113 protein-coding genes (1 of these 113 running past the window's edge) are annotated in these 115,343 nt (G+C 38.2%); 40 read left to right on the forward strand and 73 right to left on the reverse strand.

The genetic code is table 11. The features are described 5' to 3' along the window. Nucleotides 1-148: 148 nt before the first annotated feature. The 6 genes from I6E69_RS13645 to I6E69_RS13670 all read left to right on the forward strand — a co-directional run bounded on the left by I6E69_RS13645 (nucleotide 149) and on the right by I6E69_RS13670 (nucleotide 7,241). Nucleotides 149-1,684, forward strand: a complete 1,536-nt coding sequence (locus tag I6E69_RS13645; RefSeq protein WP_197121439.1) for a GGDEF domain-containing protein — start codon at nucleotides 149-151, stop codon at nucleotides 1,682-1,684. 62 nt (nucleotides 1,685-1,746) lie between these two features. Beyond that, nucleotides 1,747-3,090, forward strand: coding sequence for a nucleotide 5'-monophosphate nucleosidase PpnN (gene ppnN, locus I6E69_RS13650; RefSeq protein ID WP_197121440.1), 1,344 nt, complete (start codon nucleotides 1,747-1,749; stop codon nucleotides 3,088-3,090). A 10-nt stretch (nucleotides 3,091-3,100) separates the two neighbouring features. After that, on the forward strand, nucleotides 3,101-3,874 hold the full coding sequence (gene xni / locus I6E69_RS13655) for a flap endonuclease Xni (RefSeq protein ID WP_182193845.1): 774 nt from the start codon (nucleotides 3,101-3,103) through the stop codon (nucleotides 3,872-3,874). A gap of 69 nt (nucleotides 3,875-3,943) precedes the next feature. Next, entirely contained in the window at nucleotides 3,944-4,327 is a 384-nt protein-coding gene (locus I6E69_RS13660) for a DUF3192 domain-containing protein (protein ID WP_024596929.1), read from the forward strand. An 11-nt stretch (nucleotides 4,328-4,338) separates the two neighbouring features. Then, nucleotides 4,339-6,027, forward strand: coding sequence for a hypothetical protein (locus I6E69_RS13665; RefSeq protein WP_197121441.1), 1,689 nt, complete (start codon nucleotides 4,339-4,341; stop codon nucleotides 6,025-6,027). A 206-nt stretch (nucleotides 6,028-6,233) separates the two neighbouring features. Next, nucleotides 6,234-7,241, forward strand: coding sequence for an isocitrate dehydrogenase (locus tag I6E69_RS13670; RefSeq protein ID WP_002960311.1), 1,008 nt, complete (start codon nucleotides 6,234-6,236; stop codon nucleotides 7,239-7,241). 70 nt (nucleotides 7,242-7,311) lie between these two features. Here I6E69_RS13670 and I6E69_RS13675 read toward each other — a convergent pair whose 3' ends face one another. Continuing rightward, a complete protein-coding gene (locus I6E69_RS13675; protein WP_197121442.1) occupies nucleotides 7,312-10,326 on the reverse strand; it encodes an immune inhibitor A domain-containing protein in 3,015 nt (1,004 codons plus the stop codon). 489 nt (nucleotides 10,327-10,815) lie between these two features. On the opposite strand from I6E69_RS13675, the gene I6E69_RS13680 reads away from it, so the two are divergent. Together I6E69_RS13680 and ilvN are read left to right on the forward strand one after the other, a co-directional pair. Next, nucleotides 10,816-12,540, forward strand: a complete 1,725-nt coding sequence (locus tag I6E69_RS13680; RefSeq protein ID WP_024596926.1) for an acetolactate synthase 3 large subunit — start codon at nucleotides 10,816-10,818, stop codon at nucleotides 12,538-12,540. Further along, complete coding sequence (gene ilvN, locus I6E69_RS13685) at nucleotides 12,540-13,037, forward strand: acetolactate synthase small subunit (RefSeq protein ID WP_002960314.1); 498 nt, start codon at nucleotides 12,540-12,542, stop codon at nucleotides 13,035-13,037. Before I6E69_RS13680 ends, ilvN begins: the two co-directional genes overlap by 1 nt. A 91-nt stretch (nucleotides 13,038-13,128) precedes the next feature. Here the strand turns inward: ilvN and I6E69_RS13690 are convergent, their stop codons facing one another. The 15 genes from I6E69_RS13690 to I6E69_RS13760 form a co-directional block, all read right to left on the reverse strand. After that, entirely contained in the window at nucleotides 13,129-13,404 is a 276-nt protein-coding gene (locus I6E69_RS13690) for an HU family DNA-binding protein (RefSeq protein WP_002962474.1), read from the reverse strand. A gap of 210 nt (nucleotides 13,405-13,614) precedes the next feature. After that, nucleotides 13,615-14,154 carry a DUF3833 domain-containing protein gene (locus I6E69_RS13695; protein ID WP_197121443.1) on the reverse strand — a complete coding sequence of 180 codons (540 nt, stop codon included), beginning with the start codon at nucleotides 14,152-14,154 and terminating at the stop codon, nucleotides 13,615-13,617. Between the two features lies 1 nt (nucleotide 14,155). Next, complete coding sequence (locus I6E69_RS13700; protein ID WP_002962471.1) at nucleotides 14,156-14,644, reverse strand: chalcone isomerase family protein; 489 nt, start codon at nucleotides 14,642-14,644, stop codon at nucleotides 14,156-14,158. Between the two features lie 53 nt (nucleotides 14,645-14,697). After that, nucleotides 14,698-15,198, reverse strand: a complete 501-nt coding sequence (locus I6E69_RS13705; protein WP_033021926.1) for a DUF2878 domain-containing protein — start codon at nucleotides 15,196-15,198, stop codon at nucleotides 14,698-14,700. Next, a complete protein-coding gene (locus I6E69_RS13710) occupies nucleotides 15,176-16,438 on the reverse strand; it encodes a cyclopropane-fatty-acyl-phospholipid synthase family protein (RefSeq protein ID WP_197121444.1) in 1,263 nt (420 codons plus the stop codon). The genes I6E69_RS13705 and I6E69_RS13710 overlap by 23 nt, the downstream gene beginning before the upstream one ends. A gap of 37 nt (nucleotides 16,439-16,475) precedes the next feature. Continuing rightward, nucleotides 16,476-17,213 (reverse strand): DUF1365 domain-containing protein, encoded by a 738-nt coding sequence (locus tag I6E69_RS13715; protein WP_149603676.1) that lies wholly within the window; start codon nucleotides 17,211-17,213, stop codon nucleotides 16,476-16,478. Beyond that, the gene (locus tag I6E69_RS13720) at nucleotides 17,206-18,462 is read right to left on the reverse strand and encodes an NAD(P)/FAD-dependent oxidoreductase (protein WP_197121445.1); all 1,257 of its coding nucleotides are present in this window, start codon (nucleotides 18,460-18,462) and stop codon (nucleotides 17,206-17,208) included. Before I6E69_RS13720 ends, I6E69_RS13715 begins: the two co-directional genes overlap by 8 nt. After that, entirely contained in the window at nucleotides 18,459-19,169 is a 711-nt protein-coding gene (locus I6E69_RS13725; protein ID WP_002962466.1) for an SDR family NAD(P)-dependent oxidoreductase, read from the reverse strand. The genes I6E69_RS13720 and I6E69_RS13725 overlap by 4 nt, the downstream gene beginning before the upstream one ends. 2 nt (nucleotides 19,170-19,171) lie before the next feature. Next, nucleotides 19,172-19,600 carry a nuclear transport factor 2 family protein gene (locus tag I6E69_RS13730; RefSeq protein ID WP_197121446.1) on the reverse strand — a complete coding sequence of 143 codons (429 nt, stop codon included), beginning with the start codon at nucleotides 19,598-19,600 and terminating at the stop codon, nucleotides 19,172-19,174. 1 nt (nucleotide 19,601) lies between these two features. Continuing rightward, on the reverse strand, nucleotides 19,602-20,996 hold the full coding sequence (phrB, locus tag I6E69_RS13735; protein WP_197121447.1) for a deoxyribodipyrimidine photo-lyase: 1,395 nt from the start codon (nucleotides 20,994-20,996) through the stop codon (nucleotides 19,602-19,604). Next, nucleotides 20,996-21,949, reverse strand: a complete 954-nt coding sequence (locus I6E69_RS13740; RefSeq protein ID WP_138490055.1) for a DUF523 and DUF1722 domain-containing protein — start codon at nucleotides 21,947-21,949, stop codon at nucleotides 20,996-20,998. Before I6E69_RS13740 ends, phrB begins: the two co-directional genes overlap by 1 nt. 8 nt (nucleotides 21,950-21,957) lie before the next feature. Further along, on the reverse strand, nucleotides 21,958-22,638 hold the full coding sequence (locus tag I6E69_RS13745; protein WP_002962459.1) for a ChrR family anti-sigma-E factor: 681 nt from the start codon (nucleotides 22,636-22,638) through the stop codon (nucleotides 21,958-21,960). Then, nucleotides 22,631-23,254: a sigma-70 family RNA polymerase sigma factor gene (locus I6E69_RS13750; protein ID WP_002962457.1), complete on the reverse strand. Its 624-nt coding sequence runs from the start codon at nucleotides 23,252-23,254 to the stop codon at nucleotides 22,631-22,633. The genes I6E69_RS13745 and I6E69_RS13750 overlap by 8 nt, the downstream gene beginning before the upstream one ends. Before the next feature lie 68 nt (nucleotides 23,255-23,322). Continuing rightward, a complete protein-coding gene (locus I6E69_RS13755; protein WP_024596915.1) occupies nucleotides 23,323-23,901 on the reverse strand; it encodes an LON peptidase substrate-binding domain-containing protein in 579 nt (192 codons plus the stop codon). A 235-nt stretch (nucleotides 23,902-24,136) separates the two neighbouring features. Then, nucleotides 24,137-24,409 (reverse strand): hypothetical protein, encoded by a 273-nt coding sequence (locus I6E69_RS13760; protein WP_002962453.1) that lies wholly within the window; start codon nucleotides 24,407-24,409, stop codon nucleotides 24,137-24,139. A 298-nt stretch (nucleotides 24,410-24,707) separates the two neighbouring features. Here I6E69_RS13760 and I6E69_RS13765 point away from each other — a divergent pair, with 298 nt between their 5' ends. Then, a complete protein-coding gene (locus I6E69_RS13765) occupies nucleotides 24,708-26,399 on the forward strand; it encodes an alkaline phosphatase (RefSeq protein ID WP_197121448.1) in 1,692 nt (563 codons plus the stop codon). A 60-nt stretch (nucleotides 26,400-26,459) separates the two neighbouring features. On the opposite strand, the gene I6E69_RS13770 is transcribed toward I6E69_RS13765, so the two are convergent. The 3 genes from I6E69_RS13770 to I6E69_RS13780 all read right to left on the reverse strand — a co-directional run bounded on the left by I6E69_RS13770 (nucleotide 26,460) and on the right by I6E69_RS13780 (nucleotide 31,129). Continuing rightward, nucleotides 26,460-27,938 (reverse strand): cellulase family glycosylhydrolase, encoded by a 1,479-nt coding sequence (locus tag I6E69_RS13770; protein ID WP_197121449.1) that lies wholly within the window; start codon nucleotides 27,936-27,938, stop codon nucleotides 26,460-26,462. Nucleotides 27,939-28,338: 400 nt separating this feature from the next. Beyond that, the gene (locus I6E69_RS13775; protein ID WP_002962450.1) at nucleotides 28,339-28,689 is read right to left on the reverse strand and encodes a hypothetical protein; all 351 of its coding nucleotides are present in this window, start codon (nucleotides 28,687-28,689) and stop codon (nucleotides 28,339-28,341) included. 88 nt (nucleotides 28,690-28,777) lie between these two features. Further along, a complete protein-coding gene (locus I6E69_RS13780) occupies nucleotides 28,778-31,129 on the reverse strand; it encodes a TonB-dependent receptor (RefSeq protein ID WP_197121450.1) in 2,352 nt (783 codons plus the stop codon). Between the two features lie 219 nt (nucleotides 31,130-31,348). Here I6E69_RS13780 and I6E69_RS13785 point away from each other — a divergent pair, with 219 nt between their 5' ends. The 6 genes from I6E69_RS13785 (at nucleotide 31,349) to I6E69_RS13810 (ending at nucleotide 35,132) form a co-directional block, all read left to right on the forward strand. Further along, nucleotides 31,349-31,978, forward strand: coding sequence for a hemolysin III family protein (locus tag I6E69_RS13785; protein WP_197121451.1), 630 nt, complete (start codon nucleotides 31,349-31,351; stop codon nucleotides 31,976-31,978). Nucleotides 31,979-32,238: 260 nt separating this feature from the next. After that, nucleotides 32,239-32,433, forward strand: coding sequence for a hypothetical protein (locus tag I6E69_RS13790; protein WP_039487643.1), 195 nt, complete (start codon nucleotides 32,239-32,241; stop codon nucleotides 32,431-32,433). A gap of 87 nt (nucleotides 32,434-32,520) precedes the next feature. Beyond that, entirely contained in the window at nucleotides 32,521-32,793 is a 273-nt protein-coding gene (locus I6E69_RS13795) for a zinc ribbon domain-containing protein (RefSeq protein ID WP_197121452.1), read from the forward strand. A 421-nt stretch (nucleotides 32,794-33,214) separates the two neighbouring features. Beyond that, the gene (locus tag I6E69_RS13800; RefSeq protein ID WP_197121453.1) at nucleotides 33,215-33,670 is read left to right on the forward strand and encodes a hypothetical protein; all 456 of its coding nucleotides are present in this window, start codon (nucleotides 33,215-33,217) and stop codon (nucleotides 33,668-33,670) included. A 167-nt stretch (nucleotides 33,671-33,837) separates the two neighbouring features. Then, nucleotides 33,838-34,098 (forward strand): hypothetical protein, encoded by a 261-nt coding sequence (locus I6E69_RS13805; RefSeq protein WP_138490446.1) that lies wholly within the window; start codon nucleotides 33,838-33,840, stop codon nucleotides 34,096-34,098. Nucleotides 34,099-34,553: 455 nt separating this feature from the next. Next, nucleotides 34,554-35,132, forward strand: a complete 579-nt coding sequence (locus tag I6E69_RS13810; RefSeq protein WP_197121454.1) for a DJ-1/PfpI family protein — start codon at nucleotides 34,554-34,556, stop codon at nucleotides 35,130-35,132. 56 nt (nucleotides 35,133-35,188) lie between these two features. On the opposite strand, the gene I6E69_RS13815 is transcribed toward I6E69_RS13810, so the two are convergent. Continuing rightward, on the reverse strand, nucleotides 35,189-35,500 hold the full coding sequence (locus tag I6E69_RS13815) for an MGMT family protein (RefSeq protein ID WP_149603666.1): 312 nt from the start codon (nucleotides 35,498-35,500) through the stop codon (nucleotides 35,189-35,191). Then, the gene (locus tag I6E69_RS13820) at nucleotides 35,490-36,386 is read right to left on the reverse strand and encodes a LysR family transcriptional regulator (RefSeq protein ID WP_002958590.1); all 897 of its coding nucleotides are present in this window, start codon (nucleotides 36,384-36,386) and stop codon (nucleotides 35,490-35,492) included. The genes I6E69_RS13815 and I6E69_RS13820 overlap by 11 nt, the downstream gene beginning before the upstream one ends. 122 nt (nucleotides 36,387-36,508) lie before the next feature. Between I6E69_RS13820 and I6E69_RS13825 the strand changes: the two genes are divergently transcribed. Continuing rightward, nucleotides 36,509-37,591, forward strand: a complete 1,083-nt coding sequence (locus tag I6E69_RS13825; protein ID WP_039487629.1) for an efflux RND transporter periplasmic adaptor subunit — start codon at nucleotides 36,509-36,511, stop codon at nucleotides 37,589-37,591. 2 nt (nucleotides 37,592-37,593) lie between these two features. Continuing rightward, on the forward strand, nucleotides 37,594-40,674 hold the full coding sequence (locus tag I6E69_RS13830; protein WP_197121455.1) for an efflux RND transporter permease subunit: 3,081 nt from the start codon (nucleotides 37,594-37,596) through the stop codon (nucleotides 40,672-40,674). A 109-nt stretch (nucleotides 40,675-40,783) separates the two neighbouring features. Here the strand turns inward: I6E69_RS13830 and I6E69_RS13835 are convergent, their stop codons facing one another. Continuing rightward, nucleotides 40,784-41,116 (reverse strand): PBPRA1643 family SWIM/SEC-C metal-binding motif protein, encoded by a 333-nt coding sequence (locus tag I6E69_RS13835; protein ID WP_197121456.1) that lies wholly within the window; start codon nucleotides 41,114-41,116, stop codon nucleotides 40,784-40,786. Between the two features lie 344 nt (nucleotides 41,117-41,460). Here I6E69_RS13835 and I6E69_RS13840 point away from each other — a divergent pair, with 344 nt between their 5' ends. The 3 genes from I6E69_RS13840 to I6E69_RS13850 all read left to right on the forward strand — a co-directional run bounded on the left by I6E69_RS13840 (nucleotide 41,461) and on the right by I6E69_RS13850 (nucleotide 43,136). Continuing rightward, complete coding sequence (locus I6E69_RS13840; protein WP_197121457.1) at nucleotides 41,461-42,201, forward strand: putative quinol monooxygenase; 741 nt, start codon at nucleotides 41,461-41,463, stop codon at nucleotides 42,199-42,201. A gap of 171 nt (nucleotides 42,202-42,372) precedes the next feature. Then, nucleotides 42,373-42,540 carry a hypothetical protein gene (locus tag I6E69_RS13845; RefSeq protein ID WP_231619788.1) on the forward strand — a complete coding sequence of 56 codons (168 nt, stop codon included), beginning with the start codon at nucleotides 42,373-42,375 and terminating at the stop codon, nucleotides 42,538-42,540. Nucleotides 42,541-42,551: 11 nt separating this feature from the next. Continuing rightward, entirely contained in the window at nucleotides 42,552-43,136 is a 585-nt protein-coding gene (locus tag I6E69_RS13850) for a hypothetical protein (protein ID WP_197121459.1), read from the forward strand. A gap of 22 nt (nucleotides 43,137-43,158) precedes the next feature. Here the strand turns inward: I6E69_RS13850 and rluF are convergent, their stop codons facing one another. From rluF to I6E69_RS13900, 10 genes are all read right to left on the reverse strand, one after another. Further along, nucleotides 43,159-44,184 carry a 23S rRNA pseudouridine(2604) synthase RluF gene (rluF, locus tag I6E69_RS13855; RefSeq protein WP_197121460.1) on the reverse strand — a complete coding sequence of 342 codons (1,026 nt, stop codon included), beginning with the start codon at nucleotides 44,182-44,184 and terminating at the stop codon, nucleotides 43,159-43,161. Between the two features lie 86 nt (nucleotides 44,185-44,270). Next, nucleotides 44,271-45,341 (reverse strand): DUF418 domain-containing protein, encoded by a 1,071-nt coding sequence (locus tag I6E69_RS13860; protein WP_182193892.1) that lies wholly within the window; start codon nucleotides 45,339-45,341, stop codon nucleotides 44,271-44,273. 30 nt (nucleotides 45,342-45,371) lie between these two features. Further along, the gene (locus I6E69_RS13865) at nucleotides 45,372-46,586 is read right to left on the reverse strand and encodes an EAL and HDOD domain-containing protein (RefSeq protein ID WP_033020650.1); all 1,215 of its coding nucleotides are present in this window, start codon (nucleotides 46,584-46,586) and stop codon (nucleotides 45,372-45,374) included. An 89-nt stretch (nucleotides 46,587-46,675) separates the two neighbouring features. Continuing rightward, a complete protein-coding gene (locus I6E69_RS13870) occupies nucleotides 46,676-48,211 on the reverse strand; it encodes a glycogen synthase (RefSeq protein ID WP_197121461.1) in 1,536 nt (511 codons plus the stop codon). An 80-nt stretch (nucleotides 48,212-48,291) separates the two neighbouring features. Further along, nucleotides 48,292-49,593: a glucose-1-phosphate adenylyltransferase gene (glgC, locus tag I6E69_RS13875; RefSeq protein WP_002958601.1), complete on the reverse strand. Its 1,302-nt coding sequence runs from the start codon at nucleotides 49,591-49,593 to the stop codon at nucleotides 48,292-48,294. Between the two features lie 14 nt (nucleotides 49,594-49,607). Then, on the reverse strand, nucleotides 49,608-52,145 hold the full coding sequence (locus tag I6E69_RS13880; protein ID WP_002958602.1) for a glycogen/starch/alpha-glucan phosphorylase: 2,538 nt from the start codon (nucleotides 52,143-52,145) through the stop codon (nucleotides 49,608-49,610). After that, nucleotides 52,138-54,201 carry a glycogen debranching protein GlgX gene (gene glgX, locus I6E69_RS13885; protein ID WP_197121462.1) on the reverse strand — a complete coding sequence of 688 codons (2,064 nt, stop codon included), beginning with the start codon at nucleotides 54,199-54,201 and terminating at the stop codon, nucleotides 52,138-52,140. Before glgX ends, I6E69_RS13880 begins: the two co-directional genes overlap by 8 nt. Further along, a complete protein-coding gene (gene glgB / locus I6E69_RS13890) occupies nucleotides 54,194-56,401 on the reverse strand; it encodes a 1,4-alpha-glucan branching protein GlgB (protein WP_197121463.1) in 2,208 nt (735 codons plus the stop codon). Before glgB ends, glgX begins: the two co-directional genes overlap by 8 nt. Further along, nucleotides 56,402-58,396 (reverse strand): 4-alpha-glucanotransferase, encoded by a 1,995-nt coding sequence (gene malQ / locus I6E69_RS13895; RefSeq protein WP_197121464.1) that lies wholly within the window; start codon nucleotides 58,394-58,396, stop codon nucleotides 56,402-56,404. Between the two features lie 9 nt (nucleotides 58,397-58,405). Then, nucleotides 58,406-58,708, reverse strand: a complete 303-nt coding sequence (locus I6E69_RS13900) for an isoamylase early set domain-containing protein (protein ID WP_002958606.1) — start codon at nucleotides 58,706-58,708, stop codon at nucleotides 58,406-58,408. A 386-nt stretch (nucleotides 58,709-59,094) separates the two neighbouring features. On the opposite strand from I6E69_RS13900, the gene I6E69_RS13905 reads away from it, so the two are divergent. After that, a complete protein-coding gene (locus tag I6E69_RS13905) occupies nucleotides 59,095-60,027 on the forward strand; it encodes a hypothetical protein (RefSeq protein ID WP_197121465.1) in 933 nt (310 codons plus the stop codon). 59 nt (nucleotides 60,028-60,086) lie between these two features. Here I6E69_RS13905 and I6E69_RS13910 read toward each other — a convergent pair whose 3' ends face one another. The 3 genes from I6E69_RS13910 to I6E69_RS13920 all read right to left on the reverse strand — a co-directional run bounded on the left by I6E69_RS13910 (nucleotide 60,087) and on the right by I6E69_RS13920 (nucleotide 62,428). Continuing rightward, nucleotides 60,087-61,256 carry a cache domain-containing protein gene (locus I6E69_RS13910; protein ID WP_197121466.1) on the reverse strand — a complete coding sequence of 390 codons (1,170 nt, stop codon included), beginning with the start codon at nucleotides 61,254-61,256 and terminating at the stop codon, nucleotides 60,087-60,089. A gap of 101 nt (nucleotides 61,257-61,357) precedes the next feature. Then, the gene (locus I6E69_RS13915; protein WP_033020651.1) at nucleotides 61,358-61,732 is read right to left on the reverse strand and encodes a hypothetical protein; all 375 of its coding nucleotides are present in this window, start codon (nucleotides 61,730-61,732) and stop codon (nucleotides 61,358-61,360) included. Between the two features lie 267 nt (nucleotides 61,733-61,999). Next, nucleotides 62,000-62,428 (reverse strand): Lrp/AsnC family transcriptional regulator, encoded by a 429-nt coding sequence (locus tag I6E69_RS13920; protein WP_002958609.1) that lies wholly within the window; start codon nucleotides 62,426-62,428, stop codon nucleotides 62,000-62,002. Between the two features lie 194 nt (nucleotides 62,429-62,622). On the opposite strand from I6E69_RS13920, the gene I6E69_RS13925 reads away from it, so the two are divergent. The 4 genes from I6E69_RS13925 to I6E69_RS13940 are packed head-to-tail and all read left to right on the forward strand — an operon-like array spanning nucleotide 62,623 to nucleotide 67,226. Further along, nucleotides 62,623-63,828, forward strand: coding sequence for an aspartate aminotransferase family protein (locus I6E69_RS13925; RefSeq protein ID WP_166109571.1), 1,206 nt, complete (start codon nucleotides 62,623-62,625; stop codon nucleotides 63,826-63,828). A gap of 50 nt (nucleotides 63,829-63,878) precedes the next feature. Next, nucleotides 63,879-64,913: an arginine N-succinyltransferase gene (astA, locus tag I6E69_RS13930; RefSeq protein ID WP_024595454.1), complete on the forward strand. Its 1,035-nt coding sequence runs from the start codon at nucleotides 63,879-63,881 to the stop codon at nucleotides 64,911-64,913. Nucleotides 64,914-64,920: 7 nt separating this feature from the next. Beyond that, nucleotides 64,921-66,387 (forward strand): succinylglutamate-semialdehyde dehydrogenase, encoded by a 1,467-nt coding sequence (astD, locus tag I6E69_RS13935; RefSeq protein ID WP_197121467.1) that lies wholly within the window; start codon nucleotides 64,921-64,923, stop codon nucleotides 66,385-66,387. A gap of 35 nt (nucleotides 66,388-66,422) precedes the next feature. After that, nucleotides 66,423-67,226: a DUF1338 domain-containing protein gene (locus I6E69_RS13940; RefSeq protein ID WP_197121468.1), complete on the forward strand. Its 804-nt coding sequence runs from the start codon at nucleotides 66,423-66,425 to the stop codon at nucleotides 67,224-67,226. 80 nt (nucleotides 67,227-67,306) lie between these two features. On the opposite strand, the gene I6E69_RS13945 is transcribed toward I6E69_RS13940, so the two are convergent. Then, on the reverse strand, nucleotides 67,307-68,587 hold the full coding sequence (locus tag I6E69_RS13945; RefSeq protein WP_002958615.1) for a flavohemoglobin expression-modulating QEGLA motif protein: 1,281 nt from the start codon (nucleotides 68,585-68,587) through the stop codon (nucleotides 67,307-67,309). 146 nt (nucleotides 68,588-68,733) lie between these two features. Between I6E69_RS13945 and I6E69_RS13950 the strand changes: the two genes are divergently transcribed. The 7 genes from I6E69_RS13950 to I6E69_RS13980 all read left to right on the forward strand — a co-directional run bounded on the left by I6E69_RS13950 (nucleotide 68,734) and on the right by I6E69_RS13980 (nucleotide 75,512). Further along, entirely contained in the window at nucleotides 68,734-68,991 is a 258-nt protein-coding gene (locus tag I6E69_RS13950; protein ID WP_008169639.1) for a DUF3081 domain-containing protein, read from the forward strand. Beyond that, a complete protein-coding gene (locus I6E69_RS13955) occupies nucleotides 68,991-69,296 on the forward strand; it encodes a hypothetical protein (protein WP_002958617.1) in 306 nt (101 codons plus the stop codon). Before I6E69_RS13950 ends, I6E69_RS13955 begins: the two co-directional genes overlap by 1 nt. A gap of 409 nt (nucleotides 69,297-69,705) precedes the next feature. Then, on the forward strand, nucleotides 69,706-70,281 hold the full coding sequence (gene betI, locus I6E69_RS13960; protein ID WP_197121498.1) for a transcriptional regulator BetI: 576 nt from the start codon (nucleotides 69,706-69,708) through the stop codon (nucleotides 70,279-70,281). A 1-nt stretch (nucleotide 70,282) separates the two neighbouring features. Next, nucleotides 70,283-71,746, forward strand: a complete 1,464-nt coding sequence (gene betB / locus I6E69_RS13965) for a betaine-aldehyde dehydrogenase (protein ID WP_002958619.1) — start codon at nucleotides 70,283-70,285, stop codon at nucleotides 71,744-71,746. 11 nt (nucleotides 71,747-71,757) lie between these two features. Continuing rightward, nucleotides 71,758-73,425, forward strand: a complete 1,668-nt coding sequence (gene betA, locus I6E69_RS13970) for a choline dehydrogenase (RefSeq protein WP_197121469.1) — start codon at nucleotides 71,758-71,760, stop codon at nucleotides 73,423-73,425. Nucleotides 73,426-73,583: 158 nt separating this feature from the next. Beyond that, on the forward strand, nucleotides 73,584-74,801 hold the full coding sequence (locus tag I6E69_RS13975; protein WP_182716610.1) for a BCCT family transporter: 1,218 nt from the start codon (nucleotides 73,584-73,586) through the stop codon (nucleotides 74,799-74,801). A 9-nt stretch (nucleotides 74,802-74,810) separates the two neighbouring features. Then, on the forward strand, nucleotides 74,811-75,512 hold the full coding sequence (locus I6E69_RS13980; protein ID WP_138490427.1) for a TorF family putative porin: 702 nt from the start codon (nucleotides 74,811-74,813) through the stop codon (nucleotides 75,510-75,512). Nucleotides 75,513-75,619: 107 nt separating this feature from the next. On the opposite strand, the gene I6E69_RS13985 is transcribed toward I6E69_RS13980, so the two are convergent. The 4 genes from I6E69_RS13985 to fdxA form a co-directional block, all read right to left on the reverse strand. Further along, nucleotides 75,620-77,530 (reverse strand): bifunctional diguanylate cyclase/phosphodiesterase, encoded by a 1,911-nt coding sequence (locus I6E69_RS13985; RefSeq protein ID WP_197121470.1) that lies wholly within the window; start codon nucleotides 77,528-77,530, stop codon nucleotides 75,620-75,622. Nucleotides 77,531-77,728: 198 nt separating this feature from the next. Beyond that, nucleotides 77,729-78,187, reverse strand: coding sequence for an Sbal_3080 family lipoprotein (locus tag I6E69_RS13990; RefSeq protein ID WP_182673702.1), 459 nt, complete (start codon nucleotides 78,185-78,187; stop codon nucleotides 77,729-77,731). Between the two features lie 21 nt (nucleotides 78,188-78,208). Further along, complete coding sequence (locus I6E69_RS13995; RefSeq protein ID WP_197121471.1) at nucleotides 78,209-80,452, reverse strand: carbohydrate binding family 9 domain-containing protein; 2,244 nt, start codon at nucleotides 80,450-80,452, stop codon at nucleotides 78,209-78,211. Between the two features lie 136 nt (nucleotides 80,453-80,588). Then, on the reverse strand, nucleotides 80,589-80,912 hold the full coding sequence (gene fdxA, locus I6E69_RS14000; RefSeq protein WP_002958626.1) for a ferredoxin FdxA: 324 nt from the start codon (nucleotides 80,910-80,912) through the stop codon (nucleotides 80,589-80,591). 194 nt (nucleotides 80,913-81,106) lie between these two features. Between fdxA and I6E69_RS14005 the strand changes: the two genes are divergently transcribed. Beyond that, on the forward strand, nucleotides 81,107-82,714 hold the full coding sequence (locus I6E69_RS14005) for an NAD(P)/FAD-dependent oxidoreductase (protein WP_002958627.1): 1,608 nt from the start codon (nucleotides 81,107-81,109) through the stop codon (nucleotides 82,712-82,714). 95 nt (nucleotides 82,715-82,809) lie between these two features. After that, complete coding sequence (locus I6E69_RS14010) at nucleotides 82,810-84,309, forward strand: amidase family protein (RefSeq protein ID WP_197121472.1); 1,500 nt, start codon at nucleotides 82,810-82,812, stop codon at nucleotides 84,307-84,309. A gap of 30 nt (nucleotides 84,310-84,339) precedes the next feature. Here the strand turns inward: I6E69_RS14010 and I6E69_RS14015 are convergent, their stop codons facing one another. The 21 genes from I6E69_RS14015 to dapA all read right to left on the reverse strand — a co-directional run bounded on the left by I6E69_RS14015 (nucleotide 84,340) and on the right by dapA (nucleotide 102,888). Then, a complete protein-coding gene (locus tag I6E69_RS14015) occupies nucleotides 84,340-85,644 on the reverse strand; it encodes a DEAD/DEAH box helicase (protein WP_002958629.1) in 1,305 nt (434 codons plus the stop codon). 90 nt (nucleotides 85,645-85,734) lie between these two features. Beyond that, nucleotides 85,735-86,964, reverse strand: coding sequence for a beta-ketoacyl-ACP synthase (locus tag I6E69_RS14020; protein WP_197121499.1), 1,230 nt, complete (start codon nucleotides 86,962-86,964; stop codon nucleotides 85,735-85,737). Next, complete coding sequence (gene fabG / locus I6E69_RS14025) at nucleotides 86,964-87,689, reverse strand: 3-oxoacyl-ACP reductase FabG (protein ID WP_197121473.1); 726 nt, start codon at nucleotides 87,687-87,689, stop codon at nucleotides 86,964-86,966. The genes I6E69_RS14020 and fabG overlap by 1 nt, the downstream gene beginning before the upstream one ends. After that, entirely contained in the window at nucleotides 87,686-88,141 is a 456-nt protein-coding gene (locus I6E69_RS14030) for a hotdog family protein (RefSeq protein WP_197121474.1), read from the reverse strand. Before I6E69_RS14030 ends, fabG begins: the two co-directional genes overlap by 4 nt. Next, nucleotides 88,134-89,303, reverse strand: a complete 1,170-nt coding sequence (locus I6E69_RS14035) for a beta-ketoacyl-ACP synthase (RefSeq protein WP_197121475.1) — start codon at nucleotides 89,301-89,303, stop codon at nucleotides 88,134-88,136. Before I6E69_RS14035 ends, I6E69_RS14030 begins: the two co-directional genes overlap by 8 nt. Continuing rightward, nucleotides 89,300-89,860, reverse strand: coding sequence for a DUF3261 domain-containing protein (locus I6E69_RS14040; protein WP_197121476.1), 561 nt, complete (start codon nucleotides 89,858-89,860; stop codon nucleotides 89,300-89,302). Before I6E69_RS14040 ends, I6E69_RS14035 begins: the two co-directional genes overlap by 4 nt. Beyond that, nucleotides 89,848-91,086 (reverse strand): NAD(P)/FAD-dependent oxidoreductase, encoded by a 1,239-nt coding sequence (locus I6E69_RS14045; RefSeq protein ID WP_182671191.1) that lies wholly within the window; start codon nucleotides 91,084-91,086, stop codon nucleotides 89,848-89,850. Before I6E69_RS14045 ends, I6E69_RS14040 begins: the two co-directional genes overlap by 13 nt. Nucleotide 91,087: 1 nt before the next feature. Then, complete coding sequence (locus I6E69_RS14050) at nucleotides 91,088-93,328, reverse strand: MMPL family transporter (protein ID WP_197121477.1); 2,241 nt, start codon at nucleotides 93,326-93,328, stop codon at nucleotides 91,088-91,090. Between the two features lie 46 nt (nucleotides 93,329-93,374). Beyond that, nucleotides 93,375-93,884 (reverse strand): outer membrane lipoprotein carrier protein LolA, encoded by a 510-nt coding sequence (locus I6E69_RS14055; RefSeq protein ID WP_197121478.1) that lies wholly within the window; start codon nucleotides 93,882-93,884, stop codon nucleotides 93,375-93,377. 23 nt (nucleotides 93,885-93,907) lie between these two features. Then, a complete protein-coding gene (locus I6E69_RS14060; RefSeq protein WP_007580812.1) occupies nucleotides 93,908-94,336 on the reverse strand; it encodes a thioesterase family protein in 429 nt (142 codons plus the stop codon). Next, on the reverse strand, nucleotides 94,329-95,873 hold the full coding sequence (gene hutH, locus I6E69_RS14065; protein WP_197121479.1) for a histidine ammonia-lyase: 1,545 nt from the start codon (nucleotides 95,871-95,873) through the stop codon (nucleotides 94,329-94,331). The genes I6E69_RS14060 and hutH overlap by 8 nt, the downstream gene beginning before the upstream one ends. Continuing rightward, complete coding sequence (locus tag I6E69_RS14070; protein WP_197121480.1) at nucleotides 95,866-96,834, reverse strand: acyltransferase; 969 nt, start codon at nucleotides 96,832-96,834, stop codon at nucleotides 95,866-95,868. The genes hutH and I6E69_RS14070 overlap by 8 nt, the downstream gene beginning before the upstream one ends. Next, nucleotides 96,824-97,573, reverse strand: a complete 750-nt coding sequence (locus I6E69_RS14075) for a glycosyltransferase family 2 protein (RefSeq protein ID WP_197121481.1) — start codon at nucleotides 97,571-97,573, stop codon at nucleotides 96,824-96,826. The genes I6E69_RS14070 and I6E69_RS14075 overlap by 11 nt, the downstream gene beginning before the upstream one ends. Then, nucleotides 97,566-97,931 carry a thioester dehydrase gene (locus I6E69_RS14080; protein ID WP_197121482.1) on the reverse strand — a complete coding sequence of 122 codons (366 nt, stop codon included), beginning with the start codon at nucleotides 97,929-97,931 and terminating at the stop codon, nucleotides 97,566-97,568. The genes I6E69_RS14075 and I6E69_RS14080 overlap by 8 nt, the downstream gene beginning before the upstream one ends. Continuing rightward, nucleotides 97,915-99,279 (reverse strand): AMP-binding protein, encoded by a 1,365-nt coding sequence (locus I6E69_RS14085; protein WP_197121483.1) that lies wholly within the window; start codon nucleotides 99,277-99,279, stop codon nucleotides 97,915-97,917. Before I6E69_RS14085 ends, I6E69_RS14080 begins: the two co-directional genes overlap by 17 nt. Beyond that, the gene (locus tag I6E69_RS14090; RefSeq protein WP_197121484.1) at nucleotides 99,272-99,838 is read right to left on the reverse strand and encodes a hypothetical protein; all 567 of its coding nucleotides are present in this window, start codon (nucleotides 99,836-99,838) and stop codon (nucleotides 99,272-99,274) included. The genes I6E69_RS14085 and I6E69_RS14090 overlap by 8 nt, the downstream gene beginning before the upstream one ends. A gap of 4 nt (nucleotides 99,839-99,842) precedes the next feature. Next, the gene (locus I6E69_RS14095; RefSeq protein WP_002958648.1) at nucleotides 99,843-100,088 is read right to left on the reverse strand and encodes an acyl carrier protein; all 246 of its coding nucleotides are present in this window, start codon (nucleotides 100,086-100,088) and stop codon (nucleotides 99,843-99,845) included. 21 nt (nucleotides 100,089-100,109) lie between these two features. Beyond that, complete coding sequence (locus I6E69_RS14100; RefSeq protein ID WP_002958649.1) at nucleotides 100,110-100,367, reverse strand: phosphopantetheine-binding protein; 258 nt, start codon at nucleotides 100,365-100,367, stop codon at nucleotides 100,110-100,112. Further along, nucleotides 100,364-101,146: a 1-acyl-sn-glycerol-3-phosphate acyltransferase gene (locus I6E69_RS14105; protein ID WP_197121500.1), complete on the reverse strand. Its 783-nt coding sequence runs from the start codon at nucleotides 101,144-101,146 to the stop codon at nucleotides 100,364-100,366. The genes I6E69_RS14100 and I6E69_RS14105 overlap by 4 nt, the downstream gene beginning before the upstream one ends. Next, entirely contained in the window at nucleotides 101,139-101,852 is a 714-nt protein-coding gene (locus tag I6E69_RS14110) for a beta-ketoacyl synthase chain length factor (RefSeq protein WP_197121485.1), read from the reverse strand. Before I6E69_RS14110 ends, I6E69_RS14105 begins: the two co-directional genes overlap by 8 nt. Nucleotides 101,853-101,970: 118 nt before the next feature. Then, on the reverse strand, nucleotides 101,971-102,888 hold the full coding sequence (gene dapA, locus I6E69_RS14115) for a 4-hydroxy-tetrahydrodipicolinate synthase (protein ID WP_197121486.1): 918 nt from the start codon (nucleotides 102,886-102,888) through the stop codon (nucleotides 101,971-101,973). Between the two features lie 170 nt (nucleotides 102,889-103,058). On the opposite strand from dapA, the gene I6E69_RS14120 reads away from it, so the two are divergent. Together I6E69_RS14120 and I6E69_RS14125 are read left to right on the forward strand one after the other, a co-directional pair. Beyond that, nucleotides 103,059-103,712 (forward strand): DUF6058 family natural product biosynthesis protein, encoded by a 654-nt coding sequence (locus I6E69_RS14120; RefSeq protein WP_149603645.1) that lies wholly within the window; start codon nucleotides 103,059-103,061, stop codon nucleotides 103,710-103,712. 96 nt (nucleotides 103,713-103,808) lie between these two features. Then, nucleotides 103,809-104,669 carry a delta-class carbonic anhydrase gene (locus tag I6E69_RS14125; RefSeq protein ID WP_197121487.1) on the forward strand — a complete coding sequence of 287 codons (861 nt, stop codon included), beginning with the start codon at nucleotides 103,809-103,811 and terminating at the stop codon, nucleotides 104,667-104,669. Nucleotides 104,670-104,745: 76 nt separating this feature from the next. Here the strand turns inward: I6E69_RS14125 and I6E69_RS14130 are convergent, their stop codons facing one another. The 8 genes from I6E69_RS14130 to I6E69_RS14165 form a co-directional block, all read right to left on the reverse strand. Beyond that, nucleotides 104,746-105,510: a 2-keto-4-pentenoate hydratase gene (locus tag I6E69_RS14130; RefSeq protein WP_197121488.1), complete on the reverse strand. Its 765-nt coding sequence runs from the start codon at nucleotides 105,508-105,510 to the stop codon at nucleotides 104,746-104,748. Between the two features lie 138 nt (nucleotides 105,511-105,648). Continuing rightward, nucleotides 105,649-106,053 (reverse strand): hypothetical protein, encoded by a 405-nt coding sequence (locus tag I6E69_RS14135; RefSeq protein ID WP_002958658.1) that lies wholly within the window; start codon nucleotides 106,051-106,053, stop codon nucleotides 105,649-105,651. Nucleotides 106,054-106,162: 109 nt separating this feature from the next. Continuing rightward, nucleotides 106,163-106,321 (reverse strand): hypothetical protein, encoded by a 159-nt coding sequence (locus I6E69_RS14140; protein WP_007378675.1) that lies wholly within the window; start codon nucleotides 106,319-106,321, stop codon nucleotides 106,163-106,165. A gap of 26 nt (nucleotides 106,322-106,347) precedes the next feature. Next, on the reverse strand, nucleotides 106,348-106,692 hold the full coding sequence (locus tag I6E69_RS14145) for a hypothetical protein (RefSeq protein ID WP_039487564.1): 345 nt from the start codon (nucleotides 106,690-106,692) through the stop codon (nucleotides 106,348-106,350). 94 nt (nucleotides 106,693-106,786) lie between these two features. Beyond that, entirely contained in the window at nucleotides 106,787-107,008 is a 222-nt protein-coding gene (locus I6E69_RS14150) for a hypothetical protein (RefSeq protein WP_029753242.1), read from the reverse strand. A gap of 449 nt (nucleotides 107,009-107,457) precedes the next feature. Continuing rightward, nucleotides 107,458-107,745 (reverse strand): putative quinol monooxygenase, encoded by a 288-nt coding sequence (locus tag I6E69_RS14155; RefSeq protein WP_024605502.1) that lies wholly within the window; start codon nucleotides 107,743-107,745, stop codon nucleotides 107,458-107,460. Nucleotides 107,746-107,824: 79 nt separating this feature from the next. Next, on the reverse strand, nucleotides 107,825-108,640 hold the full coding sequence (dkgB, locus tag I6E69_RS14160) for a 2,5-didehydrogluconate reductase DkgB (protein ID WP_024605501.1): 816 nt from the start codon (nucleotides 108,638-108,640) through the stop codon (nucleotides 107,825-107,827). 424 nt (nucleotides 108,641-109,064) lie between these two features. Next, nucleotides 109,065-110,237: an MFS transporter gene (locus I6E69_RS14165; protein ID WP_024593033.1), complete on the reverse strand. Its 1,173-nt coding sequence runs from the start codon at nucleotides 110,235-110,237 to the stop codon at nucleotides 109,065-109,067. A 116-nt stretch (nucleotides 110,238-110,353) separates the two neighbouring features. Here I6E69_RS14165 and I6E69_RS14170 point away from each other — a divergent pair, with 116 nt between their 5' ends. Continuing rightward, the gene (locus tag I6E69_RS14170) at nucleotides 110,354-111,241 is read left to right on the forward strand and encodes a LysR family transcriptional regulator (protein ID WP_039487554.1); all 888 of its coding nucleotides are present in this window, start codon (nucleotides 110,354-110,356) and stop codon (nucleotides 111,239-111,241) included. 107 nt (nucleotides 111,242-111,348) lie between these two features. Beyond that, complete coding sequence (locus I6E69_RS14175) at nucleotides 111,349-112,389, forward strand: metal-dependent hydrolase (protein WP_197121489.1); 1,041 nt, start codon at nucleotides 111,349-111,351, stop codon at nucleotides 112,387-112,389. Between the two features lie 74 nt (nucleotides 112,390-112,463). On the opposite strand, the gene I6E69_RS14180 is transcribed toward I6E69_RS14175, so the two are convergent. Further along, entirely contained in the window at nucleotides 112,464-113,426 is a 963-nt protein-coding gene (locus tag I6E69_RS14180; RefSeq protein ID WP_039487545.1) for a sensor domain-containing diguanylate cyclase, read from the reverse strand. Nucleotides 113,427-113,750: 324 nt separating this feature from the next. Continuing rightward, nucleotides 113,751-114,020, reverse strand: coding sequence for a hypothetical protein (locus I6E69_RS14185; RefSeq protein WP_197121490.1), 270 nt, complete (start codon nucleotides 114,018-114,020; stop codon nucleotides 113,751-113,753). 241 nt (nucleotides 114,021-114,261) lie between these two features. On the opposite strand from I6E69_RS14185, the gene I6E69_RS14190 reads away from it, so the two are divergent. Beyond that, nucleotides 114,262-114,528, forward strand: a complete 267-nt coding sequence (locus tag I6E69_RS14190; RefSeq protein WP_197121491.1) for a type B 50S ribosomal protein L31 — start codon at nucleotides 114,262-114,264, stop codon at nucleotides 114,526-114,528. Then, nucleotides 114,525-114,659: a type B 50S ribosomal protein L36 gene (ykgO, locus tag I6E69_RS14195; RefSeq protein ID WP_002958669.1), complete on the forward strand. Its 135-nt coding sequence runs from the start codon at nucleotides 114,525-114,527 to the stop codon at nucleotides 114,657-114,659. The genes I6E69_RS14190 and ykgO overlap by 4 nt, the downstream gene beginning before the upstream one ends. 63 nt (nucleotides 114,660-114,722) lie before the next feature. Here the strand turns inward: ykgO and I6E69_RS14200 are convergent, their stop codons facing one another. Together I6E69_RS14200 and I6E69_RS14205 are read right to left on the reverse strand one after the other, a co-directional pair. Continuing rightward, nucleotides 114,723-115,109: an OsmC family protein gene (locus I6E69_RS14200; RefSeq protein ID WP_002958670.1), complete on the reverse strand. Its 387-nt coding sequence runs from the start codon at nucleotides 115,107-115,109 to the stop codon at nucleotides 114,723-114,725. A gap of 83 nt (nucleotides 115,110-115,192) precedes the next feature. Beyond that, nucleotides 115,193-115,343 carry the end of a cytochrome b562 gene (locus tag I6E69_RS14205; protein ID WP_039487539.1) on the reverse strand. The gene runs 239 nt beyond the window's last position, so the window shows 151 of its 390 coding nt (coding positions 240-390); the start codon falls outside the window, past its right edge; it ends in the stop codon at nucleotides 115,193-115,195.

Consider the following 115,343-nt stretch of genomic DNA (forward strand, 5'->3'; position numbering starts at 1 on the left):
TCGCTTTAGCATTTACTATGATGTGGCTACCAATGTGGGCTGATTGATATATGTACTACAAAGATCAACAGCCCCTAGATAACTACACATAATAAAAATTTGTTGTAAACTGAAGATAATGAAATTAATTTGATGGCGGTATGCTTAGGTGTCACAAAGATCTAACGCAACAGATAAAAAGCTAAAACAAGCAATTGATGCGCGTATGGCTGTTGAGAGTGCTCGTAAACATCAAGTAGATGTTCTATGTGACTTTACAGCTAAACTATCGTTGAGCTGTAAAGGACTAGATATCGAGTTAGATAATCGCCTCGCCAAATTTAGAAGTGCGCTTAATAAAGGCATGAGCTTTGAAAACCTTGCTCCCCTTATTAGTGAAACTTTAATCCTACTTAAAAACCAAGAATCGATTCAACAAGCTCAGCAACGTAATTTATACAACAGTGTGCAAAGTGCCGGTAAACAATTACAAAAAACCAAAGGTTTACCTGACGATACTCGTAGGACTCTAAGAAATTTACTCGATCACGAGATTAATAACGTTCATTCAACTCATGGTTACATTCCGCTACTTGATCAACTTATTAGCTTTTATCATGAAGCGTTGCTTACCAAACAAGACCCTCAAGTTGATCAGCAGCGCCCAATAAAACAGGCGCGTGCAAAAAAACTACTTGAGCTCGCTAATGAACTTATACTTGAAGAAGAAGCTACGCTACAAATTAATAATATAAAAAATAATATTACAGAAAGTGACTCAATCGACTCATTACTCGATGTTGCAATTAGTATTATTGATGTAGTCGTAAAAAATATAAGTAAAGAGCGTAAATCCGCGCAAAGCTTTTTAGTTTCATTAAATCAAACCCTCGAAGATCTTCATAACTCTATCGTCTCAACTAGCAAGCACTCTGAGTCTATGGAAGTTGAGTTTGACTCACTTAATAAAAGCATTGAACTAAAAATAAAAAATCTTAATGAGCAAACGCAAAAAGCTACATCAATCTCATCTTTAAAAGAACTCGTAGATAACGAATTAAAATCAATAAGCGAAGATTTTATAGCAAAAGAAAAGTTAGAACGAAAAGACAGAGAAATTCTTAGCGCAAGCTTTGGTCAAATAAATAATCGGATTGGTACTTTAGAAGGTAAGTTAACAACTTATAAAAAACGCTTAAATGAACAGCGCTTTAAAAGCTTACTAGATGGGCTTACAAAACTGCCTAACCGGGCTGCATTTGACGAACGTTACAATCACGAAATGCATTTGTTTAATGTGCAGCCATCAGATGTTACGCTTGCAGTTATTGATGTTGACCACTTTAAATCTATCAATGATAGATTTGGCCACACCGCAGGTGATATTACCTTACAAGTTATATCAAAAGCGTTGCAAAAATCGGTAAGAAAGTCTGATTTTATAGCGCGTTATGGCGGTGAAGAATTTGTGCTATTAATGCCAGGTGTGTCGCTAGAAAACGCAACATTACCCCTGGATAAAGTAAGAAAGGTAATTAAAAATATACCTTTTAAATTTAGAGAAAAACAAATTGAGATCACTATTTCGGTAGGTGCAACTCAATTTAAGAAAGGCGATACCCTATTAAAAGCATTTGATAGAGCTGATGATGCACTTTACGAAGCCAAAAATTCAGGGCGAGATAGACTTTGTACCAGTAAATAATGTCATAGCTATTATAACTTTTATGACAAGTAGTTTTACGATTTAGTAGTAGGAGCACGTCTATGTTAATACAGTTAAACCCAACTGGGGTTTTAGATTTACTGTCGCAATTAGAAGTTGATTTATTAGAGCAATCGTCTGCAAGTGAGCGTTATAAATTATTTAGAAACTGCGTACTTGCAGTGCTCAATGTAGGTAGCCATACCGACGACAGTAACGATATATACGACAAATACAAAAATTTTGATATTCGTTTAGTAAGCCGCGAACGAGGTATCAAAATTGAGCTTGAAAACCCACCCGAAACCGCATTTGTTGATGGCGAAATAATTACAGGTATTCACGAACATATATTTTCTGTTATTCGTGATATTTTGTTTATTTGTCAAAAATACGAAAAAGATTTAAAAGAGCAAAAAGCCATAACCCATATGGTGTTCGATATGCTCAGAAATGCAGGTGCGCTGCGTGTTAAAAGCGAGCCTAACATGGTTGTTTGCTGGGGCGGACATTCAATAAACGAGGTTGAATATAAGTACACAAAACAAGTAGGTTACGAACTTGGTTTACGTGGATTAAATATTTGTACCGGTTGTGGTCCTGGTGCCATGAAAGGCCCAATGAAAGGCGCAACTATTGGCCACGCAAAGCAACGTAACACCGATAATCGCTACTTAGGTTTAACAGAGCCAAGCATTATTGCTGCCGAGCCACCAAATCCTATTGTAAACGAACTCGTTATTTTACCTGATATTGAAAAACGCCTTGAAGCTTTTATTAGAACAGCTCACGCAATTATCATTTTTCCTGGTGGCGCAGGTACTGCTGAAGAGTTGTTATATTTATTAGGCATATTGTTGCACCCAGATAATACTAAACAATGTTTACCTGTTATTTTAACTGGCCCCAAACAAAGCGAGGCGTACTTTAAAGAGCTATGCAAGTTCGTTGAAATGACACTTGGTAAGGAAGCCTTGGATAAGTTTGAAGTAATTATTGATAATCCTGAATTAGTCGGTCAAAAACTAAAGTCATCGATGGCTAATGTTCGTGATTACCGTAAAAGTGAAGGTGATGCTTATTACTTTAATTGGACATTAAAAATAGATAACGACTTTCAACAACCTTTTGCACCAACACATGAAAATATGGCAAGTCTAGATTTACACCTTGATCAGCCTAAACAGCTACTCGCGGCTAATTTACGTAGAGCTTTCTCTGGTATTGTTGCTGGTAATGTAAAAGACGAAGGCGTTAGAGCCATTAAACAAAACGGTCCATACATTTTAAGTGGCGAACCTGCCCTTATGACAAATATGGATAAATTATTACAGGCATTTGTTCTTCAAGGTCGCATGAAGCTCCCTGGTAGTAAATATGTTCCATGTTACAAAATAAAAGCATGAGTTTTATAGTTTGAAACCCCATTTACTTCTTATTGATGCGCTTAATTTAATTAGGCGCATTTACGCCGTTGACGCGAATCAAAAACATCATAGCGACGAGCAAATGATACAAACGTGCTGTGCACGTGTAGCCCACGCCTGTAAAAAGCTTTTAGATACGAGTAATGCAACCCATGCCATTGCTGTGTTCGATGGTGACAAAAGCTGGCGTTATCATTTTTATAAAGACTACAAACACTCACGCGCGCCAATGCCCCAAGTATTAAAAGATGCTCTATTGCATTTTAAAGCCGCAATTGAAGAAACCGGTATTGTAGTATTTGAGCCTATTAACGATGAAGCTGATGATATTATTGCAACGCTTGCCTTTAAGGCATCAAATAATCAAATAACGAGCACTATTGTTTCTACTGATAAAGGCTTTTTACCTTATATTGGCCCTTACATTACAGTTTACGATTACTTTAAAAAGCTCTATCTAGATGAGACAAGTATAAAAGAGCGTTTTGGTGTTGAGCAAAATAAACTCGTTGATTTTTGGGCATTAGCGGGCGATAAAACAAATGATATTCCGGGAGTTAAAGGAATAGGTACTAAATCTGCGCAGCAAATAGTTAATAACTATAACTCAATTGAACAAGCAGCCGAAGATGAGTCTCTAAGCCCGAGTATTAAAGCAAAGTTAGCCGCTAATATGGATATGTACGTAATTTCAAAGCACTTGGTTAGTTTACGCACCGATATAAATTTAGGTTTTAGTTTAAAGCAGTTAAGACTTAATTAGTCGCAAGTTAATAGCCTCTAAACATTACAAAACGTATACTGATATTAGTTACCGGAGTCAGAGTAAGCCATATTGAAAAAATTTATCCGATATTTAATTTTAGGTTTAGGGCTATATGCACTGATAGCTGCATTGGTGATTACCTTTTATAAAGACGATCCTCAAGCTATGATTTGGCAAGACCGAGAGGCTTTCAATAAACGTTACATCGAAAAACTATCACTTGAGCAGCCAACAACACTAAATAGTGTTCTTGATTACTTAGGCAGCCCCGATCTTACTTATGCCAAACGAGATGGTGAACAAGTATTTCAGATAGTTTTTTATCGTACACAACATAAAACATCTGACGGTATTACCACTATGGATGAATGTACTGGCCTATTATTTAAAAATGGGCAGCTGTTTTTATGGGGCCCGAGTGCATACAATAAATACCAAGAACAAAATTAGGTGAAGGTTTAATGGATGAAGCTGTTTCAACTACCTTAGAGCAGCTGCTTAATAATACGCAGCTGTTTTTAAGCTATTATAACAATAAACAAAAATGGACAGCTCTATATCCAATGGCAAGTAAGCTAGCTGAGCAATATAGAGTGCTCTACAGCAAACAGCCATTCGCATTACAATCCCGATTGACGCTTTATAACCCAAGTTATTCTTATGCAACAAATTTAGTTGTTAGTCAGAGCGTCATAACTGCTGCCCTGTGTAAATCTCAAAATTATAATAGTGCCTTAAGTGAGCTATACATAGCCGCTACTCTCATTGAGCATTTATGTGTTGGAGCGCAATTAAACAAGCTTTGCGAGCAAACACCTTTTCAAGATTCTGATAAAAAAATTTGGAAAATGCGTCATCAGTTAGCAGCAAAAGTAATGTTAGCTAGTGGCGATTCAGCCAAACCTGTTACGCAGTTACTAGCTAAATTAAATAAGTATAAACAAGCATTGGTAAGTGCTCCTAAAATAATGCTTTACGATGGGGGCATAACGCTAATTGCTTTAGCAAATATTATTAGCATGAACATTACGAGCAATACGGCTAATAAACATATTAGCTTATATAAAGCACTTACCGATTTGTACATTCGCACACCTAACTTGTTCGCACTGCAATTAATTAAATCACTAATAGCGCATTTAGGGCCATTATTACCGGGAAGCCGCGTTTTATACGCTGAGCAAACCATGATTTATTTAGCAACTGATGCACAACAACGGCATGTTTTAATTAGTACAGCAAATCCAAATAAATTAACCTGGTACAGAGTAAAAGCAACGCTTAACGATAATCCAAAACAATGGCATTGCACTGATAAAACCATTAACTTCAAAGTATTTAACAGTGAACATGTAAAACCACAAAGTGAGCTTGAGGTTGATAAGGCACAATCTTTACTTGAGCTAATAAGTAATATTAAGTTACAGCACGAATACAGCTATAAAGGATTAAGCCTGCTGATGGCGCCTCACTCTCTCGTAATTGCTAATTTATGCGAGGCTGTAAAACCATATAATAAAGAACATCAACCCGCAAAAGACTTAAAACATAGTTTATCGATGGTCGGTTATTATAATGCACCTGCAATAATTCAACGGGTTGTTTTTGAACAATTAGTTAATGTTACCCCACATCCATTGCAAGCCTACGTAACTAACAGATTAAATGGGTTAGTAAAAATAATGGCTTTATTGGTTAGTAAAAATGATCACGACCAGTTTGAGCACATCACTTTACCTTTATACGCTTACGCCCATTTTTTATTAACGCAATGCAGTACACAGCTTTCTCGTAAAACGCTGATTGACGACACACCAAATAAAACATTGAGTGCCCCTATCTGCTCCTATTTTGGGGTAAATTCAATTAACACTGAACAACTAACACAACAGCTTACTCATTTATTGAGTGACAACCCATGGACTGCAGCACTCTTAGAGGCAGAGCAAACACCTAAAAAGCACTTAACTGAGGCCCATAAACTTTGGATTACACTGAAGATTGTTGCTCAAAATGTGTTTAAACCAGAACTTTCGGTAACTCCGTGGCAGCAGCAAACGTTAAATGAACAGCTAAAAATACTCAAGTGGCATAACCAAGCTGATTTTTATCAACAATTAGAATCTCTCGAGTTGTTTAATAGTATTTAGTTTATTAGAAGCTATTTTATGTCTTTATACCCATTATAACTTTCATGTATACCCAGTATTTTTTGTATAAACTAGCAAAATGGGTGATAAGTTGGTATAAATGCGCCCTTAAATTTTCAAGCACGTTCACATAAATGTTCTAACAAGCGGTTACTCTCTCAGAGTAATAATTTATGTGCAAATCAAACTCTTTAAAGGAAAAGTCAATGGCCAAACAAACCATCACAGTGATCAAAGGCGACGGCATCGGTCCGAGCATTATCGACTCAGCACTTGAAATATTAAAAGCCGCAGGTTGCGACTTTGATTATGAATTTGTTGATGCTGGCCTAGCTGCACTTGAAAAAACAGGTGAGTTATTACCGCAAGAAACAGTTGATACAATTGCTAAAAACAAAATCACTCTTAAAGGCCCATTAACTACGCCTGTAGGTGAAGGTTTTACATCTATTAACGTAACACTTCGTAAGCAATTTGGTTTATACGCTAACGTACGTCCAGTTAAATCATTTGTTGGTACTAAAGCGCGTTACGACGATATTGATATCATTACTATTCGTGAAAACACGCAAGGTATGTACTCAGGTGCTGGCCAAGTAGTAAGTGAAGACGGTAATGAAGCACAAGCAAAATCGATAATTACGCGTGAAGGCGCAGAAAAAATCGTAACTTTTGCATACGAGCTAGCGGTACGCGAAGGTCGTAAAAAAGTAACTGCAGTTCATAAAGCTAACATTTTAAAATCAACATCTGGTTTGTTTTTAAAAGTAGCACGTGAAGTAGCTGAGCGTTACCCACAAATTGAATCAAATGAAATGATTGTTGATGCAACATGTATGAAGCTGGTAATGACACCTGAAGAGTTTGACGTAATTGTTACGACTAACTTATTTGGTGATATTTTATCTGACCTTTGTGCTGGTTTAGTTGGCGGTTTAGGTATGGCACCTGGTGCTAACATTGGTGAAGACGCAGCAATTTTTGAAGCTGTACACGGTAGTGCACCAGATATTGCTGGCAAAAACCTTGCTAACCCAACATCTGTAATTTTAGCGTCTATTCAAATGCTTGAGCATTTAAATATGGGCGATACTGCAGAGCGTATTCGTAGTGCTGTTGCTGATGTAATTAAATCAGGCGACCGTACAACTCGCGATTTAGGTGGCAGCCACGGTACAACTGATTTCACTCAATCAGTAATTGACCGTTTATAATTAATATTTGTTATTAATTTAAATAGCCCGCTAATTTAGCGGGCTTTTTTGTGTTTGCTAACTGCGTTTACTACCTAATGTATCTATGCAGGTTAGTATTAAACCTAAATAAACTTAACAGTAGTAATCCTAATAAACCCGCCAGTGATCCGCCACTTGAACCCGAACTACTTTGTTGTTTTTGTACAGTAGCAGATAACTCTTGAGTAAAAGTATCATTGGTTTGAGTATCAGTAACATTCAACGTTACGTTATAAGTCCCGTCAGCTTGATAAGTATGCCTTGGGTTTTGTAAATTTGATAACGCACTGCCATCACCAAAATCCCAACTATAAGTGTAACTATTAAAGCCGCCGGTTACTTGGGCATTAAATTGTGCGCTTAAATCACTAACTGTAGCGTTTGCGTTTATGTTAAGCGGAACATTAGCAGTTACATCAATCGCTTTTGATTGCTCAGTGCCTTCGTTATCTGTCACTGTAAGCGTTACTTGGTAATCACCAGAGTACAAATAATTATAAGTAAGCGATTGAGTCGCTAAAGTACTTCCATCCCCTAGCTGCCAATTATAAGTATACGGAGCTACTCCACCTGTAAGCGATGCCTCAGCTGTTAAAGTTCCTTGGTTTATCTCATATTCAATTTCATTTACAGTTAATGGTTCAACTAATGTAACTTGTGCTACAGCTACTTGCTGTGAAGTGCCATTATCTGCCGTAAACTCAACGTTATAAGTGCCATAGTCTTGGTATTCATGAGTAGGCGTTAACTCTGTGCTGGAGCTCCCGTCGTCAAAACTCCACGTAAATTTGTCCGCAGGAGTAAGTGCAAAACCTTCTACATTAAAATTAACGGTTAAACCGTTTTTAGTAAAATTAATTCCCTTAGTAACATCGTAAGCAAGCTCTACTTCTATATCTTCACTGTCTGCTGACTGGCTTATAATACTAAACCCAAAACCAACCTGTGGAAGCACAACACCCGATGGTTTTTGCGCTTCAAAGCTATAATCGGTTTTATCAGTAAACCCGGTGATAGCTGATAAATCATCATCCCCTAACCCTGCCCTTTGTTGATATAGGCTAAAAGCAGCATCACGTATTTGAATTGCTGAAGCAGCCGGAGTTTGCGTACTGCCTTTATTTATCGAGCGCTGATCAGCATCTACCACTAATGCAAAACCACTGCCTGGATGCTCGGTAGTGTTATTATCTGCTTGAGATTCATTGCTGTACCACAATAATAACCCCGGTGAGTACTGCTCTGCTTGCAAACTACTGTCAACGCCTGTGTATGAACGCAGTTGTAAATAGTAATGTGATGGCGATGCATATGTGTAACTACCTACTTTTTCAAAGCCATTAAACTCAGTGTTAACTTGATCTTGTGCATTATTTTGCCAAATTAAAGTATCACTTTGCTCAATGCGCATATCATCAACAACAAAACCGTAATAATGTGTGTTCGCATCTGTTATGTATTCAATTTTTAAATCAATTGTTTGCCCAGCATAAGCTGATAAATCAAACTTATGGGTCAAATAGCCGTTAGGTTGCTTAGCATCACTATTAAGAAATGAATCACCTGAGATATACGGACCAATATCACCGTAGTATGGATTAAGCGCTTGCGTATAATTACTCGCGATTGGCTCGCCATTTACTTTTACTTGAACTAAATCGTAATCGCGCTCAATACTGTAATAAGCAATAAAGCTTAAAGTAAGTGCCTGAGTTGTGCTTGGTAGCGCTATTGTATTAACTAAGCTATTGCTAATATTGTCGCCCGTATTTGAATAGTATTGAAAATCACCTTCTACTGGAGCCCTAAATTTTTCGAGCCTTGGTGGTAGTGTTATTTTTATTTGATTTTGCTGTTGTGAAGTACTCGCAGTATTAATTAATGTTTGCTGTGAATTAGCCTCTATCTCATCCATATCAAGCGTAAGCTGGTTAACCCAGTTACCCTGGTACCGCTTTTGTAAATATTCAAGCGCATAAGGGCTAAACATAACTGGCTCTGAGCCTCTTGGCGAACCAGCCCAACTTCCTGTCGACATAACTGACCAAGACGCGACAGGCTCACCTACCGTGTTAGATTGTAAGTCGTATTCATCTAATAATCCTAAATCATGCCCAAACTCATGCACAACCACACCAATCCCGGCATCAATAGGGTTAATGGTATAACCAAATAGCTTAATGTTACTGCCTGCAATCTCGCTCGGCCCGCTATTTTCATCAAATACATAGTAGCGGTGCGACCAAATAGCATCGGTGCTTAGGTAACCGCCACCCGCTTCTTCGCCAATACTTGAATGAAATACCATTACATGGTCAATAATGCCATTAGGTTCATTAAGGATACCGTCGCCATCAATATCATCTAAATCAGTTAAGTCATAATCCGCTAAATTAATATTAAACTTTGCAACTGCTTTCTCCACAGCCTCTTTAATTAAAGCGGGCGCATTTATATCCCGTGTACTGCCTTGGCGCTCACCATATATTTTTGCATTGCTATTAGCGGTTACCCAGCCATATACCTGCCCGCTAAAGTTTAAGCTGTTTCCCGAAGCCGCTTTATAATAATCAGCAGCCGTTTTTAAGCTTTGTCCATCAGGGCCTGTATAACCTTGAGTATTAAAAAGCATTTGCTGATAGTGCTCAGTTGAATAATCAGCGTAAAACATATCGGTGTCTTGCTCTACAAGTTGATTGTCGTCATGTTTAAGATCAGGAAAATCAATTAAAATAGCTAACACTTTTACATCATTAACGCTTTGATCTGGCACTAGCGACGTTGAAAAAGCGACCTGTTTTTTATTTGTGTTTGAAAAAACGTTGGAAGAGGATTTAAATTGCCTAAAGCCATTTTTAATAGAGTGATTGGCAACGTCTTTGTTACTCATATATGACTTAAATGAACTATCTAACTCACTTGAAGATATTTGGTCTCTTTTTTTTAGCCAATATAAAATACGCTCTTCGTTAGTTATACCAACATCATGCGGACTTAAGTTATTAGCCGCCACCATAGGGCTTAATAGCGTAGTTAAAAGCGCAATTAACGTCACTTTTTTCACTGTGTTTTCCTCAAACATAATTATGTAGCAATCATACCTAATAATAGAAATTTAAACATGCGATAAAAACATATAGTTAACATATGCAATTAAAGCTAATGGTCTCTCACACTCTTTTATATCTAAAATCGAACCTACAACCTAAAATGCATAATCTCTGCCAGTAAACTCAATTAAACATAGGTTTTCTGCAGGTTTAAATTAAAAAAAGCCATAAAACGAATTTAAAATGCAAAAAGCAGCTTTCAAGGTTGACATGAAGGCTTAAAACCCTTAAAAATAAACCTATACAAAATCTTTAATTTAAAAGCAGTGTTTTGCTAAGTAGAGTAAAAACTATGAACACACACATTAATCTTTTAGTCGTACTCGTACTGGTCTTAGTTATAAGCCCAGCGGGGATGTATTAAAAGGTGATACTGCTTTTTAAAAACCCTCGCACTACGCGGGGGTTTTTTTATGCATAAAAAAGCGCACAGAGGAATGAGGATGAGCAAACAAGAATATAATGGTTCTGAACTAGTAGTTCAGGCATTAAAAGAGTTAAAGGTAAAATACATATTTGGCTATCCCGGTGGTTCGGTTTTAGACTTATATGATGCACTTTTTCAGCAAGATGACATTGAACATATATTAGTACGTCACGAACAAGCTGCAACACATATGGCTGACGGCTATGCCCGCGCTACTGGAGACGTTGGTGTTGTACTTGCAACCTCAGGCCCTGGCGCTACAAACTGTATTACAGGTATTGCAACGGCCTACATGGATTCAATTCCTATGGTTGTGTTATCAGGCCAAGTGCCTACAAATTTGATTGGCGACGATGCATTCCAAGAAACCGATATTGTGGGTTGTTCTCGCCCTGTAGTTAAACACAGTTTTAACTGTAGAAGTGCTAAAGACATCCCTACAATCTTAGCTAAAGCTTTTTATATTGCTAGCACTGGTCGCCCAGGTCCTGTCGTTGTTGAGCTTCCAAAAGATATGCTTAACCCTGCTATTAAGTTTGAATACGAATTTCCTAAAACCACCGAGCTGAGAACGTACAGCCCTAATACTAAAGGGCACTCAAAACAAATTCGCAAAGCTGTAACAGCTATTTTAGAGGCCAAAAAACTGGTTATCTACTCTGGTGGTGGTATTGTTATTTCAAATACATCAGAGCAATTAACGCATTTAGTTGAATCATTAAATGCCCCAATTACAAATACACTAATGGGATTGGGTGGTATTTCAGGTGTGCATCCAAACTTTGTAGGTATGTTAGGCATGCACGGCACGCTTGAGGCAAACAAAGCAATGGCTAACGCCGATGTGATTTTAGCGCTTGGTGCCCGATTTGATGACAGGGTAACTAATAATGTTCAAAAGTTTTGCCCTAATGCCACAATTGTTCATGTTGATGTTGACCCTACTTCAATTTCTAAAACAATTAAAGCACACATACCAGTTGTAGGTTGTTTAGCAACCGTACTTGAACAACTACAAGCGGGTATTGATAAAAGCCCAATTAAAATAGACCGCAGCGCGCAAGAAGATTGGTGGCGACAAATTATCAGCTGGCGCGAACAAAAATGCTTAAGCTACAACACTGATGGCGACAAAATTAAGCCACAAGCTGTAATTGAAGCGGTGTATAAAGCTACTAATGGCGATGCTTACGTAAGTTCAGACGTTGGTCAGCATCAAATGTTTGCAGCGCAATATTATCCATTTAAGCATCCTCGTCAATGGATCAACTCAGGCGGCCTAGGCACCATGGGCTTTGGTTTACCTGCTGCAATGGGCGTAAAGCTAGCCTTTCCTGATAAAGAGTCTGTGTGTATTACGGGTGATGGCTCTATTCAAATGAATATTCAAGAACTATCAACCTGTTTACAGTACAACCTAGCGGTAAAAGTTGTATCACTTAATAACCGCTCTTTAGGTATGGTACGCCAATGGCAAGACATGGTTTACGGTGGACGTCATTCATCATCTTACATGGATTCACTACCTGATTTTGTTAAGTTAGTTGAAAGCTACGGCCATGTAGGCATACAAGTAAACACACTAGATGAGTTACAACCTGCTATCGATAAAGCAATGTCAATTAACGACCGATTAGTCTTTTTAGATATAAACGTTGATGAAAAAGAACATGTATACCCAATGCAAATTAAGTTAGGCGGCATTGATGAGATGTGGTTACGTAAAGGAGTAAAAGCATAATGCGTCGTATTTTATCTATTTTATTAGAAAACGAACCAGGTGCCCTATCACGTATTGTTGGGCTTTTTTCACAACGTGCATATAACATCGACAGCCTAACTGTGGGCACAACTGACGATCAATCATTGTCGCGTATTACCATTACCACAATGGGTGATGACAGAGTTGTAGAGCAAATTACAAAGCAGGTTAACAAATTAGTCGACGTGCTTAAAATTATCGATTTAACAGAAATGAGTCACATTGAACGTGAGCTATTGCTTGTTAAGGTCTTTGCTCAAGACGAGACGACTCGTGCAGCGGTTACGCGAGTAGTTGATGTGTTCCAAGGTGCTATTTTAGATATGGGCCGACAAAGCTACAGTCTACAATTAGTGAGCAGTACAGACAAAATAGAGTCGTTTTTAGACACACTTCGTCATGAAACCGATATTATTGAAGTTGTACGTTCTGGCGCTGTTGGCATTGGTCGAGGCGATAAAGCCTTAAAAGCGTAAATTTATAATATAAAGGCATCAATTGATGTCTTTATTAAACATAAAAAAAAGAGCTAAATAGCTCTTTTTTTAATTTAATTCGTTAAACCTATTAAGGGTTTACTTGGTCTTTAAGACCTTTACCTGCTTTAAAGCTTGGGATAGTTGCCGCTGCGATTTGGATCTCAGCACCCGTTTGTGGGTTACGGCCAGTGCGAGCTGCACGTTCTTTTACTGAGAAAGTACCAAAACCAACTAATGCTACTGAATCACCTTCTTTTAAAGAAGAAGTTACAGCACCTGTAAACGCGTCAAGAGCACGAGTAGCAGCAGCTTTAGAGATTTCTGCATCAGTAGCAATTTTTTCAACTAATTGAGCTTTATTCATTGTTAGATTCCTATTCGTTATTATTTTGCCTTCGCAAAACCTATCTTTATGCATTTTTAAAGAGTTAGCAACAGCAAATTGCATTTTTTGCTTAAATTCTTAAAAAATGAGTAAAATTTAAATAATTCTCTGTAAAATACAGCGTGTTGGGTTAACAAAGACTTAATTTGAGTACAATTTTGGCGCAAGTTAAGCAACTGGGTAAATAAGCTATATTTTTTCGATCACTAAGGTCACTTCCCCGACCTCGACTCCAAACTTAACAATAGATGTGCGGTTTATCAAGCGCGATTGTGTAACCAGGTACATCCAATCATCAAAATTCACTTTTAAAGTACTGCCATCGTATGGAAGCTCTACATCGTAATTCCAATGAAATACGCTGCCATCACTTCTACCTTTTGCTGTACCTATAACATCATCTGCCAACCCTGTTAAACTATTGTCTTCGTTTAACGTTATTTTCCAAATACGCTTTTGAGTTTCGCCATCGTCATAAACAAAGTCTTCTTCAATAACGCCCTGGTTACCATCCCAGCTCGCATTCATATCTACGACAAGCTTGCGGGTCAATTCACCCTTAAAGTCTTGTACAACACCGTAGGCTTTCAAATTTCCACTAAAAAATGTTTTAAAGTCAAAGTTTGGCGATGTATTTTTATAATGCTCTACATTTGGTGCCGAACAGCTTATCAGCAACAAAGCAGATAAGCTTACAAGAGCTGTTTTAAACGCGTTAAATACATTCATATTAATTCCCTAATAGTTGCTTTCGTAGTTTCGGCTCTGAGGTTTTTTCATCCAGCCAAATGGCTAAAAAATCACTCGAAAATTGAGGTTCATTTATTTCGCCAATTTTTTCATCATTATGATAAAAAGTACTCATACCCTGCTCATTTGTGACTAACGTTAGCGAATCACCTTGTCTAATATCAGGCCAAATAGACAATAATTTACTGTCGTATTTGTCTGCTAGCTCTTTTTTTCCAATATGCTCCCACTGCTCATTTGTTGCTTTTACGATTTCTTTAGCTTCAAAGTCACGTAAATAGGTAAGTTTAAATTTAATAGGATGCGTTCCTGCGCTGTAATTACCTGAAGGGGTAAATAAAACCGCGTCATATACATCCCAAAATAAATACTCCATTCGTGCTTCGCCTACTTTATTAAATTGTGTGTCAGCTAAAACAATTGAAGTTGTAAGCAAATAAAAAGTAACTGCCTTTAGTAAAAATTTCAAAATAAGCTCCCTCGAGTCAATGGGTAATGTTACGAAATGGGAATTGTGGGCGATCAGCGATTGATGAATAACTTGATTTTTTGGTTTATAAAAAGAATAACAGTAAACACTGTAGACCAAAGCGCACCGTAAACGAGCCAAAACTGCCATAAAGGTAAGCCTAAGCTTATTACTTCAAAGCGCGCCCCAGCCCAATAACTTGCTGGCGCAAAAGCCATGCATACTAAAAAGGCCTGCCAAAGCTTTAATTTACTCAAAAAAACCATAGAAGTATTTAAAGAAAGTAATAACGCAGCCCATAAAAAGACGAGCCATAGAGGGAAGGGATAAACTTTAAATTCTAACAAGCCTGACTTTACTGCTATGAATTCTAACAATAGTGCTAAAGGTAGGGCTTTAATTAGAAGTAAGGTGTCTTGTTTTTTTTGTTTTGACAACCAAAACATTAAAACAATAATCAATCCGCTAAAAAGTAGCGAATCAGCTTCAAGCAGCAATGATAAAAACCACACTGCTTGAAATAAAACAAAATTAGTAACCGAGCGCAATATCATCGTTATCGCTAACAAAACGTGGTTTACGCGCCATTAAATGCACCGTACTTGTTGCTCTAGCTCTAAACGCGCCTTCGCAGTAAGCAAAATAAAACAACCATAAACGATAAAAACGTTCATCAAATTTTGAGCGGTCCAAATCAGGCCAGCTTTTTATAAAACGGCTTCGCCAGTCTGCTAATGTTCTTGCGTAGTGAGCACCAATATCATTAACAGTATGAATTACCATGTCTGTATTATTTTTAATCTGCTCACTCATTTCGTTAAGTGATGGCAAACACCCGCCTGGAAAAATATACTGCTGAATAAAATCAGAGTTTTTTAAGTAATGCTTATAACGCTGATCGCCAATAGTTATAGCTTGTATTAGCATGGCACCATCGTCTTTTAACAATTCACTACATTGGGTAAAAAAGCTAGGTAAGTACTCATGGCCCACCGCTTCTATCATTTCGATAGAAACAAGCTTGTCGTATTTTCCTTTCAATTGCCTGTAATCAAGCTTAAGTAATGTAATTTTACTTTCAAGACCAAGCTCTGAAATTTTATTAGCGACATAATCATGTTGCTCATCAGATATGGTTGTTGTTGTTACATGGCAATCGTAATGTGTGGCTGCATATATAGCAAAAGCCCCCCACCCTGTACCAATTTCAATTACTGAATCATTTTTTTGAAGCTCAACTTGCTCACAAATGCGTTTAAGCTTGTATTGTTGAGCCTCTTCAAGTGTGGCTTCTTTTGTAGGATATACAGCACTTGAGTAAAGCATTTCTTTACTCAAAAATGATTCGTACAAATCATTACCTAGGTCGTAATGAGCAACGATGTTTTTCTTAGAGCCCGATTCAGAATTTTTGTTTTTTATGTGATTAAACCGGTGCGCGATATTACTAAAAAATGCGAATTTCTTCTCAAACTCATCAAGTTGCTTCTCATTTATAGCAAATATCTCAATGAAAGAGGTTAAGTTGTCACAAGACCAATGCCCCAAAATATAGGCTTCACCAGCGCCAACGCTCCCAGATAATGCAAATGCCTTATACATAGCTTTATCGTTTACTATAATCGTTGCTTTTAGCACTGAAGATGGGTCACCAAAAACTGTACGCTCGTTTGCATCTACTAAAACAACTTGGCCTGTTTCAATTGACGAAAAGGCTTTAGTCACTAATTTTTTATATATGTTAGTTAACCAGTTTGTGCTTTGTTCGCAATTTAAGCTCGACACTTTATCCATTGAAATACCTATTAATTGTCCTGACTATCTATGTGCTTTATGGCTTGCCTGAGTGACCTAAAAAAGGAACTCGTTTTATAAACAACTTTAACGCTTGATAATAAATACCTTTGAAAATAGACCATGTCATGGCCGGAAAACGTTTAAATAACTTATTAACTTCTTCTTTAGTAAGCTCTTTACGTTTTAAGCGAAGTGTAGCATCAAATAATAGCTCTTCATTTCGCTTATTTTCAATGTGTATCAATGTTTTATCAAGCGATTGCTTAACATGCCAATGATAGTTCATATCTAGATTCATAAAAGGTGATACGGAAAAAACCTTTTTAAAGTTCACTTTTTTTTCTAAAGGTACTAAATAATAATGACGTTCGTTCCATGGTGTATTACTTACTTCAGCAATCATGTATTTAAAACGGGTGTCGTTATGACCAAAAAAGTAAAAATTAACAGGACTAAAATACACACCAAAACAACGAAGTTGCCCAAGCATGTAAATATGAGAAAAGGTTTCAGTAATACCTAAATTGGCAAGTTGTTCGTGTGCACGCTCAATAAGAGGACGTTTAGCAAGCTGTGAGGTGCCTGTAAGATAATCAGCTTCATTAAACTTTAACGCCTTTAAGCCTGACGTACCTATGTGTTTATGCACACCATTTAGTTGTTGAGGATTATTTAAATCTACCCACATCATATACAAAGGGTAACTAAAGCGATGTTCTTTAACAGCAAAACGGCGATGTTTAACATCGCCTAAATACACTGCACTAGTCAAATTCGACCCCAAGTTGCTTGGCTACATCTACACCACTGTGTACGCCATCTTCATGAAAACCATTGTACCAATAAGCGCCACAAAAATAACTATTATTATGCCCATCAATACTGTGTTTAAGTTTTTGAGCCGCAATAGACTCTTGGTTAAATACAGGGTGGTGATAAGTAAACTCGCGCAAAATTTTACTTTGGCTTATTCCTTCAAGATGGTTAAGCGTTACACAGAACTGTGTATCTGATTGTATACCTTGCAAAATATTCATTTGGTAAGTAACAACAGCGGCTTTATCCGTGCTGTTGTTAAGTAGGTAGTTCCAGCTTGCCCATGCCGCTTTTCTATCTGGTAAAAGGTTTGTATCGGTGTGCAGCACCACTGAGTTCTCAGTGTAAGCTATTGCACCCAATACTGACTTTTCTTGCTCAGTAGCATCACCCAGTAGTGCAAGCGCCTGATCTGAATGACAAGCAAATATTACTTTATCAAATTTACTTTGCTCACCATTGGCAAACTCTATTGTTACTTCATCATTTTGACGCGTAACTGATTTAATATTTGTATTGAGGTTAATTTTGTCTGCAAAACCTCTGATCAGCGGCTTAATGTACTGACGAGAGCCTCCTGGTACTACATACCACTGTGGTCTATTGGTTACATCTAAAAGCCCATGATTAAAGAAAAACTTAACAAAAAACTCAACGCCTACGTTTTCCATTTCTTTAATACTGGTAGACCAAATAGCCGCGCCCATAGGAAGAATATAATGGTATTTAAAAAAGTCATTAAACTGGTTATCGTTAAGCAATTGCCCTAATGACTGATCAGACTGGTAATCATCTTTTTCATGCATTGCTTTGCACAGTTTGTTAAACCTAACAATGTCGTACAATAATCGCCAAAACTTAGGTCTAAAAATATTACGACGCTGTGCAAATAAGCTTGTAAACGTATGTCCATTGTATTCAAAACCAGTGGCTTCGTTATGCACACTAAAGCTCATCTGGGTTGTTTGTTTATCAATACCAATGCGCGAAAGTAACTTTTCAAAATATGGGTAAGTTCGGTCATTAAATACAATAAAGCCAGTGTCTATTGCGTATTTGATGCCACACACATCAACATCAACCGTTGCTGTGTGTCCACCTATGTAATCATTTTTTTCAAATACGGTTACATCGTAATGTTTGTGAAGCAAATGGCCACATGTTAAACCAGATACACCAGTTCCTATTATTGCTATTTTTTTCAACGGGCTAATCCTTTTGCGATTTTAAGCCAAATCGGCAGTGGTAAAATGCGTAAAGCTTTTAATATAAGTGTAAAACGATAAGGGAAATGAACGTCTTTGCGGCGTTTTTGAATACCCTTAATCATGTAGTCAGCTGCTTTTTCAGCAGTAACGGCCATAGGCATCGGGAAATCATTTTTATTAGTAAGTGGCGTTTTTACAAACCCAGGATGAACTAAAGTTACATCAACATCATTTAAATCAACCGCTAAGCTTTTTGCTAAGTAACTTACACCCGCTTTTGATGCGCCATAAGCTTCTGAACGAGGTAGCGCAAGGTAAGTAACACTTGAGCTAACCAAAACAAGTTGGCCGCCTGGATTTATTTTAGGAAGTAACGCCTCAAGGCAATACCCCATAGAAAGTAAGTTAACGTTTATTACACGCTCAAACAACGCGCTATCAAAGTTGCGCGCATCATCTATATATTCACAATTACCAGCGTTTAAAATAACACGGTCAAAATGAGGAAAGCCAATAGTAGACTCTTTTATATCTTGCAGGTTAGTTGCATCAAACTTACATGCTTGGATATTGTCGTATTTAGCAAGCTCGGCGAGCTTATCACTATTACGGCCGCAAGCTATAACAGTGTCTCCTAGCTGTGCATATTTAATTGCTAGCTGCTCGCCAATACCTGATGTAGCACCCGTTATAAGTGTGATCATAATTAACCTGCCCTTTTATCAATTAGCTTTATAACGCTACCAAGTAAAGGAATGTGTTTGTATAACAACTCGCCCACATTAAAGTAGTCTCTGTGCTTAATAATTTTGCCATCTTTAAAAATAAGCTTGCTATGACCGTCTACCGAGATAGTTTTACCTGATGAAAGCTTTGGATGTGCATAATGCATAGTCCAATAAATAAAAGCATTGTTACCGCTATTAAACGAATCACTAATATCAAACTGGCAATGCTTAACATTGCTGTATAAGTTAGCAAAGTACCTGCGCAATTCTACAATGCCGTTAATTTCATGCATCGGGTCTATAAACTGTATGTTGTCACAGTAAATATCACTCAATAAATCAAGATTAGTGCTATCAAGCTGTTGGTATATTTTAACAAATTTATCTACTGGTAACTGGTTATCCATATCACACCTTAAATGCAGCAAGTGCACGTTCTCGTGCCGCTTTATGATCAACTATTGCTGGCCAGTAACATTCCTTATCTTTGCCTGTTGCGGCTAAATAAGTGTGTGGAAAATGAATGTGTTTATCTGGCACGTTTTCAAGCTCTGGCAAATACTTACGGATAAACTTGCCCGTTGGATCAAAGCGCTCGCTTTGTCTGATAGGATTAAAAACTCTAAAATATGGCTGAGCATCACAGCCCGTACTTGCAGCCCACTGCCAACCACCATTATTTGAGGCTAAATCGCCATCAATTAAGTGCTGCATAAAAAAGCGTTCACCTTCACGCCAGTCTATTAATAAATGCTTAGTTAAAAAGCTAGCAACAACCATTCGTAAACGATTATGCATCCAACCGGTTTGCTTAAGTTGTAGCATTGCTGCATCCACTAATGGGTAACCTGTACGCCCTTCGCACCATGCTTTAAAATCGCTTTCGCTTTTACGCCACACTACAGCATTATACTTTTCGTTAAAGTTATCGCCGCGCGAAAGCGTCGGAAATTCAGCAATTAAATGTCTGTAAAATTCGCGCCAAACAAGCTCGTTAATCCACGTAAACGTTTTACTTTTTGATGTAGTTAAAATATCAGGATAACGCTGCTGAATATTAATAAGCAGTTGCTTTGTGCTTACAATACCTAGTGCTAAATACGGACTTAAACCCGATGTGCCTTTTACACTGGGAATATCACGCTGGTCGTCGTAACTTGTCAGTTTGTCGCATATAAAATTATCAACTACGGTAGAGAGTGTTTCGTCGTCAACCGGCCACTTATCTGAGCACCCATCACTTTTTAGTAAATCACTCTCGTCAAACTCAATAGGGTCAGAAGTTAAGGGCCATTGTGGCAAGCTAAAGTGTGTATCTTGATACTGCTTTAACCATGCACGTTTAAATGGAGTAAACACTTTATACATTTCATTACTTTGATTTTTGACAGAGCCTGCAGGCGCAATTAAATCACCTTCGTACAAAGTAAAAGTAATAGAAAGCTCATCGCATTCATGCAAAATTGCTTTATCGCGGTTTACTTCATTAAGCTCATACTCTGTATTAGCAATTACGTGTTTTACATCGTTTGCTTTACAAAAGTTAATAAGCTCTCGCGTACAATCACAAAAGCTCGGCGCTTCAATAATATGTAAAGTAATACCGTAATCAGCAAGTTGTGATTGAAGATAAGTAACTCGGCGCTTGAGTAAGTCAATCTGAATAGGCGCAGCTTGGTGTTGTTGCCACTGCTTTTCAGACACAAAAAAAATGGCGTGTTTAGCGCCATTATTTAGCGCTTGAATTAACGCTTCATTAGAAAAAAGGCGCAAATCGCGCCTAAACCAAAATAATGTATCCATTAAATACCAAATCGTAGTTTTAAATCGTGAGGGTAAGGGTTAAAAAACACTTGTTTTTCAAGGTACTCATTCGGATGAACCTTCAAATGATGTTTTAACAAGGTAAGTGGTACATACAATGGCACCAATCCTTCGCGGTATTCGTCTATCGCATCACGAAGTTCTTGTTTTTCAACCTTCGATAAATCATTTTTAAAGTAACCTTGTAAATGCATTAGGGTATTGCAATTATTTCTGCGAGAAGCTGGCTTTTTCAGACCCGTCATCAAACCTAAAATATATTCATCCGCAACTGCATTTATATCGTCACCTACGAACGTTCCAAGCAGATTACCCAAATCTCGATAAGCTTGGTAATTATGAGCCATTAACAAGTACTTATACTGAGAATGAAATTGAGTAAGCTTGTGAACAGTTAGTGGTTCTTGCACTAACTTTTGCCAATTTTTAAATACGTAAATTCTCATTACAAAGTTTTCACGTAAATGCATGTCGTTTAAGCGACCGTTTTCTTCACATGGCAATAATGGGTTGTGCTTCATTATTTGCTCAGCAAAAAAACCAACGCCTTCAGAGGTATTACCCGTGCCTGCTTCGTTGTATATTTTAATGCGCTCCATGCCGCAGCTTGGACTTTTTGCGCAAAATACAAACCCGCTCAACTCTTTAGCTTGTTCTGTTGCAACTTTTTTACCATACTCGGTAAGTTGTTGACCTACATCTCCAGTGCCATCTGGGCGACATACTTTAATAGTATCGCCAACTTTAACTTGGCGAATAGTTGGACGAGGTATTGGTAAACCTACCGCTACCTCCGGACAAAACCGTGTATATTCAACGTGTTTACCTAACTCATCCATACAGAAGTTTGACTTTTTATGACCTGTGTCAAATCTAACTTTTTCGCCTGCTAAGCAGGCGCTTATACCTATTTTTATTATATCTGTGTGCATAAATTCTCTTAGTAAATCAAATTACCTATTGGATTTAGTAACTTGCTGAAGCCCTTATTAAAATGTAGCGCACTACTGACAACTGTAAAGCACAAACAACCATCTTTTGTTAAAGGAGTATGTTGGTGGCTACCATCTTGCCATATAAAGTCACCTGGTACATATTTTCCTTCTTCATCACTAAACTCGCCATCTAGGAGTAAAGTAACTTCAAAGCCAGTGTGCGTGTGTTCTGGTATTTCACCACCAGCATCAATATGTAACAAGCTAGAGCGTAATGGGCCATCATCAAGTGCAATACGCGATCTAGCAAGCTTACCCACTTGGGTAAATTTACTGTGAGAAATACGCGTTAGCGCACGTGGAAGCTGATAGTTATGCTCATTAACTTTAATAGAAACAGGCTCTACTTCATAAACTTCGTCGATAGAATCATCAGACGTGATCATATCAAGCACATTCAATTCAAATTCTTCAAGTAACTCAGGTTGCTCAGCTTGAGGTTTCTCATATTGCGCTGGCTCTTCGCTAAATAATGCGTTTGCGTTGCTTGCCTCAATTTTAGCTACTTTAGCTTGGCACACAGGGCACATATCTACATGTATAGAAACGGCTAAACTCAATGATGTAGCAAGTGATGCATCGCAATACTGTGTCAGTAAAGTTTCACTCGGGTGATGTTTAATCATGCTGATCTCCCATTTCATTACGTAATTTTTGCAAGGCCAAACGTAATCGTGATTTTACCGTGCCTACTGGAATATTAAGTTGATGTGCAAGTTGCTCTTGCGACATGTCTTGAAAATAAACGCCCCTTACCACTTCGCGTTGAGCAATAGGTAATTTATCTAAATAACGTTTAATTTGTTTATCTTCTAAATGATCACTGTATTCGTGATGTGTATCTTGTGATTCGTTTAATAACGGCCAAATATCTTCGCTTATATTTTCTTCTTTATTGCTTTTCATTTTACGAAGCATATCGAATGAAGCGTTACGCATAACGGTATAAACCCACGTAGTAGCCGCACCTTTATCACTGTGATACAAATGTGCTTTACGCCAAACAGATGTTAACGTCTCTTGCACAAGCTCCATTGCTTGAGCTTCAACACCAAATTGCTTAATTCCAAAGCGTTTAATTTTTGGCGCAAAGTATTCAAATAAATAGGAAAATGCTTTTTTATCGCGTGACTGTGCAACATCTATAAGCGCTTGCATGAGTTCTTTACTCGGCGTTTCTGGCATGGCAGTGTACTTACCTGTATTAGGTTCACAACGTGGTGATTGTTGTTGACTTACCATAATAATTTATCCCGTTATTGCTTTTGTATTAAGTAATACGGGCAATAATTAATTTAGGATCATAAAATTTAGGCAAATTCGTTATTAATCACAGTATGGAGGAAATTCAGTAAGTTATCAAAGTTCGTTTCAAACGCAAGTTGCTGTTTTTTCTCAATAGAAATAGGTAGGAGCTCAAGCCAACGAGCTGCAATCCAAGGAAGTTTGTCAAAGTGAGTTTTTTTGTACAGTAAATTAAGTTCCGGATTACTTTTAAACACGTTTAAAAGCGCATCATGCAATAAGTCATGTTCGCCAACTGAGTTGTTAGAATCCTTATACCAATATGGCGTATTACAAGAAGATACCAAACCATGTCGCAGTTCGTCCTCGTCTTGATAAACATCATTTATTTGAACACTTTGAGAAGCAAACACATCGATTAATAATACATCGTTGTCGTCTTGGTCAAAATCAATAATATCAACAAGGCAACCTTGCGCGCTTATATTAAATGGCGTGTCGTGCTCAAATGTACAAAGCACAAACCCTGTATTGTTTTTTAATGCGGTTTTAACCATATTTAAATAGCGAGGCTCAAATATGCGTAATCGCGTATAGCCTTCTGGTAACATAAAAATGGGTAATGGAAAAATCGCACGTTTCATAAAGTCTACTTCTTTCAAACACTCTGCCTTTATTTACGTGCGCTTTTGCTAAGTCGATCAGCTTTGTATGAATCGAATTAATTACCAGCTATATAATTGGCTAAAGATTAAACCAACCTCCCATAGCTTTAAACACTTGAACCGAGTAATAAGCGCTAATCATACTGACTACGGGTGCTAACATTAATGCAAATAATCCAAGTTCACTGCTCATCGTTTTAATCCTTTAAATAATTTATTTTGCGTTTTTAATACTAGTGTCAGTATTTTTAGGCGTTGTGCTATGTGTTAAAACGGGCTCATCTAATAAACCCTCTAAAACAGTTTTAGCATCAAAATAAAGCGTTTCCTTTAGTGATTTTTCAAGCTCGATTGTGGTTTGCTTTACGTAGCTTGCTACACTTTGAGTTAATATATCAGTTACATCTAGGTCCACTTCTGTTGCGTGTACTTGCGCAGAACCTAATACTAATAAACTTGCCATAGCGATTTTAATTGAATGTTTCATAATGGTATTCCTTGTTTGTGTATTGTTTAGACGTAGTTACATACTCAAGGGTTGTGCCAACATAAAAATAAATCGTAAGCAACTGTTATTAAACAGCTTTACATGCAATACTTCAATTTAAAAAATTCATACCTTGTTAATTTAACCATTTAATTTAATTTTTTGACTACTTTTTAGTTAATAAATAAAAGGGTTTAAATGTATTAATACCGTCACACTAAATACATTTAGCGTTTATAAAAACGTCATATCTACCCGCTAAAGTGCACACCACTATAAATAATTCAAAAAGTGCAGTATGACCCTTTCATCACGTCGAAATTTTTTAAAAACCTCAGCAGCAAGTATATTTACCGTCGCAGTATCGAGTGCCATTACAGGTTGTGCTCAAACATTAACAAACAAACCTCTATCAGCTATTGAATTTAAACACGGTGTAGCCAGTGGCGATCCGCTCAGTAATGCTTTAATAATTTGGACACGTGCAACCACTTTTCAATCAAATTTTGAAGTTACTGTTGCTTGGGAACTGGCAAGTGACTCTCAATTTAAAAACATTATTCGCAGCGGGCGCGAACAAACAGATAAAAGCCGAGACTTTACAATAAAAATAGATGTGCAAGAACTTGCTCCAAACACAGAGTACTTTTATCGATTTGTGGGTTTAAATACACAAAGCCCAATTGGCCGTGCTAAAACACTACCAATAAACAATGTTGAACAAATAAAAATGGCTGTTGTGTCGTGCTCAAACTACCCTGCTGGGTACTTTAATGCCTACACCGATGCCGCTAAACAAAAAGATTTAGATGTAGTACTGCATTTGGGTGATTACATTTACGAATACCCAATGGGCGGATACGCTACCGAAAATGCTGAAAAAATTGACCGCCCATTAGCAGCTGATAACAGCGGTGAAATTATTACCCTAAGCGACTACCGCAAACGTTATGCAATTTACAGAACAGACCAAGGCCTTCAAGCTCTTCACGCTGCAGCGCCTTTTATCGCAATATGGGATGATCACGAAGTTACCAACGATACCTATAAAAGTGGTGCTGAAAATCATACCCCTGATGAAGGTGACTTTTTTAAGCGCCGTGCAGCAGCTATTCAAGCCTATTACGAATGGCTGCCAATTAGGCCGCCAATGGGCGAACAAAGCCCGCAAATATACCGCACCTTTGATTTTGGTAATTTAATAAGCTTGCACATGCTAGATACGCGCGTAATAGCACGCGATAAACAACTCGCTTACAGCGACTATAAAAACCTAGAGACCAAACAAATGGATGTTGCTCGCTTTGCCAGTGATTTAAATAATCCAAAAAGGCAGTTACTAGGTAACACACAACTAAACTGGCTCACCAGTGCAATAACTAAATCAAATGCAAAATGGCAAGTATTGGGCCAGCAAGTATTGATGACTAAAATGTGGCTACCTACTGAAATATTCTCGCAATCCGATCGCACTAAAATACCTCAGGTGTTAAAAGAGCTTGTTACCATTAAAAAAGCCGTGTTAGCTAATAAAGCGGTAACACCCGCACAACTTGCACGCGTAAATACTTTAATGCCTTATAATTTAGATGCGTGGGATGGTTACCCAAGCGAGCGCGAAGCATTATACAAAAGCGTTGCTGCATTAAATAAAAAGTTAGTCGTGGTTGCAGGTGATACGCACAATGCGTGGCATGGCACATTAAAAAATGCAAAAGGCGAAAGCGTAGGAGTAGAATTTGCAACGCCTGGTGTTACATCCCCGGGGATGGAGCATTATTTAGCGCTTAATACAGTACAAGCAAAGCAAATGGCTGACTCGCTTTCATTGTTAATAAACGACTTAAACTATTGTGACTTATCACACCGTGGATATATGTTACTGACTATTACTAAAGAGCAAATCACAACCGATTGGCGCTATATAGATAACATAAACTCCCCTAGCTACAACATCACTGATCAACACCAAAGTGTTTATAAAGGCTAATACTTTTAAAAAGAAGGTAAATGTATTATTTACCTTCTTCACATATTTTATTTAACGCGCTTAACTACAGCTATAGATAAGCGTCCACGAAGCATCACTTCCTGGAATGCTGTTTGTATACCAATTTGCGCTGTATGCATTACCTTGATATTGCATTTTATCGTCGGTTTTATTGTGAGTAAACGGACCGGCCGAATAATCTTTTTTTACCCAATTAGGATATGCATTAATACCATTACAATCTGTTGAACTTACAACACTGCATCCGTTTGTATCAACACTTGTACCAGCGGGTGTATCTGGGCACTGATCAATATCATCATTCACTCCATCGTTATCCGCATCGCTTTGTGGTTCAACTACTTCAACAACGCAACCTACATTATTAACAGTTTCACCTACAGGTGTATTAGGGCATTGATCAACACTATCGCTAATACCATCGCCATCGCTGTCAGTTACCTCACAACCAATACTATCAACCGTTGTACCTGCGGGAGTATTATCGCACTGATCAAGGCTGTCACTTATACCATCGCCATCAGAGTCTAAAGCAACCGTACTACCACCCCAACCTTGAATGATCTCTTTAACTTTAGTGCCTGACGCGGTTAATGAATTCCAACTACCGCCTGGAGTAAATAACGAAGCACCTTCGTTTTTATCATTTAAAGCCCAGTTAGCGTGGCTAATATTGTTTGTTTTAAAAAATGCCATCCATGCATCAGTTTCATTAGCATTAACACCACCATTGCCATCAGCATTAACTGTTCCCCACTCTGTAGCAAATAGTGCAATGCCGTTATCGAGTGCTGTTTGTGCTTTATTTCGATACGATTGACCATGCGTGCCAGCATAAAAATGCAGAGTGTAAGCAATATTGGCGCGATCTATCGGGTTTTGTGATGCCACATCAACATCTTGCGACCACGTAGGCGTACCAACCACAATTAAGTTATCAGGATCGATTGCTCTAATTTTATCAATAACTGTTTCTGCGTAAGGCTTAATATCGTTAGCCCATGAAATTTGTAACGGCTCGTTATAAATTTCATAAATAACATTGTCGTACTGCCCATATTTGGTAGCTACGTCTTCAAAAAAGCGAACTGCAGTCGCCTGATAGGTATGTGCTTCATGGCTATGAAAATCAATAATAACGTACATATCTTCGCTAATAGCTGCGTTTACAACAGTATCAAGACGGCTCATATTGCCCTCCCAATCAGAGTTCAAACTACCACCAGTACTCGTACCATGACCAATAGCTGCACGAATTAATGTTGCATTAAATTCAGTTTTTGCCTTTGCTACTGTTTGTGCTGTATAAAACTTTTCAGCGCCCCAACCGGTGTTACTCCAAAATAGGCTAGGTCCTGCAAAGCTTGTGTTTTCTCCACCTGCAAGAATTTGATTCCCACTCACCGTTAACTTCTCAACAGCAGCATTGGCCATAGTTGAGCATCCTAATAATAAAGCTAACGATAAGCTCGCCACTTTAAAATCCTTTCTTTTGTGATTATTTGAACTGTTATTCATCGTATTTCCTTAAATTGAAATTATCAGTCGTCATCGTCTGACGTAATAAATTGACACCAAACCAATACTTAATAGTTAAACAAAGTTAATTTGGCGAGCGGAAAGTACCATTTATTTATTAACATTAAATGAATAAAAAGGTACAAGGAAAAGGATTTTAATTAACTAAATATCAACAAGTGAGCGATTTAACGAGGTTTGAGGATTTTACTGGGTATATACAGGAATTTACACGATGTTTACATGGTGCAGGCGAAAATCTCGGTTACAAAAAATATGTATAAAAATGGAAAAAGCAGTAATAATAATTATTACCGCCATCAATAATAGCTAAATATCAGGGATAAATATGCGGGAAGAAAATTAATAAGCCAACCAAACCGAGTTCTGATTAACTGGCTTATTTTTTAGTGGGCAGCGCTTTTCTGCCCAAACGATATGCATCGGCTATGCTCAGCACCCAAATTATAATCATTAAAGGTACGTACTTATATTCAGCGAGCTGAGCGCAGGCGTTAGATGGTTGTTGCGCGGCTTTTAAAATGGCCGTAACCGACATGGGGATTTTTCCGTTTACAATTTCATTTGCAGTACACTGTGCAATCGCAAATATATCTTGAAAGGTTAAAATTAAAAGAACAGAGAATACACCCGCAAAAATAGCGCCTATAAGGTGTTTTTTTAAAGAAAAATGCCCCGCTCCAGGATAAACAATGGCGGTAAGTAAAGCAGCTTTTAGATCTTGTTTCATTTTTACCTAATATAAATTCACTTTAACGTGATCACATAAAAAAGCCACTTTGCAGTGGCTCAATTAAAATATCAAGTAGTTAAATGTATTATTGTCCGCCAAACCCGAGAGTTAACTCAATACCAACAAAACGAGGTGCCCCTGCAACAAATGTTGGATTGCCAAATCCCCCTCCAGTATTACCTGCATCAACTAAATACTCTTTATCTAATAAGTTACTGGCAAATACACTAACGGCCCAATCATCACCACTTGCAATTCCTAAGCGCGCACTGACTAATCCAAGCCCAGGTTGGCTAATATCTAAGCCTGATATTGGCGCATTTGCTGGCTCAAAAAACACTTCAGAGCGGTAGCTATATATTAAAGAGCTCGTTAAATTAAGTGAGTTCGACAATTCTGTTGAATAAAACAGCCCCGTACTAAATGTCCACTCTGGTTGTAATCTAAATTTATTACCTGCGAGGTTACCGTTATTACTATCATCATCTATTTCAGCATCGAGGAAAGCCGCATTGGCAAATACCTCAAACTCATTATTAATTAACGCCCTTACTTCAGCCTCTGCGCCAACATTAGTGGCAGATCCCGCATCAGCAGAAAACGCAACGCCTTCATCATCCTGTAACGTAACCTGAAAGTTAGAGTAATCTTGATAAAATACAGCGACAGAGTAATCTAAACGCCCGTCAAGTGCTTTACCTTTAATACCGGTTTCGTAGTTCCAAATAATTTCCGCTGGAACTTCTGATATAGAGGCTTCAACACTTCCTTGTTCGTCGTTAGCCGAACTTACTTCAAGTACTTCCGAACGACGTCCTTTTGAAACAGTCGCATACATATTTGTAGTAGGGTTTATTATATAAAGCGCATTAAAACGTGGCAGCCAATCATCATAATCAGCATCGCCATAGAATGTTTCACCATTCGTATCAACCGTAAACAATGGCGCTTGCGTCAAAACACTATTGGGTGCAGCAGAGCTATAACCACTGCGCTTTTCTTCTTTTATATAACGAAGACCCGCTGTTAACTCCAGTGCCTCAGTTGCAGCATAAGTTACATCAGCAAACGCTGAGTACGCTTTGTTTTCACCATAGTTTGTAAACTCTAATGAATATGGCAACTCGTTTATTGCACCACCTGTTAATGCTGGCGTTAAAATATTAACGCTACCAACATTATTAATACAAGGAACACCTGTACCCAATACGCCTAAGCAATTTAAAAATATAGACTCCTCTGTACTAAATGGAATACGCTGGCTACCATCTTCTTCAAAGTAACTCACACCAAAAATACTAGTGAACTTATTCTGCGTATAAACAGCGCGTAATTCTTGGCTAAATTGATCGCCCTCAGCAGCTTCTGCAAATTCTAAAAACCATGCTTGCGTACCATCAGCATCAAACACTTCTAAAGAATCAAAATTACGCCCTGCAGTAATTGAGGTGATTGTTAAATCGTTACTTACATCCCAATTTACAGTCAAATTTAAATCGTTAACTGTGCGCTCCACACCTAAGTCTTTTTTTCCAAACACAGACTCTGCATACGGACTACCTGGCATTTCAACAAAGCTATATGGACTTGTATCACCACCGGTTGGTGCATAAAGCCCATTTTTAAAAGATGTACCCGAGTCATCATTTTTTTCATACGTATACACCAAATCAATCGTTACATCGTCACTAGGTGTAATACGTAAAGACGGACGATAAGAAAAACGCTCAATAGCATGCATATCATCTTGCTTAAACCCAGCCGGATTTTGGGAGTTACTATCTCCTGCAATATTTTTTATAAACCCATCACGTTCACGATAAGTAAAAGCAACACGGCCTTGCAATAAATCATTGCCACCCGTTACAAAGCCACTAACACCTTTGGCCGAGTAATTACCAACGGATGCTTTTAATTGAGCCGAAAAATCTTTTTCTGGTTTACGTGTTGCTACACTAATAGCCCCCACAGAAGCTGCTGTTCCAAACAGTGTTGCTTGTGGTCCCTTAACAACTTCAATCCCTTCTACATCAAAAAGCTCAAAGTATGAGCCACGAGAGCGTGATACATCTGCTCCGTTATAATAAATAGACACACGAGGGGATGATTGAGACGACCCACTATCAGACGTAATACCACGAATTACAAAGCCTGGGTTGTTAGGGCTTTGCTCTTGAATAACAAGCCCTGGTGTTATTTCAGATAAAGTGTCGAGTTCGCCAATACCTAAGCTTTCTAAAAAGTCGCCATCGTAGGCACTTATTGTTACAGGCACATCTTGTATTGATTGCGCACGCTTTTGAGCAACAACCACTATTTCATCAAGTTCTTTATTTATGGTTTGATCTGCAAAACTATTTGTTGATGTAACGCAAATCATCGCAACAGACAATTTAGTAAGTTTAAGAAAAGGCCGTGTTGTTAATTTATTTTTCATGTTTATCACTGTTCGTCCGGTTAATTGTTTTTAGGAATTACCAGTAATCTAACGAACTATTACGACTTTTTTACGTCTTATTAATTACGCATTGGTTAAATTGATGTTTCAACTTTATGAAAAATAATAAATTATTATATTTATATAAAAATTATAATATTGAAAAACTCAGCGTACACTTGTACACTAAAATTCATTCAAATAGTGGTAGGATCTGTCATGTCGTTAGAAGCGCCCTATTCTAAAAAAGAAGAACAACTAAACGTAATTAGCCATGCACTTGGTATTGTATTTGCCGCATTTGTTATGTGGGATTTATTTAGCCAAGCCACCAGCACTAAAGCGTATATTAGTACTGCAATTTATGGCAGTAGCCTATTTGTGCTGTTTTTGTCATCCACTTTGTACCACGCCAGTATTCAACCGCGCTTAAGAGCCTTTTATAAAAAGTGCGATCACTGCGCCATATACTTATTAATTGCCGGCACCTACACTCCCTTTTTATTAATCTCATTAACCGGTGCTTGGTCATGGGCAACACTTACATTTATATGGACTGTGGCACTGGCGGGCGTTGCGTACAAAGTATTTGTAAAAAACGGTAATAAAAAAATATCACTCGCCACCTACTTACTCATGGGCTGGTTTGCACTGGCTATTGTTTATCCGCTTTATTCAAGTGTTGATGTAAAAGCACTTTACTGGCTACTTGCCGGCGGCATTTTTTATAGTTTAGGTACTTTTTTTTACAGCGCTAAAAGCACCCAATTTAGCCACGCTATTTGGCACTTATTTGTTATTGCTGGGTGTGTTTGTCATTATATTTCAATTAGTAATTATGTTTATTGAGCTGGTATAGCCAATTAATATGGTCTGGTTTGAGCGATAAGCCGTCACTCAGGTAAGTTTTCATTAACTTAGTAAGAATAAGAGGAAACGTTCCTCTTTTTTACATGTTTATATAAGCCGCAGGAAGAGTAATATTTATAGTTGGCAATTACTTATAGTATTTGCTATTAATATAAGTTCACAAAATAAGGATGTTTTCACGCTAAAATAGGGAAGTGTCCTCTGATAAAGATGTTAGCAGTCTAAAGGAGTATCAAGTTATGGAGTCACTATTTAAATCTATTGCCGTCGGAGTTTTTGTTGGTGTAGCAGGTGCTTTATTTCTATATATATTTTCAGAGTACATATCAGAACAAAATGAAGCACTAGTATTCGGTGTTTTTGCAGGTGTAGCTTTTCTCCTTATTGACATTATTACTAAAAAACTAAAGTCAAATAGCCGAATAGACAGCTAACAAAAACATCATGGTGGGAATTTTACTCGCTGAAAAGGCGCTCCTAAAGTCTCCATATGTTAAGCGTTAGAGTGTTAATGGAGAACTATGGCAACTTGTAAAGCGTGTCATGAAGAAATACGTGATGATGCTACTGTGTGTAAACATTGTGGTCATAAAGAAAAGGTGGATGCCAATAGCGTCGGAATATACATTGGTGTTATTTTGTCTGTTATTTCCTTAGCTACAATTGCTTTTTCTACAGCGGTTAAATTATTTGAAAGTAAAAATGCAGATATTGTGGGCCAAGTCTTAAGTTTTGAAAACGATAAACTAGATTTATCACTTTCTAACAGGGGTAAAAGCTCTGCGGTTATTTAGGATTTGACAATTACCTACCCTGAGACAGGTAGATGTAATCAAAAGGATTATGAAGTCACAACAAGGATGGAGCTCAAGAAATCAGTTATAGAGCCCAATAAAACTATAATCGTACCTTCAAAAACCAAGGATGAAAGTTCTCTTCATATAGCGGATATGTCTCCTGAAACTAGGGCTGATGAAGAGTTTAAAGATTTACTTAAATCAATTAGTTTTTATACTGCTAAAGTTATTTAGATTTCGATAATGAATTCAAAAATAAAGAAATAGCTTTTACTTGTGCGCCATTAGCTGAGTGTATAGAACACTCTAACAAGTCGTTAAAGCAGGACAAATAACAGTTGGCTTTGCTCCTGCGTCGCTTATTTTAGCCAACAATTATTTGTCTCTGATTGAGGCGTTAGCTATCAAAGAGAGAGTTGTGAAATTATCACGTATATTGTTATTGACCTTTTTATTTAGTTTCCAATCAAATGCCGAAGTGTTTGATGCAAAATCCTTCTTTGAGTCATCAATTGTTAATACAACAGCGAAAGCTCATGAATTTGTTGATTTATATTTAACTCAAAAAAACTTTAAAAAAGCACATGAACTTTTATGCTCTGATATTGCGGAAAGAACTCCTTTATCAAGTTTGGAGGCTGTTTATGAGCAGCTAAACAAGTTTGCTGACCTAAGTAAATTCAAGAACCCTGAAATTATTGATGCAAATGTTCAATTACATAAAACTGAGCCATACGGTTTAGTTAATTATGTTGTGGTACTAAAAGACAAAGATAATCAAAAGTTAACAGGTTATGTGAGTTTTAGAGCTAATAATGCTTGTATGTGGGGTTGGCGCTTTCAACCAATGATTACAAAGTCATTTAATAGCTAACAAGCTGTTAAAGCAGGACAAAATTCAAAATTGTGCATATTTTCTGGAAATTACTTTTCGCTAGATAAGGTATTTTCCTGAATTAAAGATTTGTAAGTTATGTGAATTTCTATTAGCTACGGAATTTACTTAACTTCGGAAGAACTTAAATACAGAGGGTTGATGGAGTGTCTCAAGAACAAGATGCATGGGAAAAGTTTTTAAGTTTATGCCAAAAAGGCTTCATCAGTTGTACGTTTTCCGATGAACTTACTGAAGTCTGTGGTGGAGATGCTAATGTTGCTTCAGTGGTTTATTACCACAACAAAGACAATGCATTGAAATGGATGCGGTCAAAAGTGCCTGCACTTAAAGATAAAACTCCAGCATTTTGCGCAAGGTCAGATATGCCCTTACTAAAAACTGTACTAATGTCATTTCCGTGTTAATTTATCAGAAAGAAACATTTTATAAGGCCATCCACCCAAGCTCCGGTGAGTGATGGCGCGTTAAGTGCTAGAGGGTGAATTTGAAAATCTAACAAGTTAAACAAAAAATAGATTTACTGGAGCACTTAGGGTTAAAACTCGATTTGATAATAATTCACTCAGTAAGTTTGTTAAGTTTGACGCACTCAAAAAGACAAGTGGTCAAATCATGACTTCAGACATTACAACTACTGACCGTCTTCGTATGGCACATTAATGCCCTTGGAATTGAGCTTGAAACTGTTTCTAAATGTTTGAACTAACAAGGAGCTTATTTGAGTTAAAAAATGACAAAATTCACATATTATAAAAATTTATCTTTATCAGTTTAAAGCAGAAAAATGAGCGTGGCAACAGCAGAAGTATTCGTGATTAGCGCATTTTAAGATTGTTATGTGTAATGGAGTATACAGAGTATGAATATCGGAATATACATATACGATGATGCAGAAGTTCTTGATTTCTCTGGACCATTTGAAGTTTTAAGTACTGCAAATCGTTTAGGCAATAAAAATTGGAATGTATTTTTAGTTTCTGAAAAACCTGATGTTGTACAAGCTCGTGGTGGTTTTCCAGTGCACGGACATTTCTCATTTGAGACGCATCCGAATATTGATGTGCTTATAGTTGTTGGAGGTATACATACAGGGGAAGTTAAAAAGCCTACTGTAATATCTTGGATTTCGAATGTTGCTAGTACATCAAAAAGAGTCGCATCTGTCTGTACAGGATCGTTCATTTTAGCTGAAGCTAATTTACTAAATGGTTTAACAGTTACAACGCATTGGGAAGATATAGCCGATCTCAGTGCGACCTACCCGAAATTAAATGTTGTGAGTGATCATCGTTGGGTCTCTCAAGGTAAATATATAACTTCTGGTGGCATATCAGCTGGAATTGATATGAGTTTACACTTAGTGTCAGAACTATCGACATTAAATTTAGCTGAGCAAACAGCTAAGCAAATGGAGTATCACTGGCAAAAATGCACATAACAACAGGCTAAGTCGTCGTAGTCAGCTATGGCACTTACCTGCCAATAATAGTCATATCACTCCCACCGGCACTCGCGCATATTCACTTTGTCGTTTTTAAACAGTACGCCTTCTGATAATAACTTTTCGCGTTGTTCTTGGTATTTTTCGCTACCTTCAGGGAATGATATTTTACCTTGGCTATTCACTACCCTGTGCCAAGGTATAACCGAGTCGTTTGGCATCACTTTTAATAAGCGCCCGACCAACCGTGAGTTTTGCGGGTAGCCCGCAAGAGCTGCAACTTGCCCGTAGCTTGCCACTTTACCTATTGGTATGCCTGCGATAACAGTATAAATAAGTGTTTCTTTATCAATATCAGCGTTCATTTAAATACGCCTCACTAAGTACTTTAAATTGCTCCCAAATAGTGCGCGCTACAGGGCCGTGGTGCACTGCATGTTGTCTAAAGGCTCTAATTTGTGCGCTAAATTTATGCTCTCGGTCAGTTATGTGTATTTCTTGAAGTAAGCCTGCTTTTATTTCAGGAGCGCAGTGCTCTAAGCTCATCATTGCCCAACCTGCGCCTGAGAGTAAAAACGATTTTAAGGTAGATACATCATCAATTTTCATCATGGCGGAGCCTTTTGAGTACGATAGTCTGTCACTGTCGATACTCAAGTCACTTTCAAACATGGCTAAACACGGATACGTTTGTAGTTCGCTATAGGTTAGCTTTTGAGGGAGTACGCCTTTAGCGCTGACAATGCCAATATCGAGCCTGCCTATAGGTACGCTTTCTAAATCACCTGTCGCATGAAATAAATCAAACCACGGACCAATGCCTAATTCGGCTTGCCCACTATTTACTTGCTCTAACGAAATAAAGCGCTTCCCGCTTGTTAAGCTAAATTCGGTGCTGGTAAACAATCTAAAAGTATTACTTATGATCTCGTTGTAACTCTGCGTATGGCAAAGTTGTTCGTAACAAATTCTAAATTGGGGTTCATTACCGAGTGCCAATTCTTTAGCAAGCTGCGCTAGCTCGTCGTTGGCATGCAGAAGTTGCTGCGCCTCGCGGTGGAAAATACGCCCTTTTTCAGTAAGCTGTAATCGGTACTTACTTCTGTCTAGCAACTCAAACCCTATTTTTTCTTCTAGATTTTTAATAGCAAGTGTAAGCGCTGGCTGCGTTTTATGTAGCTTTAGTGCTGCCCCGCTTAAGCTTGCGCTTTGCACTATGGCATCTAAAATTATTAATTGATTCAGCTTCATATAGCACTCTGCAACATTATAAGTAAAACTTATTGAGTTTCTAAAATTTAATGATTTTTATTTTATATGTTTGCAGCGTATGCTGCACTTAATTATTTTGCCATCATTGCAACGGAGAAGACATGAAACTCTTTCGTCTATGTTTTTTAACTACGACTTTACTAAGCTTAATAGCCTGTTCTGAGCCAGAACAACAAGTTAAAGAAGAGCCCATTCGCCCTGTTAAATTATTCAACATAGGTCATGATTCTCAAACTAACATTCGCAGCTTTCCTGCTGAGGTTGTTGCAAACCAAGGCTCTTACTTGGCGTTTAGAGTAAATGGTGAGCTTGTTGAGTTTCCGGTTTTAGCAGGTGAAGAAGTTAAAAAAGGTCAGCTACTGGCAAAGCTCGACCCAGAAGACTTTCAATTACAATACGATGATAGAAAAGCCCGCTTTGAGCTTGCTAAGTCGCAACTTGGTCGTATTGAGCAATTACTTGAAAAAAGAATCGCAAGCCAATCTGAATACGATGAAGCATTAGCCAATATGCAGGTGGCAGAGTCTGCCTTTAAAATTGCCGAAACAAACCTAGAATACAGTGAATTACGCGCACCATTTGCAGGCACTGTGGCTAAAGTATTTGTTAAAAACTTTGAAAACATTCAAGCCAAGCAAAACATTTTACGCTTAGAAACACGCGACTTAATGGATGTAGAAATCCAAGTTCCTGAAAAAATAATAGCGCGCATTAAAAAAGGTACCGATTACCACCCTACCGTTGTGTTTGATGGCTTTGCAAAAAAAGAATACACCCTTGATTTAAAAGAGTGGGATACACAGGCTGATCCAACCACCCTGACCTACCAAGTTGTTTTTTCGCTGCCAGTACCTGATGACTTTAATTTACTTGCCGGTATGACTGGGCGTGTATTTATTGATTTATCTAAAGTTACTAGCTCGCAAGTAGCGTATACAATTTTACCTGTTGAGTCGGTTTTTTCAGAAGCAAAAGAAAGCGTGTCTGATAACGCGTATGTGTGGTTATACAACCCAGAAACAGGTGTTGTTAATAAGCAGGCTGTAAAAGTAGGGCAAGTTCACCGTGATGGTATTGAAGTACTTAGCGGCATAAAAGAAGGCCAAATGGTTGTATCTGCCGGTGTACATTCATTAGATGAAGGCATGAAAGTACGTCCATGGAATAAAGAGCGAGGCTTATAATTATGAGCTTTGCGCAACTCTCCATAGAGAAAAAAGTAATTAGTTGGATGTTTGCGCTGCTGCTGTTAATTGGCGGTAGTGTGTCGTATTTTGACCTAGGCCAACTAGAAGACCCTGAGTTTACTCTTAAAACTGCCATGGTTATTACCATGTACCCGGGTGCATCGCCGCAGCAAGTCGAGGAGGAAGTCACCTTCCCTATTGAAAATGCGATTCAGCAACTCCCTTATGTTGATTATGTGACCTCTATTTCATCAAATGGTAAGTCGCAAATTTCGGTGGAAATGAAAAGCACTTATCGAAAAGAGCAGCTGCGCCAAATTTGGGATGAAATGCGTCGTAAAATTAATGACCTTTCTCCTTCGCTGCCAAGCGGCGTTTACCCAAGCACTATTTTAGATGACTTTGGCGATGTTTACGGTGTTATGTACTCGGTAACCGGTGATGGCTACTCATATGACGAGCTTAAAGACTACGTAGACTTTTTAAAGCGCGAGCTAGTCTTGGTTAAAGGTGTAAGTAAAGTAACTATTGCTGGTGAGCAACAACCACAAGTTATGGTTGAAGTATCTACACGTAAATTGGCTCAACTAGGTATAGCCCCAAGCCATATTTTTGGCTTGCTGCAATCGCAAAATACGGTGTCTAATGCGGGCAAAATACGTGTTGGCGATGAGTCTATTCGCTTTCACCCAACCGGGGAATTTAAAGATGTAAGTGAGCTTGAAACTCTGCTTATTTCAAAACCTGGTGCAAGTGAGCTTATTTATTTAGGCGATGTAGCAAAAGTATTTAGAGAATACGCCGAAGTACCTACTAATGTTATTCGTTACAACTCAGAGCAAGCACTGTTAATTGGTGTGTCGTTTATGAACGGGGTTAACGTAGTTGATGTAGGTAAACGTATTGACGAACACTTAGCAGAGCTTGAATACCAGCGTCCGCACGGCATACATGTTGAATCGGTATATAACCAACCTAAAGAAGTAGAAAAATCGGTAGATGGCTTTATTGTAAGCCTTGTAGAGGCTATTGCCATTGTAATTGTGGTACTGCTTATATTTATGGGTTTAAAAAGCGGTATTTTAATTGGCGGTATTTTATTACTGACCGTTTTAGGCACTTTTATATTTATGAAGTTGTTTGCCATAGACCTGCAACGTATTTCTCTGGGAGCACTTATTATTGCCCTAGGTATGCTGGTAGATAACGCCATAGTAGTAACCGAAGGCATATTAATAAATTTAAAACGTGGCCAAACTAAGTTAAAAGCGGCAGTTAATATTGTTGAGCAAACTAAATGGCCACTACTAGGCGCGACAGTTATTGGTATTACTGCATTTGCTCCCATTGGATTAAGCTCTGATGCCACGGGTGAATTTGCTGGCAGCTTATTTTGGGTGTTATTTATATCGCTTTTATTAAGCTGGATCACCGCCATCACCCTTACGCCATTTTTTGCAAACTTAATGTTTAAACAAGATGAGTTTAAAAAAGGTAAGAATGCTGAGGGCGAAGAGGAAGACGACGACCCGTACAAAGGCTTTATTTTTACAGGCTATAAAGCACTTTTAGATGTGTCTATGCATTATCGTAAAACAACTCTTGTTCTTATGGTTGTATTACTTTGCTCTGCAGTAATTGGCTTTGGTGCGGTTAAGCAGTCGTTTTTCCCTGCGTCTAACACGCCAATGTTTTATGTAGATTACTGGCAGCAGCAAGGCTCAGATATACGTGCAACCCTTGATGGCATTAAAAAGCTAGAAAACTACTTACAAAATGAAGAGCTCGTTGAGGAAATAACAAGTACAACAGGCCAAGGTGCGCCGCGCTTTATGCTTACTTATGCTCCTCAAAAATCGTACTCTTCTTATGGGCAGCTTATTATTAGAGTAAAAAACCGCGAGGCGGTTGCTATAGTAATGCAAAAGGTGCGTGAATACTCACAAAGTACGCCACTTTCAGCCGAGCTTAAAATTAAGCCGATGGAAATTGGCCCATCTACCGATGCTAAAATTGAAGCACGCTTTACAGGCCCAGACCCAGTAGTTCTTAGAAAACTTGCAGCTAAAGCAGAAGACGTTATAGCAAAGGATGAAGGGGCTTATAATATTCGTGATGACTGGCGTGCGCGTACTAAAATGATTCGCCCGCAGTTTAACGAACAAAAAGCGCGCCGTTTAGGTATTAGTAAATCTGACCTTGATGATGTGCTGCTTACTAGCCTCTCTGGAAAACAAGTAGGCGTATACAGAGATGGTACGCAACTGTTACCTATTATTGCCCGCTCTCCTGCTAATGAACGTTTAAATGTAGAAAGCGTTCACGATTTACAAATTTATAGCCCAGTACTTGGTGTGTTTGTGCCAGTAACGCAAGTGGTTGACGAATTTGTGGTTGAATGGGAAGACAGCCTAATTATGCGCCGCGACCGTAAACGTACAATAACGGTAATGGCCGATCAAAACGTTTTAGGTGACGAAACCGCTGCTAAATTATTTGCCCGCATACGAGGGCCTGTAGAAGCAATAGAGCTACCGCGTGGTTATAAATTAGAATGGGGCGGCGAATATGAATCGTCATCTGATGCGCAATCGGCTATTTTTGGCTCATTGCCATTAGGCTATTTAGCTATGTTTGCGGTAACCGTACTGTTATTCAACTCGCTTAAACAACCTTTAGTTATTTGGGCTACAGTGCCACTTGCCATTATTGGTGTAAGTGCGGGTATGTTGATAATGAATGCGCCGTTTAGCTTTATGGCATTGCTTGGCTTATTAAGCTTAAGCGGCATGTTAATCAAAAACGGCATTGTGTTGGTCGACCAAATTAACCTTGAGCTTCGCGATGGTAAATCGCCTTATCAAGCTGTGTTTGAGTCTGGTGTTAGCCGTGTGCGCCCTGTAGCAATGGCAGCAATAACCACTATTTTAGGTATGATCCCGCTGTTATTTGACGTGTTCTTCCAGTCAATGGCGGTAACGATTATGTTTGGTCTAGGCTTTGCTACAATTTTGACTCTAATTGTAGTGCCAGTACTTTACACGGTTATATTTAGAATTGATTACGAACCGCGTAAGTAGTTAAGCATATAATCGGTTAACATTAAAAAATGCCACTGGCTCAAGGTCAGTGGCATTTTTGTTTAATACCGATGAAAAAAGAAAGGCTACATATTTAGTTGTTAAGAAACTAACCGCAACACTTCTTATATTTTTTGCCGCTACCACATACACAAGGTGCGTTACGCTCTGGTAATTTATCAAATACTTGTGGTTTTGACTTGCTAAGCGCAAAGTCTAGTTCGCGAATATCTTCTGGTACTTCAGCTTTAACTTCAATTGAAGCAAACAGCGAATGCTCTTCTAGTATTGCTTCTATTTCTGATTGTCGTTCAGCTGAGTTTACAATTAGCGTTAACGGGTGCAACTCTGTGCCTACCTTTGCAGTACGATTTGGCGCAAATCCATTACTGTTATTTTTACCCATTATGTCGGGCTTACCCATAAAGAAAAATTTTGACATGTTACTTCTATAACCTTTCTACATTATTAAGACGGCGCATCTTAACAGCTTACCCAAAATATAACTAAGTGTACTTGTAAATAGCTTAACAACACGTCTATAAAGCAATTTTAACTTAAAAATTTAAATGGCCTGCAAAATAGGCTAACCACTATTATATACATTTACTATAAACTGATTAAATAAATGCGGTTATTATCAATATTTAAATACTCTGTACACTTAGCTTCGTTATCTAAGCACTTACCAATTAAGCGATAGGTATGCTAACTAGGGCGATAGAAATTGCCTTTAACTTTTTAGCCTCACTTATACAGAGGCAATTTATTTAAGTAGAGAAAGTCATGTTTAAAAATTTTGGATGGATAGTAGAAGCTAAACTTAATGCTGGTGAACTTGAAAACTTTAAAGCGGTGATGAATTCACAAGTTAATCGCGCACTTAATGAAGTTGGCACTAAAAATTATCAATACTATATGTCTGATGCTGGCGATGTTTTAGTTTACGAACGCTTTGTTGATGCAGACTCTTCACACGAACATATTGAAAATTGGGACGACCATTCAGCACGTTGGATGGCAGCTGCTGCACCTACACGCATGGTGCATTTAGGTGAATTACCTGACGATGTTTGTGAGCGTCATGCGGCTTTAAGCCCTCTTTGGCTAAAACCATTTGGTGGCTTTTCTCGCGAAGAAGAACAAACGAGTCAAATTAACAAAAACGGTGATACGACATTTGATAATTTTGGCTGGATTGTTGAAGCCAAGCTAAACCCAGGCCAATTAGATGCCTTTCGTGAAGTAATGAATTCACAAGTAGAACGTGCAAAAACAGAGCCTGGTACACTAAATTATCAATATTACATGTCTGACGATGGCGATATTATGGTTTATGAGCGCTTTAGAGATTTAGAAGCATCGCACATACACATCCAAAACTGGGATGATCATGCAGAGCGTTGGATTGCTGCAGCAACACCAACACGTATGGTTCATTTGGGTGATTTACCTAAAGAACTAACCGATAAACATGCTGCACTGTCACCACTTCTATTAAAGCCTCTAGGTGGTTTTGCAAAGTAAATATGGATAAATACTAAATTCGTAATATAGTTAAATGCCACTGACTAGACTCAGTGGCATTTAACTATCTAACTAAATATCATGGAAAATTTTAAAACCGCGATACTAATAGTGGGCAGCGTTTGTATACTTTTTGGTTATTTAAGCTTTATAACTGACAAGAATGGTAACGTGAACTTAAACAACTACCGTTTTACAGGTGGTTTACTGCTTGTGATTTCAGGCATGGTTGATGGCACACGCGACCTTGTTAAGCGCCTGCGCTCTAAAAACTCGTTATCGGCGATTGCTGTTTATTTAGGTATACTCTTATTTTATATTGGCTTTAGCATTTTATAAGTGAATACCCTTTGACCTTTAAGCAACTCTTCAACAGCGCCCTATTACTTTTAGCAACGGCTCCTCCACTGGTTCTACTTGCATGGGATGAACAAGCCGATCCCGCATTTATTCCCAACGGTATATATAACACCTTAACATTTACGTTATTTCCAATAACGGCGATAGTGTTGTCGATTGTTTTATTAAGGCACCTATATAAAAAATACAATAATAACTTTGAATTTAAACATACAGTTAAAAATTATATTGCTGAGCATGGGAAGTTCCGCAGCGCATTTATACCACTGTTTTTGCCTATTTTAATTTACTTATGGTTATGGACGTCAGTTTGTATTTCTGTGAAATTATGGGCCAATAAACACAGCAATAATATATGGCAGCAAGAGCATCAATTACTTGAAGTAGGTAGTTGCCCAACTGATTATGAGTACAGTTGTGCAACACTAACAGTGCTTAGTTTACAGAACTACAGAAAATACACTTTTAGATGGTATTTAGATAAGAATAAATTGGTGACTTTGCAAAATAACAATATAAATTTAGTGGGCGTTACAAGCCCATTTGGTAATATAGTACAAGAAATACAGTGGTAGTAGAATACCACTTAGGTGCAGATTATTTTTTTAAGCTAAGGGTACGCCCCGAGCTAGGTTTTGACTGTGACGACTTGTTCTCTTTAATACTTTTTGGCTTACCAACATACGTGGTAGAACGCTTTTGATAAGGTGCTTTACTGCGCTCATTTTTGCGCTCGCCATTAGCATTACTGCGATCAGAGTTGCGACTTGAATTTCGCTCAGTACTACGCTCGCCACTTTGTTCGCCTTTATTAAAACGGCGAGGATTTTCACCCTGAAAATCACGCTTTTTAGGAATCGACGGCGTATTATTTTCTGATTGTTTATTAGCATCAAGCGAATGTTCTTGAGTTTTACCTGATTCAGAAATCGAGTCGTTTATTTGCGCCATTTCAGTATCAGATAAATGACGCCACTGCCCTACCTTTAAACCTTTTAGTGTTACGTTCATTATACGAGTGCGCTTTAACGTCACCACTTCGTAACCTAAATATTCACACATACGGCGTATTTGGCGGTTTAAACCTTGTGTAAGTACTATTTTAAATTCTTTAGGGGCAGTTTGTGTCACTTTACACTTTTTAGTCACGGTATCTAAAATAGGCACGCCATTGGCCATTTTTGTAACAAACTGACGATTAAGCGGTTTATCAACCGTAACAACATATTCTTTTTCGTGGTTATTACCCGCACGCAAAATTTTATTAACGATGTCGCCTTCGTTAGTTAAAAATATAAGCCCTTCAGACGGTCTATCTAAACGCCCTATTGGAAATATACGCGTAGGATAATTTACCGCGCGAATAATATTACTTTGAATTTTACTTTCGGTAGTACACGTAATACCAACTGGTTTATTGTAAGCGATATAAACGCGCTTTGGTGTGGCTTTAAGTGGCTTGCCATCAACCAATACAACATCGGTAGCAGCAACTTTTACGCCCATTTCAGGCGAGTAGCCATTAACGCTGACACGACCTTGCTCAATATATTTATCGGCTTCGCGGCGTGAACAAAATCCTGTTTCACTAATAAATTTATTTAAACGTTTTAATTCGGTCATGGCACTTATAGCGTAGTAATTTTTAAGGCGAGTAGTGTAAACCACCCACACTATTTTTTCGCCCCTAATTTAGAATTTATAGGTGTTTAAGCATTAATTTTTGCTTTCGTTAATTTACGCCATACAAATTCAAGCGGGCCTTGGTTAAAATAGCGGCTGTATATAAAGGTAAATATAAGCTGCAGCGCAACTAATGCCGTTGCAACTAACCAGTAGTCAATACGATCAAAATTGAGCACCCAGTGCGTAAATAGCACTTTATATAACAACAGTTGTATGAGTGTTTGGCTAATATATAAAGTAAATGCTAAGCGCCCCGCTTGTTGAATAAGCGTGCCAACGTGTGCGCTGTTATTGCAAAATTTAACAATTAAATGAATATACAGCGTAGCCATACCTAGCGCCGCAAAAATATTTACAAATTCTTGCACCCCATATCCTAAGCTGCCATTAAGCTGTGATGCATAAAGCCTGATCCCACAAAAAACAAAGGTCATTGCACCGCAAACTATTAATTGCTGAGTCGTTAAGCCTTTACTAAAAACGTCTTGTTTATATAAATAAATGCCAATAAGCATAAGGCCCACGCACATCCACATTGTCATTATTGGCACCATAACAAGCATTAACGTGTTCATAGCAAGGTTACTAATAAAGTAATCAATATAGTGTGGGTTATATAATTCAATAAACTGTGCTGTATCGCGGTAAATCACTTCATCGGGTACGCTAGATATAACAAGTAAGGTAACTACACCCGACAACAAGGTAAATGCAAACCCTCTTTTTAAAAGTACGTTGCTATCACTTTCTAAATATTTAATAACAAACCAGCCAGATACACCGTAAACAAATAAAATATCACCGGCCCAAAGTAAAAAACCATGCGCTAAACCAAAGAGGATTAACCAATAGAGCCTGCTTTTTATCTGCACTTCAGACTTGTAACGTTGCCACTGAATATAAAGCCCAGCACCGAAAAGCAAACTAAACAGCGTTCTAAAACGCCCGTCTACAAACACACTGCTAAGGGTGTGAATAATTGAGTCGCTAACAGGAGGATTAGTTAAGTAGGAATACCCATATTCAAAAATGCCGAAGGCGTAACCATTCATGTAAACGAGGCCAAGCACGGCAACGCCGCGAATAAAGTCCATATTATAATTGCGCATTAAAGCTATTATCCGTTAAATATTATTCTTATAACTGTCAGCCCAATCGACTGACTGCTGGTAAAGTGGAGGTAGTATAGCACTGTCAATATTCAACAAAAGTACAGCTTGTTCAAGTGCCCACCAGCTTCCTGTTTCATATGCTTTAACAACGTTTAAAATATAATAAAGTGTGTTTTTGTCCCCTAATAATGCCGTTTTTATTTCATCAGGGAAAGGTAGCTTTTCAACAAGCAAGCTCATTGGTTGATCAAGGATTGCATCCAGTAACGAGAATAATCCTGTTAAAAATGCTTCGCCTGACTGACTCTTATTAACCTTTTTTGCCACCAGCTCACAAAAGCGAGCGCGTACAATACACACTTGCATTAGCTCTGCAGGTTTTTTACCCGCTGTATGAGCAGTAACAATAAGGCTCACAAACTTTTTCAGGCGTTCGTGTCCTAAATACACAAGCGCTTGCTTTAATGACGATATTTGGCTTTGTATAGGAAACACACCGCTGTTTATTAATCTTAGTAACTTATATGCGAGTGCAGCATCTAGCTCAAACAGGCTTGCGATGGTTTTAATGTCAGGGCTTTGCTTCATTATTTCTGCGTAAATAGCAACGACTAAACCATAATTATAATCAATGTCGTTTTGCTTGATCATGGTAGGCTTTGCAAAAAAATAGCCTTGAAAATAATCAAAACCCATATCAAAGGCAAGCTCATAGTCTTCTTGTGTTTCTATTTTTTCGGCTAGTATTTTTATTTGTTTATGCGCTTGTAACTTAGTAACTATGGGCTGTATTTCGCTAAGAGGTGTAATTGCAATATCAAATTTAATGAGCTTCACAAGCTTTAAAAAACGATCCCATTGTGGTTTATATACAAAATCATCGAGCGCGAGTTTGTAGTTACTATGAAATAAACCTCGGCATAGCTCATAGTTATCGTCGGTAGGTTCTATGGTTTCGAGCAGCTCAATCACAACGTCTTGGCATGGTAAGAAAGCACATAAATCGAGTTTTAGTGATTCTGGTCCTATATTAATAAGCGCTTTTTTGCCTGATGTAATATGGCGTGTACCTAAATTTAATTGATTTTCCATAATAAGCCTTGCTGTTGCTTGACCTTCTGCAATATCTGGAAAATAATTTTTTGGACTATCACGAAAAAGTAGCTCATAGGCTACTACTTTTTTACTTCGATTGAATATTGCTTGCCTTGCAACAAATACAGACACATTACCTACTTCTTAGCTTTTATATAATACTAAGTAATTAAACCCTAAGCAGGTAGATTTGTCACTAAACTTTAAAGTACACAAACGTTTTACCGGTATAAGGTTGTTATATAATCAGTTGCCACTTGTGGCCACGAAAAACGCATTTGCTCTGCGCTGTGCTTAATTTTATGCCATCTTTTAGGATTTTGCTTTTTAATTAAGAGAGTTTCGTCTAAACAGCTAATTAAATTACGCGTTTGCGTTGCCAACGTGTCTCCATTAAAGCTAAAACCATTTTCGTGGTGTTTAACAGTATCTTTTAATCCGCCAACACTGTGTACTAAACACGGTTGCCCCGCTCGCATTGCTAGCATTTGGCTAATACCACACGGTTCAAACGAGCTTGGCATTAAAAATAAGTCACCTAATTGATACATTAAATCGCCAACACCTTGCCCATATCCCTTCAAAAATAAAAGATTGGAATTACGCGCCATTGCTTTGGTAAATATGCTTTCGAGCTCTTTGTCACCCGAGCCGAGAATAATAAGTCTGCCATTATGTTCATTAATTAATTGGCACACTTTATCAATAGCTAAAACCCCATTAACCTGCTGGCACAATAACAACACTTTTTGCTCAGTAAGACGGCCAACGCTTGTAACTAATGGACCGTTATTAACCGTTGCTTTAAATTGCTGTAGTCGTTGGTGGGCAATATAATAGCCACTTTGTAACTGCTCGCTATTTGCCATCCAAGTAAATAAAGTGCTCTCTGCTTGGCTATAAAAATCAGCGAGAGTTGCTCCTTCAAGTGCATTGATTGGATATTCGCAGCCATTTAAAATACCAACAAGCTTGCCTTGGCTTGATGCATTTTGCAGATCTTGCTCAAGCCCTTCGCCACCAAAAAAACCATGTTCGTAATTGCTCGGTTCAAGAACCTCTTGGCTGTAAGTTGGCGATACAACATGTATTTTATCGCATAGATTTATTGCACTGCGCATAGGATTAAAACAATGAGGGTAACGCGGGTCGCATAATTGCTGGCCATTATAACTAAGTGATGGAAACCACGCCTCTAAGCTTGAATCATCATGTTTGAAAGGCCTTATCCCTTGCAGTGCAATATTATGCACTGTGAAGGCAATAGGTAAGGTATTAAGTGAGCTATAACGTGGCTCAAACTTAAGTAAAACTGCAACGCAGGCACTGTGCCAATCATGTAAATGCAGCGCTGTAGGGCGCTTTAATACACCTTGTAATAACACTTCGCAGACGGCTGCGTTAAATAGAGCAAATTTAGTCGCATCAGTTGCAAAAGGTCTCCCGGGTGCATCGTTACAATATACACTGCCTGATTCACTAAATAACGGGTGGCTAATAACAATTTGGCTTACATTATTTTCGGCTTGTTGTACTTTAAAAATGGTTAATACATGGGGTTGAGCATTAAATGCAACGGTTACTTCACCTATATAAATACGCTCAAGCGGCTCAAACCCGTAGTCAGGAATAACAACATCAACCGTTATACCTTGCTTTGCGAGAGCCTTTGGTGCATCGCGTACTACATCTGCCACACCGCCTACTTTTGCGCCTGGTAACGCGTCATTTTCTGCTGCAACCATTAATACATGCATTAATTTATTATTTCCTTTAAACCTGTGTGAGCTTGCTCACAAATGAGCAAGCTATGTTGTCGTGCTTATCTAACTTGTTGTTACGCTAGCTTTTTATTTTCTCGCGCTTGGCGTTCTAACTTTTTTGCAAGCTCAGTGAGCATATCACGTGTAACAAGAACGATACCTTTTTTAGATACCCTAAAGCCGTTTTCTTCATCTGTTTTTTTGTCAAAACCGATTTCAAGACCCGCAGGTATTTCACAGCTTCTATCTATTATTGCGCGTTTAATTTTACAACCTCGGTTTATAACCGCACCGGGTAAAATAACCGACTGCTCAATGGTACAAAATGAGCGAACGTGAACGTTAGAAAACAAGAGGGATTTTCTAACCGCAGAGCCCGAAATAATACACCCACCCGAGACTGTTGAGTCTAAAGCCATACCACGTCTATCTTCATCATCAAAAATAAACTTAGCAGGTGGTAGTTGCTCTTGATAAGTCCATATTGGCCACGTTGGATCGTATAAATCAAGTTGTGGTTCTGGCATTACCAGTTCCATATTAGCTTCCCAGAACGAATCAAGCGTACCTACATCTCGCCAATAAGGTTGCCCTTCTTGGTTTGGATCTCTAAATGGGAAGGCAAACACATTATGCTCTTCTATAATCGCTGGAATAATATCATGACCAAAATCGCGTCCAGAGCCTTCATTTTCAGAATCTTTTTTAAGTTGCTCAAATAAAAATTCAGTATTAAAGATGTAGTTCCCCATTGATGCTAAACATGTACCTGGCTTGCCGGGTACGGAGCTCGGCATTGCTGGTTTTTCATCAAAACGACACACTCTATTTTCTTCATCAACGGTCATTACACCAAACGTGTCTGCGGCTTCCTCTACTGGGACTTCAATACAACACACTGTCATATCTGCGCCTTTTTGTACATGTTCAGCCAATAAAGCACCATAGTCCATACGGTATACATGATCTCCAGACAAAATCATCACATATTTAGGAAGCTCGTGACGAATAATATCTATGTTTTGAAAAACAGCATCTGCGGTTCCACAATACCAATCATCACCTTGGCGCTGAGATGCAGGTAGTATTTCAACCGACTCTCCTAGCTCTTTTTTAAAGTGCCCCCATGCGCGGTTTACATGGCGTATTAATGAATGTGATTTATATTGTGTAGCAATACCAACACGTCTCACACCCGAGTTAATGCAGTTTGATAGTGGAAAATCGATAATTCGATGTTTACCACCAAAGTAAACTGCTGGCTTTGCTCGCCAATCGGTTAACTCATGCAGGCGAGAACCGCGACCGCCTGCCAGTATTAACGCGTAAGTTTCTCTGGTTAGGCTACTTATGTAGCGATTTGCATAATTAGGCATAATACTCTCTCCATTTAGTCTAGGCTGTTAGTGGCATGGCTTTTAGTTGTCGTTAAGTCTGTTTCACTAATATTGAGGGGTTCTAAATGCCAAATATCTTCACTGTATTGGCTTATGGTTCTGTCACTTGAAAACATACCACTGGCTGCTGTATTTAAAATACTCATTTGTGTCCAGTAGGTCTGATCTGCGTAAGCTTTATCAACTTCTTTTTGAGCTGCTACATAACTTTCAAAATCGTGAGCAACAAGCCATGGATCGTGCGGGCTCTTAATTGCATTTGTTATGTCGTCAAATAAGCATGGCTCAAATAAATTAAAATGCCCGCTCTCAAGTAATTGCATCACATTCTTTAAATCGCTATTTTGCGATATTAAATGCTCTGGATTATAACGTGATTTAATATCGTCAATTTCGTGCGCTTGTGCGCCAAACAAAAAGAAGTTATCAGCACCAACAGCATCTCTAATTTCAATGTTTGCGCCATCCAGCGTGCCTATTGTCAATGCACCATTCATCATAAATTTCATGTTGCCAGTACCAGACGCTTCTTTACCTGCGGTAGATACTTGCTCTGAGAGATCGGTTGCAGGACAAATAACTTCCATTGCGGTTACGTTGTAATTAGGTAAAAATGCGACGCGTAAATATGGCGCAGCTTGAGGGTCTTTATTTATAACCTCTGCCACGTTATTAATAAGCTTAATAATTTTTTTAGCCATGTAATAACCCGGCGCTGCTTTACCACCTAATAGAACACAACGAGGAACAAGTCCTTGGGTATCCCCACGGCGAATACGGTCATATAAATGAATCACATGAAGTATGTTTAATAGCTGACGTTTGTATTCGTGGATACGTTTTACTTGTACGTCAAACATCATTGATACATCAAAATCGATATCGCAGCGCGCCTTAACTAAATCAACTAAACGTTGTTTGTTTTCACGTTTAGCATTTTGCCACTGCTCATGAAATGCCTTATCGTCATAAAAACGACGTAGGTCACTAATTTTTGAGAAGTTTTTAACCCAGTCATGACCAATTTTTTCACCAATTAATTCACTTAATACTGGATTACAATGCGCAAGCCATCGACGAGGCGTTACACCATTTGTTTTGTTATTAAACTTATCTGGCCACAGTGCATAAAATTCTTTAAATAATCCCGCTTTTAACAGTTCGGTATGAAGTGCTGCTACGCCATTTACAGAGTAACTACCTACAATAGCTAAATAAGCCATACGAATTTGCGGCTCATCACCCTCTTCAATCAGTGACAATGCACGTTGCTTTTCAACATCTCCCGGCCATTGCTGTGCAACTTGTGCTAAAAAGCGTGCATTTATCTCGTAAACTATTTCTAAAATGCGTGGTAATAATTTTGAAAACAACGAAACAGACCATTTTTCAAGCGCTTCAGGAAGTAGCGTATGATTTGTATAGGCCATGGTTTTAGTTGTGATTTGCCACGCATCGTTCCAATCTAATTCGTAATCATCAATTAAAATACGCATTAGCTCTGCAACAGCAATACTTGGATGCGTGTCGTTTAACTGAAAAACATGAAAATCAGCAAAGTCACTAAAGCTCTCGCCATGTTGGGAAACCCATTGGTCTACTACGTCTTGAATACTCGCCGATGATAAAAAGTATTGTTGGCGTAACCTAAGCTCCTTACCATTTTCGCTGCTGTCATTTGGATACAGCACCATGGTGATCTGTTCGGCTAGATTTTTTTGTGCGACGGCTTCTGAATAACTGCCCGCATTAAATTCGGTTAAATTAAATTCATCTGTTGCCTCTGATTTCCACAGACGTAGTGTATTTACGATATTGTTTTTATAACCAGGGACAGGTACATCGTACGGTACAGCTAATACATCTTGTGAGCCCATCCATTGACGGTGCTCTCTGCCAAATTTATCTGTGTAACTTTGCACATAGCCACCAAACTTCACACGTTTTGCATGCTCTGGTGCGCTTAGCTCCCATGGATGTCCTTCACGTAGCCAGTTATCTGGTTGCTCAATTTGGTTACCATCTTTAATCGATTGATTAAACATGCCGTATTCGTATCGTAGGCCATAGCCAATAACAGGCAACGCTAAACTAGCACAGCTATCTAAAAAGCAAGCTGCAAGGCGCCCTAGCCCGCCATTTCCTAAGCCAGCGTCGTGCTCGGCGTCTTCAATTGTTTCTATTGTTGTGCAGTACTCTTGTAGTGCTGAGCTTACTTGTTCATCTAAATCTAGATTTAAAACAGCATTACCTAGCGCACGCCCCATCAAAAACTCAAGAGAAAGGTAAGCCGTTTTGCGGCGTTTCTCTTGCTTAATTTGTTGATTCGTTTCTCTGCAGCGGGCCACAAGTCTGTCGCGAATAGTAAGCGCTAATGCGTGATACAAATAATGCTGCGATTCACCCACCTTATCTCGGCCGAGGGTATAATAAAAATGCCGTGTTAAGTCATCTTTAAGCGTACTTTCATCAATAACGGGACCTTCTTGCCAGCCCTTTACTACACACACTTGATCACTTTGTTTAACCATGACTAACATCCTCTAAATTGGCACTAAAAACCCAACTACTTTGTGCTGAAATTTCAACCATCGCATCTTCATTACTGCTCACAGATGCATTATGTACACTTGATAGAATCATTTGCCACGGCGCATTAATTGGCGATGGGGGCATTTGACAAAAAATTGTTTTTTCACTGGCATTAAATACAATCAGCAATGCATGATTGTTTTGCTTATCAAGTAAGCTATACATTAAAAACTGCCTGGTATCTTCATGCCAGTGAGCATCAGTCATGGTTTTACCTTGTTCGGTAAACCACTTAACGGTAAAACGCTCGTCTATATCATCTAAAAATACACTGTGTTTAAACGCACTGTGCGCACGTCTAATTTTTAATGCATCATCAATAAATCGTGTTAACGAATGATTAAGTTGAGAATCTTTCCAGGCAAGCCAACTAGTGCGATTATTTTGGCAATAAGCATTGTTATTCCCCCCTTGCGAGTGCGCCATTTCGCTGCCAGCGGCAATCATGGGAACACCTTTTGAGAGAATTAAAGTAAGTAAAAAGTTCTTTTGTTGCTGTAAGCGCAGTGCGTTTATTTTAGAGTCGCTGGTAAAACCTTCTACCCCACAGTTAAACGAATGATTTGCACTGTGCCCATCTCGATTTTGCTCGCCATTAGCTTCGTTATGTTTATGCTCATAACTCACTAAATCGGCAAGGGTAAAACCATCATGACTCGTTATGAAATTAATACTATTGAGCGGCCCACGTTGGCTGTGCTCAAAAATATCAAACGATCCATGCAAACGTTTTGCAACGCTTGCAATAATGCCTGTTTCACTTTGCCAAAAACGTCTAATTACATCGCGGTATTGATCGTTCCATTCTCGCCATGGCGGCGGAAATGCACCAAGCTGATAACCACCTGGGCCTATATCCCAAGGCTCACTTATTAACTTAACTTTGTTGAGCACAGGGTCTTGGGCAACTACTTGTAAAAAAGTATGTGCGGAGCTAAAGCCTGCTTTTGAGCGACCTAAAATGGTCGCTAAATCAAACCTAAAACCATCAACTCCCATTACTTCAACCCAATAACGAAGGCTATCAAGTACAAGTTGCAGTGTTTTAGGATGATCAATATTTATGGTATTACCACAGCCGGTATCGTTTATATATACGTCAGGCTGGCCATCTACTGTGCGGTAATAGGCTAAGTTATCAAAGCCTCTAAGCGATAGTATAGGGCCATCCGCCCCTGCTTCAGCTGTATGGTTGTAAACAACATCTAATATGACTTCTATGTCTGCAGCATGGAGCTCTTTCACCATTTGCTTAAACTCGTTTATATCGTCGTTTACCAAATAGTCTTTATGGGGCGTAAAAAAGTTAAGCGTGTTGTAACCCCAGTAGTTTTGCAAACCTTTCCCTGTTAAAAATTGCTCACTAATAAAAGAATGAACAGGCAAAAGCTCAACGGCTGTAACACCAAAGCTTTGTAAATGTTCAATAAAGCTTGGGTGGCTTAACCCTAAAAACTTTCCTTGTAGGGGTTTAGGTATTTTAGGATGACGACACGTTGTACCTTTCACATGGCACTCGTAAATAACCGTGTTTGACCAACGGTGATTAGGCTTTTTATGCGTATACAACGTAGGAGCCGCTACTTTTGATTTAGGTATATCAATCGCATTATTTACAGTGCTTTTAGTACCGATTGGCATTTGCCCGTAATGGCGTTCACTCCAAGTAAACTCGCCAAACAAGTCTTTTGCATATGGGTCTATCAGCAGCTTATTTTCGTTAAACAGTTGACCATTTTTAGGGTTATATTCACCCTCAACTCTAAAACCATAAAGCGCACCGGCGCTTAATGGCGAAATATGAATACTCCAAATACCCCCTTCGTTGATATTCATCGCCATTTTTAGTATTTCTGAATGGCCACTTTTATCAAACAGGCATACATAAGCTTGGCTTGCCCCAGGCGCATAAAGCGCGAAGTTGACCCCATTATCAATAACACTAGAGCCAAGTGGTTCTACATTACCGGGTGCTACATCAAATCGGTTACTCATCATCAACCTTTTGTAAATAAATAGTAGTTAAGCCACCAATGGCAATTGAAATACTGTGTTTAAAACCATGATTTGATTCGTTTATTGCTTGAACTATCTGCGATGAATCTTTAGTTACTTCAACGCCAGAGCCAAAAAACTGAGTATCGTCTGTATTTAAAACAACTTTATAACGCCCTTTACTCGGTACGCCAATAACGTAGTTTTCATATGACGCGGGGGTAAAATTAGCAATAACAACCACAAAGTTTTTTGCGTTTTTAGCATAGCGAACAAAGCTTAAAATGCTCTGCTGATTATTATTGTTATCTATCCAGGTAAAACCAGCCGCGCTCGAATCTAGCTCATACAACGCAGGTTGGTTTTTATAAACGGTATTGAGCGCTTTTACGGTGTGCTTTATACCGCTGTGGCTTTGGTGCTCAAGTAAATGCCAATCGATAGAATGATCGTGCCCCCACTCTTTTCGCTGTGCAATTTCACCGCCCATAAATAAGAGTTTTTTACCCGGGTGTGCCCACATAAATGCGTAATAGGCGCGTAAATTTGCAAATTTTTGCCAATCATCGCCTGGCATTTTTTCAATTAACGAGCCTTTACCGTGTACTACCTCATCGTGGCTTAATGGCAATATATAGTTTTCACTAAACGCGTATACCATCGAAAAAGTCATTTCGTGATGATGATGCTGACGATAAAGCGGGTCGTGCTGCATGTAATGCAAACTATCGTTCATCCAACCCATGTTCCACTTATAACCAAAGCCTAAACCGTTGTGCTCAACACTTTGGGTGACACCCGGCCATGCTGTTGACTCCTCAGCCACCATCATAATGCCTGGGTTGTTTTTATAGCTGCGCATATTGACTTGCTTTAGGCACTCAATTGCACCTAAGTTTTCACGCCCACCGTAACAATTAGCAACCCACTCGCCTTCTTTTCGGCTGTAATCTAAATACAACATAGAAGCTACGGCATCTACACGCAGGCCATCTAAACCAAATTGATGTAGCCAATACATAGCATTTGATATTAAAAAGCTTTTAACTTCAGGGCGGTCGTAGTTATAAATGTAGGTATTCCAATCAGGATGAAACCCTTGGCGCTTATCAGCATGCTCATATAAATGGGTGCCATCAAATCGATGTAAGCCATGCGGATCGCTTGGAAAATGCCCTGGTACCCAATCAAGTAAAATACCTAAATTAGCTTTATGGCACTGCTCTACGAAGTATTTAAAGCTGTTGTAGTCGCCAAAGCGGCTGGTAGGTGCAAATAACCCAACAGGCTGATACCCCCACGAACCATCAAACGGGTATTCACTTATTGGCATAAGTTGCAGGTGAGTAAAATTCATTTCAAGAGCGTAGCTAACGAGTTTGTCGGCAAGCTCTGTGTAACTTAAATAGCGGTTGTTTTCAGCGCGTTGCCATGAGCCTAAATGCACTTCGTAAATACTAATTGGTGCATCAATATGGTTACGCTTCTGTCTGTTATGAAGTGCCTGTTCGCCAAGCTTTATAGGTTCTGGTTTATACTGCAGTACACTTGCAGTGCCAGGTGCTTGTTGCATTTTAAATGCATAGGGGTCGGCTTTTTCGAGCACCTCTCCACTTTGCGCGGTAATTGCAAATTTGTAGCACATGTCAGCTTTAAGGCCTGGTACAAATAACTCCCATACACCACTTGCAGGATGAAAGCGCATAAAGTGGCGATTCGCTTGCCAAAAGTTAAACTCACCAATAATAGAGACACTTGCCGCATTAGGCGCCCATACACAAAAACGCACACCGTCTACGTTTTGTTGAGTACTAAAATGTGCACCAAAATGCGAGTAAGCATGTTCAAGGCTGCCTTCGTTAAATAAATACATTGCCTCTGCATCAAGTGTGCTTTCAAAGCTGTATTCATCATAAAAGGTAACGCTGCTATCTGTGTACTGAGCAATGCATTCATATGGCGCAGTGGGCAAAGCATCAACTTTGGCTATAAATAAGTCACTTTGCTGGTAGCGCTGCGCCTTAATAGTTTTATTATTTAATGTAACACTTACGCTTATTGCACAAGGTAGATAAAAACGAACTTCAACCTCAGCATCCGTTTTATGTGCCCCTAAGAAGCTAAATGGGTCTTTAAATCGCCCTGTATTTAATGCGTGTACTTGTGCATCGTAACTATTTTCATTAGTTGTACTGCTCATTTAACCTTTCCTTATTGAATCGATAGCAGCTAAAAGTGAGGCATTTTTGGTAAAAATTTCTTCACTGGTATGCGTTAATACACGTCGCCAATTAGGATATTCTTTATCTGTTCCGGGGATATTGACCGGATACTTCTGCTCATCTAAGTCATCTATTTGTATTGCAAATAAACGCGATTGAGAGCCTGCTAAACACAATGCAAGTGCGCTATAAACAGTCACTGCTTCACTATGTAATAAAAGCTCAGTTGTATTGCCATGGTGATTAATAAAACGTAGTAACCTTTGTTGCTCTTCTATTCGCTGTTGCTTTAGTTGCTCGTATTCATTGCAAGTTATAAGCTTATATTGTTGCTTAATATCTAAATCATCATGTTGCCACCAGCCTGTAAATGGAGGGACATCGTGATTGGCTATCATTAACAAACAATGTGTTGCTAGCTCATCTACCGATAAAAACTCTCCACTGTGTTGTTTCTCAAAATAAAATAAGCTGTTGGAAAAAATACCGCTAGATGCCAAAGCTTCCCTAACCTCTGGCGGTACGATGCCTAAATCTTCACCAATAACAATACTCTGATTAATATGCGATTCAATTTTTAAAATGGCAAGTAAATGCTCAAACGGATAATAAACATAACAGCCGTCTTGTTCGCCATTGCTTTCAAAGCACCACCATAGGCGCCTAATAGCCATTACGTGGTCAATTCGAAGTCCACCTACGTTTTGCATGTTTGCGCGAATGAGCGAGCGGTAAAATTGGTAGTGATTATTGCTAAGGCTTTGGGGATTGAGGGCTGGGAGGCCCCAATTTTGACCTGCTTCAGCCCATGGATCGGGTGGAGCGCCTACACTTGCACCTTGGCTAAACAACGATTGCTGATTTTTAAATTCAGCCCCATCGCCAGCACAACCAACAGCTAAGTCGTTTATTAAGCCAATAGCCATGCCTCTCTCTGCGCAACTTTTTTGACACAGTGCCAGTTGCATATGCGCTTGCCATTGCAGGTAATAAGCAAATGTTAGGTTATCTGATTCGAGGGTATTTAACGTAGTAGAATGAGCATTACAAAAATCAGTAAACGCTTGGCGACGCTCATCACTTGCCGTTAATTCAAACTGATTATAAAGCGCTTCAAATAACGTATACTTTATACGACTTACATTTTCATAATCTATAAACTGATCATTACTTTTAATAAGTGCAGCGACATCATCTTGCTGCATAATGGCGTCAAGGTTTTCGTTATTTATTGCGTCTTCGCTTAGTACGATGGAAATATAAAGAGGATTTAATAAAGCGCGACTATTAGGGCTATAAGGACTGGCTCGCCCTGGCATATCAGCGAATAGCAAATGCAGTGGATTAAGTAATATGTAATCCATGTTTTGGGAGCTGCATAGTTTTGTAAGCGCTAATAAATCGTCAAAGTCGCCAATACCCAAATTCGCTCTATTTTTTAATGTGTAAAGCTGAATAGATAATCCCGTGCGCTTTGTGTCTTCCACTTGATAGACTTGCTCAGGCACGTACCAAATTTGTGTAATAGCGTGTTGCTCACCTACCTGAACATTAGCGTCATGATAGCCAATTGGCATATTATCAATGGGTAGTGCCAGCTCAATATAGCGAACGCCATGCAAGTAATATTCACCAGTGACGGCCAAGTTATAAAGATTATCAAATGCTATGTGCATTCCAAGTGAAGGGACATCAATATTAGCGGCTAAATATTGCTGACGTTCATCTATACGAAGCTTTAACAAACATGTACTTTGCTCAACTAAACTCACACTAGGTACTAAATCCAGCCAAAGCGATGCATCTAAATCATAAGTTAGTTGAGCTATTCCTGCTTCATTATTTGTATCAACACCACAACATTGCAAAGCACGTTTACGCGTTTCTTCGCTAAAAAACACCTGTTCACCTGTATACTTAGTGAATTCAAAGCCAATACCATGCAGGTAAAACAACTGCGAAAGAGCATCCATTGAATCGCCTTAATTAGTGCGTTGAGTATTTACTATGCTGTTTTCTGTGCCAAAAGTATTGCCGATATAACCGTCAGCTTGATGGTCGTTATCCCAAATGTCTCCATTAATCAGATAACGAAAGTGAAATTGTTGATCGATAGGTAAGCGTTGCTTAAATTTAAACACACCTTGTTTTTTATAAAGCTTCATTGGCACTGGTTGCCAATCATTAAATTCACCTAATAAGCAAACTTCTTCTGCCTCTGGATGAGAAAATTCAAAAGTAACTTCAGCTTCATCTTTTGTTTTAAAAAAACGTTTATTCAACATAGCAGGCTCCAACTAAACCAAAAAGGATACTTAATCTTTGCCACAGGCCATACAACTAAACAAAAAGGCGATGTGGTAACCATCTAAAAATCATTAAACGTGTTATTAGTTAAACAAAACTTTATTTACGCTTTATTACAGTGCAAATAATATTTCAATTACACCAAAAAGGTGCATTAACCTTATATACAATACGCTTTAAATGATACTTAACATACAGAGCAATATTCAAACCAACAAACTATTAAAAACCTCATTAGTTCAATATATAAATATTTATAGCTGCAAATATCCGAAGAAAATTTAAAATCCTAAATTACTTTTTTTATATTACTTCATCATGGATAATACACATCATTCTAATACTCTGAAATATCATTAATTTCATGTTGAAAAAAACCATTTTAATAACTACCACCATCATTTTTTTAGTTGTAGCTGCATTTATTGGTACCTCAATTTATACCCTATACAGTAAAAAAGAAATCTCAGTTGATCCTAAATTAAAAGAAATATCAGGAATAGAATTTGATAAACAGCAACGTTTATGGGCTATTAACGACGGAGGCAATGAACCAAAGCTATATAGACTCAATAAAGACGGTTCTATTGCTAAAGAAATTTTAGTTGAAAACGCTAAAAACATTGATTGGGAAGACATGACCCAAAACAAATTTGGGCACTTCTTTTTAGGCGATTTTGGTAATAACAAAAACGATCGTAGATGGCTCACTATTTATAAAATAGAAAACCCGATAGATATAAAAACAGATACGACTCAAGCAGAAATAATTAAGTTTACCTACCCCGAAATGGATGGCACTCCTATAAAGCCTAATAACCGTAATTTTGATTTAGAGGCATTTGTAGCTCTAGGACGTCACTTATATTTATTTACTAAAAACCGCACAGAACCATTTGATGGTATTACTAAGGTTTATAAAGTGGGCGATCATGCCGCTAATTTTAAAGCCGAGTTAATAGATTCATTTAAAACATGTAGCACTTTAGAAAAGCTATGCTGGATAACATCGGCTGCTTTAAGCCCTGATCGTAAAAAGCTGATATTACTTGATTCAACCAGTATTTGGTTATTCGAAAATTTTGAGGGTGATAAGTTTTTTTCTGGCGATGTATCAAAAATTGACTTAGGAATAGTAACTCAAAAAGAGGCTGTCACTTTTTTTGATGACAATACTATTGTATTTACAGATGAAGAGTTTAAAGGTATTGGCGGTAATGCTTATTTTATAAAGCTTGATGAAGCCAAAAAAGAAATTATAAGAAAAAAGCCGACCTCAGAAAAAGTACATCCATAATATAATGTTAGCTAAGCAAAAGTTCCAAAGCTTAGCTAACTTATGTAAAAGGTATCGAATTAGTTACTCTTTTCGTTTGACGAATGGAGTGCTTTTTCTACATCAACACCTAAAATCAACACTCCAATATGACTATTATTATCATCTAAAACAGGAAAACTTAGCTGTACTTGAAAATGATGTGTTGATGCGTCATATGTAACGCTATCAAAGTTATAGCCCTTTGACTGTTTAAATATTTTAGTAAACTTATTTTCATCCCCTTGCCAGTAATCACTGGTTAACTTACTTATTGCTATATTTTTTCCTTGGCTATCAGTCAATATAAGCTCAGTAACAACACCTTTAAACTGCGATTGCCATTTTTTAAATACCTTAGATAACGGTAAATCAAGCATAGTTAACGCATCAGCATGCCCAACGTGTTTACTTTCTTTTATCCATAGCTGGTCTCGTTTCATAATTTCAGGCTCACTCAAAGGAGACTCATTACTTATTTGAACTTCTTCGACTAAACTAGGTAAGTTTAATAAGGTTTTAGCGCTACTATAGAGCCTATCAAGTATTTGCTTTTCTTCACTTTTTGATAGTGAAAATGGAGCTTGCGCACAAGTATTTATATTTTCATCGAACTGCTGCATAAATTCAGGAAGGCGTTTGAGAAGTGAATGCGAAGCAAATAATCCCAAAGGTACATATCTAAAAAATTCTTTTTGGTACTCGTCTTTATTAATCCCTAGCTTAGAGGCTGCTAATTCAAAATCGTCTAAATCAAGTAGGATTCTATCAATCCGTTTATGGTGCATTACATTTACTATTTCTTCTAATGAATTTACCTCTACCTCAGCAATAATATTCTGAGTTTTAAACCAATTTGCTTGATAACTTCCTCTTACTGCACCATAACGCATTTTATTTTTTGGTTTATTAATGCTCTCTGGGTGAGTAAACCAGTACCAGCTTTCTAAGAAAATGGGGGATGATATACGTCCATAAGCTTTCATTTCAGGCATTAAATGGGTTGTGAAATATCCATCTAAGCGCTCTAACTTTACTTCTCGACGTGCACGTAACCATGGCAAGGTTTGTAGCTGAAAAGGGGCTCCCATTTCAAATAAAATACACTCGACTTGGTTGACTGCATTATTAGGTGCTGTGGTGGGTAAGTTTGTCCCAAACTGGAGAGGCTCAGTTAAACCTAATAAAAGAGTAAAAAAATATGCGGGCATAATCTATTGCTAAATAATGTACAAATTAAAATAAGTGTAGCCAAACAGATTAAAATTGCATTATTTGCTGTAATTATTAGGTAACAGCTCTACTTTCCTCGCTATGCAGCGCTGACACAGTTAATAAACCGTTCTGTTAGCAGTGTTACTGTAGCTTTGTCTGTATAGTGCTGCTTAGCATTTTTCATAATATGCTTTGAGCAAACATTTTTAGATTCTTCAAATTGAGAATTGCAGCTAGCAACAGTATTACCTAAAGCTTCCTGATAAGCTTTATCTGCGCACATAGTTAAAGCAAAATCTGTAGCGCCAGCAATTATTTCATTGATATTTACTGAGGATGTTTCGAGTTTAAAATAGATATCACTATACGTATTAACTTCTGTATTCTTCTTTGAAGAAAAATGACTAGCTTTGGCAGTTAAATAATAGCCTATAAGTATGATTGATAATATCACTGTAAAAACCGTTTTCATAATTTCCCTTAAAATAATAATTAATATTATATTTTTTATAGAATAGTACGAATTTTTACATAAATACGAGGGAGTGAGACTCTCTACATCCATGTAAGTACTAAATAAATCCTTGTTATATAATTACTAAAAACGCAATTAAAAACTGTACCTGATTTTATCACTCAAGCGAAATAAAGCAAGAGTCTATAAACAATTTATTTAGAAATGTTTATAGTGACTCTAAATATGTAAACAGTATTTAACGACTTAAGTGTAAAAGGGAGATTAACGCTTAAATTTAGTTTCTAAAATAACAGAAGATGTTGTGCGCTCCACCCCATCAAGATTTCCTATATCGTCCAACAAATGACTAAGCTGTTCTAAATTTTGAGCTTGGACCACCGCAATTAAATCAAACTCACCACTTATGGCATATAGCTGTGAAATTGCATCAATTTGCTTAAGCTCAATGTTTGTTTTAGTTGTTAATTTTTGTCTTACTTTTATAGACACATGAGCTGATACCATTTTACTAAGGTAGTCGTCACCGTAATCAACGCTGTAACCTTTAATCACACCGGTTTCTTCTAATTTGAGCATTCGGCTTTGTACTGTTGAACGAGACAAGTCAAGCATTCGTGCAAGATCAGAAATACTCGCTCTTGCGTTTGTTTTTAGTACAGAAAGTAGTTTCTCGTCTTGTGGAGTTATCATAATGGTTATTTTCTTCGTTATTTTGACTTTTATTTTAATCATTTTTCACAAAATAGCACTGCAATTTTAACAGCTAACCTTCGATAATGACCTCTACAAGAAATAATAACGTGTTTGCTGAAGAATAAAGGCTATATTCTTCTTTGAGTTAGCAACTAATCTTTTATCTAAGCCCATTTAATTTAGGTGTAAAAATGCAAGTAACAAGAGACTTATTTAACGACGTAATGGTACCAAACTATAATCCATCAGCAATCATTCCAGTTCGTGGTGAAGGTTCACGCGTTTGGGATCAAAATAACAATGAGTTCATTGATTTTGCCGGTGGTATTGCCGTTAACTGTTTGGGTCACTGTCATCCTGCATTAGTTAAAGCATTAAAGGAGCAAGGCGAAAAAATTTGGCATTTATCAAATGTTATGACCAATGAGCCAGCACTTCGTTTAGCTCAAAAAATGGTTGAAGCAACATTTGCTGATAAAGTTTACTTTGCAAACTCAGGCGCAGAAGCAAACGAAGCCGCGCTTAAATTAGCTCGTCGTTATGCATTGGACGTATATGGCGCTGAAAAAACGCAAATTATTGCATTTAATAAAGGTTTCCATGGTCGTACATTCTTTACAGTAACTGTGGGCGGGCAAGCGGCTTATTCAGATGGCTTTGGTCCAAAACCAGCTGACATAGTACATTGTGATTTTAACGATATAGCGGCATTTGAAGCGCTGATCAGCGATAAAACATGTGCTGTTATGATGGAACCATTACAAGGTGAAGGCGGTATTATTTCACCAACAGATGAATTTGCTAAAAAAGTACGTGAACTTTGTACTAAACATAATGCGTTACTTATTTTTGATGAAGTACAAACGGGTGTTGGTCGCACAGGCGATTTATACGCTTATGAAGGTTTAGGGGTTGTTCCTGACATTTTAACAACGGCAAAAGCATTGGGTGGTGGTTTTCCTATTGGCGCTATGATCACTCGTACACCTATTGCTGAGCATTTAAAAATTGGTACTCACGGTTCTACTTATGGCGGAAACGCACTTGCTTGTGCTGTGGCCGAAGCGGCATTTGATACAGTAAATACACCAGACGTACTAAACGGTGTTAAAGAGCGCGAGCAATTATTCCGTGACGGATTAAACGCAATTAACGAAAAATACAACGTATTTAGCGAAGTACGTGGTAAAGGCTTATTAATTGGCGCAGTACTAAATGACAAATTTGAAGGACGTGCACGCGACTTTTTAGTAGCAAGTGCTAATAATGGTTTAATGAACCTTGTAGCGGGCATGAATGTAATTCGTTTTACACCGTCTTTAGTTATCCCGTTTGAAGATATTAAAGAAGGCTTAGCGCGCTTTGAAAAAGCCGTTAGCGATGTAGTAAACGGTTAATATAGTTTAAATTAGCACGCCTACAGGCGTGCTATTGGAGCAAGCAATAAATGCAAGTATTACGTCCTATTACTGCCAATGATTTTGACGCGCTTAAACAAATAGCGATTGAATCCGGTCATGGGTTTACCTCTTTACCTGTGGACGATACACAGCTTAAAGAAAAAATTGAACGTGCTGAAAAAAGCTTTGCAAAAAACATTAACCAGCCACTTGATGAAAGCTATTTATTTGTTTTAGAAGACAGTGAAACAGGTGACGTTATTGGCACAACCGCTATAGAAGCCGCAGTAGGTTTATCGGTGCCTTTATATCATTATCATTTGGGTAAAACAGTACACCACTCGCCTACTTTAAATGTATATAACACCGTTGATATTTTAAGCATGTGTAACGACTACACTGGTTGCTCAGAAATATGTACATTATTTTTGCGCGAAAATAGCCGTAAAGGCCTAACGGGTCGATTTTTATCTCGTTCACGCTTTTTGTTTATGGCTCAGCACAGCGAGCGTTTTGCCGATACTGTTATCGCAGAAATGCGCGGTGTTAGCGACGAAGACGGTCATTCTCCTTTTTGGCAATGGCTACAAGAGCACTTTTTTAGTATCGAATTTCCACAAGCGGATCACTTAGTTGGCTTAGGCGATAAGGTGTTTATTAGCGAGTTAATGCCTAAATACCCTATTTATGTGAACTTGCTTAGTAAAAAAGCCCAAGCAGTGATTGGGCATGTGCATGAAAAAACGAAACCTGCGCTAAAATTATTAGAAAAAGAAGGTTTTGAGCACAGAGGCTACGTTGACTTATTTGATGCAGGCCCAACGGTTGAAGCAAAGCTTGGTAATATTCGCAGCATTCGCGACTCTCAAGTTTGCCCTGTTACGATTGGCGAGCTTGATCACATATCACAAAATAGCTCTGATACGCTGGCTGTATGTAACCAAGGCGTAAGTGGCTTTAGAGCGACATTTACCAAAGACGCACACTACAATCATGCAAAACATACCCTCGTCATTAGCCAAGATGTGGCTAAGGCGCTTAATTTAAGCCAAGGAGATGCAGCGCGATTTTTCCGCCTGTAAATAATTTATGAATACACACCTAATTAATAATCAGTGGCATGTGGGACTTGGTCCAGCATTTGAGTCAATCAATCCAAGTAATGGCGATGTGGTATGGCAAGGTAATGGCGCAAACACTGATCAAGTAAATTCAGCTATAAAAGCAGCTAGAGCCGCGCAATTACAATGGGCAGACAAACCACTTAAAGAGCGTATCGCCATTTTAGAAAACTTCGCAGCACAATTAAAAGAACACAGCGAAGAATTTGCTACTATTATTGCACGCGAAACGGGTAAGCCATTATGGGAAACCCGCACCGAAGTGGGCGCAATGACAGGTAAAGTAGCTATATCTGTAAAAGCGTACCATGAGCGTACAGGTACAACCGAAAACCCAATGCCCGGTGCCAAAGCGTTTATTAGACACAAACCGCATGGCGTTGTGGCTATTTTTGGCCCATATAACTTTCCGGGGCATTTGCCAAACGGGCATATTGTTCCTGCAATTTTAGCCGGTAATACTGTTGTATTTAAGCCATCAGAATTGACTCCGCACGTTGCAGAATTTACCCTCTCACTTTGGTTAAAAGCAGGTTTGCCAGCGGGTGTTATTAACCTTGTGCAAGGTGAAATTGAAACAGGTAAAGCACTTGCATCTCATAAAGATATAGATGGCTTGTTTTTTACCGGTAGCTCAAACACAGGCCACTTATTACATAAACAGTTTGCAGGACACCCTGGCAAAATTTTAGCACTTGAAATGGGCGGCAATAATCCTCTTATTGTAAAAGATGTGAGCGATATAAGCGCCGCTGTACACGATATTATTCAATCAGGCTTTATTACCTCAGGTCAACGTTGTACGTGTGCACGTCGCTTATTTATTGAAAAGTCGCTCAATGGCGATGCTATTTTAGAAAAGCTAATAAGCGCAACTAAAAACATAGTTGTAGACGACAGCTTTGCTACAGAGCAGCCTTTTATGGGTGCAATGATAAGCGAAAAAGCAGCACTGGGTATGGTTGCCGCGCAAAGTGAATTAGTCTCAAAAGGTGCACAAATCCTTGTTGAACTTAAGCAATTAAAACCAGGCACAGGTTTTGTAAGCCCTGGCATTATTGATGTAACAAGCATTACCGACATGCCAGATGAAGAGCATTTTGGACCGCTAATTAAAGTGTATCGTTATACCGACTTTGACAGCGCAATTATTGAAGCTAACAACACAAGCTTTGGTTTATCTGCAGGTTTACTTAGCGACAGTGAAGATGACTACACTCACTTTTTAAAGCGCATTCGTGCCGGTATTGTTAACTGGAACCGCCCTATTACGGGTGCCTCTAGTGCAGCTCCATTTGGCGGTATTGGCGCCAGTGGTAATCACAGAGCAAGTGCATACTATGCCGCCGATTATTGCGCATACCCGGTAGCATCTGTGGAGTCAGACAAAGTGAGCTTACCGCAAACCCTAGCGCCGGGCTTAGTAATTGAATAAGCAATAAAACCAAATTTTAGATTTAAGGACTTAACATGCATACTGATGTAAACACATTATTTGAGAACCTTTGGGAAAACTATTTAAACGTAACTCCATCGGCAGACAAAATTCATGACCTTTTAGGTTCAACGCAAAAAGATGACATCATTAACGATCATATTGCGCTGCGTACATTTAATATTGAAAAAGTGGGTCTTGAAAAGCTCGCCGCTCACTTTCTAGCAATTGGTTACAAAGAATGTGGTGAGTACCACTTTGAAGCTAAAAAACTTTACGCAAAGCACTACGAGCATAGCGATCCTAATCAGCCAAAAGTATTTATCTCTGAACTATTAGTAGAAAAATGCTCGCCAGAGTTACAAGCCATCGTGACAGATATGGTAAGTCAAATTGACGAAAGTGCAGTTACAGCAGACAACTTTTTATATTCAGGCACGCATTGGCAAGTAAGCACCGATACTTACAAACAACTGCTAGCTGAAAGCGAATATGCAGCGTGGATGTCGGCGTGGGGTTACCGTGCCAATCACTTTACCGTAAATATTAATACGCTTGCTAAGTTTGATAACATTTATGATGTTAACCAAGCTCTAAAAGATGCAGGTTTTTCGCTTAATACGTCAGGCGGCGAAGTTAAAGGCTCACCAGAGGTGTTACTAGAGCAATCGTCAACACTTGCTGATGAATACTCAGTTACCTTTAGTGACGGTGATATGAGCATTCCTAGCTGCTTTTATGAGTTTGCTATTCGTTACCCTAAAGCAGACGGCGAGCTTTATACTGGTTTTGTTGCAGCCTCAGCTGACAAAATATTTGAAAGCACCAACGCTCGATAGCAAAACCTAAAGTACCTTATTTTAAAAAGCCCGTTATGGGCTTTTTTTATGTCGATGTGTCGATAAGTTATATTGATGAATTATAAAAATAGCGGTTTATAATCGTTTTCTAACTTTTCAAACGACAAGTCGCCAATAAAACGGCCAAAGCTCAACCAAGTTGCCAAACCGCGTAAGTCTTTAAAGTGTGGTGGCACAAATTGTGGGCTCTCTATTACGCCTAAATCATGAAGCTGCGATATTAATCTAAAATCATCTATCGATATTTTACCTACCAGTAATAAAGGGAGTCTATCGATTCGTCCAAGCTGTATTGCAACGCGTATTAAGTTATAAACCAGTACAAAGCCTTTAATGTAGGCAATATCTTTTGTAAAAGGCAAGCCTGTTGGCGTACTGCCTCTAAATACACGCTGCGCAAGTGTGTAGCTGTCATCTTTTGATAAACCTTGCGCTACGTAATCACGGTAAATATCTACAAACTCAGCGCCATCTATTACCTTTGTAACGGCTTGAATACGATTCACTAATTTAGATAAACGCCTTGGAGTCGATTTTAAAGTAATAATTTCGGTTAGTACCGCTAAACCTTCTTGGGTAATAGTGGAGCTTGGCGTACCTTTACTCAAACACGTTAAATAAGGCTGAGCTAAACCATTTTGAGTGGTACCTACGTGTATCCACCCTTCGTGAACTTCTAAAATATCAAGTTCACGCTGCGAAAACTTAACATCTTGATTAAGCTTTATATTATTAGCACCTGCGGCTGCATCACTAACAATACCATCGCTAAGCATTACCTCTACGTTTATGCCTGCCATACTAGCGGTTACTTGCTCAGACAAAATACGCACTGCATCAACAGCATCAATATTTTTAGGGTCGTCAGGCAGTATGTCGGCTATAAGTAAATTTTGCAGCGGTTTATCTAGCATATTAGCTAGCTCAGAAAGTGAGGGCTCACCAGCATGAAATAAATCTTTAGGGTGACCAAATAACTCCACCGATAAGTCATGAAACTCTGGTGTGCCACGATACTCAAGCATACTTAATACTGTTTTATACTCTGTGCACATTTTTCCCATGTATTGAGCTATGGGATTTAACTGCCCCAATTGGTTAATAATGTTACGGTGCAAAGTAGAAAACGCTTGGCGTAACTCGCTAGGTACAAAACCAAGATCGCGCTGTTGATAGTATGCACGATCGATCAGTGGATTTTTTTGACATTTTTGTCTAAAAAACTCCTCTTTAGTTTGTTTATCCCAATTAATAGCATCGAGTATCCTAATAGGCGTTTGCAATGCAATTAATTGATCCGATAACTCACGAGTTTTTAGTAGTAACGCCTTGTCTATCATGGTGTAAGCTCAACAATAAATGAATTTTGAGCATAATTTAAAAAGGCCAAATTACAAAGCAATATCACATTTTTTTAGCTATTGTTTTTAAGATGATCGACCCTCATATCTATATCGTATTAGCTTTTTAATAAAAGGTATAAAACATGAAAAACGAACTCGACAATAAACAGATTTTAGCCGTATATGAACGCATAATTCAAAAAGGTGAAATGACTGATGAAGGCAAACATTATCAGGGAGTTACTGCTTATTCAGACGTAGACGGTTACACCGTATATCTACAAGGTAGCGGCGTAGAACTGCGCTTTGGTTTTCATAATACTTACCACCTTGACTACGAACATGAAAAGCATAAAGACGACTTTTTGAAAAAATTATATAACATTGCAAACGAGAGCTAATGCACCCACGAAAACTAAGACACCGCCCGACCAGTAAGCTCAATACTACTTTTATTAATCAAGTAGTAGAAGAGCTTAAAGCTAATCCAAGTAAAGTCTCTATTATTCAAGACAACCTAGAACAGTACCGTTCTCAAACTCATTTAAAGCGTGGTTTTTTACTGGCTATAGAGCGCTTTGATTGGGTATTTGAAGCAAGCAAAGATATTGATTTCATTTGCCAGCAAATTTTAGCTGATGACTACATTGGCAATAGACTAAGACGTTACCCCCTACTTTTTAAAGGCGTTATTAATAATGCCTGACCTTTCAATACCAAGCGCTTTAAAACGATAAAACCACAAAGTTTACTCTCCATATAAATTTATTAGAGCGCTAAGCAATTGCAGGTTTAGTGCTCTTTTGTATCAAAATAATACTATTCGTACTCTAACTATTATTGTTCTAATGGTTTTTTGACATTTTATTCATTTATTGCTGTAAACAAATCATTACTATTATTAAATTTAAAAATCAAATTCACAAACCACTGTTTTAAATGAAATTAAACAAATAAAAACCTCATCTTCTTTGTCTTATTAATTGCACTTTTATTAATGATTAATCTACATTTTGGCATCTAGGTATTTACTTCAGCCTTGAATTGTTAGAGCTATTACCTTAAGCTTATGTTTATTGAACGTTCAATTAATAAAAATTATGCCTAAAGTCGGAATGGAACCTGTCAGACGTCAGCAGCTAATTGACGCAACTATAGAGTCAGTTGCTACTAAGGGACTACAAGGCACAACAATAAACAGCATTAGTAAAAATGCAGGTTTATCGTCAGGTATCATTAGCCATTATTTTAATGGTAAGCAGGGGTTAATTGAAGCCACGGTTAGATACTTACTAACAAGCTTAAAGCAAGGCTTAATAAGTAAAGTAAATCATCAAACCACTGCCATTGAGCGTTTAATGTTTATTATCGAAGCCAACTTTGCGCTTGTACAACAGCGTAATGATACAACCCGAACGTGGTTAAGTTTTTGGGCGCAATCGATGCATGATGATGAATTACACAGACTACAAAACGTAAACAGTAAACGCTTGCAAAGTAATTTAGCATTTTCTTTTAAGCAATTAATGCCTATTGAGCAAGCAAATCAAGCTGCAGAACTTAGCGCCGCAATGATCGATGGCCTATGGTTAAGAGCAGTACTGAGTAAATCAGACAATAATCAGTTTAAACACAGTGAAAAGTTAGCAAAAAGCTATGTACTTTCACTTATCAAGCAATATGGAGCCTAGCGTGACTACACCTGTCTATCAAAATTTTATTAACGGCCATTTTCTTGCAAACCAGAGCGGCAAAACATTTGATGTAACAAACCCAGCAACGGGTGAGGTTATTTACGCAGTAGAAATTGCCGACGAATTTATTCAAAACGCAGCCATTGCCAGTGCAAAGCAAGGTTTTGCACAGTGGTCAGCAATGACACCTATTGAACGTAGTCGTATTTTATTAAAAGCAGTGGCTATTTTACGCGAGCGCAATGATGAGCTAGCACTTGTAGAAGTACTCGACACCGGCAAACCAATGCAAGAAGCTAATTGTGTTGATATTGAAACCGGCGCTGATGTAATTGAATACTTTGCAGGCCTTGCACCAGCACAAGTAGGCCAACAACAAATGGTTGGTGATGACTTTTACTACACACGTAAAGAGCCATTAGGTATCTGTGCGGGTATAGGTGCATGGAACTACCCACTACAAATTGCATGTTGGAAGTCGGGCCCTGCCCTTGCTGCTGGTAATGCATTTATATTTAAACCATCTGAAGAAACACCACTTGGCGCTATTAAACTTGCAGAGGTATTTGTTGAAGCTGGTGTACCTGCAGGTGTGTTTAATGTTGTTCAAGGCGCAGGCGATGTAGGCCAGTGGCTAACGCAGCATAGCGATATTGATAAAGTATCGTTTACGGGTGAAGTAGGCACAGGTAAAAAAGTAGTCGCGAGTGCTGCCGGTACGTTAAAAGATGTCACGATGGAACTTGGTGGTAAATCTCCACTATTAGTATTTGATGATGCCAACATAGAGCAAGCGGTTAGCGCTGCTATGTTAGGTAACTTTTATACGCAAGGCGAAATTTGCACTAACTGTACACGTATTTACGTTCATAAAAATGTATATCAGCAGTTTATTGATGAGCTTAAAGCGCGCACTGAGAAAAACATTATTGCTGGCGACCCACAAGATTTAAATACAAATTTTGGCGCACTTATCTCTAAAAAGCACCAAGAACTAGTGATGAGCTACGTTAATAAAGGCATCGAAGAAGGTGCAACGCTATTAACTGGTGGTACAACGCTTTCACCTGAATCTGCACCTAATGGCTATTTTGTAGCACCGACTGTGTTTATTGATTGTAATGACGATATGACTATCGTTAAAGAAGAAATATTTGGCCCTGTAATGAGCGTACTTGTTTTTGACGACGAAGACGATGTTATTGCACGCGCTAACGCAACCCACCTAGGCTTGGCCGCAGGCGTATTTACTAGCGATATTAAACGTGCGCACCGCGTTATTCATAAGTTACAAGCTGGTATTTGTTGGATTAATGCATACGGTAACTCACCTGCTGAAATGCCAGTTGGCGGTTATAAGCAATCGGGCATTGGCCGTGAAAATGGTATACAAACTCTTGATCAATACACGCAAACTAAGTCTATTTATGTTGGTATGGCCGACATAGAAAGCCCATTTTAAGGCGCCCTACTATGAGTAATCATTACGACTATATTATTGTTGGCGCGGGTTCGGCGGGTTGTGTTTTAGCTAACCGTTTATCTGAAGATTCAAGTAACCGCGTGTTACTACTAGAAACTGGCGGTAGCGATAAAAGTATTTTTATAAAAATGCCAACCGCGTTATCTATTCCTATGAATAGTGACAAATACGCATGGCAGTTTCACACGCAGCCTGAGCCTCATTTAGATAACCGTGAAATGCATTGTCCTCGAGGCAAAGTATTAGGCGGCTCGTCATCTATCAACGGCATGGTATACGTACGTGGCCATGCAAAAGATTTTGACGAATGGCAGCAACACGGTGCAAACGGCTGGGACTACCAATCGTGTTTACCGTATTTTCAAAAAGCAGAAAGCTTTTATCTTGGTGAAAATACTTACCGTGGTGGCAAAGGCCCGCTTGGCGTTAATAACGGCAACGAAATGAAAAACCCGCTTTACCGCACCTTTATCAAAGCAGGTGTACAAGCCGGTTACGCTTCTACAGATGATTATAATGCATCGCAGCAAGAGGGTTTTGGCCCAATGCACATGACCGTAAAAGACGGCGTGCGCAGCTCTGCTTCGCGTGAGTATTTAGACCCTGTTAAATCGCGTAGTAATTTAACAATTATTACAGGCGCACTCGCACAGCGCGTGATTTTAGATGGTAAAAAAGCCACAGGCATTGAATACAAAGTAAATGGCGACGTTAAAACTGCACATGCTGCAAAAGACGTAATATTAAGTGCAGGCCCAATCGGCTCTCCACATATTTTACAACTCTCTGGTATTGGTGATACTCAAGCGCTTGAAAAAGCAGGCGTTGAAGTACAGCATCATCTACCAGGTGTAGGTCAAAACTTACAAGATCATCTTGAGTTTTATTTTCAATACAAGTGTAAGCAACCTATCACGCTTAACGGCAAACTAGGCATTGTTTCAAAAGGGTTGATTGGTGCGCGCTGGTTATTAACGCGTTCGGGTTTAGGTGCAACCAATCATTTTGAATCGTGTGCGTTTATTCGCTCAAAACCAGGTGTTGAATGGCCAGATATTCAATATCACTTTTTACCAGCGGCTATGCGTTACGATGGTAGAAGTGCATTTGCAGGTCATGGTTTTCAGGTACATGTTGGTCATAACAAACCAAAAAGTCGTGGTAGTGTCACTATTGCTTCTGCGAACCCTGAGCAACCACCAACCATTTTATTTAATTACCTTGAACACCAAGACGATATTGAAGGCTTTAGAGCGTGCGTTCGCTTAACACGCGACATAATCGAACAAAGTGCCTTTGATGAATACCGCGATGAAGAAATTCAACCAGGTAAACATATTCAAACAGATGAAGAAATAGATGCCTTTGTACGCCAAGCCGTAGAAAGTGCCTACCACCCTTCTTGCTCATGCAAAATGGGTGAAGATGATATGGCCGTTGTTAATTCAAATACGCAAGTACATGGTATTGAAGGACTACGTGTTGTTGACTCATCTATATTCCCAACAGTTCCTAACGGAAACTTGAATGCGCCTACTATTATGGTTGCTGAAAAAGCAGCTGACATAATTTTAGGTAAAGAACCATTACAGAAATCGGATGTGAATGTTGCCATAACAACAAATTGGCGAGAAACACAACGTAGTTCGGAGATCTAACTTTAGCCACATGCTCAGGTTTAGCCTCGTCGGGCTAAACCATTGCGTGCCTTGCAGTGGCACACGATGTAAATAGGTTACGTTGTGTTAATGCGAGAATAAAACAATAAAATACGGAGTGCTTATGAATTATTTTTATTCATTATTGGAGGGTAACAATGACTATTTGGCTTAATGCAGGCATCATTTTTACCTTACTTGCTATTATCACTATTTTAATTAAATGGGGTAATGTTCGCGTAGTAGGTGTAACACCAGTTCGAACCTTTACGTTTATAGCAATACTATTTACTTCTGGCCTTGATGTTGGCCTTATTATGTTTCCTTTAACTGAGTTTGCAGGTTATGCAGACATAAAAGCAAGCCCAGAATACGCGTTTGCAAATCCACTGGCTATTGAGTTTGGCTACTGGGGATTTTTGATCTGGGGATTTTACTTTCTTACGTGCTTTTATTTCTGTGTAATAGAACCTAAAGTGAAATTTTTCGAAATTCCTTGGGTTAAATTTATCAATAACGTTGTAATTATTGGTACATGTGCATTTACCGCTTATTTACTGCTTACAAACCTACCATGGTATTTACCCGAATTAGGCGATGGAACAAGTATAGTTTCTGAGTTTTATTTAATTGTATTCGCGGCTATTTGTTTTGCTGTGTACTCAAGTACTGACATTAAATATGTACGTATTTTAAGTATCTCTACTACGTGGTTATTCTTAGCCTTAATCGCCTTTATGTGGGCTGGCGCATTTGTGATTGGTGATAGTCAAATGTCAGCATTTACAGATAACTTAGGTTCTATTGGTACTTACTTTGCAAACATTAATGAATTTGTTTTACCGCTTAATGATTACCATGAGTTTTACTTATTCTGGTGGTTTGCGTGGAGCATAATGATTGGTCAATTTACATCACGCTTTGTTGGTGGACTTAAAACATACCAAGTATTAGCTGCAATGTTGATTTTCCCTTCTATTCCTATTGCGATTTGGTTTAGCGTACTTTATCACTACCATGAAGCGGGCATCCCAACTCAAGGTATTAAAAACTTCGCTATGGTATTTGTAGGTATTGTATTTGTAATTAACTCACTTGATTCGTTAGTGCGTTTATATACAGATAACCTAAACTTTACCGTAAAGCGTTTTGGCAAAATGAAATACATAATCGGAAATGTTGTTGCTCTATCATTACTTACACTATTGTTTAAATTAGAATTTTTACAAATTCAGTGGGTAGGCGCATTAGTTATTGGCTTGTTCTTTATCTGTGCAGCTTTTATTGGTTACAGTAAATTTAAAACAGTAACGAATATAGATAGCTCACCAAAAGCAAACGCAATTGATTACACAAAAATAGACACAGTACACTAGGGATTAATAATGAATAACAAACTAAAACAACTTGTAGTAGCACTACCATTTGCACTTTTATCAACAACTGCAGCAGCTGATTGGTCAACAACAATCACTGCAGCGTCTGACTACACTTTTAATGGTGTAACACAGACCGATAGCGACCCTGCAATTCAAGGCAGCTTAGATTATGCCTTTGATAATGGTGTTTACGCTGGTGTTTGGGCCTCAAACGTAGATTTTGGTGACGACACTGATTTTGAGCTAGATGCTTACTTAGGTAAATATGTACAACTTGATGAGCAATTTAGCGTTGATTACGGTATCGCTTATTACACTTATCAAGGTAATAACAGCGATGGTAACTACGCCGAAGCTTACACTAAGTTTGGTTATGCAAGTGAATACGGCCAAACTGAGCTTAACTTTTGGTATAGCTGGGATTACTTTGGAACAGGTGCGGGTCATGTAATTTCAATGGTTGCTCACACTTATGAGCTGGCTCCTAATCACGCACTACGTGCAAGTTTTGATATTTCAAACTCACTTGATGGTGAAAAGTGGGCTTGGGATACAAACCAGAAAAAATCGTACAAGCACTACCGCCTAGCTTATCAAACAAGCTACGAAGGTTTTGGTATTGAAGTGGCTGCTGAAAACACTAGCTTAGATTACGATTATGCTGATGAGCGTATTGTACTTGCTGTTTCACGCACATTTGATCTTTAATACATTAATTACTGATTAAACAAAAAATGCCACTCTATTTAGAGTGGCATTTTTATTTGTAAAATAACTAACTAACTAACTAACTAACTAACTAACTAACTAACTAACTAACTAACAATATCCCACGCACTTGTACCCGATGCAGAAAGATTGCTGGTGTTATTACGTAATACTTTATTGCCTACATTAACTGATGACTCAGGGCGGCTTACTAAATACCCCTGAACTGAACTCACCCCCATTTTTTTAACAAGCTCAAACTGCCCTATTTCTTCAACGCCTTCAGCTACAATTTTAAGGCCCAGCTTTTGTCCAAGCTCACTAATTGTATTTAATATATCGTTATATTTTTGGCTTTTATTGGCTTGAGCTATGAACGAGCGATCAATTTTAATAACATCAATTGGTAAATCCGCTAATGTACTCAACGAGCTAAAACCTGTACCAAAGTCATCAATTGCAATAGTGATGCCTTCTTCTCTTAACCTACTTAGCTCTTTGATTATTCTAGGACTGGCTTGAATAAATGTTGATTCGGTAATTTCTAGCATTAAAGATGTCGCCGGTAAGCCGGTTTTTTTTAGCTTCTTCATTATCCAATCATAAATATCACGGTGCTTTAACTGAATGCCCGAAACGTTAACTGATATTTTTACTTTGCGCATACCTGCATTATGCCATGCGGCCATTTGCCGACAGGATTCAAGCATAATCCAATCGCCAAGCTCTAATATTAAATTCGACTCTTCTGCTATTGGAATAAATTCTGAAGGTGGGATCATACCCTCAACAGGGTGGTCCCAGCGTGTAAGCGCTTCAAAATAATCAATCATACAATCTTCAACATGCACAATTGGCTGAAAAGACAAGTAAAAATCTTTACACGCGAGCGCTAAACGCAATTCTTCGAGTAAATAATGATAACGGCGCATTTTGTTACCCATTTCTGGCGAGTAAACTTTAAATATTCCTTTACCATCGCTCTTAGCTCTGTACATAGCAACATCAGCTAATTGTAAAAGTGCTTGTGGGGTTGACGCACTTTCTGGGTAAGCCGCGATACCAATACTGGCACTAATTTTTACTATTTTATTGCCAAGCACAAAGTCTTTTTCAAGCTCACTTAGCACGTGCTTCGCTATGTCAACAACTCTGTCGCTATCATCAAGTAGTTCTATAAATATTGAGAATTCATCTCCACCTAATCTTGATAAGTTTTGCTCTAATTGATTAGCGCTATTAATATTACTTAACTTATGGTGACGTAAAACATTTGCAAGTCGACTGGCCACTTGAACTAATATTTCATCACCAAAACTGTGGCCAAACGAATCATTTACTTGTTTAAAGCCATCCAAGTCGATAAATAGAAGCGCACACTTGAGATCTTCCTGATTAGCATGATTTATTTGTCTGTCTATGTGTTCAATATATGCATGGCGGTCAATTAACAGCGTCAGTTTATCTTGACAAATACTTGTTTGAGTTTGTTTTACATAATTAACTACGTGTGAATTTAAGCTATTTATAGATTGACTTAAGCTGCTTACACCTAATGGGTTCTCTGCCGGTTTAACTTGTAAATTAAATGCAGTAAGTAAGCTATTGGCTTGGCGGTTGAGTTCCGCGATTTGATTTTTATAATGACGTTTTCTACGTTCTCTACGTAAGTAGATACCTGAGCCAAATATCAATATACATAAAAATAAAAAGTTCATGGGTGATGCGAGCGTCATCATGATTAACTTATTAGAATCAGCGGCTACAAATTGGGTATCAGTGGTTTTAATAAGTAAAAAATCAGCTGTTGGCTGCTTAATTATATAATGGCCATTTAAAATGGGATTATACCAAGGAGCCATATCAAGGGAGGTATTCGTGATCTCGAAACTTCGTATATCAATATTAGTCTGAAATAGGTTTATACGGTTAATCTGATTAGTTAACTCTATATTTATGCAGAAACAAAATAGAATTATGATTAGGAAAATAAAACCAAGCGGCTTAAGTTTACTCATAAAAAAAATCCATTTACCTTACTTCTCCCTTAAACCTATTACCAAAAACGGATTATATCGCTTGCATTTAGTACTACGCAAGCATTGATATAACCCTAAGCCATTAAAGTAACAATAACGGATTGATTAACTATATCTTGATATATACTATAGGTGGGATTAATAAAAATAAACAAAAACGTTTTTATTGTTTAAAATTTAATACATACCGTCAATAAGCTCTATAATTTTTTCTTCCGCATTTATAAATTTATCCAACCCACCACCCGTGCGATAAGATGCTTGTGCTATTTTTTCATTTGTTTCAACATCTTTCACCCATATATTTGCGTATGCCATATATAGTGCTAAATCCCAACGCCAATTTGCTACATAGTAAGCCACGGCATTACAACCAGTAGTATCTGAACCAGATAACTCAGTCTGATAGTCTTGGTGTTTCAATACGTAATTGGCTGAAATTACTCGAGTTTCTACCTCATGCTTTGCAAAACCTTTTTTCATCGCATCAATAACACCCTCTTTAACAGCCTTATGTTCAGCAATACACACTGTTTTAGGTTTGTTTGTTTCAAAGCGAGTAATGTCTTGCTTGGCCGCACAACCCGCCAAGGTAGCAACCATTGCTGCTGCAACTGTTATTTTTAAAGTTTTCATATTTATTCCTTTTTTTAATATTTAAAGCTGCCAGGCATAGCTAACTTTTGTAAATAAGGTACGTTGATCCCGCTCAATATTTTTAAGTGAATCATCTTGGTAACCTCTATCTGAGTAACCCAAATAAAACAGTGTTTGCGCATTAATTTTATATGAGTAAACAAGCTGACTACCATAGTCTTTGTTAATTTGGCTAACTTGATAAAAGTAGGCATTTTCGTCTCTATCAATATCTTCAAATTGTAAAATAAGCTTAAGAATTGAACGCATACTAAATTTATAATGAAGCCTAAAATCAACTAAGTTAGCTGTAAATACACGCTCCCCTTGTGGGTTATCTAATTGGCTGTAGTTATGTTTTACATCGAGCTGCCAATGGTCGTTAATGTCCCACACCATTTGGGTTTGGGTGTCAAACGCATCGCCTAATTGCTCATTTGCATAATCAATGCGGCTAGCGTATTCAACATATAATGATAACTTTAAATCTTTAGTGGGTTTAAAGCCCGTATAAATGTAACCAATATTTTGATTATAAAAATTGTCATTATAATTTTCATAACGGTGTACTAAACCAATTTCAAAAATAGATTGTTTTTGGCCTTTAAAACTCAAAAAGCCTTCGTATTCTTCTTCAAGTAAGTCGCCATTTTGCGCCCACGTTTTATCCCAGTCAGCTTCGTATGACCATGAGGTAAGTAAATCAGACTCATCTCTGTACCATGTTTGTCCGCCACCAAAGCCTACTTTTTCATAATCGACTTTAGCTTGATAACCTAAATCAGTGCGGTAGTCCTGCCCAATATTTTCATAAGATGAAAATAATTTGTAATCACGCTTATCGCGGGTAAATTCTAGAGCATAAGCTTCATCCGATTGAGTTTCAGATAAGTTATAGTTTTGAATTAAAAATTCAGAGTTACGAGTATCAGCAGATGACACTTGATACAAAAGAGTATCCGATTGATTAAACCAGTAGCTACCATCCACTGATAATACAGTGTTGTGATAGTCATCACTTTCTCTGTGCGTGCTTGAAATACCGATAGTACCTTGCTGACCTAAGTCATATTGATAACGCCCTGCGGCTGCATTCGTTTTTTTGTTTAAGCTTGCAAAGCCAGAGCCCTGATTCGTTGGCAGTAAAATATTACTATTGTCGTCATCAGCTAGCATTAGCGCATAACTATGATCGCCCGTTTTACCCGTCAGCTTTGCACCTAAAGTAGGCTCTGCAATTGTACGTGTGTATAAAAGCTCAAATAAGCTACTTTTAAAGTAAGAAGCACCATCTAAAAAGAAAGGACGTTTTTCAGCGTAATAAATTGAGAAGGTTGTATTTACATCAAGCTCTAAAGAGTCAGTTTCTACTTGCGAAAAATCAGGATTAATTGTCGCGTTTAAAACAGCATCTTTTGTTAAACCCCAGCGTAAATCTAAACCCACTTCAGTATCTATATCACCCTTATCCCAATCACCTGGCAACGCAGATTTATTATCGTTACGCAGTGTGGTTAATGTAGGTGTTAATTGGATATTTTTACTTGATTCAATGTCACTAAATCCAACTAACTTATCAAACTGGCAAAGGCTGCATTTCACATTTCTATCAAACCCCATATTTGATAGCTGATATAGCACATCACGTTGGTAGTTTCTCATTACAGAAAAACCCCACGTTAGCTCATTTTTATTTTCAGGAAAACGCAGTGCTTTAAAAGGAATACGCATTTCAACAACATAACCTTTGTCGTTAATTTGTCCTGCGCTATCCCAAATAGCATTCCATGAGGTATCAGAACTCCACCCATCGGTGTCGGTCATTCGTATATCGCCTTGCGCGCCCAGCGGGTTAACATGGAATTCATAACCACTGCGTTCATCATTAAATGTATCAATAACAAGAATAACTACGTCGTCTTCCCATAGCGTATCGCGGTCACGAAGTGATGCACGAATTTGCTCAGGGTTAGGATCCTCAGCAATAAAACCAACATATAAGTTAGTGCCATCTTCGTAAATAAAGGCATCAGTTTTTACAGGGGGTGTGCCTTTTTCGTTAGGCTCATCTTGGTAGAGTAAAGATATACGTGTTGCATTTTGCCAGTGCGCTTCATCCATAACACCATCAACGGTGATATTTGAATCAATACGGGACAAGGATACTTGCTGTTTACTAGCCGCTACATCAAGGCTTGAAAGTAATAAAACAAAACTTAAAAATAGGAAGATAAACTTTTTTATTATAGTTATAAAGTACTGCATAAACATCCATTTAGACTGTAATTACTCATAAGGAGCAACTTAAGCTGAGGATTGTAATTTATCCAGGTACATTTGTTAATACTTTGAAATGAAAAATTAACTATTTAATGATAAAGGAGTAACTAATTGTTATATATTACGTTTCGAGTAGTTTAAGCTTATCGTCTATGCCATTCCATACATCAGCGTCCTCTGGAGCAGGTTTAACCTCTGTAATGCGCGGCCAGACCAGTGCAAGTTCAGCATTTAATTCAGTAAACTCTTTTTGAGACTCTGGTAGCTCATCTTCTTGGTATATCGCATCAGCTGAACACTCAGGGACACATAAGCCACAATCGATACAATCAATCGGGCTAATTGCTAAAAAATTAGGGCCTTCAAAAAATGCATCTGCTGGGCACACTGATACGCAATCGGTGTACTTACATTTTATACAATTTTCGGTGACAACAAACGCCATACTATTTTAATACCTAAGATTTTGAACAACAGTTGTGGATCATACTCATCTACTCCAAAAATACAATAAATAAGTGCCATATCAGGCTATTTTAACGTAAAATGCGCGCCTAATGTTTGCACACTCGTTGTGCCCTGCATCCCCTTATTGTGAGCGGTAATAATACCCCGCTATGACACCTAAAAGAGATATAAATGATACGTTTAACCGAAATAAAGCTGCCACTTGATCATGACGAAGACGCAATTGGTCAAGCAATTGTAAATAAACTAAAAATCCAACCTGAACAATTGCACAGTTTTAATGTGTTTAAACGTGGTTATGATGCACGTAAAAAATCAGCTATTTTACTTATTTATACACTCGATATAGAAGTTGATAACGAAGCCGAGCTACTCGCAGCATTTGAAAAAGACCAACATGTAAAAGTAGCACCAGACACAAGTTATAAATTTGTAGCCCAAGCTAACAATAATATCAAAGAGCGCCCTGTCGTGATTGGTTTTGGTCCTTGTGGTTTATTTGCGGGCTTATTACTTGCTCAAATGGGCTTTAAACCCATTATATTAGAGCGCGGTAAAGAAGTACGTGAACGTACAAAAGACACGTTTGGCTTTTGGCGTAAACGCACACTTAATACAGAATCAAATGTACAATTTGGTGAAGGTGGCGCAGGTACATTCTCAGACGGTAAGTTATACAGCCAAGTAAAAGATCCAAAGCATTATGGCCGAAAAGTCATTACTGAATTTGTAGAAGCAGGCGCACCCGATGAAATTTTATACGTAAGTAAGCCACACATTGGTACGTTTAAACTTGTCACCATGATTGAAAAAATGCGCGCTCGTATAATAGAGCTTGGCGGCGAAATTCGCTTTAGCACACGTGTTGACGATATTCATTTAGACGACGGGCAAGTAACAGGTTTAACGCTTTCAAATGGCGAGCAACTAAACACTCGACATGTTGTATTAGCCGTTGGCCATAGCGCACGTGACACGTTTGATATGATCCACAAAAAAGGGATTTATGTTGAAGCAAAGCCATTCTCAGTCGGTTTTAGAATCGAACATAAACAATCAATGATCGATGAATGTCGTTTTGGCACAAATGCAGGAAACCCAATTTTAGGCTCTGCCGATTATAAACTTGTTCATCACTGTGACAATGGCCGTACAGTTTACAGCTTTTGTATGTGCCCAGGTGGCACAGTAGTCGCTGCAACCTCTGAAGAGGGCCGTGTTGTTACCAATGGTATGAGTCAATATTCACGAAGTGAACGCAACGCTAACAGCGCTATTGTGGTAGGTATATCACCAGAGCAAGATTTCCCTGGTAATCCACTTGCTGGAATAGACTTACAACGCAAACTTGAAGAGCAAGCGTATGAGCTTGGTGGTAGCAACTACGATGCACCAGCACAGTTAATTGGAGATTTCTTAAAAGGTAAATCATCTGCAGACTTAGGCGAAGTACAGCCCTCTTACACACCTGGTATTAAGTTAACTGACTTGAGTAAAGTGTTACCACAATTTGCAATTGATGCCCTTCGCGAAGCGATACCAGCGTTTAATAAACAAATTCGTGGCTTTTCAACTAACGACGGTTTATTAACCGGTGTTGAAACACGTACTTCGTCGCCTATTAGTATTAAACGTGATAAAACATTCCAAAGTATTAACACCAAAGGGCTTTACCCTGCAGGTGAAGGCGCAGGTTACGCTGGCGGTATTTTATCAGCGGGTATTGATGGTATTAAAGCAGCTGAAGCAGTCGCACTGTCTATGTTAGAAAACGCTTAAACCTCTTTTTTAAGCTGTTTATCGAAAAGCCTCACTTTGTGAGGTTTTTTTGTGCTAAATATATAGAAAATAATAACAACTCAAGCACCTCAACAATGATCAAAACATTTACCTTTTCGTTGCTTAGTGTATTAGCAATTTTTAACGCTAAAGCACAAGAGCTAAAAACCATCGATGAAATCCACAGTGCATATAAAAATAATTCTATTAATGCACAGCAACTCACCCAAAATTATATAGACCGAATTAATAAACTTAACCCACAATACAATGCAGTTATTAGTTTAGAGCCTACAGCTATTGCTCAAGCTAAAACGTTAGATGAACTTGCCGCCAAAGGCACTTGGGCAGGTCCATTACACGGAATACCTGTACTTCTTAAAGATAATATAGAAACGAAGGGCACACTTCCCACAACGGCTGGCTCTTTAGCACTTAAAAATAACGTTACTGATAATGATGCTTTTGTTGTTAAACAACTACGTAATGCGGGCGCTATAATTTTAGGCAAAGCTAATTTAAGTGAATGGGCAAATTTTCGTTCATCCTATTCATCGTCAGGCTGGAGTGCCGTAGGCGGACAAACACATAATGCGCACGATGTAACACGTAATCCATGTGGTTCTAGTGCAGGCTCTGCTGTGGCAGTCGCACTTAACTTTGCGCCCATAGCATTAGGGACTGAAACAGACGGTTCAATTACGTGCCCTGCCTCAGTAAATGGAGTTTATGCAATAAAACCGAGTATGGGCCAAGTATCACGCTCAGGCGTTATACCTCTTTCAAGTAGCCAAGATTCAGTAGGGCCGATGGCGCATTCACTTAAAGATGCACTGCTGGTTTTATCAGTTTTGCAAGGTGAGGACTCCCTTGATGCAACAACTACAGGGTTTGAATTAAAAGCAGGTAATCTAAAATCAAAATCGTCACTTATTATCGGTGCGCTACCTAGCGATAAATTTACAATTGAAACGCAGCGCCTTTATGCCAAGCAGTTACAAGCATTAAAACAGGCTGGGCACACTGTTATTAATGTAGATATTACTGATAACTTAGATACGCTATTTGTTGATGAATACTATATTTTACTTTACGACTTTAAAGCCGAAATTAATCACTACCTCGCAAGCACTCCCGCACAAGTAGCTGTTAAAAGCCTAAAAGCACTTATTAATTTTAATATTCAAAATAAAAATACAGAAATGCCCCACTTTGAGCAAGATATCCTAGCTCAATCGCAGGCTATTGATTTAACAAACAAACAAAAATACCAAGAGACTAAAGAACGCTATCGCACTTTAGCAACGACAGCCATTGTTAATGTATATAAAAACAACAAGCTTGATATTGTTATAGCGCCTACAGTATCACCCGCCTGGAAAACAGACTTAGTTAATGGTGATAATTTTAATGGCAGTAGTAGTTCGTTATCTGCTATTGCAGGCACAACGCACATAACTCTGCCTGTCGGAAAAGTAAGTGGTTTACCGGTTGGTTTGTCCATAATAGCAAATAAAGAGGACGAGCAAGCGGCTTATTTATACGCAAATATTATTGATGAGGTGTTATCACCAGGCACAAAAAAACCTGAGTAAACTCAGGTTTTTTAAACTAAACGGCGTTAACTATGACTTTTTAAGTGACAGTTTTTCGCCTTTTAAGCTTTTACGAACGCTTGAAATACGTGAGCGATTTACTGCTCTCGCTTCACCGGTTGCTTGTCCTGATAACTTGTTAGAACGTGTACGGCGTAAATGCGCTGGTTTTTTACCAATTTTATCAATTAGTACTTCACGGTTACTTACTTCGTAACCTTCTAAATATACACGTTTGATTTTTTGACCGATTAACGTTTCAATTTCAAACAAAGTGTTTTCTTCTTCGCGGCTAACAAATGAGATTGCTTGACCTTGGCGACCAGCACGACCTGTACGGCCAATACGGTGAACGTAATCTTCTGCAAGCCAAGGTAAATCAATGTTAATTACACGAGGTAAACCATCAATATCAATACCGCGAGCAGCCACTTCTGTAGCTACTAATACACGTACTTTGCCTTCTTTAAATTCTCGTAGAGCACGACGACGGTTACCTTGAGATTTGTCACCGTGGCAAACGCCCGCCGGAATACCATCAAGGTTAAGCTCTTTAACAAGCTCGTCAGCTGTTTCTTTCATGTTTACGAAGACAAGCACTTGTTGCCAGTTTTTCTTACCAATCAATTCAGAAAGTAGTTCTTGCTTACGACGTTCTTCAACAGGGTAAACAACATGCTCAACAGTACTTGCTGTACTGTTAGTTTGATCAACACGCACTATTTCAGCTTGTTTTAATACTTTAGATGCAAATTGTTTAATTGCTGCAGGGAAAGTAGCAGAGAAAAGTAAAATCTGGCGCTCTTCTGCACAGCTTTTAATCACGTTTTGCATGTCTTCAATAAAGCCCATATCAAGCATACGGTCGGCTTCATCAAGAACAAGGTGCTTAACACTTGCAAGGCTCAAGTTACCTAAGCGAATATGATCAAATAAACGACCTGGTGTTGCAACAACAATATCAACACCTTCTTTTAAAGCGTTTGCTTGGCCGGCGGTACTAACACCACCAAATAAACTAACGACTTTAAGTGATGTGTGCTTTGCAAAATCTCTAAAATTATTTGCAATTTGTTCTGCAAGTTCACGCGTTGGAGCAAGTACTAACGCATGAGGTGCATTCGTTGTGCTGAGTTCAGACTCAACCAATTTTTGGATGATAGGTAAAGCAAACGCGGCAGTTTTGCCGGTACCAGTTTGTGCACTGGCTAAAACGTCTTTACCTTTACGAACAGCAGGGATTGCTGCGCGCTGAATGGGCGTAAGAGTGTGATAGTTAAGTTCGTCCAACGCCTGGATGATTTCAGGAGCGAAACTAAAAGATTTAAAATTCATGCTGTATAACCTACGGCCACATTATCAAGGGTCGCAAATTATACAGTAAAAACGAGTCAACAGTTAGTCATTACTTCTACTTTAACGCGTTTAATCTGCTTTATAGCGTTTAAATATTAAAGAGGTGTTAATACCACCAAACGCAAAATTATTACTCATTACGTAATCGGTATTAATCTCACGCCCTTGGTGTGTTATGTAATCAAGCAGAGCACATTCGTCATCAACGTTGTCTAAATTAATTGTTGGTGCAAACCAGTTATCAGCCATCATATTAATGCTTGCCCAAGCTTCTATTGCACCACAAGCACCTAAAGTATGTCCCAAATAACTTTTTAACGAGCTAATAGGTTTATTGCCAAGTGCGTTAAACGTTGCATGAGATTCGGCAATATCACCTTTATCTGTTGATGTACCATGCGCATTTACGTAACCAATTTCTTCTGGTTTTAGATTGGCATCTTGCAGTGCCATTTCTATCGCTAGTTGCATTGTTTTTGATGTGGGTTGAGTAACATGTTCACCGTCAGAATTGCAACCAAAGCCAACCACCTCTGCTAGTATTGTTGCTCCGCGCGCTTTTGCATGTTCGTATTCTTCTAAAATAAGTGTACCCGCGCCTTCGCCTATCACTAAGCCATCACGATTTACATCAAAGGGACGAGGTGTTTGTTTTGGTGTGTCATTTTTTGTAGATGTTGCATAAAGCGTATCAAATACTGCAGCCTCTGTGATGCATAATTCCTCCGCTCCACCAGCCACCATTATTTTTTGTCGGCCAAACTTAATCGCTTCATAGGCGAAGCCTATTCCTTGAGATCCCGATGTACAAGCAGAGCTTGTTGTTATGACACGCCCTTTTAAACCAAAAAACACACCAACATTTACAGGGGCAGTATGCGCCATCATTTTAATGTAACTCGTGGCAGTTACACCTGACATCGACCCCGTTTCCATCATATTTGCAAAGGCGAGTAGTGGCTCAGTAGAGCCCGTAGATGAGCCATACGCTATGCCCGTAGAGCCATCAGTTAGACTTTCGTGCTCTAGTAGTTTGGCTTGTTCAAGTGCGCATTCAGTAGCACGAGTTGACATAAGTGACACTCGCCCCATTGAACGGATTTGTTTTCGTTTGTAATGACTTGGTCGCTCAAAGTGTTTAACTGGCGCGGCTAAACGGGTATTGAGTTCGTTAGCTATATCCCACTCTGGCATAGTAACAACCGCATTTTCGCCTTTAATTAAGGCTTGTTTGAATTCAGACCAATCATCGCCCAATGCAGTGACCACCGACATCCCTGTTACAACAACGCGTTTAATCAAACCATACCACCATTAACCGAAATCACTTGGCGTGTTATGTAAGCTGCATCATCAGACATTAAAAAAGCAACTGTTCCCGCAACTTCTTTAACGCTCCCCATGCGTTTAAGGGGGATCATTTTCATCATTTCATCAATAGGTAATTCATCAGTCATCGCGGTTTCTATTAAACCAGGTGCCACACAATTAACTGTGATTTTGCGTTTTGCCAATTCTAATGCAAGTGCTTTTGTAGCTCCAATAATACCGGCTTTTGCTGCACTATAATTTACTTGCCCTCGGTTACCTGCAATACCTGATACCGATGACATTGTAACTATTCGCCCACCTTTACGGCTTTGTACCATAGGCATTACAGTTGGGTGTACTACATTATAAAACCCATCAAGGCCTGTACGTATTACACAATCCCAGTCTTCCCCTTGCATAGCAGGAAATGCCATATCGTTAGTAATACCTGCATTACACACCACGCCATAATAAGCGCCATGCTTAGCTATATCTTCTATTATTTGTGCTTTGGCTTGCTCTCTGTCGCATACATCAAATTGTAATAAACTGGTAGCTCTACCTAATGCATTAATCTCATCGCATGTTACTTGAGCTTGCTCAACACCGGCTCTGCAATGCACAGCAATATCAAACCCTTGCTCAGCAAGTTTTAACGCAATAGCTTTACCAATACCACGGCTTGAACCTGTAACTAAAATTCTTTTTGTCATTGATTTTCTCTTATAAATTCCAACGGGTTTTCAGGCTGAAATACATTAATTTTTGCTTGGCAAAGTAGAGTTTCACACGCGAGTATTTGACATTCAAATACACTTAAACCTGACTCTTCTTGATATAGTTTTTTCACTTCAATAGTCAGCTTACTGCCGTTTTTAAAACACGGTTGATAAGTTTGATATTTTCGCGTGCCAATTAAAAAACCAATTTTTACAGGTTTATTTTCATCATTCGCTAACGCACCAGCGTAAGCGGCAATAGACTGCGCCATGTACTCAACACCAATATAGCTAGGTACGCCATTAATTGCAGGACTAAAAAAAGGGCTTTGCTCAGTTATAGTAACGCCGCATTGAGCTTCATCTTCGCTGTGTGTTAAAAGGCTATCTATTAAAATCATAGGCGCATCATGCGGGACTACTAGCTCTATAGGGTAATTAGTCAACGTTAACTCCCAATATTAAGCTGGCATTATTACCGCCAAACGCAAAAGAATTAGATAAGCAATATTTAAGAGCGGGCTTAAACGCTTGTTTTATTATTTTTATATCAGCCAAATCACTGCCTTCTTTAATCACGTTATACGGCAGCATATGTTGACCGCTGTCTTTTAATAATAACCAACATATACCGGCTTCAATGGCGCCTGCAGCACCAAGAGTATGCCCTGTTAAATGCTTACTTGAGCTAAGCGGGGTATTGTTGCCAAACACGCGATTAATTGCAAGTGCTTCCATCTCGTCATTTTTTTCAGTAGCCGTACCGTGAGCGTTAATATAATCAATATCACCACAGGATAACTTTGCGCTTTTTAGTGCTTTTTCCATAGAAGCTTGGGCGCCCATCCCATTAGGATCGGGGGCTGACATATGATGCGCATCTGAGCTTTCGCCACTGCCTAGTAACATAACGCCGTTATTTGTTATTGGCGTATTTTTAGTCATTACAAATAAAGCGGCCCCTTCACCAATATTAATGCCGTCTCTGGTGCTAGAAAAAGGCTGGCATAGACCCGAGCTTAAAGAAGCGAGCGAATCAAAGCCATTAATTGTTAATTGGCACAAACTATCTGCACCACCACAAATTACCACATCGGCTAAATCAGCATTTAGCAAAGCTCGAGCGCTAATTAACGCTTTAGCGCTCGACGTGCATGCAGTAGAAATACTGTAACAAGGGCCTAGCGCCCCTATTTTATGTGCAATATAATGAGCGGGTGTTGCTAGCTCTTGATCACTGTAACTAAAGTCACCGGGCCAAAGTTTTGTACTTTCATAGCTTTTACGCGCTCTTTCGCCATCATGAATACCTGATGTACTAGTACCCATTACAATTGCGATACGCGACTTATCAATATGCGAAAGTTTATCTAAGGTGGGCTTAATCTGCTCTAAAGCTAAATCAATAAATGTATTGATACGTTTATTATTTGATAAAGCAATAGACTGAACTTGCCCGACATACAGCGGTGTTTTCTCAGCACTTAAATTTTTATTTAAAGTTAATAAAGGAGTTGCAGGGTTATATTTATTTAAGCTTGTTATGGTTGCATCTTGGCCTATGCCCATCGCACTCACAATGCCTAAATCATTCAGCCAATATGTCACTGTTCTACCTTTTTAAATGTTATTTGATACTGATGTAAAATATTGTTCAACGTTGTCGACTCATCACTATAGTCAATGGTGATAAATGTACCATCATCGTTAAATACCTCCCGATTAGAGCCAACCTGCTCTATTAAAGCACCCTCTAGCTGCTTTTGTAAAAATGCTACTGGCCAATGTACTAATGCAATATCCGCCAAAATATAATGAGGGTCTATCCCTTCTACCGCCAGCATATTTCGTGTTTTTACTGGGCCATTTAAAGGTTTTTCAAGCTCCATAATCGGAAAGCCTTGCACTGTCATTAACAATAACTTAATTGCACCTTTGTCATTTATAGCTAATTGGGCAAATACAGTGTGTGTGTTTTGCTGACTAGTAATATACAAAACTTGCTGCCAAGACTTATTAAACATTTGTGCTGGTACACTATTAATATTTAATTGAATATTAGGTGATAGATACACTTTATTTTTAGATGCTGTAAAACTCGTACATGCGCTCAATACAGCAAATATAAATACACTACACACCGCATACTTAATTAATTTTGACATAACTGAGCCAACACATTTAAACGGCGTTCACTTTGTGCAACAAATGGGTTATTCGTATCCCATGCGTAACCCGCTAAAATAGCACTGATCATTTCTCGTACTTGGGTATTTTGTTCAGAGTAAAATATCACATCCTGAAAACGCGTATCGTACCACCCTGTTACAAATGTTCTAAAACAATCGACTCCAGCTTGTAATGGCTGTGCGTAGTGAGCGTCAAAATCGACGACTTCGTTTTTTAAATAGCGATCAACAAGTGGGGCAATTAAATTTGCAGATTTGAGTGCGATTGTTACACCTGATGAAAATACCGGGTCTAAAAATTCCCCCGCATTACCCAATAAAGCAAAGTGCTTACCATATAACTTACTCACATTTGCCGAGTAGCCTTTTATATTTTTTGCTGGAGTTAATAACTCACGCTGTGCTAACAGTGTTTTTAAATAAGGGTCTTGCTCTATAAATTGATTTAGTAAATCGCTAGATTCATCATCATTAAAACGCTCTGACTGCGCCACAACCCCAATACTCGCAGTACCATCACTAAAGGGAATAAGCCAATACCACACGTCTGAATATTGAGGGTGTACGGTAATCAAAATTTTATTTCGATCGAAGCTTGTATCACTAATATTGTCTTTAAAGTGACTAAAATAAGCGCTTCGAACAGGAAAGTTAGAAGGAAGCTCTAAATCTAACAATTTTGGTAATACACGCCCAAAGCCACTTGCGTCCAATACAAATCGGGCATTAACGCGGTAAGCTTGCTGCTGCTCATTGTGTACCACTAATGATGCACCATTTGGCTCATCACAGTAGTCAACCACCGTGTGCTTATATCTGATTTCTACGCCTTGTCCTTGTGCTTTGTCTGCTAATAATTTGTCAAAGTCGGCTCTTTTCACTTGATACGTAGTGCCTGGGCCTTTAGTAAATTTTTCAGTGAAGTTTATAGTTGTATTTTGCCCTGCCCGATGAAAAGCAGCGCCATCTTTAAACTGAAAACCTAAAGCCGCTGCATTGTTATGTAGTGTATCGATTAAGCCCGCGTCTTCTAAGTACGCCATACATTGCGGCAGTAAGCTTTCACCAATTGAAAAACGTGGAAACGCCTGCTGTTCAAGTACCAGTACCCGCCATCCCTTTTGAACTAAAAGACTACTAGCCAATGCACCAGAAGGCCCAGCGCCAATAACAACAACATCGTACTGCTCAAGGTTATTCAAATTATTGTTCCTTTTGAGGCTTTAAAACACTCAGCGGTGATAAAAAGTAAATAGCTAAAATCCCTACCATTACACTCAGCCCAAAGCTAAAAATAGCGGGTGTATCAGAAGCACTCAACATGCCAAATACCCACATTGATGACGCAGCCGATAAGCTAATCGCTAACACATTTTTGGGCTCTAACTTATTTATTTGATAAAAAACGAGGTAATCAATTGCTAAGGCAATAACAAGTAACGCACCGAGTAAATTAAATAACGACAAGCTACCTTGAATCGCATTACATACCCAAAGCATGATCAACACCACAACAGATAAAATGGTCACCTGCAGCAGCGCTATTTTAATCGTAAATCGCCAACTAAAAAGCAGCCAACTAATAAAACCCGCAAGCACTAGGCTTAATAGTAAATATTCACGGTAATCACTTAATAAAGCACTAATTTGTTTAGGTTTATTATAAAGGTAAATTCCATTGTTTTTTTCAACCTCATTAATTAGTTGATCAGATGAAATACCCGAAATAGACACCCACGTTATCGATTGTTCTGACTCAACAACCATTTGAGAAAGCAGTAATGGTTTAAATGTACTCGTGGCGAGTGTTTCATAAGTTAATAAGGGCGCTTTTGTACTTGCTAGCACTTGCCCTGTAACGCGCTCAGCAATATTCAAAGTCCCTTTGTTTTTTGCCTGTTCAAACAAGGCTTGGTTATCCCTCTGCTTTTGTAAACTAGGCAACCAATGGCTAATGCTGTTATGTTTAAAATTAGGGTTTAGTTGGGTTAAGCGTTTTAAAAATTGTTCTTGTTTTTGTAAAAGCGCTTCGTCGCTATCTGCAAACATAAAAACAATTTGGGTGTCCCATTGCCCAAGTAATAACAAATGCTTTTTTTCGTTTAGCATTAAATGTTCGGAGCTTGCATTTAATAGCTTTACATCATCATTAAAGCTAATGGGTTTTATTAAAAATAACGCACTTATAAGGGCTAATAATGTAATGAGTATTGGTTTTTTTAAACTATTGCAGTATAAAAAAACCTTAATGAGCTTTTGACTCATCAATAAACTCGAAGGCGATAACGTGAGTGTAGATTGCCACAATGGCAAAACTAAAACTGTAAATAGCCAAGCACTCACTAAACCCGCAATAACAAACACACCAACTTGAGATAATAACGTTAGTGGTGCACCTAGTAAGCAGCAATAACCCAGCGTAGTCGTAATAAGAGACAGCAAAAGCGCAGATTGTGTCCCTTTGCTGTAGCCTTTTTCATGCTCTTTTTTGGCTAAGTCAGTCATACCATGGAATGCATAATCAATGGCAATACCAATTAAGGTAACTGCAAAAACAAGCGTTAATAAATGAATAGTATTAAACAGCAACACCATAGCGATAGCGCCACCAATAAGTGCGCTCAGTACGGTAAAGCTTGCTAATAAAATACTGTTTAAACGCCTAAACACCCAAAATACCATAGCAATAAGGGCTAATAAGCTAATGCCACCAAACAGGCTCATCTCGTATTTAGCTTGTTTAGCATTTTCAGCCGTATGAAATAGCACACCAGAGTAAGTAATGCTTAAATCAGGGTAGGTTTTATTAAGTATATTGATCTGTTTAATTATCGCGCCAGCTAAATCAATTGATTTATTAACCCCTAAATTTTCGGGCGCTAAGTTTGCCAAAATGACACGGTATTCAACGCCTTTTAAACGTCGAGTTAAACGACCTTGTTCAAGCGTAAACAATTGGCTTTGTTTTAAGTTATCTTCTATAAATGCCGCTAAGCTCAAACTTGTATCTTTGCTTAAGGTAGCACTTACAAATGGGTTGCCTAACTGATTTAATTGCTCAAGGTAATAATGTTCAAACGTTGTTTTTTTGCTTAATGTTTGCTTGTAAGTATCACTTAATAACGCATGTTTGAAAGGTGAGAATGTTTGCGCTAAATCGTTAACGGACGGAAAGTTAAATGTGCTTTTAATTGAATTATCGTCGAGCCATTTTTGGAAATCATCAAATGCTTTATTTTTATTACTTCCTGCAAACGAGAACATAATACGATTAGCATTTTGCTGAAAAAAAACATCTTCCGCATGTGCAATTTGGGAATGCGATTTTGGCAATAAGCTAAGCATATCAGCGCTAAATGTTGGTTTAGACAGCCAAAAAGCTGCAGCAAAAAGTAAAATTAAACTGCTAAACCACCCTACAATAACGGTAATTCGTTTTGTCACTGCACTATTCCCTTAATTAAGCACTGCATTATTTAAAAACATAATTTTATTTGGAATAAGTAAACTCAATTTTAGTGTTATTTCCTGAGTGCTCATTTAGTGTAATACTGTTCACTTGCTTAGCAGTTTCACATAAAATAAAATCACTAAATAATTGCTGTAGCATCGCTTCTTTTGGTGTTAACTGTGTGCAACTGCCTTGCATTTTAGCAATGTCAAAACGTGTTTCCAGCGCACTCATATTTACGCTAAGTAAGTCACTCAGTAATCCTACAAATTGCTCGCTACCGGGTTGTGGTATTAACTCACCATTGGCATTTTGTGCAAGCACTTTGCCGTTTTCTATTATGAGCATACTCTCAACAGGCATTTTCACTTGCCAAATGAGCTTTTCGTCAATTAACGAAAAAACACCCGACGAAATAAAAGGCTTAGCAAATCCATTAAATTGCTTATATTGCTTAAACTCACCTTTAATAGCTGCTGCATTTACTACTGTGCAAAACAGTAAAAAGCTAATGGCTATGCTCAATGTAAAACATTTTAAAAAATTCATTTAATCGCCTATAAAATAAAAATTTAATTCAAAACCGCTTTTAACTTATTAAATAAAATAGCGGGTGATTCAAATTGCATTTCTTTAGAGCTAACCTCAACCGCAACTTGCGTGGTTGAGGCTTTAGTAAGGCGCTTATTAGTTAGCGAGTCAGTAATTACGTAATCAATCCGTAGTCGGTTCTCGTATTCTTTTAAATAAGCCGCTACTTTGATTTTTTGAGTAAATACCGCTGAGGCGACATACTTTATTTGCATATCAACGATTGGCCACGCGTAGCCCGATTCATGCATTTGTGGGTAATCATAATCAAATAACCGCAGTAACTCGCAGCGCGCTACTTCTAAATAACGTGGGTAATTACCATGCCATACAACATTCATCGGGTCGCAGTCATGAAATGGAATTTCAATTTCTACCACATGCGTTAATAATGCACCTTTACTATTCATACAACGCCCAACGTTTAGTTTGAATATACCCTATTGTTTGCCTTAGCACGGCTTCCATTGGTCTATCCTCAATGAGGTTTTCAAAGTAATCAGTTATATCGGTATACATGTTTTGCATATCTTGCGTTAAAGTCGAAAACTCAAGATCGCCTTGCTTAATACGTAATCTAACACCTTGAATGCTGGCTAATAACGTACTTGCTAACACTTGTTCTGTTAGCTGTAAAATACGTAAACAATCGCGAGACGCAATAGTCCCCATACTCACTTTATCTTGATTATGACACTCCGTAGAGCGAGAAAAAACGCTGGCCGGCATGGTTAGTTTTAATGCCTCTGCTGTGTAAGCACTACAGCCAATTTGAACCGCTTTAAAACCATGATTAATATAACGGCGCTCTGGTGCACTATCAGACAAGTTTGAAGGTAGCCCATTGTTGTACTTAGTATCAACCAAAGAAGCGATTTGTCTGTCTGCTAAATCAGCAAGGTTTGCAACGGCTGTTTTCATGCTATCCATTGCCATTGCAATGTGGCCTCCGTAAAAATGCCCACCGTGTAATACATGCTCACCTTGACCGTCAATAATCGGGTTATCGTTTGCTGAGTTAAGCTCGTTTTCTATCATATGCCTAAAAAACGGCAGACTGTCTTGCAGCACACCAATAACATGGGGTGCACAACGGATTGAATACCTATCTTGAAGTCTGTCGGCATTACGAGGGTGATCGTGATGGTTTAAATCTTCTCTTATCCAACGTGCAATTTGTTGCTGCCCAGGGTGTGGCTTAACTGAAAATAATATCTCATCAAAATGATGGCTATTTCCTTTAAGCGCTAAACTTGATAATGCAGTAATACGGCTCGCCAGTTTAGCTAAGTAATTAGCCCTATCAAACGCTAAACACGCTAATGCAGTCATTACCGCTGTGCCATTCATAACGGCAAGACCTTCTTTTGGCCTTAGAGTGAGTGGCTCTAAGCCAACTTCTTTCATAACTTCTGCACTGTTACGTACTTGGTCTTTGTAAAACACATCACGCTCGCCTACCATCGCACCTGCAACGTAAGATAACGGTGTTAAATCGCCACTGGCACCTACTGACCCTTCTTGTGGGATCACAGGCACTATATCGTTATTTAAGTAATCTTTAAGTAGGTGCAGCATTTCCCAGCTAATACCAGAGTAGCCCTGTGAAAGTGATGTTAAGCGGGTCGCTAAAATTGCACGCCCTTGCACTTTATTAAATACATCCCCGAGTCCACAGCCGTGAAAGCGTGTTAAATGCAGAGGTAATTCATCAACTAAATCAAGGGGTACAGCCACCGTTACAGAATCACCGTAACCAGTAGTAACGCCGTAAATTACGCCATCTTCTTTTAAAAGTGTGTCTAAAAAATGCAAAGCGCTATTAATTTTAACGCTAAAAGTTTCACAGCTATTTAATTGCACTTGTGTTTCATTAAAGGCAACTCGAACAATATCTTCAATTGATAATCGCTGATTGCCAAAAAGCTGTATATTTTGTTCAGTCACACTTGTTCTCCATTGATTGATCGCGCACTACCTGCTGATCACTTTTCCAAAAATCGTAAAAATTAAACCACTGATAAGGATATAAAGCTGCGTAATAACTCAAACGCTGTGCATAGTCAGTAATAATAAGTGTTAGCGCCTGCTGTCGCTCTCGTCGAGGCATTTTTAATGATTGGCTGTAATGTTCAAATATCACTTGATACTTTTTGCTTTTTTTATCTTTTAAACAAAACAAAAAGTAAACAGGGCAATCAAGCAGCGCGGCTAATATAAAAGGCCCCTGTGAAAATGGGGCATTTTTGCCTAAAAATGGTACCTGTACCGACCGAGAAGCCGTTGTTGTGCTTGTTCTGTCGCCAACAATAACGATTACTTCTCCCTGCTCTACTTTTTCTTTTAGTAAAATAGCTAAGTCAGGCCCCATATCAGTCACTTGTATTAAATTAACCGACACATCTGGGTTAATCTTTTTAAGCATTTTATTAAATTCAACAGCGTGATGGGTAAACACCAGTACATTTATTTTTTTACTGCTGCGGTGCTGGCTAAGTGCCCTGCACACCTCTAAATTACCCAAGTGGGAACCTATAAAAATAGCCCCTTGATTTTGCTCATCTAGCTCAGCAAATAAATGCTCATTAGTGTATTTAATATCACGTTGGGTTATTCGCCCAAGCCAAGCATCAATTTTATCTAATGCGCTATCTGCAAAACTGCAAAAGTGCGTTAATTGCATTTTAAACGTAACAGGTTGTTTACTGCCTTGGTAAACATTAACCTGCGCTAAAAACGCTTTAGATGCTACACGCGCTACTTTTCCTGTTAAAAAAAGATAAAAAACCACAGGAAACAAAACAATCCACAGCCCTTTTCTACCCAGTAATTTATGGGAAAATAACAGTATTTGAATACCTATGAAATTACCGCGTTCTTGCATTTTAGACCAATGTTTAGCGGCCATAACGCCTCTTTAATTTATGAAAAATTAACACAGGTGAGCGAATCAACATGCCAAAAAACAAGCGAGTGTGTAACCAGGAAATACGCGCATTATCGTGCAATGGTTGAAAATGAGAAAGCCCATTTTCGGGGTAAATTACTTGGCTAGGTAAAAATACAAAAGGCACATTGCGCCAATATAAACGCACTAAAATTTCGGGGTCAAAATCCATGCGTTTTCCAAGCGACACCTCATCAATTAGCTTTGTACTTTGCTCAAGTGGATACACTCTAAAGCCACACATTGAATCTACAATTGTAAAACTTAACGTTTCAATCCATACCCACACATGCGTTAAGTAACGTGCTAAATAACGGTGTTTAGGCACTGAGTCATCATATATTGGGCAACCGCTTATAAGCGCTTTAGGCTGAGCGTTTGAAAGCGCTATTAGTTTTTTAATATCAGATAAGTCATGCTGACCATCTGCATCAACCTGTATCGCATGTGAAAAACCTAGCTTATGTGCCTGCTTTAAGCCTGTTTGTACCGCGCCGCCTTTACCTTGATTATCGTCGTGGGTAACTACACTCAACTGCGCGTGTTTTGCATCAAGCTTACTGAACACATTTTTAGCTTCGGCGTTGCTTGCGTCATCAACCATAATAATAGGAAGATTAAATGACGATAATTGGCTCAGTACATCATCAATAACCGTAATGTGATTATAATTTGGGATAACAATGCAAAAGTTATTCATTTATTAGGCTATCAAAAACAACACGGCCAGATGCATGCTGTCCTTTGTTTGAATTATACGAAAAGGTATATTTATTCTCTGCTTTTTGCTCAAGCAATAATTCAACTGTTATACCTGGGGTGATCACTATCTGAAACTTTAATACTTCAACATTCTTAACAGGTAGCTGAACATTATAATATTTACAAATTGCAGCCACAGCCCAGTCTAACTGCACAACACCTGCGAGTATTGGGCCATCCGTAAAATGTCCTTTGAAATAATCTAAATCATGAGGAACTAGTAAGCTTAATTTACACTTTTGCTCTACTTTATCGCAAAACAATAAATCAGGCTGTGTTTTAATCAACTTTTGCAAAAAGACTCTCCAACGCTTTTAAGTTTAACTTTGCCTGTGAGTTGTATGGTAATTGTTCTACAAAACGCCACTTTTTAGGGATACAAATTCGCTCAAAACGCGCTAATGCATGCGCTTTTAATGCATTATTTGTAGCTAACTTACCGTCATCATTAAAAAATATCTGCCCTTTATGCGTAAGCACAATAATAGCGCCTACTATTAATCGCTCACCAGGCAAGGCAATTACTTTAGCTTCACTTACCCACTCACTAGTACACAAATGCTGTTCTAGCTCGTCTAAACTTAATCGCTTTTCTTCTAATTTTATAATTCGATCGAATCGACCTAATAATCTAAATTGACCATTTTTAAGCACTTCACCTCTATCATCTAGAGGGTAATTTTTGTCACGAACGAGCGGTGAGTTTAAAATTAAACGCTGATCGTCCAAGGCCCTTACTTTAATACCCAAGAATGGCTGCCAAAGGCTAACCTTTTCAAGTGAAGTAACTTGTCGATATGCAATACCACCTGTTTCGGTACTACCAAAAACTTGTGTGACTGGTTTATTCAATTGCGTAAACAATGATACAGCATCTTCGTTTAGTAGCGGTCCACCTGATGAAAAAATCCATTGTAAATTAGACTTATTATCCACTAAAACATTATCAATACATAACCGTTTTAACTGCGCAGGGCTTGAAACAAACACTACTTTTTTAAATAACTTAAGCTTTGTAGCTACATGTTCTGGGTAATGCAGTAGTTCTGTATTTACAACCTTTTCTGCGCGTAATGGCCACAATAATCTAAACAATAAGCCGTATATATGCTGATGCGAAACGCTCGCTATAAAAATAGGATTATCAACCAGTGCGTAGCTGTTTATTAATGTATTTAATTCTTTATTTATTACCTGCCACGTTTTTACAATTGGCTTTGCTTTACCCGACGAGCCCGACGTGTAAAAAACAATTGTACCTTCCTGAGGCCATTTAATTATTTCAAGAGATACGAAATGAGGTTGATTGTCTAACGTACCTACATCTAAAAAATCTGCCTCTACATCGGCTACTAATTCAGATTCACCAATAAAAAAAGGCGTTTGTTTAAGTAAGGAGTTTAACGTTGCAGGTTGCCCATTCGACGGCAAAATCACTGCGTTACCATGTAATGCTAAAGCAAATAGGTACACGGCAAATTCATAGGTGTCTGTGGTGTATAAAACAACCGATGATTTAGTATTTAACGTTGATAGCTTTGCTAAAACTTGGTTTATATCACTAACAAACTGATACTCTAAAATATTATTGTCGTTATGATTAAAACATGCTCTTAACGCATTGCTTTGAAAAGCATTAAACACCGGCGTTCCTTTTTACTTTTTGTCTTACTAGCCACTCTATCGCAAACAATGCGCCCATGCCTAAGTAAGCAATAAAACCATTATAAAAAGCCCAAGTTTCTAGGCTACTGAAAATACTGGTGTACAAGGCAATACCACCGTTTAATACAAAAAACACACACCACACTAGCGTTACTTTTTTTGTATAAATTACACCATTTTCATCAAGTGAGGGCTCAGTAATGCGCGCAAAGGTTTCAATAATAGAAGGCCCTTTATACAATGAATACGCAAACACAACTAACATAACTAAATTAATGATTACGGGATACAAACGCAGCCCTAAGTCGCTTTCCATTACCTTGGAAATCAAAATAGTAATGGCTGCTAAAAATGTAGCGGGCTTTAACCACGGCATTTTATCAAACAAGGTTCTGCTTAACCAAAGTCTAAGCCCGAGTAAAAATAGCAGTAATACTGTAATAATCTGACTATTAAAACGCGTAAGGCCTACGTACACAATAATAGGGTAGCAAGCCAAGCAAATCATAATTAACGTTGTTAAAACTGCTTTTAACATAGTATTAGTTAACTAACTTTTCTATTTCGGTGACTATGTCTTGCACTGTGCGCACAAGCTTAAAGGCATCAGGCTCAATTTTTTTACCTGTGATTTCTCTTAATTTTACAACTAAGTCAACTGCATCAATACTGTCTAAATCAAGATCTTGGTACAGGTTAGCCTCTAAGCTAATATCTTCTGGGTCTATTTCAAATTCGTTTTCTAAAATGCCGTGTAATACATCATAAATTTCAGCAGCGGTTTTCATCTTTCTTCCTACTTTTATATATTAAGAACGTGCTTGTTCAATAAATTTTGCTAAAGAATTAACTGAGGCAAAGTGCGCTTTAGTTTGCTCAGAGTTTGCATCAATTTTCACATCAAATTGCTTCTTTATCGCAAGGCCAAGTTCTAATGCATCTATGCTATCTAGCCCTAGGCCATCTACAAATAAAGCGTCATCATCTTGAATATCAGCAGTGGTCATGTCTTCAAGGTCAAGGCTTGAGATAATCAGTTGTTTTATTTGTTCTTTTAATTCGCTCATATATTTTTTAGCTCTTGTGTAAAATAATGTTGTAAATCTTTAGTCAATTGGCGTGATTGCATCGCAGGCATATCGCTGTGGTACGCTGCACAATTAAACTGCTGGCTCGCAAGCCCCATTGTAAAATGCGCCTGATATGGCGCGACCTTATACCAAGGTGTGCCTTTGGTTAAAGTGTTTGGCTTCATTTTAATTAAAAAAGTAGTAATGGGCGCATGACACCTAATTGCAATATTTGCAGCGCCTCGTTTAAACTTTAATGCTTTGTTAGGCTCTGTCCGTGTCCCTTCTGGAAATACAATTAAGTTATTACCCTTTTGCAAACTGCGCTCACACTCTCGTAATAGCTCCTGTGGGTTCTCATTACTTATGTAGCCGGTGCTTTTAATAACGCCACGCATAAAAGGGTTTTTAAATAAATGTGCTTTTACTACGCAATCTGCATTTTTTACTACCGAAATTAAAACAACAACATCAATTAAAGAAGGATGGTTTGCTAATATCAATTGCCCTTTTAAGCCTGCAATTTTTGCTTTATCGTTGACATGAAATCGAATAACGCCCGTTACATGCATTAAACTAACAAACCATTTGAAGCTGTAATGTACTGTTTTTCGAGCCTTAAGCATTTGTTTAACTGAGTCACTTTGGAATAGGCGCTGAGCAGGAAAAACAATAAAGGCTAATACTAAACCACCAATTCCAAAAACTGAAAAGCAAAATGCAGTCGCAATAATCCGCCAAATCAATCCACATAGTCTTTGTGCATTTTTAAGCATGGTACGTAAGCTGCCAATCGTGCTCAAGCGTGTTATGAACAAGTAATGTATTGCTTCGCTCATACAAAGCTTTAGCGCATTGGATACTCATTGGTAAGTCGCTTTTTTCCATGCCCGTATTAAATACTTTATTTAAACTAAAATGAGGTTCGCCTTTTTGCGGCGCTCTTATTATTAAACCAATAGAGTGTGCTATTTGCTGTTCATCGGCATACTGAGCGTAAATATCGGGGAGAGTCTCATCGGTATGAACTATTAACATGTGTGGCTGATCGTTATCAGCAAGTCTTACAAAGCCATCTACGAGTGCATAAATAAAGCTTTCGGCTCCTGCAGCAATAGCATTTGTAGCACTTGTATTACCCTGTATTATCCCGAAAAGCCCCGATGCGGCATTATGCACACTTAACCCAAAACCAGTGGGCGACAATGGCTGATCATTTACTACATCAACAAGTAAGTTAGCCGTTTTGTGAAAATCGCCGTGGCGAGAAGAAAAGACACTCGGTAAGTTAACATAGTTACCTTGTGTGCTTACTTGATGAGCACTAAAGAGTGCCATTTTAATAAAGGAAGTCATTCGGCGTCGCTGCATAGCAGGCACCCAACTAAGATTTAATACGGAGGAATCAAACCAATTACTCTCTTTTATTTGTCGCTGTTCGGGCTTTATCCATATAGCGAGTTCTTCAACAACAAATTCCACAGCTCTGCATATTTTATAAGATATAAGGGAGGGAATTTTACCGATTTTAGCAATAGAAGTAAATAATCATTAATAAAAAGCACTGAACTAACACCCTGTTCAGCGCTTGCTCATATTGCTAAGAAAGTAGAGCTATATCGTCCTGCTTTATGCACTTAGCTTTACCGCCAACAACATCGTTGTTATTTAACTCATTAATTAAAACTTCGCCTTGAGCTTGTTGTTCATCACTAAGCGGTAAATACGGTAATCTAAATACTGGATTTACTGCACCTGTCATCATCATCGCAGTGTTAATAGCAATAGGGTTTGGCTCACAGAACAACCAGTTCATTAATGGTTTTAATGACGTATTTAACTCATCATTTTTAGTATCCATTAATTGGCGAAACAACCCAGGAATAAGGTTAGAAGTAACCGAAATAACACCGTGAGCTTTGTGTACATGACGAGCGTCGTGTGCTTCATCGTCGTTACCCGACCAACACGCAATGCCTTGCTGCTCATAGCGTGCAATGCGCTCATTGCCGCCACATTCTTTAATACCAATTAGGTTCGAGTGCTGTGCTAATGGTTCAATAATATCAGGTGTTAGGTCTTGGCCTGTGCGACCGGCTACGTTGTAAATAAAGGCAGGTCCAATATCAAGTACTCGTTTAAAGTGCTCTTTAACACCCGCGATTGACGTACGTCCATAATATGGGTTAATTTGCAGTGCTGCATCCATACCGCTGGCAAAGCCATATTTAGTTGCTTTAATCGCTTCACGGGTGTTGTTACTACCGGTATTACCAACAATAACCAGTTTGTCACCATACTTGTTTGCACTGTGCGCTATAAGCATTAAATGCTCTTCCCAGTTCATTAACTGGCCTTCGCCTGTTGTGCCACCAACTACAATGCCATCAACGCCCGCTGCGATTTGTATTTCAACGAGTTCATCGTACTTTGCGAGATCAATTTCACCGTTTGCTAAGTATGGCGTTTTAATAGCTGTAATAAGGCTTGCTTGTTTAATTTGGTTTAGGGTGCGCATAAAAATTCATTATTTATAAAACTTGCGCTATTTGTAACATACTTGCCGGTATTTTTGGAGGTATAAGCGCACATTTAATTATAAAATCGCTTGTGTTATTGAGTTTGGTAATACAAAATGAACAACTGTATATATAAACAGTATTTTATTTTAACGATACCAGAGGCTTTATGCGTTTATCTGACTACTTAGCAACTCATTTTTATAACACCGATGAACTGTGCCAAGCATTAAACATAGATGCAGATACACTTTTAGCTTGGCAAGAGCGAAGTGTGTTCCCCAAACCAAGTTACTGTATTAAAAGTCAACTTAGCTGCAGCTCATATTCGGGTTTGTATGAATGCGAAGAATATGACGACTATTATCCGCGCGGCTGCGTTAATTGGGGGCAAGGTCTTTTAAAACAAAAAATAGAATCATCAAGCCATGCTTTTAATTATTTTGCGCAGCAATATACTGCAAGCCTAACTAAACTCGCTCAGCAAGGATTTATGTTTAGCGAAGAGCTATTTGGCTGTGAAATAGACGAGCACTTACAGCAAGTTTGGCAACAGTTTTTATGCAGTAAATATGGCGTACTTACTCAAAATGGATTAATAGACGAAATAGTCTCGGTAGACATTGGCAGGCTGTTAGTTGACGACATTACAGAACTGCGCAGTAAAGCGAGTTTAAACCAAGAAGAAAGAGCGCTACTACACCCCGCCATGAAGCTTTTAAACAAAGCGTTAGGGCATGGCGCCGATCATGAAAAACAACATACATTACGCACCCGCTATATAGATGCACTTATTTTAAAATACGATTTATCTATTAAATAGTTTTGCATTAGTTTAATTATTTTAGGATTATTTGACGAAAAACAAGAGCTGTTAACTTAATTGTTACGCAAAAAATAATTTAAAGGCACTGACTCAATGACAATCAAAACACAAATAAGTGTAATTTCTGCTGTAATCACTATCCTATCTTTTAATACACCAGCTAAAGCTAACCACGAAATAGTAAATGACGACATAATAAAAATACAGCGTGCAGCGCTTGCTAAAAACACCGCTAATAAAGGTTTTGGGCCACAATCTCCACGCAATATTGATAATTATAAAGGCGAAAACACGGCAGTTTTCTCTCATGCCCCAACTTCATCAAATATGAACTTATGTAATATACATTTTCATAAAAATGCTGAACATGCCGGTGGCGAATTTAGCAAATATGCAGGAAATGGTAATGGAAAAGGCTTTAAAAGTGGCTACTTATATTCAGGCACTTTAACTAAAGGTGAAAGTAAACCAGCAAAAATTGAAATTTGTCCGAGCGATCACGGCGCGCTTTTAGTTGGCGATACCATTGAGGTACATAACGTTCATACGTCAGCAATTGTAAAACCAGGCCCTACCTTGGGGAGTTGTTTAAGTGATTCGATTAAAAATCCGCAACTACGTGTTGAAGCTCAAGTATATGTATTAGTAAACGATGCTAACGCACTTGATTTTGCTCAAATAAGCGCCGTGTCATCTGTTAATGGTTACTATCAAGCTATTGCTACACCTACAAATACGGGTAAACCTGTTGTCTATAGTGGTTCAACTACTGGCCCGAGTTACAACGAAGCAGGCTCTCCTTTTCAAGTAACATGGTCAGTTAAACCAAAAGTAGCAAAGGTTGATATAAACAGTGTTGGTAAATGGTGTGAAAGTAACGCCTTTGATGAAGATCATGCCCACGGCGTACGAAATCTCGTAATAAATCCTGCACTACTCTCTAAAATCAAATAATTAAAATTTAGCCAAATAAAAACAACCCACTAATTAGTGGGTTGTTTAATTATGACCATTAAAATGAGTACTTCGCTTAATGGGATAAAAATATCACATTAAAAGTATTTAAATCTTCATATGTAATACATGTTTGCTCATTAGTATTAAGCTCAACCACACCACAGTAAGAACCAGTTATAAACACTTGCCCTGCTTTTAAGTTAATTCCATTTGCTGATAAGTAATTAACTGCCCAATAAAGAGGAAGCTGCGCAAGTTCTGCAGGGTGCACACCTGCCAAGTTTAACTCCAGCTCAGTTTGCTTAACGTTAATATTTACAGTACTTGCGTTATACGCTTTGGCTTTATCTATTTGCGGGCCTAAATACACGCCTTGATTGGATAGGCCATCGGCCAGTTTTTCAATGTGAGTGCTTGGAGTGTCTTCATCAAACCTTTTTTGAATAAGCTCAAGTGCTAAATGGGCGCTGGCAAATGCAGTATCTACGTCTTCATTTGTATAGGTTTTATTACTTGGTAAATCGCTTTGCAAAATAAATGCAATTTCTGGTTCTATCAGCGCTTTATTGTTTGTTGTATACAGTGGGCAATTTTCAGCTTGTTTTATAGGTGCATGTAAAAGAGGCGCTAATATAATTGAGCCATCATCTAAAGGCAGCATACACTTCCAGCCATATACAGTTTGCTCATTTAAATAAATCATCAACTTTTGTACTTCTATCGCATCGTCAGTCGAGTCTAGTACTAACTCTTTAGGAAAGTTTGAACGCGCTGGGTTTTCTTCTCTTTGTGCTAATAAGTGAGTAGCAATTAGTTTTAGCTGTATTGAGTTGTTCACATAAATCTCTTTAAAATACGTTACTGGTTAAGCAGTAAATAGGAAGGATTACATTATTAATGCATTAGCTTAGGCATTAGAACATCATGTTAAATGCCTATAATTAAAATTGTATTTAAAACAAAGCGTGGTAATTATTTAAGTATCAATAGATTTGAGCGAGCGTAAAAACAGTCCTAAACCGCCAAACGCTAAAATTATAATAACGATCAAATCAAACGACGTCATAGTTCGCATACTAAATCGAACACTCGATATAACACCAAATATTAGTGCGGTTAACGAGCCAAGAGATAGCACCCAGCCTAAAATATTTTTAGAATTATAAAAAATCAGACCCACACCAAAAATAAACGGGATCATAACCATGCCGCCTGTAACGCCAAAGCCACCTAAAGCATTAACACTATAAATGCGAGAACTTAGTCCAAAATTAGAGGTCACCGAAATTGCGTTTAGCAGCATATAAAAGCCACCGCACATCATAATTAAACCAATAAAAAAATGCCCAATACCACCAGAGCTTCCACCCGCACCTTTCATTATTAATTATTCCTTTTATATTTTTAACTTAATAGTTTTAGATGGTAATTGCTCGAGTATTAACATTGACCGAAATATACATAATCAATGAGTGCACACGCGAAAATACTTATCGCGTAATTACATGCCAAATAACATAAAACCAAGACAAAAAACCGTGCAAAATTGCCCATAACACAGACTCATTAGCACTCCATGAAATAGCAATTGCTAGGGCCGTACCAAAAGAGACTCCATATTTTACTATCTCATTTCTTGAGTTTCTCATTAATTATATTCCTAGTTTTTAAATTATTAGCTGCTTGATTTGCTTACTAAAACTGACAGTTCTTTACCATCAATATTAATACTTGCTTCTTTACCTAGTTCAACAACTAAAGAGGGAGCCATATGTTTTCCACCTAGTTTTAGGTCAGTTGCTAAACTAACAGTAAAATCATCAATTGGCGTTACTGTAAGAGCAAAACTATACGAATTATCAACTGAAACTGACGCCTCTTCATTTGAATTGACTACTAAAACAGGTGAACCAATTAAGTTTTTATTATCATAAAATTTAGCATTAACTACAAAACTATCATTAGCTTGTGCAAATGAGGCAAAGCCTAACAACGCTACTATTGCGATTAATTTTTTCATTATTATCTCCATATAAATTATACAGTTTAAAGCTGTTAAGGCTTTATTGGCTGTGATTTTTTAGCTAGCAATTTACCAGCTAATGATTAAAAACTTATGTTTTAGCTCTGATGACATAACCAACGCCCAGCGAACTAATATAGAACAACACTCCAAATACACTAATATCAATGAGTAGCTTTAGAATGTCAAAAGTATCTGTAAACACAAGATACTCAAAAGCAAATAAGTGAAATATAACTTTTGATCCAAAATACGCAGTTAATAAAGGGATTACAAAAATAAGAATAGATTGATTAGATTTATTAATTTCCATACCCATGTCTCCATTATTAATTAACTCAGCTCTAAAAATATAACACAAAAAAATATATAAATAGTTTGCTATTTTGAGTCTCTTATTAAGTACCACTAGAACTATTTACGGCTGACTAAAATGCCATATTATATTTCTATATTTACACCAGAGAATTTTAATGTAAACAACAAATTAAATAGGCTATTTATTAGAGTGGATTGTGATACCAAAACGACTTTTAATAATGTTATAAACATCTTTTGATTTCGACGCACTACGAATGCGAATTAACAAAAAAGAGTCCTAATAGGTTTCATTGATATTGGCGAAGTTGGGTATTTAGGCAGGTTGGGGTGTAAGAATAAAAGGTGATGTAGGTTAACAGCACCTATTTGAGTATTTACTTTGTGATATGTAATTTAGCTAAGTATTTTAATACGTACCATAATAGGCACTATAAAAAGAATTTAACCAATTGATTTATATACATCAATACTACTATTGGTTAAAAGCCCAGTAACTTGCGTACCAAATGCTTTAAAGTGTGGCTCGTTTTTATGCGCTTCAAAGTGCTCGTCAGACGCCCACTGTTCACTAACAACGTAATCGGTATGTTCATTATCACTTTTTACCGATAGTTCATAACGTAAGCACCCTACTTCTTGGCGCGATGACTTTTGTAAGTTTTCAAGTGCTGTAAGCATCACATCTGCATCAATATTTTTGCACGACAGTGCCGCTATAACCGTTAACATGTGTATTCCTTTTTAAAAGTTGAGGTGTAGATAATCTACACCTTAAAATATTTAGTTTAACTTTGCGTTTGAGGTAAGTTTACTGATCCCACTGCGGAGCAAAGTCTGGTGTTGCTTGGCGGTCGCCACAATCAAGGCCATCAATGCGGGCTATGTCTTCATCATCTAGTTTAACGTGGTCGTTAAAGTTATCTTCTAAGTTTTTGCGCTTAGTTGATGATGGAATTGTCGTCATGCCGCTTGCGTTAACCCATGCTAAAACAACTTGTGCTGGGCTTGCATCGTGCTTTTTAGCAATGTCGATAATGGTTTGATCTTTAAGTACTTTGCCTACTACAAATGGCATATACGCAGTTACATGTATATCGTGCTGAGCACAAAATGCGCGTAATTTAGTATTAGTTAAATATGGGTGAACCTCAACCTGATTGGTAAATATTTCACGCGAGTCAAGCGTTTGCATTGCTTCATTTAAGTTTGCAATGGTGAAGTTTGATACACCAATGTGCTTAGTCAAACCAAGCTGCTTCGCTTTTAGTAATTCAGTGAGGTATTCACTCATTGGCTCGTCGTTAGCAGGCGATGGCCAATGAATTAGCAGTAAGTCGACCGAATCAACCTGTAGCTTTTCAAGTGACTTCTTAACGCTTGGGATAAAGTCGCTTTTATTTAATTTGTTATTCCACACTTTGGTAGTTAAGAATATTTCACTGCGCGGAATATTACTATCTTTTATGGCTTGGCCTACTTGCTCTTCGTTGCCATAAATTTGTGCAGTATCAATATGGCGAAACCCAACTTCGAGCGCCATTTTTACTGAGTTATAGGCAGTGTCGCCCTCCAAACGGAATGTTCCCATACCTAGTTCTGGCATTTCTATTACACGTTTTGTCATGGTTTATCCTTATAAAATAATCGGTTAAAAATACAAACTTCACTAGGGCGTGTTGTTCTTTGTGGATTGAAATTTGTTCAATCTAGGGGCGATTTAATCGCGGCGCGAGGTTTGTAACCTAGTGGGCTAAGTAAAAACCGAGCAACAAAGAGTTAATCGCTCCTAGAAAGAACCCAACGGGCAGTGTATGTTTGGTTTTTATGCTGCGTTATCGCCTATTTATGGGGAACAACCACACTACATAGGCTCTGCCTTGCCTAAAAACCAAACTTACTACTGCAAATTCAACAACCAAAGAGCAACACGCCCTATAGTTTTACGAAATACACCTTTTACTTCTTATTACGACTGTCACTTAAAAATCTATGACCTCATAACAGGTATGAGGTCATTAATTTTAGTTTCAAGGTTAACAGAAGATACTTTATGCTTGCTGAATTTCACGTTTATCAAGCATACCGCTGTAGCGTGTAACACCAAGTGCTAAAACAGAGATAACAGCGCCTATCCATGCTGTATCTTGCAGGGTCATGTTCTCTACTACGCTACCGCCAATAATTGAGCCAAGTGCAATACCAATATTAAATGCGGCTATGTTCAAACCTGATGCAACATCTACCGCATTTGGCGTGTGCTTTTGTGCTTGCTTTACTACATAAAGTTGCAAGCCTGGCACATTACCAAAAGCAAATGCGCCCCAGACTAAAATAGTAAGTACAGCAGCAATTTTTGATTCCATCGTAAAGGTAAATATCAGTAAAATAATACTCAAAGCGCTGAATATAATGCTCAGGGCACTAATTGGGCCGCGTTTGTCGGCCAACTTTCCACCCCAAATATTACCTATCGCTACCGATACGCCGTAAACAAGCATTATTAAGGCAATAGCCGAAGGCGCAAAACCTGTTTGTTGCTCTAAAATAGGTGCTAAATAAGTAAACGCTGTAAACGTGCCGCCGTAGCCCAGTATCGTCATTAAATATACGAGTAATAAACGCGGTTTTACGATTACTTGTAGTTGTTCTTTAAACGTGGCTGGTATTGATTGTTTTAAGTTTTTTGGCACTAAAATAGAGCTGCCGATTAATGCAATTAAACCTAATACCGACACAACTAAAAACGTTGCACGCCAACCAAAGTGTTGTCCAATCCATGTACCTAGTGGCACACCAGTTACGAGTGCTACAGTAAGCCCGGTAAACATAATGGCTATTGCACTGGCTTCTTTGTCTTTGCTTACTAGGCTAGTGGCAATCATCGATCCGATTGAAAAAAACACACCGTGGGCAAGCCCCGTTAAAATGCGCGCAAGTATTAATGTTTCGTAACTTGGCGCTTGCCATGCAAGTAAGTTACCTAAAACAAATAAGCCCATTAAGCTTATTAGTACCACTTTACGATTCCAGCGACCCGTTAAAGCCGTTAGCACCGGCGCACCGATGGCAACGCCAACCGCATATAAACTTACAAGCAAACCTGCTGAAGGTAGGCTTACGCCTAAGTCGTTTGCAATGGTGGGTACTAATCCCACTATTACAAACTCAGTTGTTCCTATTGCAAATGCGCTTAAGGTAAGCGCCCACAAAGCCAATGGCATAGTTATATCCTCATTAATATTTGAAGAATGTAGTTTGGCTAAAATATCGTTTGCAAAAAATAGCATTAGTGACAAAATACTTTTGTTAATAATGCAAAGATGGTGTTGATATACTTATGGCTGTTCATTCAAAAACTGAAGATTTAGAAACATTTATAACGGTAGTAGATTGCGGAAGCTTTTCCGGGGCGGCTAATTTGCTCGATCAACAGGTGGCTAAAGTGTCGCGAGCTGTATCACGCCTTGAAAATACATTGCAATGTACTTTGCTAAACAGAACAACACGCCGATTAGAACTTACCGAAGAGGGCCATACTTTTATAAAATATGCGCGCGAAGGGTTAAATACGCTTTATACCGGTGAAGAAGCCATAAAGCTTTTAAAACAAGCGCCAAGTGGCAAGCTGCGAATAGATGCGGCAAGCCCTTTTGTATTGCACCAACTTACGCCTTTAATTGGCGAATTTGCCAAGCAATACCCCCACATAACGCTTGATATAACCTCACACGACAGCATTATTGATTTACTTGAACATAAAACCGATTTAGCCATACGTATTGGTGATTTAAAAGACTCAAATTTACATGTTCGTAAACTTGGCAGCAGCCAGTTACGTATTGTAGCCAGCCCAGAATATATAAAAAACAACGCAGCAATTACACAAATAGATGACTTACAAAATCACAAGATAATTGGTTTTAGTGACTTCCCTAAATTAAACAATTGGCCGTTAGTAAAGCCCGCTTTATTTACGTTTTCGCTTAGCGCAAGCAGCGGCGAAACAGTGCGCCAACTATGTATTGCAAACCAAGGTGTGGCGCTACTTTCTCACTTTATGATTGGCAATGACCTAAAAACAGGTAAATTAGTTGAAGTGTTACCCAGTGCAGTTAGCTCACCTAATAACCGAGAGGTTGTACAAGCCGTGTATTATAAAAATAGTGCTGTATCGTCTCGCATTACAGCATTTTTAGATTTTATAAAACCTAGGCTTAGTTTATAAATTTTAGGCATTGATGTGCTTATCAAATATTTCACATTATTTTTTGACGCTTTTTAATAATCAAAAAGTATAAATAATAAGAGTAGTAATTAAAGGTATTAATCAAAATGGATTCTTTAACGCAGATAGCATTAGGCAGTGCTGTAGGTTATGCGGTATTAGGCAATAAAATAGGTCGAAAAGCCGTTTTATGGGGAGCAATTTTAGGCACACTCCCTGATTTAGATGTATTTTTGCCATATGGTGGCTCTGTAGAAGCATTTACTTATCACCGTAGCTTTAGTCATTCGTTATTAATACATTTATTAATTAGCCCTCTCATTGTATGGCTAATATTAAAAATACACGCGGGAATGCAAATTTATAAAGTACGCTGGTTTTGGCTAGTATTTTTTAGTTTATCTACACATGCCATATTAGACAGCCTAACGGTATACGGTACACAACTACTCTGGCCTTTTACTGAGTACCCCTTTGCGGTTTCTAGTGTGTTTATTATTGACCCTGCTTACACGCTTCCTTTATTAATTGGCGTAATATGTACGCTAACACCCAAAATACAAGCAGCAACGGCTTATCGTATAAATTCAGCGGCCTTAGTTTTAAGTAGTCTATATTTATTTTGTGCTTTAATTTTAAAAGTAAGTATTGATGACAAGGTGAAAACAGCACTCAACAACAGGCAAATACCAGTAAATGCGTATATTAGTACGCCTGCCCCGATAACCACTTTGCTGTGGCGTATTGTTGTGATGTCTGACGGACAATACTACGAAGGTTATGCATCAGTATTTGACGCGCCCAGCGATGTTACATTAACGCCTTATCAAACAACGCCTTCATTGTTAAATAATATTAGCGATGAATGGGCTATAAAACGCTTGCAGTGGTTTACTAAAGGGTTTTATTCGGTGCGCCAACAGCAAAGCAATATTTTACTTTCTGATTTACGTATGGGGATGGAGTGCAACTATGTGTTTAATTTTGTAGTGGGTCAAAAAAATAATTCAGAGGTGAGCATTGGTAACTTTGAAAAAATAAGTCAAAGACCAAACTTAAACAATCTTCATAAAATATGGGACAGGATTTGGCAACCAAATGTGTCTTTAGCATCACCCTCTGCAAAAAATGACTGCAATAGCGAATAACTGCCTATTATAAGATTCGTACTAGCATGAGGAAGTTAAGTGAAGTTCAAGCAGCAATTAAACTAAATAGCTCACTAAAGTGATTGCTGCTTTTTTTGCTGATACATAGCAACATCAGCATCTTGAATCATATCCTCAACCGATTTACCTGTATCGTATTTAAAGTGTGTTACCCCTACACTGTAATCAATTTTGTATGGCTTATTTAAGGTATTATTGGCATACGCAATTGCATCCGCAAACCTTTGTAAAACAAACTCAGCTTTTGTTTCATCTAAATCACTTAGCATTACTACAAACTCATCTCCGCCAAGTCGACCTATTACTTCACAATCACAAAATGAACTAAGCATAATTTGCGCAAATTTATTCAATACAAAATCGCCTTCGTGGTGTCCATAAACATCATTAATTTGTTTAAACTTATTAAGATCAAACAAGATAAACGACATTGATACTTTGTTTCGCCTACATATATTTAGCGTATGCTCAGCAAGGTTCAAAAAGCCACGCCGGTTAGAGATTCTTGTTAACTCGTCAATTGTGGCTAGTTGAATTGATTGAATCTCTTGCTCAACCAACGTGCCTAAATCTTTTAGTAATTGTTTTTCTTCATCATTAAGGTGTCTAGGTTTATTATCGGCAAGGCATAAAGTGCCTATAATAACCCCTTGCCTTAATTTTAAAGGAAAGCCAGCATAAAAGCGTACTTTAGGATCGCCTGTAACAAAAGGGTTATCAAAAAACCTTTTATCTTGGACTGTATCTGGGATTATTAAGAGCTCGTCTTGATTTATGGTATGGCCACAAAATGAGGTTTCGCGAGGAAGCTCAGGCGCATCAAGCCCCTGCCTAGATTTAAACCATTGGCGGTCTTCGTCAATCAAAGTAAGCAATGAAATAGAAACATTAAACATACGCTTGGCAATACGAGTAACACGATCAAAGCGCTCTTCATGCGACGTATCTAGAATTTTTAATGTTTTTAACGCATGTAATCGCTCTGCTTCGTTACTTGGGATCTCAGGTTTAATCATTAAAGCTCAATTAATTTTAAGTGTTTTATGAATTACGAAATGGGAGCGAATATTTTCGAATATATAATCCGATAAACTTATCTAAACTATAAACAGCATACCAATTAAAACTAGAACATTACTTAAAAATAGCAATAAATGAATACTGATAAATATCAGTAACTAGTGCCTAAATAAAGATAATATTAAATCCGAACTTATGGTGTAAACACGTGGGGTTGTGATCAATAAAGCAGCGCTACTGGTTAATACAAAAGGCAGTAGTGGTTATTTAGTTTTATTTAAATAGCCACTGAACCTGGTATACGTACAAAAATACATACTCTAATTTTGGTGCTCATATTGTCCACGGTAAACTTCAAATACTTTTAAAACAGTATGTTGCTCTTTAGTTAGGTTATCAAACCAAGTATCAAACAATTCATCATCTTCTTGCTCACTTAGTGCCATATACCTTGCTAGTAACTCTACAATATCATTATGGTTGCAGGTTAACGGATTTAATTGTTGCGCCAAGGTACTGTGGTCGCGCTCTCTTAGGGTTTCCATCACCCCTTGGTCAATTTGTTCTTGTTGTTGTGTTGCGTCACTCATACATAACCTCTGTAATAACTTTATAACCGTATTTGTTAACGTTTTAACTCTTAAATATAGTTATAACAGCCTAAACGCCAATAGCCAGCATTTTTAATTCAAGTGCTTATTTTTTGATTTATTTGCACAAATAGCCAGCAATTACGCCCCTTTTGGGGAGCATTTAAATAATTTGCAATGAGAGAATAAATACGTTAAATTAAAATGATACATTATCACATATCATTTATTGAGGCGTATTATGAAACCAAATATTCATCCTGATTACCAAGAGGTTGCTTTTCACGATACTGCTGCCGATTCTTACTTTATTATTGGCTCAACCATTAAAACAAGCCGCACAGTAGAAATAGACGGTAATACTTATCCATATGTACCTATTGACGTATCAAGTGACTCACATCCATTTTATACAGGCAAGCAAAAAACTGTTGCTACAGATGGCCGTGTTGCACAGTTTAACCGTCGTTTTAAAAGTTTATCGACTGTTAAAAAGGAAAAGGTATGAAAGTATTAAGTTCCCTAAAAAGTGCGAAGCAACGCCCGGGGTGTCAAATTGTAAAACGCAAAGGTCGTGTATTTGTAATTTGTAAAAACAACCCACGCTTTAAAGCAGTACAAGGAATGAAAAAGAAATAAGTTAAGCCGTGGGGCACTATACATATTTAGGTAGCTTGTTAAAGCTACCTAATTTAGGGTGGATTATTTTACCACTACTGAAAACTCTGGTACTGCCTGAATTACTTTTTTTACCGTACAGGTGTTAACGGCTGCAATAAGCGCCTTTTTATATTTATCAGGAAAACCGTCTGGTAGGTTAATCTCAATTGAAAATAACTTTTTACCGTTATCATCTACATTTTCATTATTTTGAGTAAGCGTCATACCTTGCGTTGAAATATCACGCTGCTCACAAAATTTACGCGCATAAAAACCTGCACATAAAACCATACTTACTAAAAAGTAATCAAACGGTTCTGGATGCTCTGCGTTGCCACCAGCGTTTACACTTTGATCGCTGATTACTTCTAGGTCGCCAAATTTAGCGCTTTGCTTTTGGCCTTCTAACATTGAAACTGAAATTTCCATTGTGTTTCCTTATATTTATTGCTGCAGATACCTTTAACGCAATTAGCTTAAAAGTAGCGACTAAAGATACATATAGTTTAGGTTTATGAACCGAACAGTAATTCAAAGAACCCTGGAGGCTCATGTAGCTCATGATATTTTTTACGTAAATTATCTATATTTTTTAACGGTTCTTTTGCCGCACTTAGCCCCTGCTCGTTCGCTGCTTTTTTAGCAAGCTCAGCTTGGGCAATC

The organism is Pseudoalteromonas sp. NZS100 (assembly GCF_015864815.1).
Classification (GTDB): Bacteria; Pseudomonadota; Gammaproteobacteria; order Enterobacterales; family Alteromonadaceae; genus Pseudoalteromonas; species Pseudoalteromonas distincta.

Bases quoted from the DNA above. Each gene is read 5' to 3' on its own strand.
- I6E69_RS13790 (WP_039487643.1), top strand. From the start codon at position 32,239: ATGGAGTCACTATTTAAATCTATTGCCGTCGGAGTTTTTGTTGGTGTA.
- I6E69_RS13980 (WP_138490427.1), top strand. From the start codon at position 74,811: ATGAATAACAAACTAAAACAACTTGTAGTAGCACTACCATTTGCACTT.
- I6E69_RS14140 (WP_007378675.1), bottom strand. From the start codon at position 106,321: ATGAGAAACTCAAGAAATGAGATAGTAAAATATGGAGTCTCTTTTGGT.
- I6E69_RS13695 (WP_197121443.1), bottom strand. From the start codon at position 14,154: ATGAATGTATTTAACGCGTTTAAAACAGCTCTTGTAAGCTTATCTGCT.
- dkgB (WP_024605501.1), bottom strand. From the start codon at position 108,640: ATGACAAAACGTGTAATAGAAATGCCAGAACTAGGTATGGGAACATTC.
- I6E69_RS13870 (WP_197121461.1), bottom strand. From the start codon at position 48,211: ATGCATGTATTAATGGTTGCAGCAGAAAATGACGCGTTACCAGGCGCA.
- I6E69_RS14105 (WP_197121500.1), bottom strand. From the start codon at position 101,146: ATGCTTAAAAATGCACAAAGACTATGTGGATTGATTTGGCGGATTATT.
- I6E69_RS14120 (WP_149603645.1), top strand. From the start codon at position 103,059: ATGCGTTTATCTGACTACTTAGCAACTCATTTTTATAACACCGATGAA.
- I6E69_RS14150 (WP_029753242.1), bottom strand. From the start codon at position 107,008: ATGGAAATTAATAAATCTAATCAATCTATTCTTATTTTTGTAATCCCT.
- I6E69_RS13810 (WP_197121454.1), top strand. From the start codon at position 34,554: ATGAATATCGGAATATACATATACGATGATGCAGAAGTTCTTGATTTC.
- I6E69_RS14185 (WP_197121490.1), bottom strand. From the start codon at position 114,020: ATGAGTGACGCAACACAACAACAAGAACAAATTGACCAAGGGGTGATG.
- I6E69_RS14015 (WP_002958629.1), bottom strand. From the start codon at position 85,644: ATGAATTTTAAATCTTTTAGTTTCGCTCCTGAAATCATCCAGGCGTTG.
- I6E69_RS13710 (WP_197121444.1), bottom strand. From the start codon at position 16,438: ATGGATAAAGTGTCGAGCTTAAATTGCGAACAAAGCACAAACTGGTTA.
- phrB (WP_197121447.1), bottom strand. From the start codon at position 20,996: ATGGATACATTATTTTGGTTTAGGCGCGATTTGCGCCTTTTTTCTAAT.
- I6E69_RS14125 (WP_197121487.1), top strand. From the start codon at position 103,809: ATGACAATCAAAACACAAATAAGTGTAATTTCTGCTGTAATCACTATC.
- I6E69_RS13770 (WP_197121449.1), bottom strand. From the start codon at position 27,938: ATGAATAACAGTTCAAATAATCACAAAAGAAAGGATTTTAAAGTGGCG.
- I6E69_RS14155 (WP_024605502.1), bottom strand. From the start codon at position 107,745: ATGTTAACGGTTATAGCGGCACTGTCGTGCAAAAATATTGATGCAGAT.
- I6E69_RS14180 (WP_039487545.1), bottom strand. From the start codon at position 113,426: ATGATTAAACCTGAGATCCCAAGTAACGAAGCAGAGCGATTACATGCG.
- I6E69_RS13820 (WP_002958590.1), bottom strand. From the start codon at position 36,386: ATGAAGCTGAATCAATTAATAATTTTAGATGCCATAGTGCAAAGCGCA.
- I6E69_RS13985 (WP_197121470.1), bottom strand. From the start codon at position 77,530: ATGAGTAAACTTAAGCCGCTTGGTTTTATTTTCCTAATCATAATTCTA.
- I6E69_RS13755 (WP_024596915.1), bottom strand. From the start codon at position 23,901: ATGAAACGTGCGATTTTTCCATTACCCATTTTTATGTTACCAGAAGGC.
- glgX (WP_197121462.1), bottom strand. From the start codon at position 54,201: ATGAGTAACCGATTTGATGTAGCACCCGGTAATGTAGAACCACTTGGC.
- I6E69_RS14100 (WP_002958649.1), bottom strand. From the start codon at position 100,367: ATGAGCGAATTAAAAGAACAAATAAAACAACTGATTATCTCAAGCCTT.
- I6E69_RS13690 (WP_002962474.1), bottom strand. From the start codon at position 13,404: ATGAATAAAGCTCAATTAGTTGAAAAAATTGCTACTGATGCAGAAATC.
- glgC (WP_002958601.1), bottom strand. From the start codon at position 49,593: ATGCCTAATTATGCAAATCGCTACATAAGTAGCCTAACCAGAGAAACT.
- dapA (WP_197121486.1), bottom strand. From the start codon at position 102,888: ATGCGCACCCTAAACCAAATTAAACAAGCAAGCCTTATTACAGCTATT.
- malQ (WP_197121464.1), bottom strand. From the start codon at position 58,396: ATGGATGCTCTTTCGCAGTTGTTTTACCTGCATGGTATTGGCTTTGAA.
- I6E69_RS13795 (WP_197121452.1), top strand. From the start codon at position 32,521: ATGGCAACTTGTAAAGCGTGTCATGAAGAAATACGTGATGATGCTACT.
- I6E69_RS14200 (WP_002958670.1), bottom strand. From the start codon at position 115,109: ATGGAAATTTCAGTTTCAATGTTAGAAGGCCAAAAGCAAAGCGCTAAA.
- I6E69_RS14145 (WP_039487564.1), bottom strand. From the start codon at position 106,692: ATGAAAAAATTAATCGCAATAGTAGCGTTGTTAGGCTTTGCCTCATTT.
- I6E69_RS13725 (WP_002962466.1), bottom strand. From the start codon at position 19,169: ATGATCACACTTATAACGGGTGCTACATCAGGTATTGGCGAGCAGCTA.
- I6E69_RS13945 (WP_002958615.1), bottom strand. From the start codon at position 68,587: ATGATAGACAAGGCGTTACTACTAAAAACTCGTGAGTTATCGGATCAA.
- betA (WP_197121469.1), top strand. From the start codon at position 71,758: ATGAGTAATCATTACGACTATATTATTGTTGGCGCGGGTTCGGCGGGT.
- I6E69_RS13785 (WP_197121451.1), top strand. From the start codon at position 31,349: ATGTCGTTAGAAGCGCCCTATTCTAAAAAAGAAGAACAACTAAACGTA.
- I6E69_RS13745 (WP_002962459.1), bottom strand. From the start codon at position 22,638: ATGATTAAACATCACCCGAGTGAAACTTTACTGACACAGTATTGCGAT.
- I6E69_RS14190 (WP_197121491.1), top strand. From the start codon at position 114,262: ATGAAACCAAATATTCATCCTGATTACCAAGAGGTTGCTTTTCACGAT.
- I6E69_RS13740 (WP_138490055.1), bottom strand. From the start codon at position 21,949: ATGCACACAGATATAATAAAAATAGGTATAAGCGCCTGCTTAGCAGGC.
- I6E69_RS13730 (WP_197121446.1), bottom strand. From the start codon at position 19,600: ATGGATAACCAGTTACCAGTAGATAAATTTGTTAAAATATACCAACAG.
- I6E69_RS13840 (WP_197121457.1), top strand. From the start codon at position 41,461: ATGTTTAAAAATTTTGGATGGATAGTAGAAGCTAAACTTAATGCTGGT.
- I6E69_RS13950 (WP_008169639.1), top strand. From the start codon at position 68,734: ATGAAAAACGAACTCGACAATAAACAGATTTTAGCCGTATATGAACGC.
- I6E69_RS13990 (WP_182673702.1), bottom strand. From the start codon at position 78,187: ATGAAAACTTTAAAAATAACAGTTGCAGCAGCAATGGTTGCTACCTTG.
- I6E69_RS14175 (WP_197121489.1), top strand. From the start codon at position 111,349: ATGGATTCTTTAACGCAGATAGCATTAGGCAGTGCTGTAGGTTATGCG.
- I6E69_RS13995 (WP_197121471.1), bottom strand. From the start codon at position 80,452: ATGCAGTACTTTATAACTATAATAAAAAAGTTTATCTTCCTATTTTTA.
- I6E69_RS13780 (WP_197121450.1), bottom strand. From the start codon at position 31,129: ATGAAAAATAAATTAACAACACGGCCTTTTCTTAAACTTACTAAATTG.
- I6E69_RS14040 (WP_197121476.1), bottom strand. From the start codon at position 89,860: ATGTCAAAATTAATTAAGTATGCGGTGTGTAGTGTATTTATATTTGCT.
- I6E69_RS13975 (WP_182716610.1), top strand. From the start codon at position 73,584: ATGACTATTTGGCTTAATGCAGGCATCATTTTTACCTTACTTGCTATT.
- I6E69_RS13750 (WP_002962457.1), bottom strand. From the start codon at position 23,254: ATGGTAAGTCAACAACAATCACCACGTTGTGAACCTAATACAGGTAAG.
- I6E69_RS14060 (WP_007580812.1), bottom strand. From the start codon at position 94,336: ATGAATAGTAAAGGTGCATTATTAACGCATGTGGTAGAAATTGAAATT.
- I6E69_RS13830 (WP_197121455.1), top strand. From the start codon at position 37,594: ATGAGCTTTGCGCAACTCTCCATAGAGAAAAAAGTAATTAGTTGGATG.
- I6E69_RS14055 (WP_197121478.1), bottom strand. From the start codon at position 93,884: ATGAATTTTTTAAAATGTTTTACATTGAGCATAGCCATTAGCTTTTTA.
- fabG (WP_197121473.1), bottom strand. From the start codon at position 87,689: ATGACAAAAAGAATTTTAGTTACAGGTTCAAGCCGTGGTATTGGTAAA.
- fdxA (WP_002958626.1), bottom strand. From the start codon at position 80,912: ATGGCGTTTGTTGTCACCGAAAATTGTATAAAATGTAAGTACACCGAT.
- I6E69_RS14170 (WP_039487554.1), top strand. From the start codon at position 110,354: ATGGCTGTTCATTCAAAAACTGAAGATTTAGAAACATTTATAACGGTA.
- betI (WP_197121498.1), top strand. From the start codon at position 69,706: ATGGAACCTGTCAGACGTCAGCAGCTAATTGACGCAACTATAGAGTCA.
- ilvN (WP_002960314.1), top strand. From the start codon at position 12,540: ATGCGTCGTATTTTATCTATTTTATTAGAAAACGAACCAGGTGCCCTA.
- I6E69_RS13775 (WP_002962450.1), bottom strand. From the start codon at position 28,689: ATGAAACAAGATCTAAAAGCTGCTTTACTTACCGCCATTGTTTATCCT.
- astD (WP_197121467.1), top strand. From the start codon at position 64,921: ATGAATACACACCTAATTAATAATCAGTGGCATGTGGGACTTGGTCCA.
- I6E69_RS13955 (WP_002958617.1), top strand. From the start codon at position 68,991: ATGCACCCACGAAAACTAAGACACCGCCCGACCAGTAAGCTCAATACT.
- I6E69_RS13765 (WP_197121448.1), top strand. From the start codon at position 24,708: ATGACCCTTTCATCACGTCGAAATTTTTTAAAAACCTCAGCAGCAAGT.
- I6E69_RS14070 (WP_197121480.1), bottom strand. From the start codon at position 96,834: ATGGCCGCTAAACATTGGTCTAAAATGCAAGAACGCGGTAATTTCATA.
- glgB (WP_197121463.1), bottom strand. From the start codon at position 56,401: ATGAGCAGTACAACTAATGAAAATAGTTACGATGCACAAGTACACGCA.
- I6E69_RS13835 (WP_197121456.1), bottom strand. From the start codon at position 41,116: ATGTCAAAATTTTTCTTTATGGGTAAGCCCGACATAATGGGTAAAAAT.
- I6E69_RS14095 (WP_002958648.1), bottom strand. From the start codon at position 100,088: ATGAAAACCGCTGCTGAAATTTATGATGTATTACACGGCATTTTAGAA.
- I6E69_RS13760 (WP_002962453.1), bottom strand. From the start codon at position 24,409: ATGAAACATTCAATTAAAATCGCTATGGCAAGTTTATTAGTATTAGGT.
- I6E69_RS13815 (WP_149603666.1), bottom strand. From the start codon at position 35,500: ATGAACGCTGATATTGATAAAGAAACACTTATTTATACTGTTATCGCA.
- ykgO (WP_002958669.1), top strand. From the start codon at position 114,525: ATGAAAGTATTAAGTTCCCTAAAAAGTGCGAAGCAACGCCCGGGGTGT.
- I6E69_RS13880 (WP_002958602.1), bottom strand. From the start codon at position 52,145: ATGGTTAAACAAAGTGATCAAGTGTGTGTAGTAAAGGGCTGGCAAGAA.
- I6E69_RS14135 (WP_002958658.1), bottom strand. From the start codon at position 106,053: ATGAAAGGTGCGGGTGGAAGCTCTGGTGGTATTGGGCATTTTTTTATT.
- I6E69_RS13825 (WP_039487629.1), top strand. From the start codon at position 36,509: ATGAAACTCTTTCGTCTATGTTTTTTAACTACGACTTTACTAAGCTTA.
- I6E69_RS14090 (WP_197121484.1), bottom strand. From the start codon at position 99,838: ATGTTAAAAGCAGTTTTAACAACGTTAATTATGATTTGCTTGGCTTGC.
- I6E69_RS13860 (WP_182193892.1), bottom strand. From the start codon at position 45,341: ATGGACTTTATTCGCGGCGTTGCCGTGCTTGGCCTCGTTTACATGAAT.
- I6E69_RS13665 (WP_197121441.1), top strand. From the start codon at position 4,339: ATGGATGAAGCTGTTTCAACTACCTTAGAGCAGCTGCTTAATAATACG.
- I6E69_RS14005 (WP_002958627.1), top strand. From the start codon at position 81,107: ATGATACGTTTAACCGAAATAAAGCTGCCACTTGATCATGACGAAGAC.
- rluF (WP_197121460.1), bottom strand. From the start codon at position 44,184: ATGACCGAATTAAAACGTTTAAATAAATTTATTAGTGAAACAGGATTT.
- I6E69_RS13905 (WP_197121465.1), top strand. From the start codon at position 59,095: ATGTTGAAAAAAACCATTTTAATAACTACCACCATCATTTTTTTAGTT.
- I6E69_RS13915 (WP_033020651.1), bottom strand. From the start codon at position 61,732: ATGAAAACGGTTTTTACAGTGATATTATCAATCATACTTATAGGCTAT.
- I6E69_RS14010 (WP_197121472.1), top strand. From the start codon at position 82,810: ATGATCAAAACATTTACCTTTTCGTTGCTTAGTGTATTAGCAATTTTT.
- I6E69_RS13910 (WP_197121466.1), bottom strand. From the start codon at position 61,256: ATGCCCGCATATTTTTTTACTCTTTTATTAGGTTTAACTGAGCCTCTC.
- I6E69_RS13920 (WP_002958609.1), bottom strand. From the start codon at position 62,428: ATGATAACTCCACAAGACGAGAAACTACTTTCTGTACTAAAAACAAAC.
- I6E69_RS14075 (WP_197121481.1), bottom strand. From the start codon at position 97,573: ATGAATAACTTTTGCATTGTTATCCCAAATTATAATCACATTACGGTT.
- I6E69_RS13680 (WP_024596926.1), top strand. From the start codon at position 10,816: ATGAGCAAACAAGAATATAATGGTTCTGAACTAGTAGTTCAGGCATTA.
- I6E69_RS13670 (WP_002960311.1), top strand. From the start codon at position 6,234: ATGGCCAAACAAACCATCACAGTGATCAAAGGCGACGGCATCGGTCCG.
- I6E69_RS14165 (WP_024593033.1), bottom strand. From the start codon at position 110,237: ATGCCATTGGCTTTGTGGGCGCTTACCTTAAGCGCATTTGCAATAGGA.
- I6E69_RS13705 (WP_033021926.1), bottom strand. From the start codon at position 15,198: ATGATATTGCGCTCGGTTACTAATTTTGTTTTATTTCAAGCAGTGTGG.
- I6E69_RS13900 (WP_002958606.1), bottom strand. From the start codon at position 58,708: ATGTTGAATAAACGTTTTTTTAAAACAAAAGATGAAGCTGAAGTTACT.
- ppnN (WP_197121440.1), top strand. From the start codon at position 1,747: ATGTTAATACAGTTAAACCCAACTGGGGTTTTAGATTTACTGTCGCAA.
- I6E69_RS13925 (WP_166109571.1), top strand. From the start codon at position 62,623: ATGCAAGTAACAAGAGACTTATTTAACGACGTAATGGTACCAAACTAT.
- I6E69_RS13940 (WP_197121468.1), top strand. From the start codon at position 66,423: ATGCATACTGATGTAAACACATTATTTGAGAACCTTTGGGAAAACTAT.
- astA (WP_024595454.1), top strand. From the start codon at position 63,879: ATGCAAGTATTACGTCCTATTACTGCCAATGATTTTGACGCGCTTAAA.